Consider the following 115,343-nt stretch of genomic DNA (forward strand, 5'->3'; position numbering starts at 1 on the left):
TGTATGTTTTACTTTTTTAATATATATTAATAATCATAAAAGTAGATTAAAAATATATTTTCCTAGATATATTGTAGGGGATTTACAAAAATAAATTCTTTTGAATTAATTTAACTTTATGAAGTGTATTTACTATACATAGAATTTATTTTAAATTTAGATTTTTTTAAATATCTATAAAAAATTATTTAATAAAAATTTATACAATTATTATTAAGGATATTGTAATGCAAGATGGTTTTGATAAGTTAAAAAATCATAATATAACACAAAAAATAAATCACTTTAATTCTAAAGATAAAATATCTACAATTGATAAAGTAGATATTAACTATAAGAACTTTGATTCCACAGATGATAAAAAAAAAATAAATGATAATTCTGCATCACATAATTTGTCATTTATGTCAATTCCTGTCTATATTACGATAGAGTTGAATAAAAAAAAAATTACCATTAAAGACTTATTGAGTTTATCTAATGGTTCTATATTAGAATTAGATGATAAAGTAGATGAACCGTTAAATATTTACGTTAATAAACGTCTAGTAGCTGTAGGAGAACTGGTAGTTCATAACGATAAATATGGTGTTCGTATAATAAAATTAGTATAAAATTAACTATAACATAACTTTTACAATTACATGGATAATTTATGAAATTATATAGTTATATTCAATCCAATTTAAACGACAACATACTTTATGGAACAATAAATTATTTTCATTACATAAACAAAGTTAGTAAATTATGTATGTTTTTGTTCCTGTTTTTTTTAGGTGTTTTTTTATTAAAAAAAATTAAATTATTTTATTTTACAAATACTTATAGTAATAATATGTATATAACTAATAGAATTTATTTAAGTCCTTCTCAGTATTTTTGTATATTACATGTTGAAAAAATTAGATTTTTATTAAGTATTACGGCTAATTCTATTCGTGTTATACAGACATTGCCGGTTAGTAAAGAAATTGCTGTAAAAAAAAATAAACCTTGTTCATGGTATACTATGTTGGTATATGTATTAAAATCAATATTTTTTTGGTTTAGATGAGGTAATTATGTTATATAAAAATATAGTTTCTTTTTTATCTATTGCCCCATTTTTTATGACTAAGGGTATTTTAAATAATACAACAAATAATATAATTAATTCTGGAGTTGATGTATTGAATTTATCTCTTCAGTCATCTATGATATTGACATTACTAAGTTTTATTCCAGCATGTTTGCTAATGATGACTTGTTTTACACGGATTATTCTTGTTTTTAGTTTCTTAAGAACTGCTTTAGGAACTCCGTATTCTCCTCCAAATCAAGTATTAATTGGACTATCTTTGTTTTTAACTTTTTTTATAATGTCTCCTGTGCTAGATAAAATATACAATAAAGCCATTATACCCTTTTATAAAAACGAGATTAATATCAGTATAGCACTAACTAATGCAATAAAACCTTTACGACATTTTATGACACAACAAACCAGAAAATCCGATATTTCTGCTTTTTTACGTTTAGCTAAAATCTCGCAGATAAAAAGTGTAGAAAATATTCCTATACAAGTTCTATTACCGGCTTTTGTTATTAGTGAGTTAAAAACTGCTTTTCTGATTGGTTTTACGATTTTTCTGCCTTTTGCAATTGTTGATCTAGTTGTTGCTAGTATTTTAATGTCTTTAGGTATGATGATGGTTCCGCCATCTACAATTTCCTTGCCATTGAAATTAATATTGTTTGTTTTATCAGATGGTTGGAAATTATTAATTATTTCACTTTCAAAAAGTTTTTTTATTTAAAAATTTTTTCTTTTTTTTTTATTTCTACGGATGTCATTATGGATCAAGAATTTTTAAGTACCTTGTTTCAAGATTCTATTAAATTTGCGATATTATTATCTGCTCCATGTTTATTATCTGCTTTATTTAGCGGTATATTAATTAATATTTTTCAAGCATCTGTACAAATAAATGAACAAACTTTATCATTTATACCTAAAATAATTTCAGTTTTTTTTTCTTGCATATTATTTGGTCCTTGGATGTTGCAACTCACCTTAACATATATAAAAAATATTTTTCACATAATATCAGTTATTAATTAATTATTATGATAAATTATTTATTTAATCAATATATTCCTTATACAAATAGTACAATTTTATTGATAATGATTCGTATTTTTTTTATACTTGCTTACTCTAAAATATTTCATTACACTAATATACGTTTATCTATAAAAATGTTATTGGTTTATTTAATAAGTTATCTATTAGAACCATTCGTTTCTAATAATAATATCAGTGACATATATCACATAGATTTTTTTATAATCATGTGTAATCAAATATTGATAGGAATGATAATGGGGTGGTTGTTTCAGTGTGTATTTTCTTGTATAATTTTTATAGGAGAGATTATTAGTGCTCAAATTGGTTTGTCATTTTCTGTTTTTTTTGATTTTGGGCACCATATTTATTCTTTAGTTATTTCGCAATTATTGAGTATTTTTTTTTTGTTGTTGTTTTTTGCACATAATGGACATTTAAAATTTATTATTTTTATAATTAATAGTTTTAACGTACTTCCATTAAATGATATTTTTATATATCGAAATATTTTTTTATCTATTATTAATTTTTCTAGTTTGATTTTTATAAATGGAGTATATTGTGTTTTACCAATTTTGTTTTTTTTTTTGATTTTATATATAGCGTGTATGCTATTAAATAGAATTTTACCTAATGTATCATTATTTTCTTCTTTTTCAGTTATTATTTTTGTTGTTGGTTTAATTTTATTTAAATATTTTATTTTTCGATTTTATTGGATTAGTACTATTTTAATAAAAAATTTTTTTCATTATTTAAAAATATATATTATAAAATTGTTATATCATTGATAGTTTGTATTACAAATATATATTTGTATTTTAAGTATCTTAATTATCATATATAAACTATTTTCATATACGTATATAAAGTAAATATGAAAATATTAATATAATATAATTTATTGGAGATCTGCAGTAGATCTCCGGTAAATATGTGAAATTGTATTTATATTGTAAATATTTTAAATATTAGTTTATTTTTTTTTCTTCATATAAAACATGTTTTCCATAAATTGGATCATATTTTTTTAATTTTAATTTGTTTACAGTATTTCTTTTGTTTTTAGTTGTCGTATAATAATGTTTGCTTTTACTAGATGATACTAGTTTTATCATAATTCTATTAGATTTAGCCATTTTTTACCTATGTAATATATTTTTTATATATTTCCTCAATTCCGAATTTATTTATCATTCTTAATCCTTTCGCAGATATTCGTATTTTTATCCTTTTTTTTTCTTCCGGTAACCAAAATTTATGGTATTGCATGTTAAGAGAAAACTTTCTTTTAGTTGCGTTCATTGCGTGAGAACGATTTTGTCCTAACATAGATTTTTTTTTGGTAACTTGACATATTTTTGACATAATGGTTATTCCAAACGGTAATAATAATTATTATTATATATTTCGGTTAATATATAATTTAAAAAATAAAAGTTTTAAAATTTTTATGTATTTATTTATTTTGATTTATTTTTTTTATGATATCTTGTAACTGAATTTTTGATTTCTTGATAAGCAGATTCAATATTTTTCCATCCTTGAATTTGTACAGGCTTATTTTTTTCTAGATTTTTGTAGTTATTGAAAAAATGAATGATTTGTTTTTTTAATAATTCTGATAATTGGCTAATATTATCAATTTTAATGTATTCTTGTGTGATTTTTTTATGTGGAACTGCTATGATTTTTGTATCAATTCCTTGTTCATCTTCCATGTTTAACAATCCAATCGGTCGACATCGGATGATAGATTTTGGTTGTAGAGGATATGGTGTAGGAATTAAAATATCTAGTGGATCACCATCTAATGATAAAGTTTGATTTATGAATCCATAATTACATGGATAAAACATAGCAGTAGATATAAATCTATCTACATACAATATATTAAAAGATTTATGTAACTCATATTTTACAGGATTAGAGTAAGCAGGAATTTCTATAATTCCGTATATATCATGAGGAATATTTTTTCCAGCTGGAATTTGAGAAAAATTTTTCATATTTTTACCATAACTATAAAGATAAATAATTATTTATATTAATAAAAAAAAAATTAACAGAGCAATACTGTTATATAGATTGATTTTTTTAAAGAAATATATTTAGAAATTTTTAATGTAATCAATTTTATCAAAAAATATGATAACATGTATTGAATATTGTTAAGATTTTTATTGTTAAATTATTTTTTAAAAAGTATAGAGTATATTTTAATATTATAAAAATAATTGTAGTTATTATATTTATCATGTAATAACATATAAATCTTTATTAAGGATATATTGATGTTATTTAGTTATAATTTACAAAAAGATTTAAAAGGCTTCACGCACAATATGCAGCGTGTTTTATCATATTTAAAAAAGAATTCTGTTTTCGGTATGGTTGAAATCAGAAAAATATATCGTATCTCTATGTCTAGTAGATATGGTATTATAGATGATATTGAATTATCTAGTTGTGTAAATCATATAGTTACTATATACAATAATTATCGTCGATCTTCTGTTTTTTCTAATAATGTATCTATTTCAGAAATCTGTAGATCTATTGATAAGTCAATTGTTATGTCGAAATATATAGATGTTGATAAATATCTTAAGCTTCCGGACATAAATTTATTATATAAGAACAATAAAACAATAAATATATTTTTTCCTAAATCATTTAGTTTAAAGGAAATTAAGAATTTAGTCAATATTGTCGATTTTTATACTTTAAATTTTGATTCTAAAGTTGTTAGTACTGAAGGATCTGTTTTTGAATGTTTTGTTGATTTAAAAATTTTAGGTAGTAGTTTTGATTGGATTGGAACACAAATGTCCACGTATTATTACCTATCTAGTTGTGCAGTCGCAAGTAATCAGGGTTATATGGAAAGAGATTATAGTTATACTGTTGCAAGAGATTTTAAAGATTTAGATGAACCAATGTTTGTTGGTAAAAGTAGTGCTCAAAAAAGTATTGCAAAATTAAATTCAAAAAAAATAGTAACACAAATTTCTCCTGTTATTATTAAATCAGATATTTCATATGAACTATTTATTGATTTGAAGCGTGCTATTAATGGATATGCAGTATTTAAAAAATCAACATTTTTATTAAATTGTATAGATAAACAGATTTTTCCTGATTGGTTAAATATTTTTGAAAATCCCTTTTTAGATAAAGGTTTATCATCTAATTTATTTGATAATGAAGGTATAGCTACTAAGTCTAGAAAAATTATTGATAATGGAGTTTTAAAAACATGGTTGTTAGATACTTATTCAGCTAGTCGATTGAATATATCTAGTACTGGACATGCTGGAGGGATATATAATTGGTTAATATCAACTAATAAAAAAGTTATTCAATCTTTTGATCAAATTCTAGATCTCATGTATACAGGATTTTTAGTAACAGAGTTATTCGGGGATGGTGTAAATATAGTAACTGGAGATTACTCTAGAGGTGCTTGTGGTTTTTGGATAGATCATGGAAAAATAAAATATCCAGTACACGGTGTAACCGTTTCTGGTAATTTATTAGACATGTGGAATAATATTATTTCATTGTCTAATGATATAAATGTAAATAACTCTATTCAGTGTGCATCAATATTAATTGATAAAGTGCAAATTTCAGGTTATTAAAAATAAATTTGTATATTTCATGAAGTTGATTTATAAGCCGGGTTCTGTTGAAAACAGTCATTTATCTAGATTAATAATTTCTTATTAATTCAAAGCAGTCTACCCGAAGTTACGTGTGGGTCACACTCTTCTACTTGACCTTGCTCCTGGTGGAAGTTTGCCGAGCCAAAATTGTTACCAATTTTGCGGTGCGCTTTTACCGCACCATTTCACCTGTACCTGTTTTAAATATTTTTGAATATTATAAAAATAAATATATATATTTTTATATTTGGTAGTTTTTTTTCTGTTGCACTAGTCGTAAGATCACTCTTCCCAGGTATTATCTGGCACCATACCCTTAGGAGCCCGGACTTTCCTCTATTTTAATTATGTAACTATAAAATAGCGACTGTTCAATCAACTTCATGTAATATTTTTTTTAATAATAGTATTATATAAAATATTTTTATTAAATCCACATATTTTTGCAGTAATTTTTATCGCTGTACTTTTTTGCATGATTTTTTCTAGAATATGAAATATTTTAAATGCTTTTTTAGATATTATATTAGGTTTTATAGGATTTGATCCATTAATAACAAGAGTGATTTCTCCTTTTTTCCATGCTACTTCATTTTTGATGGTAGATAATACTTTTTTCACGGTACCGTGTTGAATATTCTCCCATTTTTTGGTTATTTCTTTAAAAATTGTAACCTTTCTATTTTCACCCATGATTTTTTTTATTAATTTCATGGTTTTTATTAATCTTTTAGGAGATTCATATAAAATAATTGTTCTTGTTTCATTATATAAAGAAAATAGTTTTTTTTCACATGCAGTGTGTTTATTAGGTAAAAATCCTTCATAACAAAATTGATGAGTTTTAAATCCAGATGCACTTAGAGCTGTAATAGCTGCGCAGGCTCCTGGTAATGGTACTATACGAATTTTTTGATAATAAGATTCTTTTATTAACAAATATCCTGGGTCATTAACAACAGGTGTCCCTGCCTTGGATACTAGTGCGATATTACTACCGGATTGTAACATATTTACATATTTTTTAGTTTTTTTGTGTTCGTTACATATATTTAAAGATAATAAAACATTTACGATTGAAAATTTTTTTAATAATATTGATGTGTGTTTTATATTTTCAGTAATGATATAATCTACTTTTTTTAATATATTTATAGCACGATACGTAATATCTAATAAATTTCCAATAGGTGTTGGTACAATGTACAACAAACCTATGTTGTTTTTTTTTTATACATATTAACGTTCTTCTCTCTTTTAGATTTTTTTATTTTAAATATCACTTTTATTGATTTTTTTTTGGAAAAATAAATAGTATTTTAAGGCTATGATTATATATATAATTATTGTAATTTATTAAAAATATTATTATTATAATAAATATTTTAATTTATTACAAATAAAAATATTTAATAATTAAAATATGTATATTTTTAATATTTTAATAATTTTAATTAAATAGTTTATTCTATGTACATAAAAAATGTAGATGAATATTTTAATTTTAATTAAGTGTATTTTTAAGGGTTTAACTATTGAAAAGAACAGTTATTACAGGTTTTGGAATTATTTCAAGTATTGGTACTACGGAACAAGATATTGTAAGATCATTAAAGAATGGTATTTCTGGTATAGTTTTTTCTCAAAAAATGAAAAAATATGGTTTACGTAGTACTGTTTGGGGTGATGTTTCTTTAGAAAGAATGAAAGAAATACCGTCTAGATGGTTGCGATTTATGAATCTTGCAACTATATATTCTTATCTATCTTTTAAAGATGCTATTCAAGACAGTAATTTGTATCCTGAAATATATATGAAAAATCCGAGGGTAGGTATTATTATAGGATCTGGAAGTGGACCAGCTCAATGTTATAAGTCTATGTTTAATAAACAAAAAACTAAATTTAGTACAATCAGTCCATACTTTGCCATTAAAAACATGTCATCCTCTATTTCTGCCTGTTTAGGAACTCTATTTAAAATTCATGGTGTTAGTTATTCTATTAATGCAGCATGTTCTACTTCTTCTCATTGTATTGGTCATGCATATGAACTTATTTCTTCGGGTAAACAAGATATAATTTTTGCAGGTGGAGGAGAAGAATTAAGTGTTGAATTAGCATTTCAATTTGATTCTATGAGAACTTTGTCTACACATTTTAATCATACTCCTGAGTGTTCGTCTAGAGCATTTGATAAAAATCGTGATGGATTTGTTATTTCAGGAGGTAGTGGTGTTGTTGTTTTAGAGGAACTAAGTACTGCTTTATCAAGAAACGCTAATATATATGCCGAAGTAATCGGATACGGAGCTACTAGCGACGGCTACAACATCGTGTTACCTTCCGGAGAAGGTTTTGTTCGTTGTATGCAATATGCTGCGCGAGACAGTATCGATTCTATTGATTATATTAATGCTCATAGTACTTCTACTAGAATCGGTGATAGTACAGAGTTATATGCTATAAAAAAAGTTTTTGAGATGTTAGGGGTAAATCCGTATATATCATCGACCAAATCCATTACAGGCCATTCTTTGGGTGCTTCGGGAGTTCAAGAAATTATTTATACTATGTTAATGTTAAAATATAATTTTATTGCTCCTAGCATTAATATAGATAATTTAGATCCATCTGCTTATAATATGAATGTAGTAAAGAATGTTCTTAATACTGTTATCAATGTCGCTATGTCTAATAGTTTTGGTTTTGGAGGTACTAACTCTAGCTTAGTAATAAAAAAATATTGTTAAAAATTTTTTTATTTTATTTAGAAGTTTATTTTAACATTTCTATATTTTATAATACTATTTTATAGTTTTAGTACATTAAGACATTAGTATGATATTATATAATTAATATATTCACGTTATTTTAAGTATGATATGTTTTTTTAAACTTTTATAATAATTATATTTTATTTTTAATTTATATTACATTGAAATATTTTTACATGCTTATATTATGAGATTTTACATATGAATCAATTAGAACGTTTAAAGAAATACACTACTGTTGTTGTGGATAGTGGAGATATTGAGTGTATTGCACGATATAGGCCTCAAGATGCAACTACTAATCCCACATTAATTTTAAAAAGTGTTTTATCAAAAAAATATGATTTTATTATTAATGAAGCGATTCAATATGCTAAAAAAATGGGAGGATCGCAATCAAATCAATTACAGAATGCTAGTGATATGGTCTCTGTGAGATTTGGTAAAGAAATTTTAAAATATATTCCAGGATATATATCTACGGAAATTGATGCAAGATTATCATTTAATACTGATCAATGTGTACAAAAAGCAATTAAATTAATTAATTTATATAAAGAACAGGACATTGATACTTCACGGGTTCTAATTAAACTAGCAGCTACCTGGGAATGTATTCAGGCAGCTTATAAATTAAAAAAATTAGGAATTTTATGTAATTTGACTCTTTTGTTTTCTTTTGCGCAAGCTCGTGCATGTGCTGATTTTGATGTATTTTTAATTTCTCCTTTTGTCGGTAGAATTTACGATTGGTATCAAAAAAATAATACAGATCATTCATATTGTTCTGCTTCTGATCCAGGTGTTTTGGCTGTAAAAAAAATTTTTTTTTATTACAAAAAATATATGTATAAAACTATTATTATGGGTGCTAGTTTTAGAAATGTAGAACAAATTTTGGAATTATCAGGATGTGATCGTATTACTATATCTCCTGATTTACTGAACTTATTAGAAAATAAGACATGTGATTTCAATAAAAAGCTAGATATTAAAAAAATTTCTACTGTTTCATTTAAGCCCACACCTATATCAGAGTCTGAATTTAGATTTTTACATAATCAAGATGCGATGGCCGTAGAAAAATTATCTGAGGGTATTCGACAATTTAGCCATGATCAAATAGAATTAGAGAATTTTTTGTTAAGTGTATTTTAATTTTCTTGATTTTTGTTTAAAAAATAACTTTTTAATGTTTTTATATTTTAAAAAATTATCTCATCAAAGGAATTTACATGTTATCAAGAAAAGAATTATCGAATGCAATACGTATGTTAAGTATTGATGCTATTCAAAAAGCACAATCAGGTCATCCAGGTGCCCCTATGGGAATGGCGGATATTGCTGAAGTATTATGGCGTGATTTTTTAAAACATAGTCCTAATAACCCTTTATGGGCTAATAGGGATCGATTTGTTTTGTCAAATGGTCATGCTTCTATGTTGTTATATAGTTTATTACATCTATCAGGATATAATATTTCTATAGATGATCTGAAAAATTTTAGACAATGTTTTTCTAAAACACCTGGTCATCCAGAAATATATTGTACTCCCGGAGTAGAAGTTACTACCGGACCTTTAGGACAAGGACTAGCTATGGGTATTGGTATGGCTATTGCCGAAAGATTACTTTCACAATATTTTAATAGAGAAAAATTTAATATTGTGGATCACTATACCTGGATTTTTGTTGGAGACGGTTGTCTCATGGAAGGTATTTCTCATGAGGTATGCTCATTAGCAGGTACTTTAAAGTTAGGTAAATTAATTGTATTTTACGATAAAAACGGAATTTCTATTGATGGTGAAACATCTGAATGGTTTACGGATAATACAAAAAAACGTTTTTTATCGTACAATTGGCATGTTATAGAAATAAATGGTCACGATTCAGAAGAAATTATTTATGCTATAAAAATTGCAAAAAAAAATATTATTAAACCATCGTTAATTATCTGTAATACAATTATTGGATTTGGTTCTCCTAATAAATCCGGTAGTTCCAGTGTTCACGGAGCCCCTTTAGGAGATACGGAAGCTTCTTTAACCCGAAAACAGTTAAATTGGTCTTACGATCCTTTTTATATTCCTAAGAACATATATTCTGCCTGGAATGCTGTTAAATCAGGTGATTTAGTTGAATCATTATGGAAAAATATGCTGAAAAAATATTCCATAGAATATCCAACATTATATATAGAATATAAACGTCGTTTAAAAAATCAATTACCGTATGAATTAAATGATTTTTTACAAAAATTTTTACTTAAAATGAATAGTTCACCGAAAGATATATCTACTCGTGAAGCTTCGCAAAAAACATTAGAAAATTTTGGACCTTTTTTACCGGAATTAATAGGTGGATCGGCTGATCTCGCTCCTAGTAATTTAACTCTTTGGTCGGGTTCTAAATCTATAAACAAAAATGATATCGGTAATTATATTCATTATGGTGTAAGAGAATTCGGTATGACGGCTATAGCTAACGGAATTTATCATCATGGTGGCTTTATTCCATATACAGGTACTTTTTTAGTTTTTGTAGATTATGCACGCAGTGCGGTTCGTATGGCAGCTTTAATGAAAACACGACAAATTTTTGTCTATACCCACGACTCTATTGGACTAGGAGAAGACGGGCCAACTCATCAACCTATTGAACATATTGCTATGTTAAGAGGAATACCTAACCTAAGTGTGTGGAGACCGTGTGATTCTCTTGAAACAGCAACCGCTTGGTTTTATGGTTTAAATAGAAAAGAAGGTCCGACTGCTTTAGTATTATCACGTCAGAATATAAAACAATTTACAAGAACGAAGAGTCAAATAAAAAATATATTTAAAGGTGGATATGTTTTAAAGGAATTTGGTAATAAAATTAGTATTATTATTATTTCTACTGGATCGGAAATACCTTTATCTATTGATGTTGCTGAAAAAATGTATACTTTGGGTTATCATGTTCGGATAGTATCTATGGTTTCTGCCGATTGCTTTGATAATCAAGATGAAATGTATCGTGAATCAGTATTACCAAGAAAGATTGTAAATAGAGTGTCTATTGAGGCTGGAGTCAGTGCTTATTGGTATAAATATATAGGAATAAAGGGTTTAAAAATAGGTATTGATACGTTTGGAGAATCAGGACCAGGTACTCATGTATTTGATATATTTGGTTTTACAGTAAATAAAATAGTAGATAGAATTAAAAAAAATTTTTTTATTTCATAAGATTAATTGTTTTTATTTGTTTTTGGTACTATTATATATATTGTATTAATAATAATTTTTTTTTGAGAATTTAAAATATTTTAATCATATAAAATCACATTAAGGTATGGTATGTATACCAAAGTACTTAATCTTGCTCAACAATTAATAAATATACCTTCAATTAGTCCAATGGACTGTGGTTGTCAAGAAATACTAATACAAAGATTACAATCGTGTGGTTTTTTTATTGAAAAAATGAATTTTAATGATACAAATAATTTTTGGGCATGGAGAGGTTTTGGGAAATCTATTACTTTTTTAGGACATACAGATGTAGTACCTGCTGGCAACTTATTAAATTGGAAAACTCCTCCTTTTGTATCTACTGTAAAAAATGGTATATTATTTGGCAGAGGCGCGGTAGATATGAAAGGTTCAATTGCTGCTATGTTAATAGCAGTAGAAAATTTCTTAAAAAAGAATCCTAATTATAATGGTCGTATATCTTTTTTAGTTACTTCTGACGAAGAATCAACAGGTAAAAACGGAATTAAACGAGTTGCTTCAATATTAAAAAAAAGAAATGAAAGAATTAATTATTGTTTAGTTGGAGAACCTACAAGTGAAAAAGTTTTAGGTGATTGTATAAAAAATGGTCGTCGAGGTTCTTTGTCAGCTGAATTGAAAATATATGGTAAGCAAGGTCATGTCGCTTATCCTGAATTAGCCCATAACCCTATTCATTTGTCTGCTCTTTTTTTGCTAGAACTATCTACTTTATCTTTTGATAAAGGTAATGATTTTTTTGAACCTACTAAACTTCAGATTTCAAAAATATTTTCAGGAAAAAATTATACTACTAATATGATACCTGGAGAATTAAACGTATTTTTTAACATACGATTTAGTCCTTTAATAACTGAGCAAGTAATCATAAATACAATTAATGAATTACTTGTTAAACATTCATTACAACATTCTATTTCTTGGAAATTCTATGCTAGACCTTTTCTTTCTATACCCAATCATTTGTGCCATATTTTAACAACTAGTATTTATAATACTACTAATATTACTCCTGTTATTAAAACAAATGGGGGTACTTCGGATGGTAGATTTCTTTTTGATTTATCTGATGAAATAGTAGAATTTGGTTTATTAGGTTCAACTATTCATCAAGTTAATGAATGCGTAAATATTTTGGATTTGTTTAAATTACAAAATATTTATTATAATGTTTTAAATACATTATTTTTATGATTTTTTCATCACAATAATATATATTGTATATATTATTGTGATTAATGATTTTTTTTTCATAAAATAATTTAATATTTACTTTATGTAATGATAAGTATGAATTTTATTATTGTATACAATGTATATCAATACATATGCAAATACGTTGATATATTATAGTCTATGTATTTATTAATATTTTGATATCATGCAATATTTAAAATAAATTAGATTTACTGTAGTAATAGTGATAAAAATATTTTATTTTTTAATATACTTGATTGTATTTATTATAATATTGATTTAATAGCTTTTTTTAAAACATGTTTATGTTTCTTTAATAAGGTTGTCATTGGTAATCTTAAGCTATTATGTCTTATTAAACCAATATATTTAGCAGCCCATTTAATAGGTATAGGGTTTGTTTCTTGAAATAATAGATGGTGTAAAGTATTTAATTTAGAATTTATTTTTCTAGCGTGTATAAAATCTCCCCTTAAGGCTAGCTTACACATTTTAGACATATATTTTGCTGCAATATTAGCGGTTACAGAAATTACTCCTATTCCTCCTAATTGAATAAAATCTAATGCAGTTGCATCATCTCCACTAATCAAAAGAAAATCATTTTTTACTAGTTTTTTAATTTTATTGACTCGGGATAAATCTCCTGAAGCATCTTTCAATCCAATTATATTTTTTAATTTTGATAACTGAGCAATTGTTTGAGGTAATAAATCACATCCTGTACGATTTGGTACATTATATAATATTTGAGGTAAATGGGTACTTTCTGAAATAGCTTTAAAGTGAAGGTATAATCCTTGTTGTGTAGGTCGATTGTAATATGGTGTAACATTTAAACATCCGGAAATACCTGATTTTTCAAGTTTTTTAGTTAATAAAATACTTTCTGCGGTAGCATTTGATCCTGTTCCGGCTATTATAGGTATTTTTTCATCTGCATATTCTAAAGTATTCATAATAACATTCGTATGCTCATTTTTATTTAACGTGGCTGATTCTCCTGTTGTTCCTACTGAAACTATTGCATTAGTTTTATTTTTGATATGATAATGAATTAATTTTTTTAAACTTTTTTTACAGATATTTCCTTTATCATTCATAGGTGTAATAAGAGCAACAATACTTCCTTTAAACATGTTATGATTCCTTGTTAAAACAAGAATATGTATATTTTAATACGGTTATGATGATTAATTAAAGTGAATAATATTTTTATATTATAATTTTTTAAAGAAAATGGTGTTTTAAATAGCATATAGTATAAAAATATCAGTATTTTTAAAAATAAGAATATTAAATATTTTTATGATTTTTTTTGAGTTACTAGTTAAAATATATATTTTTTATAAAAATTAGTAACAAAAATTTTTAATATCTTAGTACATACTGAATAATATATCATTTGGTTATAATATATATATTTTTTATCTATGTTGAATATTATATAATTATATAATTTTAATATTTAAAAGTATAATTTAATTATATATAATTAATTATTTATTATTTTTTTATATAAATAAATTCTATTTTCCGCACTGAGCTCTAAAACGTAAAACATGATCCATTAATGTGATTGCAAGCATAGCTTCAGCAATAGGAACAGCTCGTATACCTACGCAAGGATCATGTCTTCCTTTTGTTATGATAGAAGTTTTTTTTCCTAATATATTGATAGTTTTTCCAGGTATTTTAATGCTCGATGTTGGTTTGAACGCTGTTTGTACTATGATTTTATCTCCATTGCTAATACCTCCTAAAATTCCTCCTGAATGATTACTGGTAAATCCATTTGGTAAAATTTCGTCTCGGTGCATATCTCCCGTTTGTTCAATTACCTTAATTCCGTCTCCAATTTCGACTGATTTAGCAGCATTTATACTCATAATAGCATGCGCAATATCTGCATCTAATCGATCAAATACAGGTTCTCCTAAACCAATAGGAACATTTTCAGCAATAATTATGATTTTAGCTCCAATAGAATTTCCAGATTTTTTTAGTTTTTTCATATACTCAGTTAATTCATGAATTTTTTGTGAGTTACTACAAAAAAAAGAATTGTTTTCTACTTCTTTCCATGAATTAAACGGACAATGAATAGGTCCTAATTGAGATAAATATCCTCGAATGATTATATTATATTTTAATTTTAAATATTTTTTTGCAATTGCCCCCGCTGCTACACGAATGACTGTTTCTCGTGCAGATGATCGACCTCCTCCTCTATAATCTCTGATTCCGTATTTTTTATCATATGTAAAATCGGCATGATTAGGACGATATATATTTTTAATATTAGAATAATCTTGTGATCGGATATCTGTATTTTTTATTTTTACTCCAATACTGGTTCCAGTAGTCTTACCTTGAAAAATACCTGAAAAAATTTCAATTTTATCATTTTCTCGACGTTGTGTAGTAAAAGGAGAAAAACCAGGTCTTCTTCTATCTAGTTCATGCTGTATATCGCTATTTTTTAAAGAGAATCCTGGAGGAACGCCATCAATGATACCAGCTAACATAGGTCCGTGTGATTCGCCACAAGTTGTAACTTTAAATAATTTTCCAATTGTATTTCCGGCCATATAAACCTCATATTTTATAAAAGAAAACGGATATTTTTTGATATATAACATAATCTTATTATAATATTTTCTTTATTTAAAAGAAATATATAACTAGTAACATTATTTATTTTGTGAGATAGTTAGATTATTTTATCAGGATTAATGATTATTAATAGGAACGAAGATATAAATTTTTTTAGAAAACTATATATTTTATTTAATTTTTATTAAATGATATCATTATTTTATATAATTTTATATGTATCAATTTCTATTAGTATAATTAAATATTATAGAAGGTATAGCTATGAAAAAAAATAATATAACTGATGTGAATGAAAAAGAAACTTTTTTGTATTACATGAAAGGTGTAAAAAAAATTGTACAAGATAAAATTTGTCATATAAATGTACAAAATAATAGTAAATATAATTTGTATGTTAAAGATTTTGTTATACAGGATGCACATAGTTATTATTTTAGACACGTAGTAGATGAAAACTCACATTGTTTTTTAGCTGATGATCCTATTTGTTTTGTTCGGAATGTTCGTTATAATTTAGATCTTAAAAAATTAAAAAGGGGAGAATATAGACCTGAAATTATTTTAGATTTACATGGTATGAATTTATATCAAGCGAAAAAAGAGTTGGGAGTATTAATTGCAATTTGTCATCGAAAAAAAATTTTTTGTGCTAGCATACTTCACGGATATGGTAAAAAAATATTAAAAAAGAATATACCTTTCTGGTTATCAAAACATCCTGACATACTTGCTTTTCATCAAGCTCCTAGGTTTTTTGGACATGATGCAGCTATTTTAATTTTTATTAAACATGATTATGAGTAGTAAATATGGAATTGATATAATGATCGTTATATAATTATAATTATTACATAATTATAATTATATAAATAATTAAGTTTTATTAAAATTAATATTAATTTTAATAAATAATTGATATATATCATAATACATTTTATATTTTTTTTGAAAATATGATTCAGTTAAAAGAATAATATTTTTTATTATTATGTAATCGTAATGTAATTTAAAATTTATAAAAATTTTATTTTATATGAGTTTTATGTATACATTTGTTTTAAAAATATAATAATATATTATTATATTTAATAAATATATTTTATATAGACATTAAAACAATTATTTTTATATAATAATATACTGTTATACTATAAATATAGTAAATTTTTGAAAGTTATTAAAATTTAATATTTCATAGAATGAATTAATATATGAATCAAAATAAATATTTTTAGTTTTAATTATGTTATATAAAAATTAATAACTATCTTTTTATATAAATAAATTTTCTTTTTATTATATATAATAATAATGAATAAGGTAATGAAATTGAATAAACATCGTGTACGTTTAGCTATACAAAAATCTGGCAGATTAAGTTATGATTCACATAAGTTACTAAAAAGTTGTGGTATAAAAATCAATTTACAAAAATCTAGTTTACTTGCTTTTGCTGAAAATATGCCAATTGATATTCTTTTAGTCCGAGATGATGATATTCCGGGTTTAATTATGGATGGAGTAGTAGAATTAGGTATTATTGGTTCTAATGTTTTAAAAGAAAAATGTTTAACTAGATTGCTAGTCAAAGAACCTGTTTCATATACTGTATTGCAAAAATTAGATTTTGGTACTTGTCGTTTGTCTGTTTCAGTACCCCTGGACATGAAATACTCAGGAATATCGTGTTTACAGAATTTTCGTATTGCTACTTCATATCCGAATTTATTGAAAAGATATTTTGATAAAAAAAAAGTTTCTTTTAAGCCATTTGTTTTAAATGGTTCGGTAGAAGTAGCGTATAATTCTGGATTGGCAGATGTAATATGTGATCTGGTATCCACAGGAGCTACTTTAGATGCAAATGGTTTAAGAGAAGTAGATACTATTTATCATTCTTGTGCTTGTTTGATTTCTCAAAAAATAGAATCTTTAGTTCCAGAAAAAAAATTATTTATTAAAAAGTTATTAAATCGTATTAAAGGAGTAATTAAAGCGAGAGAATCTAAATATATTATGTTACATATTGAAAAAAATAAATTAAAAGCAGTTACAAATTTATTACAAGGAGTAGAACGCCCTACTATTTTAGAGTTATTTGGAAATAGAAATAAAGTAGCTTTACATATGGTTAGCAGTGAAAATATTTTTTGGGAAACTATGGAACAATTAAAATTATTAGGAGCAAGCTCTATTCTAGTGCTGCCCATAGAAAAAATGATGGAATAAAATAATTATGTTAAATATGAGTAATAATATTTTTTATTGGGATAGTTTGTCTAATCAAGAACAAAATTCTATATTATTAAGACCTAAATCAAAAATTAATAATAGTTTGAGATCTTCTGTTTCAAGAATTCTTAAAAAAGTAAAAAAAAATGGGGATTCTGCTTTACATGCCTACAATTTACAGTTTGATAAAGTTAAATTAGATGCTTTTTATATTGAACAAAAAAAAATAAATCTTTCTTCTTCTTTGGTTTCTCAATCTTTTAAAAATGCTATATTAATTGCAAAAAAAAATATTAGAACATTTCATTCTAAACAAATTTCTACTGATTTAGATGTGTGTACATATCCTGGAGTTCGGTGTCAACATATAAGCAGACCAATAAATTCAGTAGGTTTATATGTTCCGAAGGGTTTTTATCCATTAGTTTCTACTGCTTTAATGTTATCCATACCTGCTCAATTAGCTGGATGTCCGAATATTGTCCTATGTTCTCCTCCTCCTGTTAGTAATGAATTACTGTATATTGCAAAGATATGTGGTATTGAACGAGTAATTCAATTAGGCGGAGCACATGCTATCGCAGCTCTTGCTTTTGGAACCAACAGTATACAAAAAGTTGATAAAATTTTTGGACCAGGTAATGTTTTTGTAACAGAAGCTAAGTTACAAATTAGTCAACTAATGAATCCTTGTGTTTCAATTGATATGCTTGCCGGTCCTTCCGAAATGTTGATTATTTCTGATAAGTATTCTAACCCTAAATTTATTGCTTCTGACTTATTAGCTCAATTGGAACATGATAATAATTCTCAAGTAATATTAGTCAGCACTAGCAAGGGCTTAGTTAATAACGTGGTTTTAGAAATTGAAAAACAAATGCTTTGTTTAACAAAAAAAAATATTATTTTATGTTCTTTAAAAAATAGTAAAATTATCGTAACTAAATCTGTATTAAAATGTTTTGAAATATCGAATTTGTATTCTCCTGAACATTTGATGTTACATATTAAAAATTCTAGAAGTTTTTTATCGCATGTGAAAAATGCTGGATCAGTATTTTTAGGTTCATGGACACCGGGTGCGGCAGGTGATTATATTACAGGATCTAATCATGTTTTACCTACATACGGATTTTCTAATACGTATTCTTCTTTGTGTGTTTCTGATTTTAAAAAAACAATTACAATTCAATCTATGACAAAGAAATCTCTACAACAATTATCTAAAAATATCATGGTTTTGTCTGAAACAGAAGGTATGGATGCTCATAGTAAATCGGTAAGTACTAGAATTAATCATTTAGATGTAATTATTAAAAATAATGAGTCGACATAATATGAAACGTTTGACACCACATCATATATATACTTTACAACCATATCAATCTGCACGTCGAATTGGTTTAACTGGTCGTATTTATTTAAATGCTAATGAATCTCCTTGGAGTAGTACTATTAAATATCAGCATACTAATTTAAATCGATATCCAGAATTTCAATCATCTGTTTTGTTAAATAAATATGCTCAATACTCTAATACTTCTATTAATAATCTCTTAATCACTAGAGGAGCAGATGAGGGAATAGAATTATTAATTCGTGCTTTTTGTGTACCAAAAAATGATAAAATTATGTTTTTTCCTCCAACATACGATATGTATGCAGTGATAGCTAATATATATAATATTAAAAAAAAAATAATTCCAATATTATCAAATTTTCAATTGGATTTAATAAATATAAAAAAATATATTAATAATGTTAAATTAATATATATTTGTAATCCTAATAATCCTACTGGAAATTTTTTTTTGAAAAAAGATATAATTAGTATTCTTGATATGATTCCACAAACAACTTTATTAATAATTGATGAGGCGTATGTTGATTTTTCGATTAAAAATAGTTTTGTTCCACAATTAAATAAGTATTCTAATTTAGTTGTTTTAAGGACTTTATCTAAAGCTTTTGGTTTATCAGCATTAAGATGTGGTTTTGTATTGTCTAATTCTAATATTATTAATGTTCTTAAAAAGGTATCAGCTCCTTATCCTATTGCTACTCCTGTATCAGATCTTGCTATAAAATCGTTACAATTGGAGAATATTAAATGCGTTCAAAAGAATATTTTACAGATTACATCTAATAAAGATCTTTTAGTTAAAGAACTTCAGTCTTTTTCGTGTGTAGATCACGTATTTCCTAGTAAAACTAATTTTATTCTTGTTAAGTTTTTTAGGTCTGATGTTATTTTTCAACATTTTTTGTTGCATGGAATTATAGTTCGTGATCAATCATGTAAAATAGGTTTAAGTAATTGTGTAAGAATATCTATTGGAACTATAAACGAATGCCAAGATCTAATTAAAGTTTTACGTATGTTTAAAGGAAAAAAAGATATAAGATGAAAAAAAAATTTTTATTTATTGATCGTGATGGTACATTGATTCGTGAACCAAAAAAAACATTACAAATTGATAGTTTTGATAAATTTTTTTTAGAAAAAGATGTAATTGTTTCTTTATTACAACTAATAAAATTTGGTTATAAATTAGTTTTGATAACTAATCAAGATGGCTTAGGTAGTGTATCTTTTTCTATAAACAAATTCAGTAAAATACATAATTTAATGTTAAGTATTTTTTCTTCACAAAATATTTTTTTTGATAGTATTTTAATTTGCCCGCATTTTGCTCACGATAACTGTAATTGTCGTAAACCAAAGATTACTTTAGTAAAACATTGGATTAATGATGATAAATTTGATAAAAAAAATAGTTATGTTATTGGAGATAGGAATACAGATGTTCAATTAGCTAATAATATGGGTATAAAGAGTTTTTTATATGATGCTAAGTTTTTTTCATGGAAGAATATAGTTTCTTGTTTGAAACGTCCTAATCGTTTATCAGAGATATCGAGAAACACCCTTGAAACAAAAATATTCATAAAAGTTAGTCTTGATATTCCTATTGATAACTATATAAATACCGGCATTCACTTTTTAGATCATATGTTAGATCAATTTAGAATTCATAGTGGTATTTGTATGTATGTTGAGGTTATTGGAGATTTGTGGATTGATGATCATCATACCATTGAAGATGTTGGAATTGCACTAGGATCTGCTTTAAGAAATGCTTTAGGAAATAAATTTGGAATATCTAGATATGGATTTACATTACCTATGGATGAAAGTATTTGCTCATGTTTTATCGATATATCTGGTCGTTCTTTTTTGTCATTTTGTGCCGTTTTTAAACATAAATATATTGGTGATTTAAGCGCTTGTATGATAGAACATTTTTTTTATTCAATTAGTCAATCTATGAAAATTACTATTCATTTACATGCTTGTGGTAAAAATGATCATCATTGTGCTGAAAGTTTATTTAAAGCATTCGGTAGAACTATAAAACAAGCCATTTGTTTGGATGGAGATAGTTTACCTACTTCAAAAGGTGTCTTATAATGTCAATTGTAATTATTAATACCGGTTTTTCTAATTTATATTCTATTAAAAGTGCTATCCGTAGAATAGGATATACATCAAGCGTTACTGATTCAATTCATGACATCAAAGTAGCTGATAAAATATTTTTGCCAGGTATAGGTACTGCTGCATCTTTAATAAAAACGTTGACACAAAACCATTTATTATCATTTATAAAAAAGACAAATCAACCTATTCTAGGTATTTGTTTGGGTATGCAGTTGTTAGGAAAGTACAGTTATGAAGGAAAAAAATGTGTTTTATTAAATAAAATATCTAATTCAATAAAGAAATTACCTCATAAAAACTGTTCTGTTCCACATATTGGTTGGAATACTGTACATTATAAACATTCTCATTTTTTGTTTAAAAATATTGATAATAATACTCGATTTTATTTTTTGCATAGTTATTATATGGATGTTAATCCATATACTATTTCTATATCAACACATGGTCTTCAGTTTTGTTCTTCAGTTGCAATACAAAATTTTTTTGGAGTACAATTTCATCCAGAAAAATCAGGAAATGTTGGGGAACAGTTAATTAAAAATTTTTTAGAGATATAAGATATATGATTATTCCATCTTTAGATTTTATTAATGGTAAAATTGTAAGGTTATATCAAGGTAATTATAGTAATAAAATGTTATATAATATTGACATTTTTAAACAGATTGATCAGTATATTTCTGAGGGGTCTAAACACATACATTTAGTAGACTTAGACGGATGTAATAACCCTAAAGATCGTCAAAAAAATATTCTAAAAATTATTTCTTACTATCATGGTAAAGTTACTTTTCAAGTAGGAGGAGGAATTCGCTCTATAAATGATATTGAAGATTTATTAAGTATAGGTGTATTAAAAATTGTAATAGGCACTATTGCTATTGATCAACCTAATATGTTTAAAAAATGGTTATGTAAATATGGCGGTGATAGATTTATATTGGCCGCAGATACTTATGTAACTGATAATAATGAAAATAAACTTGCTATTCATGGTTGGAAAACTATTACTGATATTAATTTAGAAAGTATAATTCATAAGTTTATTCCTTATGGTTTAAAGAACGTTTTGTGTACAGATATATCCAGAGATGGAACGTTTTTAGGTCCTAATATAGTTTTATATAAAGATTTAAAAAAAATTTTTCCGAAGATAATATTACAATCTTCAGGAGGAATAAATTCTCTTTCAGATTTATATCTTTTAAAAAAACATAACGTAGAGCATGTGATTATTGGGCGAGCTTTATTAGAAAAAAAATTTACTTTTTCGGAGGCTCAGCAATGTTGGCAAAAAGAATAATAGCATGTTTAGATGTTAATAAAGGGGTGGTAGTAAAAGGTGTTAAATTTAACAATCATGTGATTGTAGGTGATATACTTGAACTAGCAAAATATTATTCACAAGAAGGAATTGATGAATTAGTTTTTTATGATATATCAGCTTCTCCTGAAAAAAAATTGTTGGATATTAAGTGGATTGCTCGTATTGCAGAAATAATTAACATCCCCTTTTCCGTAGCAGGCGGAATTTCGTCTGTAGAGGATGCAGAGCTGATTTTGTCTTTAGGAGCAGACAAAATATCTATTAATTCTCCGGCTTTACTTAATCCTGCATTAATCAGTCAGTTAGCAGATCGTTTTGGAGTACAGTGTATTGTAGTTGGAATTGATTCATGGTACGATAAAAATAGTAAAACATATCATGTTTTTCAATATACCGGTCAGAAAAGTAAATCTCGTGCCACACTATGGAAGACTGTAGATTGGGTAAAGAAAGTACAAAAATTAGGTGCAGGTGAAATTGTTTTAAACACTATGAATACAGATGGAATGAAAAATGGGTATGATATTGTACAATTACAAAGAATTCGAGATATCTGTTCAATACCTTTAGTGGCCTCGGGTGGAGCTGGAGATATGTATGATTTTTTAAATGTATTTAAATATGCGAATGTTGAAGGGGCTTTAGCTGCTTCTATATTTCATAATAAAAAAGTTTCTATTATAGATTTAAAAAATTTTTTATCTGAAAAAAGGGTACTAATTAGAAGATGTTAACCTATAATGATATAAAAAACTTAAATTGGAAGAAATTTAAAAACATGATACCTGCAATTGCTCAACATTATATTTCGGGAGAAATTTTGATGTTTGGATATATGAATCAATCTGCGTGTATACATACTTTAGAAAATAAGTTGTTTACTTTGTATTCTCGAAAAAAAAAACGTTTGTGGGTTAAGGGAGAAACTTCTAAAAATTTTTTGCATGTAAAAAAATTAACCACGGATTGTGATCGTGATGTTATTTTAGTACATGTAAAACCTGTAGGCAATACTTGTCATTTAAATAGATTTAGTTGTTTTGAATCTTCGAAACCAGTATATTCATTTCTTCTGCAATTAGAAAATATTATTAAATTAAGAAAAAAAAATACTACTGACAAATCATACGTAAGTAATTTACTGTCTTTAGGAAGACATAGAATTGCTCAAAAAATTGGTGAAGAATCAGTTGAAGTGATTATAGCTTTTTTAGAGAAAAATTCTATTAATGTTATTAATGAATCATCTGATTTATTATTTCATTTATTGGTTTTGTTACAGTCTATAGATATAGATTTTAAATTAATTATAAAAAATTTAAAATGTAGAACTAACAAATAACGTTAATACTTTTAATGAGTATTAATTATTTATAAAAAATTATATATAAAAATTTTGAAAATTTATTTTGAGGATGTGTATGTCTAATCATGATATTGGTGTTATTGGAATGGGAGTTATGGGAAAAAATTTAGCATATAATATTGCTAATACTGGATATACAGTGTCAGTTTTTAATCGGTCTAAAAATATGATTATGCAATCTTTATTAGAAAAACCTATTAAACGAGTATTCCCATATTTATCTATACAAGAATTTGTGAATTCTATTCGTAAACCTCGATGTATTTTATTAATGATTCAAGCGGGATCCCCAGTAGACGAAATAATACAAACTTTACTATCTTATATACAGTCCGATGATATAATTATTGACGGTGGCAATTCATTTTATATTGATACTATTAAAAGATTTAATTTTTTAAAAGAAAAATCTATTCAATTCCTAGGAGTAGGTATATCTGGTGGTGAAGAAGGAGCTTTAAATGGTCCTTCAATTATGCCTGGAGGAAATAGAGAAGCATATACGTTGGTAGCTCCAATTTTTGAAAGTATTTCTGCCAAATATAATAAAGAAGCATGTGTACAATATATTGGTTCGGATGGATCTGGACATTATGTAAAAATGGTGCACAATGGCATTGAGTATAGTGACATGCAGTTAATTGCGGAAACATACTCTTTATTAAAAAATTTAATTGGTATGAATAATATTGATATATCTAATTTATTTAAAGAATGGAATCAGGGAGAGTTGTGTAGTTATTTAATAGAAATTACAGAAAAAATTGTACGCAAAAAAGATGTAGATGGAAATTTTGTTTTAGATTCTATTTTAGATTCTGCTTCCAGTAAGGGTACAGGAACATGGACCGTTAAAAGTGCTTTAGAACTATGTTCTCCTTGTTCTGTAATTGCAGAATCTGTTTTTTCTCGATATTTATCTTCTATGAAAGTAAATAGAATGATTGCATCGACAATTTTATTTGGACCTAAAATATTTTTAGATAAATCTTTTGATACGGAAGTTTTTATTAATGATCTTAGAAAATCTCTATATTTAGGAAAAATTATTTCATATGCACAAGGTTTTTTTCTGATGAAAAGAGCTTCTCAGAATTATAATTGGAATCTACAATTTTGTAATATTGCTAAAATTTTTCGTGCCGGATGTATTATTAGAGCCGATCTATTGAATGATATTGTAAAATCATATAATGAAAATAATGATTTAATTGATTTATTATTTTCTCCAATATTTCAAGATATTAGTAATACTTATAATGCATCTTTGCGTAACATTATTACTATAGCCGTACAAAACGGAATATCTGTTCCTGTTTTTTCTAGTGCATTATCATATTACGATGCATATCGTACTGTTAATTCTTCTGCTAATTTAATACAAGCACAGAGGGATTATTTTGGTTCTCATACATATCAGAGAATTGATCAATCAGGTACATTTCATACTAATTGGTAATGGAATATTTCAGTAGAACGACTACATTATTTATCATGTACTAAGTTAATAATATCGGTATTAATTTATACATTTATTACTGTGTATGAATACATAATTAAACTAGTATATGGGGTTTCTTATAAAGAAATTTTGTAGTGGTTTATTTTTAGGATATATAGAATGTCATTTTATGTACATAGATACGAATTATATGAATATTTATAGACATAAATTTTTTGGAAATTAAAAGATTTTTTAATATTTTATAACTTTTAAATAGTATTAATTTATCTTATTATATAATTATGGTCATTTATGAAATCTTCTATTAATAAAATGTTGGTAACATGTGCTTTTCCATATGCTAACGGAGATATACATTTAGGACATTTATTGGAACAAATTCAAGCAGATATTTGGGTACGATATTTTCGTATGAAAAATCGTTCAGTTATTTTTATTTGTTCAGATGATACGCATGGTACAGCAATTATGTTACAAGCTAAAAAATTGCAGATTAGTCCTGAAAAATTAATTCATGATGTGCAAAAAAAACACAAAAAAGATTTTTTACAATTTTCTGTAGTTCATGATTATTATTCATCTACACATAGTAAAACTAATAAAAAATTTTGTATAAAAATATATAACCGTTTATTGAAAAAAAATTTTATTAAAGAAAAAAAAATTATTCAATTATATGATACGCATTTAAAGATGTTTTTATCAGATCGATTTATCAAAGGTACATGTCCACAATGTAAATCTAAAGATCAATATGGTGATAATTGTGATGTTTGTGGAGCTATTTATGATGCAACTGATTTATTAAATGCTACTTCTGAGTTATCACGATCACCTTTAAAAAAAAAATTTTCTAACCATTTGTTTTTTAAATTATCTGTTTTTTCAGATTTTTTGAAAAAATGGATTAATTCTGATGTTTTACAAGTATCGGTTTTTAATAAAATTAACGAATGGTTATCTAGTAATTTGAATTCTTGGAACATATCTAGAGATAAACCATATTTTGGATTTTTAATTCCTAATTATACTAATAAATTTTTTTATGTATGGATGGATGCTCCCATCGGATATATTAGTTGTTTTAAAGAATTATGCAGCATAAATCAAGATATAAATTTTGATGATTATTGGTCAATAAATTCTAAACATGATTTATTCCATTTTATCGGTAAAGATATTATTTATTTTCATGCTTTATTTTGGCCAGCTATATTAGAAGGATATGGCTATAGAAAACCTACAAAAATATTTGCGCACGGTTATTTAACATTTAAAGGTTTAAAATTATCTAAGTCAAAGGGATCTATAATAACTGCAAGTAAATGGTTATCTTTTTTTGATTCGGATTCTTTGCGATATTATTTTTCTTCAAAATTATCTAATACAATTAAAGATATAGAAATGAATTTATATGATTATGCACGTAAAATTAACTCTGATATTGTAAATAGTATAATTAATTTAGCTTCGCGTAACGCTTCTTTTTTAGAAAAATATTTTTGTAATATTTTATCTAATGATATAATTAAATCAGTGGTTTATGAAAAATTTATTAGTTCTTCTTTCGAAATTGAAAAATTATTTGAAAATAGAAAATTCTCTTTAGTTATACAAAAGGTTAGATATTTATCTGATCTAGCTAATAAATATATTACTGAGAATAAACCATGGATTTTAATAAAAAATATATTTAATAAACAAAAAGTTCATCAAATTTGTTCTTTAGGAATTAACTTATTCAGAATCTTGATGATTTTTTTAAAGCCTATTATGCCTGTTTTAGCTGTTAATGTAGAAAAATTTTTAAATACATCTTTAATGTGGAAAAATATTCATGAACCTCTTATAAATCATAAAATCAATAACTTTTCTTGTTTATATAAACGTATTAAAATTAGTAGTATTGATGATTTTTTGTTACAGATATAGCTAAAATTTAGAAAATACGATTCATCCATACAATTTTTATGTATCGTGGAGAATTAAGAGATACTGTGTGAATTGTAAATATTCCAATAGCAGCAATGAATTTATCATTATAAAATAATAAAGGTATTGTGTTTCTAAGCCAAGGAGGGATATTATATTTTTGCCAAATTTTTTTTATGCTTATTGTTTTTTTTGTTGTGCTATTTACGTATTTTTTTTTGATATAGAAACGAATGTTGACCAATACGTTTTCTGAAGGATAAGGAAGTTTATAAATATCTTTTTTTTGTTTTTTTATTTTTCTTTTTGAAGGTATTAATGTTCCTAAATAATTTGGTAATTTTAAAATTGTATTTATTTTTTTCCAATAAAGTATTTTTTTTTTAATATTCTTTCCGGGATAAATATAATAAATTGTATTTTTGAATCTTCTTATTTCATGATTATGAAAAATTATTTTCTTGTTATAATAGTTTTTATTATGAATAATTTCTTTATATGTGCGTTTTAATATATAATAAGTAGGGTTTTTAGTGCTGTTTTGGTGGAACCATTTTTTTAAAATAGAATATTGAGCTTCTTTTTCAAGATTTTTAAAATTTAACAAAGATAACGATCCATCAGGAAAAATATTTTTTTTTAAAAAATATAAAATAAAAAAATTTAAAGATTGTTGATCTTGGGTAAGTATTTGCATACTCTTAGTACAGTTTTGTAAAAAACTTGGCCATTTTGTGTATATTTTGGATAGAATTATGTTTCTTAGAAAATTTCTATCATACTGAATAATTTTATTAGATTGATCTTCTACCCACTTTAAATTTTTTTTTTTTGCCCAAGATATAATTTTTTTTTTTGGTGTGAATATTAAGGGTCTTACAATTTTCATTCCATGATACACAGAACTATATTTCATTCCGGATAAACCATCTATACCACTTTTTCTTTTGAGAGATAAAAAAAGATTTTCACATTGATCATTAAGATTATGTGCTGTTAATAATATTTCTTTTAATAAAATATGTTTTTTAAAAATTTCAAGTCTTTTTATTCTTGAGTAACCTTCAATGCCATATTTATTATTTTTTGGTATATAGATATTATCTAATATTATGTGTATGTTTTTTTTTTTGCAAATATTTTCACAATGTTGTTGTGAATGTAAGGAATGTGAATATAAATGATGATTTATATGTATAGTTCGAATTTTGATATGTTTGAATTTTTCTTTATATATAAATAATTGATGCAATAATACTATAGAATCAACTCCTCCGCTTAAAGCAAGTAAAAAGTTTTTTTGTTGAGGATATTTTAAGAATAATTTTTTTATAAACATTTTTGATATGATCACTTTTTTACGTTCGAGTGGATTTGAACCACTAACTTCTACTATGTCATAGTAGCACTCTAACCATTGAGTTACGAACGTATGTAATATAAATTATCGCGTATAAAATGATATATAAATAAATATATTATATTTTATGAAAATTAAAATTAAATTATGATTTAATTATATATTATGATAATAATATCATAAAAAATAAAAATAATATATATTTAAAAATTAGATGTTACTACATTAATTATATAATTTTGAAATATTTCATAAATTATTTAAATAAAAAATTTTTAATATTTTTTAAAATATGAATAAAAAAAAACGTATTATTATTTTAAAAAAATTTGAACAATATTGTTCAAATCCAATAATTAAATTAAAATATAAGACATATTTTGAATTACTAATTTCTATTATGTTGTCTTCTAAATCATCTGATTCACAAGTTAAAAAAGTTACTAAAAAATTATTTGTTTATGTTCAAAAACCATCAGATATATTACAGATAGGTTATGATAAGTTAAAAGTAATCATTCAATCTGTAGGATTATTTAATAAAAAAGCTTTAGCGATTATTAAAACTTGTCGAATTTTAAAGAAGCTATACAATGAAAACGTACCTATAAATCAAGATGAATTATTATTGTTACCTGGAGTAGGGAGAAAAACTGCAAACTTGTTTTTAAATATTATTTTAAAAAAAAATTTTATTGCTGTTGATACGCATGTATTTAGAGTATCTAATCGTACTAAATTTGCAGAAGGCATATCTACTTATCAAGTAGAAAATAAACTGTATAAGTGTGTACCTATTAGATTTCAATCTCGTCTTCACAGTTGGTTTGGATTACATGGACGACATTTTTGTCGATCTATATCTCCAAAATGTTCAACCTGTATTATCAATACGTGGTGTGAATATTCTTATAAAAGTATTAAGTAAATTCAAATAATATAGAAATTTATAGTTTAAATATTATTTAATAATTTTATATTGTAATTTATGAATATGGTTTTAATATGATACGTTATTATTGTTAGGATGTAATTTTTATATTTGATATTTTATATATAAATAATATTTTTTATTAATATTCAATATTTATAGGTTATCAGAATGATAAAAAAAAATGTTTTAGATTTTTTAGAAAAGAAAGGTTTTTTTTCTCAAATTTTTAATAAAATAGATTTATATAAGCATATACAACAAAAAAATGTTCGTTTGTATTGTGGTTTTGATCCAACCGCCAGTAGTCTGCATATAGGTCACTTATTACCGATTTTATGTTTAAAATATTTTCAAAAATTTGGTCATACTCCTGTTATGTTAATTGGAGGAGCTACAGGTATAGTTGGAGATCCAAGTTTTAGAATGAGTGAACGGCCAAGATATTCTTTAGAAGTTTTACAATTTAATCAAATTTGTTTAAAAAAACAATTATTATTTTTTTTTAATAATAATAGTTTTATTAATAATAAAGCTATTATATTGAATAATTATTCTTGGTTTAAGGATATTTCAATGTTGTTTTTTTTAAGAAAAATTGGGATATATTTTTCTATTAATAATATGATTCATAAAGAATCAGTTAAAAAAAGGTTAATAGAAGAAAAAACCGGCATGTCTTTTACAGAATTTTCATATAGCTTATTACAGGCATATGATTTTTCTGTGTTATATAAAAAATACGGTGTTACAGTACAGATAGGTGGTTCGGATCAATGGGGTAATATTTTATCTGGTATACGATTAATTAAAAAATTATATAAAAAAGAAGTCTTTGGTATAACAAATCCATTATTAACTGCATCAAATGGAGAAAAAATTGGGAAAACAGGCAATCATACTATTTGGTTAGATTCTAAAAAAACTAGTCCATATAAGTTTTATCAATTTTGGATTAATATTTCAGACAATGATATAAATAATTTTATTAATCTGTTTTCTCCTATTCATATTGAAGCAAAAAATGAAAAGTTTAATAATACTAATGATATTCTTAATTTAAGAAATAAAAAAATTTTTTTAGCAGAATTTTTAACTAAATTTGTACACGGAAAACATGCTTTAAAATCTGTGCAACGTATTATACATTTTTTATTTGGTCCAGGTTCTAAACAAGATATTACAGAAAATGATTGTGAACAACTTATTCAAGATGGTATTCCTTCTATTGTTTTTAATAATTATTTAGATTTATCACATGCTTTAGTTAAAACTAAATTGTCTTCTTCCTTAAATCAAGCTCGTAATATGATATTTTCTAGTGCAATTCGTATAAATGGAAAAATACAAAATGAAAAAGATTATTATTTTGTTAAGTCAGATTTTTTATTTAATAAATATACATTTTTATGTCGAGGAAAAAAAAATTATGTTTTAATTTTTTGGAAAATATAATCTTTATATTGTAAAGTTTTTATAAATATTAAGTTTCAATATTTTAGATATTGAAGCTTTCTCCACAACCACATACAGTAGTATGTTTTTTATTTATAAATATAAAAGAAGAATTTAACCCTGTTTTAGAAAAATCTATTATGGTAGTATATAATCGTGATATTATTTTTTTTGGAATGAAAAATTTAATAGATTTAATTGTATAAATATAATCTGAATTATTTATTTTTTTTTCTAATTTTAAAATGTATTTAAATCCAGCGCATCCTGATTTTTTTAATGTTATTTTAATTCCATAACTATTTTTATTTTTTTTTAGTAAAAATAATATTTGTTTTGTTGCTTGTTTGGTTAATTGAATAGGTACAGTCATTTGTTGGTTTTTTTGTATCATAACATTCATTATTATGCTTTTTCCTGAAAGAATATTTTTTTCAAATTAAATATAATTTTTTTATTTGATTTTTAAAATAAATTGTAAGTATATTGTTTTTATGTGAATATGTAAATAGTAATTTTAAATTATATGTTTATTAATATTAAATAAAAGATATTTTAAAATTTTTTAGATATTAAATATTTTTATTATTAAATATATAATTTAATGACTATTTTTTTAAATAAAATAGTATCTATATTTTAAAAATTTTTTTTGAATTTTTTTTGAATTTTTTTTGTTTTTTTTTTTGTAAATAATTAATTTTATTTTAAAATAAACAATGATTTAAAATATAGCAATGTTAATTTAATTAAATGTGAAATGCTAATCATTTAGATGATTATTTATGTTTTTTTATAGTATATATGTTGATAATGTTATAGATTTATATATTTAGTCGTATTAATTTTTTATTACGTGATTTGAATATGGTATTATATGGTTATTAAGAAGATAATATCTGTATCAATTTTTTTTGTATGAACAATTATTTATATTAATATCTATAGATATAAGATAAGATATTTGACTTTTAAATATATTGAATATATTTTATAAATGTTAATGTATATTTTTTATTAAAATAAATTTGAATTGTTGTTAAATTATATTGAGAATAAGATGAAAAGAAAAGATGAATTAGTTAATGAAAAAAATAATGGATTTTTAATTACTCCATCCACTTTGTCTGATCGTTATCCTGCAACATCAGATGTACATGATTTAATTAGATCTACACGAAATAATATAAAAAATATTTTGTTAGGCCATGATAAACGTTTATTAGTAATTATTGGACCGTGCTCTATTCATGATCCTATTGCTGCTATTGAATATGCAAAAAAAATACAAATATTACGTAATAAATATTCTAAATTTTTAGAAATTGTGATGAGAACTTATTTTGAAAAACCACGAACTGTTTTAGGTTGGACAGGTTTAATTTCTGATCCTGATTTAGACGGTAGTTTAAATGTAAACGCAGGTTTATCTATAGCTAGAAAATTATTATTAAAAATTAATAAGTTAGGTGTGCCTACTGCTACAGAATTTTTAGATTCTATAGTTAGTCAATTTATTTTTGATTTGATCAGTTGGGGCGCTATTGGTGCGCGTACAACAGAAAGTCAAGTTCATAGAGAATTGGCTTCTTATTTACCGTGTCCTATAGGTTTTAAAAATGGAACAGATGGAAATATTTTAATTGCAGTAGATGCAATTCGTTCAGCCAAAGCTAGTCACTTATTTTTATCTCCTGATCAGCAAGGAAAAACGGTAATTTATCATACTACTGGAAATTCCTGTTCTCACATTATTATGCGTGGAGGGAAAGTACCTAATTATCATAAAACAGATATTAAACACGCTATTAAAAAATTAAAAATTTTTAATTTACCAGAACACTTAATTGTAGATTTTAGTCATGCCAATTCTTTAAAAAATTATAAACGACAATTAATAGTTTCAGATTCTGTTTCACGTCAAATTTACGATGGATCTACAGCTATATCGGGTGTTATGATTGAGAGTTTTTTACAAGAAGGTTCTCAAAATTTATGTGATTTAAAAAATTTAAAATTTGGTCAATCTGTAACAGACTCTTGTTTGGGATGGAATGATAGTTTTTTTTTAGTACAACAATTATCTAAAGCTGTTGAAAGACGTTTTAAATAAATTTTTATAAATAAATTTATTTAGAATAATATAGATATTTTTTTTATTGTTTACTTGATTTACACAAGATATAGATATTATTTATAATATCTTAGATTTATATAATATTTATTTTAAATAGATATATATCGGATACAACATTAATTTTTATAAGGATTAAATATGCCGATTATTATATCGTGCAACGGAGTTGATAAAAGTTATACGGAAGTAGTTACTGTAAAAAAAATTTTAAAAGATATTTATCCTACACATACATCAAGTTTTGTAGCCGGTTTGGTAGATAATAAATTAGTTGCTTTGAATACTATTATATCTAAAAATTCAACGATTGTAATGATTGATGATAGTAATCAAAAGTTTTTATCTCAAGTTAAAAGATCTTGTATTCAGTTATTACATCGTGTATTAAAGGAGATTTGGTCTGATGTTAAAATAGCTAATTCATGTATCACTGACGTTGGGTTTTTTTGTGACATTGATATGTCGTATATATTAAAAAAACAAGATTTACAGAAAATTTCTAAAAAAATGCTAAAAAAAATTTCTACGGAGTATAAAATATTTGTTAAAAATATTAGTATATCAGATTTTTTGGATTTTTTAAATAAAAACAATGAAACCTATCAGATTGATATTTTTCGTGAAAAATGTAAAAAAAAAAATGCTGTTGATGTTTGTTATCATGAAGATTATTGTGAATTTCATGATCATTCTCAGGTTTCTAATATTAAATTTTGTAGATATTTTATTTTACAAGATGTATCAGGAGCTTATTGGGATAATAATAAGAACAATAAAATGTTACAAAGAATTCATGCAATAGTTTGTACTTCAAAATATCAGTTATTAAGATTTTTATCTGTTTTAGAAGAATTAAAAAAAAGAGATCATCGTAAAATTGCAAAGTTATTAGATTTATATCATATTCAAAAAGATTCACCAGGTATGATATTTTGGCATAAAAATGGATATATTATTTTTAGACAATTAGAACAGTTTATTCGTGATCATCTGGTAAGACATAATTACGAAGAAGTTAAAAGCCCGATTATTATTGATAAATCTTTATGGGAAAAAAGCGGTCATTGGGAATACTACAATGCATCTATTTTTGTGACTAAATCTGAAAATAGAGAATTTTGTATTAAACCTATGAATTGTCCAGCTCATGTTCAAATTTTTAAAAATAAATTACAGTCTTATAAAGATTTACCGATACGCATATCTGAATTTGGAAGTTGTCATAGACAAGAATCATCTGGTTCATTGCACGGATTAATGCGAGTACGTGGATTTACTCAAGATGATGCTCATATTTTTTGTACTCAAAAACAAATAAAAAAAGAACTAAATAATTGTATTCATTTGTTACTTGATTTATATAATACTTTTGGTTTTAAAAAAGTTATTATTAAGGTTTCTACTCGTCCCGTCAAAAGAATTGGTAGTGAAAAAACATGGAATCAAGCAGAAGAAGATTTAGAGTATGTATTAAAAAAAAATAATTTACCTTTTCAATATCAAGTCGGAGAAGGAGCTTTTTATGGTCCTAAAATTGAAATTGCTTTAGAAGATACTTTACAAAGAATATGGCAATGCGGAACAATTCAATTAGATTTTTATTTAGCACAAAAATTAAATGCTTTTTATATTAATAAAAATAATATAAAAAAAAAGCCAATTATTATTCATAGAGCTTTATTAGGTTCAATAGAAAGATTCATAGGTATTTTACTTGAAGAATTTAGTGGTAAGTTACCGATATGGTTGTGTCCTGTTCAAGTAATTGTAATTAGTGTGTCTACTTCGCATACTTTATATGTACAAAAAATGGTACAAAAATTATTACTACATGATATTCGAGTTATTTTTGATACTACTAATACAAGTATTGGATTGAAAATTCGCTCTTCTATTATACAGAATATACCATATATTTTAATATGTGGAGATAAAGAAATACAAAATAAGTATATTACGATAAGAAATCGGTTTAGTAATAAACAATGTAAATCTACAATTGATTCTTTTATTAAAAATATAAAAAATAATATTAAAAATCGTAGTATTCAAGATTTTATAATGGAGGGTTAGAGTATTAAAGTCGGAAAAAAAAATCAATTATCTCGTCCACATCGCGTTAATTATGAAATTCGTTCTGCTGAAGTGCGATTAACGGGTTTAAAAGGTGAATCTTTAGGAATTGTTAGTATTCATCAAGCACTGGAAAAAGCTAAAATACAGGGATTCGATTTAGTTGAAATAAGCCCTAATTCTAAGCCTCCAGTATGTCGTATTATGAATTATGGTAAATTTTTATATGAAAAAAATAAAGCTCTTAAAAAACAAAAAAAAAAACAAAGGATTGTTCAAATTAAAGAAATAAAATTTCGTCCAAACACTGATGAAGGTGATTATCAAGTTAAATTAAGAAATTTAATACGATTTTTAAAAGATGGTAATAAAATAAAGATTACCTTAAGGTTTAGAGGTAGAGAGATGACTCATAAGGATATAGGTATAAATATGTTAAATCGTTTAAAAAATGATTTGTCTACATTAACTTATGTTGAATCATTTCCTACACGAATTGAAGGTCGGCAAATGATAATGATTTTATCTCCAAAAAGATAAAAAAAATGCTATTAATTAGTATATATTTTATTAAAAAAATATTTTTATTTTGGAATTTTTATGCCTAAAATTAAAACTTTACGTAGTGCTGCTAAAAGATTTAAAAAAACTGCTTCAGGTCAATTTAAACGTAAACAAGCAAATTTACGTCATATTTTAACTAAAAAAAGTACTCATAAAAAACGGGATTTACGTAAAAAAATTGTTCTTTCTTCATCAGATCATGCAAGGGTTACTACTTTTCTTCCTTATCTATAATTTCAGAACAATGTTTGTTTAGACGATACATATAGGAGATTTTTAATGGCACGTGTTAAAAGAGGCGTTACAGCACACGCTCGTCATAAAAAAATAATTAATTTAGCAAAAGGATATTACGGGGCGCGTTCTCGGGTTTATCGTGTTGCAAAACAAGCAGTGATTAAGGCCGGACAATATGCCTATAGAGATAGACGTAATAAAAAAAGAAGTTTTCGGAAATTATGGATTGTCAGAATTAACGCAGCTGCACAGAATTATAATTTATCATATAGTAAATTTATTCATGGACTAAAAATATCTTCTATTAATATTAACCGAAAAATGTTAGCAGAAACAGCAGTATATGACAAAGTTGCATTTGAAGCGTTAATAGAATGTTCAAAAAATTCTATGCATTTGTAATAAATTAATAAAAAATTTTATAAATTTATCAGAGGGAGAATCATTAATCTCCCTGTGTATAGTAAAACTTTTTGTTTTTTGCATATGTATTGTACAATAAATATATTGGTATACACGTGAAACTACAACATGAAATATATAAATCGATAAAAAAAACTTTATATCATGCTATGCATGAAATAAAAAAAATTGATGATTTTACGTCGCTTAATAATTTTAAGTCAAAATATTTAGGAAAAAATAGTATTTTATATGCTTATTTTTCTAAATTAACTACTTTAGAGATTTCAGAACGTAAAAAGTTTAGTATTCTATTGAATGGTTTTAAAAAAAAAATTCAAGATAAGATTAATTATAAAAAAAAGAAGTTACAGGATAATAAAATCATTCAAGAAAAAAATAAACATTTTTTAGATTGTACTTTGCCTGGAAGAAGAATTGAAAAAGGTAATTTACACCCTCTTACAATTGTTATCAATGAAATTAAAAAATTTTTTAATTGTTTAGGTTTTAAAACATTTTATGGTCCAGAAATAGAAAATACATATTATAATTTTGATGCTTTAAATATACCTAATGATCATCCAACCAAAAGTATGAATGATACTTTTTGGTTTGATGTAAATCATGTGTTACGAACACAAACATCTAGTATGCAAATTAGAATTTTAGAAAAATATTCTGTTCCTATACGAGCAATTGTTCCAGGAAAAGTATATCGTCGTGATTATGATCATACACATACTCCTATGTTTCATCAAATTGAAGGTTTAATTGTAGATACTGCTATTTCTTTTTCACATTTAAAATGGATTTTAGAAAATTTTATTATTAAAATTTTAAATAAAAATGTAAAAGTACGTTTTCGCAGTTCGTATTTTCCTTTTACTTGTCCATCAGCTGAAATGGATATTCAAGATAAACATGGAAAATGGTTGGAAATATTAGGATGTGGCATGGTTCATCCAAATGTCTTAAAACATTGTAATATTGATAGTAATGTATATTTAGGAGGTGCGTTTGGCATTGGCGTAGAAAGAATAGCTATGTTAAAATATTCAGTTTCGGACATTCGTTGTTTTTTTGAAAATGATGTACGATTTTTAAAACAATTTTGTAATAGTGAGAAATATTGATGAAGTTTGGAGAAGAATGGCTACATAGCTGGATTGACCCATCTATTTCGAATAAAAAGATATGTAAACAATTAACAAATTCTGGATGTGAAGCAGAATGTATTCCTAAAAAACAGATTTATATAAATAATGCAATTATTGGTCAGATTATTTGTAAAAAATTATGTTTTACGAATAAAAAATTAATAAGATATACAGTACGTATTTATTATAATAAAAAAATTTATATTTTATTTAAAGATAAACAATATTTATTGGTAGGAACTAAAATATCAATTATTTTGTCCCATACAGTTTTTCAAACAAAAACGCATATTACATCATCAGATATAAAAAAAACCATATTACATAATACTTTTGGTTCGTATCATTTATTAGGAATAGAAAAAAATAATCATGATATTGTTGTTTTTACGTATGATGCTATGATTGGATCTAATTATATTCGTTATGTACATATAAATAAACATATAATGAAATTTTTTATTCCATTTAATAGATCAGATCTACGTTCTATCTGGGGTGTTTCACGTGAAATAGCTTTATTGAACAATTTGCCTATACCTAGATTAAAATATCCAGATGTATTATTAAATATTCATGCATGTAAAAATAGTACAAAGATCATGATTGATCATGATCATATCCAATATATTTTTTGTGAAATATATTCAATAAAATTTCAGTCTATTTTACCTATTCATATTCAAGAAAGATTAAGACATGCAAGTATGCTTACAGATAATATAATTAAGAACATTATTAATTATATATTTATTGAAACTGGTCATTGGTTTCATGTGTTTGATTTAAATAACTTGAATAAAAAATTAAATATATATAGTTTAAAAAAAAAAAAATTTATTGGTAAAACATATGATCAACAAATTTGTTTACAAAAAGGTACTGTGGTTTTATCTGATTCTAAGAATATTTTATCTTTTGAAGATATGGAATATTCTGAATATTATAGAGTTAGTCGTCATACAAAAAATTTATTTTTAGGATCTATATGTTTTGATCCTTTTTTTATACAAAAACGATGTTTATTAGTACCTTTAATTAATAGACAAGTAGAATACTCTAAATATAATATACATCCTACTTTACAAAAAAATATTTTTCAATATGCACAGCAATTAATAAAAAATATATGTGGAGGAAAATCTTCTACTTTAAAAACGTATTACATGAAAAATCCTACTTATAAATCTACTGTATTATTATTGACGCTTAAAAAATTAAATAAAATTACTGGAATTTCTTTTTTAAGAAAAGATGTATTAACTATTTTGAAAATTTGTCATTTTTCTTGTTTTGAAGATAAAAATAATTTTTATGTTACACCGCCGTTTTGGCGTACTGATATTAGGATTACTGAAGACGTAGTGAGCGAAATTATTCGCGTTTATGGTTATAAAAAAATTTTATCAAAACCGTTGGTAGAATATATAAATATTGCAAAAAATAAACATAGAAATATATCATTATCGCGAATTAAGTTATTTCTGACAGATCGTGGATATTTTGAGACTATTTCGTATAGTTTTATAAATCCCGTGATACATAAACATTTTTTGTCAAACAATAATATTGTAAAAATATGTAATCCTATTTCTAATGATATGTCTGATATGAGATCGTCAATATGGATTAATTTACTAAATTGTATTTCTTATAATCAAAAACGCCAACAAGAATCAATTCGATTTTTTGAAACTGGTTTATGTTTTTTTTCAAACAAAAATAATTGTGCTTCTATAATGCAAACTGAATATTTATCTGCTGCAATAAGCGGTTTTATTGGTCGTCGTGAATGGTATTTAAAAAACAGAAAAGTTGATTTCTATGATTTAAAAGGTGATGTTGAATCTATTTTAAATATTTGTGGTAAGTTAAATCATGTAGAATTTATTTCAGAAAAATATGTTGGATTATGTTCTCAACAAAGCGCAGGAATTTATTTATCGGGCCAATTGATTGGTAAAATTGGCGTATTAGATATTTCCTTTCATAAAATTTTTGACTTAAAAGATTCAGTAGTTTTATTTGAAATCATATGGGAAAAAATTAATAGTTTTTCACATATTAAGAAAAATCCTATATCTTTATTACCAAACAGTAAAAGGGATATTTCTATTATAGTTTCTGATACTATTTTGAGTAAAGATATTTTAAATGTATGTCGTAACAGTGTTGGTATATGCATTTCGGATATCTATATATATGATGTATATACTGGATTGAATATTCCTCCAAAAAAAAAGAGTGTATCTATTTGTTTTGTTTTTCAAAGTACTGATAGTATGTTGCATGAATCAAGTATTAATTCTAATATTTTAAAGTGTATACAAGAATTAAAAAATAAACTAGGAGCAGTTTTAAGAGATTAAATTATTATGGTTTTAAGTAAAATATAAATTTTAGATGATTTATTTAAAAATAAAAATTAAGCAAATAAAATGTCAGGTATGTAATAGAATTTTTTTTTAAAAGATGAGGAAATTTTTAACAAACAGATGAAATAAAATCATTTAGTTTTTTAAGTTTTATTTTAAAGATAAAAATAATTGAGATAAAATTCAAAAAATATAGTACGAATTTTTTCTAATGGAATAAAAATTCTTTTAAATTTTTTTTAAAATTATTTTATTGAATAAAATTTTTACAATTTTTTCTTGTACGAAAAAAAATTCAGTATACTTTTATATAAAAATTTCGTACTAAATTAGTATACGTATATAGTGTTTTATATAAATATATTTATTTCGTTGTTATATATTAAATTTACTAGTATAAAAAATAAAATGATTGTTTATTTTTTTATAAAGTAAATATATTAATTTAATAATTATTAGTATTTTATGTTGTTATAACTATAACAAGTAGCGTGCATAATTATATTATAATAATATACTTAAATTATACACGTAATTTTAGAATTTTTTATAGTTTTTTTTATGTAAAATCATAAAATATATGAATTTTTTATATAAATATATTTTAATATATTTATATATAACTATTTTTTTATATAAATGATTGTTCTTTTTTTTTATAAACTAGAAAAATTAGTGATATATAAAAATATTTTTTGTATCTTCTGTAATATAAAAATACGATGTGAACGTATTTTTATGTTTGGATCATATATAAAAGATTTTTGAAAAAATATTTCTATAGGTTTACATAATTTTTTAATACATTGTAATAAATACAAATAATTTACACGCTTACTTGCATTGAGCGTTGTTTTTATATGTTGAATGTGTTGAATTAATTTGTTTTCATGTATTAAAAAATTTTTTGTATAATTTAAGTAATGTGAATTTAATTTTATAAGTTGTGTTTTTTTTGGAATTTTAGAAATTATATTGTTAATTCTTTTATAGGCATTAAGAATTTTTTTAAAGTCATGTTTTTTTTTAAATTTAGTAAGTGCTTTAATTCGTGCATTAATATCATTAAGATTAGATAATTGTAATGATAAAACTGAAAGAATGATTTTTTTACTGTATTTTTTTGTATATAATGATACGTATTTAGAATATATAAAATTTAAAATTAATTGTTTTATTTGTTTTTTGTTTTGTATATGAGAGTATAAATTAATAGATTGTGTAATTGTTTTTGATAGATTAATGTTTATTTCTTTTTTAATGATAATTCTAATAATTCCTATAGCTGCTCTACGTAAAGCAAATGGATCTTTTTTATTGGTAGGTTTTTTTCCTATACTAAAAATTCCAGTAATAGTATCTATTTTATCTGCAATGCTTAATGCGCAGGATATTTTTTGAGTTGGTATATTTGACTGTGAAAAAGTAGGTAAATAATGTTCTTTAATAGCAAGAGCTACTGTTTTATTTACCTGGTGGTGTAAAGCGTAATACATACCAATAGTTCCTTGAAGAGAAGAAAATTCTGTTACGATGTTTGTAGTGAGATCGCACTTAGCTAAAATTGCAGCTTGTTGTGTTAGTAAGATATCGGTTTTAATTTTATGAGCAATATATTGACTTAATTTCTTTATTCTTAAAGTTTTTTCATATAATGATCCTAGTTCTGTATGAAAAGATATTTTTTTTAATAAAATTAATCTTTTTGAAAATGTTATTTTTTGATCTGCACGGATAAAAAAATTTATATTGCTTAATTTTGAATGCAAAACTTGTTCATTTTCTTGAATAATTTTTTTGTAATTCAGTGTATCAATATTACTAATAAAAATGAAACTATTTGTTATAACGTTTGTTATTTTGTTATATAACGGAAAATATTTTTGATTTTTTTCCATAACATAAGCTAATACTTCTTCAGGTATTTTTAAATATTTTTTTTTAAATGTAGCTAAATGTGCGATTGGCCATTCAACTGAAGCTGTAATTTCTTCTAACAATTTTTTATTTATTTTAATTAATTTATTTTTTTTTTTAGACAAAAGCTGTATTTGTTCAAATATATTTTTTTTTCTTTCTTCATAATCAATAAGAATATATTTTTTTTTAAATAATTCAGTTGTGTATTGATTTGCATGAGTAAAAATTATTTTTTTAGGCATCATTAAAAAATGTCCATAAGAAAAATTTTTATAAGTAATTCCAGGTATGTTTAATGAAATATTTTTATCATCTAATAATATCATAATATTGCGTATTGGACGAGAGAATCTAATAGAAGTGGTATTCCATACCATAGATTTTTTTAAAGGTATTTTTTTTATCGCATAGGATATAATTTTTATTAGATTTTTTTTTAATGAAATTATTTTCTTGAGGCTAGAATATGTAAGATATTTGTTTTTTTTAATATGTTGAATTTTAGTTTGTTGTACAGATATATTACAAGTCTTTAACCATATTTTTGCTGCAGGAGTGATTTCTTGGTTAGAATCAAACGATTCTTTTATAGAAGGACCTATTTTTCTTATATACGTGTTTTTTTCAGTATTTGATAAAGAAAAAATTTTTATTGCTATTTTTTTAGCAGTATAATATAAATAAATAGATTTATATTTAATCTTACTTTTAAGAAATTCTTTTTGTATAGTTAAATAAAAAAATTTTGCCATAGCAGTTAGATCTTTACCAGGTAAATCCTCTGTTTGTATTTCTATTAATAACATTTTTTTTTTCATTTTTTACTCTTTTTTTGATTATAGATATATTGTGTAGCAATTTTTTTTATTTGTTTTCGTATATTTAAAATATGATTTGTTCGATCTGTCGAGGATAATATTTTTTTACAATCTAACAAATTAAAATAATGGATAGCATATAACATTTGTTCATATGCTGGAATGGATAATGGAATAGTAAGATTTGTCAATCGGTTTGCTTCTTGTACATGTAATGTAAATAATTCTAAAATCTGTTGTGTATCAGAGAATTCGAAATTATACGATGAATTTTCTTTTTCTTGATGTAAAAATATATCTGAATATTTTATTTTATTTTTATTTTTAGCGTCCCAAATAATATCATAGATATTATCTATATTTTGAAGATGCATAGAAATTCTTTCTAGACCATATGTAACTTCAATAGTTGGTTGGTTACAATTAATACCACCCATTTGTTGAAAGTATGTAATTTGAGTAATTTCCATTCCGTTTAACCATATTTCCCATCCTAAACCAGAAGCTCCTAGAGTAGGATTTTCCCAATTGTCTTCTATAAATCTAATATCGTTATTTTTGATGTCAACTCCAATTTCTTTTAAAGAAGATAAATATAGTTGTTGAATATTATTTGGAGCAGGTTTCATAATTACTTGAAATTGATAATAATGTTGTAATCGATTAGGATGGTTAGTATATCGTCCATCTAATGGTCTTCTAGAAGGTTGTATATAGGCAATAAAAGAGGGTTTTTTTTTAAGGATATTAAAAAAAGTATGGTGATGAAAGGTAGCAGCTCCTATAGAAATATCTAATGGTTGTAAGATGATGCAATCATTTTTATGCCAAAATTTTTTTAACGTACAAATTGTTTTATAAAAAGTGTTGTGATGTATAGACATAATTTTTCTTTTTGTTAATAATATTAGAAATATGTGTAATATATATTTTAATAACATTTAAACATAATTTTTTGTGTTATTTCTATAATAGTTGTTATACATAAATGTTATATTTATTATATAAATGTTAAAATATTGTTAATAGTTTTTATTATTGGTATAAGTAAAATAATAATATATATTATTAGTATTTTACAATGTGTATGTATTGATTATAATCAAACTAGTATATCTATACTAGATTTATTTTTTTAGGTATCAATTTTAAACAGGAATAATTAATTGTGATAATGTACATAGGTGCGCATGTAAGTACTGAAGGAGGTTTAGAAAATTCTGTATTACGAGCGCATCAATTAGGAGCAACGGCTTTTTCTATTTTTGTAAATAATCCGTTGCGATGGATTAACCCGCCTTTACAAAAAAGTACTATATATAATTTTAGGAAAGCTTGTAAAACATATCATTATTCTCCTTTACAAATTTTGCCGCATAGTAGTTATCTAATCAATTTAGGTCACCCGAATAAGGAATTGAATAAAAAATCGTGTAAAACATTTATTAATGAAATCAAACGTTGCTATGAGTTAGGTTTGATGATGATTAATATTCATCCAGGTAGTTATTTATATCAAATTACAGAGAAAAAGTGTTTAGAAAATATTTCTAATTCTATAAATTTTGTATTAAGTAAAACACGCAAAATAATTGTTGTTTTAGAAAATACCGCTGGTCAAGGAAGTAATGTTGGGTATTGTTTTGAACATTTGTCATGTATTATTGATAAAATTGAAGATAAATCTCGTATTGGTATATGCTTAGATACTTGTCATTTGTTTGCATCAGGATATCAGTTAAATAACAAAAATGATTTTTTAGAAATATTTAAAAAATTTAATAGTTTAGTTGGTTTACAATATTTATTAGGAATACATATTAATGATTCTAAGGGAAATTTTGATAGTCGATTAGATCGTCATCATAATCTAGGATATGGAAAAATAAAAAAGAATGTTTTTTCACGGATTGTTCAAATAGTTGAGTTTAAAAATATTCCAATGATCTTAGAAACAAAAGATATAAGTCTGTGGAAAGATGAAATTTTTTGGTTAAAAAAACAATCTATATTGTGTTCTAGAAGGATTCTAAACGTATAAAATATTATCTTATGTTATATTGATATTTAAATAATATGATTTATTAATTGAATTTCTTGTTGTTCGGGGTTAGTTATATGATAACGTTACATGCAATTGTTCGTAATAAATGTGGTACCAGCAATAGTCGTTATATGCGTAAAATACATCGTCGCGTTCCAGGAATAATATACGGTAAAAAAAAATTAAACCAAGAACTTCGGATTTCTCTAGAGCATGATTTAATTTTTAATTTACAAAAAAATGTTGAATTTTGTTCACAAACAATTTTGATTGTTTTACAGAAGAAAAAGTTTTTTGTTACTGTAAAAGATATTCAATACCATGCTTTTAAATCTATGCTGCTACATATAGATTTTTTTTGTCTTAATATTGAAATATAAGATATTAATTCAATATTTGTATATGTTTAATTTTTACAAAAAATAAATATGATGTATTAAATTTAATAATTTTATTTTTCTAAATATTCTGTATCGGCACGTTTTTTATATTAATACAATTTATAAAATTGTTTTTTGTAAAAAAATTTTGTGCCGATTATTTTTATATTTATTTTATTTTTTTTGTTATAACTATAATAGTTTTATTTTTTTTGTAAAATATTTACAAAACGTACAAGTAATTGTTTAAAATTAAATTTTTGTACATCATTATAACTATATAAAATAATATTAATTAACTATAAAAAATTCTTAATTAAGAACTTATATATTTATATAAATATTTTTTTATAAAAGCATAATAAAATTATGCTTTTAAACATTGATTTTTATTTGCACAGTTTTTTTAAATTAAATTTAATAGTAAGAATATATAAAAATATAATTAAATAGTTTTAATTTTATTACAATAAAGTACTTTTTGGAATTAAAAAATTTTTAATAATTTAAACGTAATAGTATATATATTTACATTGTTTAAAAATAGAATATATTTAATAAAAAAAATAGTGTTTTAAATTATATTCAGCATTATGTTTATATAATAAAACTTTAACTGTATCACAGTATATTTTATAATTAAAAATTTACTGTTATAAATATTATCTTAGGAATTATAGTTAATTATTGTAAATAATTTTAAAATAAAAACAACATAATAAATTTTAATTTTATACAACATAAGATATTTTATATATATAAATATAATTTTGTTTTTAAATTATTTTTAATACAGATATTATTTCTTATATAGTATATAAATAAAAATTTTATTAGTTTTTGATATATGAATGTTTTTTGTGCTACTAGATTTAGATTTTATTTGTAAACAAGAGTATTCTTAAAACAAATATTTTATTACACAAAAAGTATAGTTTTATTGAAGTAGAACGAATTAGATAAATATGTTTGACATATATATGTCAATTTTTGGTTGTTTTTTTTAGAACAAAATAATACTAAATAGCTGTTAATGATGTACTAAGTGAATTTTTTTATATAACGCAATTATATTTATTATTATTAATAATATTTTATAAATAATATTTTGTTGTAAATTATTTGATAAATTTAATAATAGTTATTTAGTTTTTTAAATTTAAACAAAAATAGTTAAGCATCTTATTTGGTAAATATATGAATAGATCTATGTATACAAAACATATTCCTGTGAAAAGATTTGGTCAAAATTTTTTAAAGAACAAGATTATTATAAACAAAATTATACAAAAAATGAACTTAAGTAAATTCGACTATATTATAGAGATTGGCCCTGGTTTAGGCGCATTAACATTTCCGATATGTGATATTGTAGATAAAATTACTGTATTTGAAATAGATGAAAATATAATATTTTTTTTGCTATGTCATCAGTACAACGAAAAAATGAATATTATTTTAACTGATGTTATGCAATTTGATTTTAGATATTTCTTTTCTCTAAAGAGGGGTGTTTTATATAGGTTAGTCGGTAATTTACCTTATAACATTTCTGTTTGTTTTTTTTTTAAAATGATTATTTGTAATTTACATATTCATGATATGCATTTTATGTTTCAAAAAGAGGTAGCAGATAGATTATTAGCTAACCCAGGAAATAAAGAATATGGAAAATTAAGTGTTATAGCTCAATTTTTTTATAAAATTAAACCGATTACTACGGTAGATAAATTTGATTTTTTTCCTACACCCAAAATAGATTCTGTATTTTTACGATTTATTCCGTATACTAATAAATATAATAAGTACGACATAGAGCGATATTTTTTCGCTATAGAGTTAATTACTAGAACTGCTTTTCAACATCGACGTAAATTATTAAAAAATAATTTATCTAAAATGTTTTCTGAAACACTTTTGTTAAAATTAGATATTCATTTATTTTCTCGCGCTGAAAATGTATCGGTGCATCAATACTCATTATTAGCAAAAAACTTTTTAAAATTATATAAATAATGATATTTTTATATTTATAAAAAATAATATATTAATTTTATCGAATAGATTATTTCAATATTTAATGTGATATTTGTATTCAAATATTTCTATGAAAATAGTGTTTTATATAACTTGATTTTTTTCATATATTTTGTATTATTTATATGTTTAACAGTAGAATAATTTTTTATAAAAATAAATTTTATTCAACTATATTATTAAATAATAATATAACTGTATAACTATATAACTACATAACTACACAACTACATAACTACATAGCTATATAATTACATAAGTAAATAGTTATATACCTACATAATTTTATAATAATTTTATTAATAAGATTGTATTTAAAAAATATTAATATTTAATATCACTTATTTTATTTTATATTAAAAAATAAAATATAACAATTAATTGTTTTTTTTAGATTTTAATATAAAAAATTTATATGATTTTTAATTACATGTATATAAATAATAAATGTTTATATATAAATTTAACTAAATTAACCATATTAATTAAAATTTATCATAATGTATATCTTGTAAACATAGTATAGTATTTTTTCCAATATATTTTAATGTAGAAATAGTAGCAAAAGCTCCATTTAATGTAGAATCATAATGTATTTTATATTTTAACGCCATATTACGTATTTTACGTGTTTCTATGTTTTTTTTGTTATCTAATGCAGTGTTTATTATGTATGTGTATTTTTTGTTTTTTATAAAATCTTGAATATTTGGTCGACCCTCATAAATCTTACTAACTAGTTTTGCTTGAATTCCTGCAGATTTTAATTTTGCATATGTTCCTTGTGTTGCTTCTATACTAAATTTTAATTTTTTTAACTGTATAGCAATATCAACAATGGAATTTTTATCTTTGTTTTGTACAGATAATAATACTATTCCTGTTTTTTTAAGATGAATTGATATTCCTAACATAGCTTTATAGAATGCTAACGCAAAATTTTTTCCTAAGCCCATCACTTCTCCAGTAGATCGCATTTCTGGTCCTAACACAGGATTAGTTTCAGGAAATTTATTAAACGGTAGAACTACTTCTTTTACAGAAAAAAATTTTGGAGTGATTTTTGTGGTATATTTTTGTTGTGATAAAGTGTTTCCGCAAATTACACGCATAGCTATTTTAGTTAAAGGGATACCCAGGGATTTTGAAACAAAAGGAATAGTGCGTGAAGCTCTAGGATTAACTTCTAAAATAAATATTTGTTTATCTTTAATGGCAAATTGAATATTAATCAAACCTAGTACTTTTAATTCAATAGCTAAAATTTTTGTTTGTTTTTCTATTTTTTTTTCAGTTTTTTTGTCTAGAGTATAAACAGGCAGAGTACATGCTGAATCTCCAGAATGTATTCCTGCTTGTTCTATATGTTCCATGATTCCTCCAATAAAAACTTTTTTTCCATCACAAATTGCGTCTACATCTATTTCGGTAGCATTATCTAAATATTGATCCAATAAAATTGTTTGTTTTTTTGATTTTTGGTCACGATGTTGAAAATATTCAATAAGTTGATTGTCATTATAAATTATTTCCATTTCTCGACCACCTAAAACGTATGAAGGACGAACAATAATCGGATATCCTATTTTATTAGATTTTTTTAATGCTTGTTGTACATTATTAGAAGTATAATTTTTAGGTTGTTTTAATTTTAATCGATTAATAACCTGTTGAAATTTTTTTCTGTTTTCAGATATATCAATATATTTTGGTTGTGTACCTAATATTTTTATTTTTTCTTTCTGAAGATGTTTAGCTAATTTTAAAGGTGTTTGACCGCCATATTGAATAACAATACCCATAGGTTTTTCTATACGTATAATTTCTAAAATTTCTTCTAATGCAATAGGTTCAAAATATAATCTATCAGATACATCATAATCAGTAGATACAGTTTCTGGATTACAATTAATCATAATTGTTTCATATTTATCTTTTCTTAAAATTTGGGATGCATGAACACAACAATAATCAAATTCAATTCCTTGACCAATTCGATTAGGTCCACTACCCAATATAATTATTTTTTTTGAGTTTTTTGTGGGTAGTGATTCGCATTCATCTTCCCAAGTAGAATACATATATGCTGTTTTTGTAGAAAATTCAGCTGAACAAGTATCTATGCGTTTATAAACTGGATGTAGTTGTAATTTATATCTTTTTTTACGTACATCGTTTTCTTGTACATTTATTAATTGAGAAATTCTTAAATCAGAAAAACCTTTTGTTTTTAAATATTTTAGATTTTTGTAATTTAAATCAGATAATTTTTTTTGCACAATTTTTTTTTCTATTAAGATTAAATCTTGTATATTATTTAAAAACCAAGGATCTATATGTGTAAGTTGGTATATTTTTTCTATACTCCAATTTAAACGAAAAGCTTCTCCTATATACCATAATCTTTCTGGACCAGCTTCTTTAAGTTCGTAATATATTTTTTTTTCTAAAAAAGTAGAATTGTTTATCTTGTTTATCTGGATATTAATATCAAATCCTGTTGATCCAATTTCTAAGCTTCTAATTGCTTTTTGTAATGATTCTTGAAATGTTCGACCAATCGCCATAACTTCTCCGATAGATTTCATTTGAGTTGTTAGTCTATCATTACATTCATGGAATTTTTTAAAATCGAATCTTGGTATTTTAGTTACTATATAGTCAATAGATGGCTCAAAAGCAGCTGGAGTGTTATTTCCTGTAATGTTATTTCTTAGTTCATCTAAAGTATATCCTATGGATAGTTTAGTAGAAATTCGCGCAATAGGAAAACCAGTGGCTTTAGAAGCTAAAGCTGATGATCGAGATACTCTAGGATTCATTTCAATAACTATTATTTTTCCACTCTTTGGATTTACTGCAAATTGAACGTTGGATCCCCCGCTAGTTACTCCGATTTCTTTTAATATCATAATTGCAGCGTTACGCATATTTTGATATTCTTTATCACTCAATGTTTGAGCTGGAGCAACAGTCATTGAATCTCCTGTATGTATACCCATAGGATCTATATTTTCAATAGTACATATGACAATAAAATTACCCGATATATCTCTAACTACTTCTAACTCGTACTCTTTCCAACCTATTAATGATTCATCGATTAATAATTCAGATATTGGAGATGCTTCTAAACCAAGTAGACAGATATTTTTAAATTCTTCATAATTATATGCAATACCACCCCCGCTACCTCCCATAGTAAATGAAGGTCGAATAATACAAGGAAAACCTATAGACTGGACTACTTTTTTTGCTTCTTCTAAATCATGTGCTATACCGCATTTTGCTGTGTTTAAATTAATAGATTGCATAGATTTTTCAAAGGAAGATCTGTTTTCTGCTTTTTGAATAGATTTAATGGTAACACCAATTAATTCTACTTCATATTTTTTTAATATTCCTTTTCTATGTAATTGTAGAGCACAATTTAAAGCCGTTTGTCCGCCCATAGTAGGTAAAATAGCATCAGGTTTTTCTTTTTTTATAATTTCGGTAATAATTTTTACATCAATAGGTTCAATATATGTCCTATCAGCCATATTAGGATCAGTCATAATTGTTGCTGGATTTGAGTTTATTAATATAACTCTATACCCTTCTTCTTTTAGAGCAGTGCAAGCCTGAGCTCCAGAATAATCAAATTCACATGCTTGTCCAATTATAATAGGTCCTGAACCTATAATTAAAATAGAGTGTATATCATTTCTTTTAGGCATTTTTAAATTCCTGTTTTTGCATATTTTTAATAAATTTATCAAATAATGTATGAGCATCGTGAGTACCTGGAGTAGATTCAGGATGTCCTTGAAAACTAAAAGATGGATGATTTTTTAAAGAAATACCTTGAATAGTATTATCAAATAAAGACGTATATGTAATAATTATATTTTTTGGTATTGATTGTTTGTCAATAGTAAAATTATGATTTTGTGTGGTTATAAATACTTTTTTAGTATGTATATTTTGAATTGGATGATTAGATCCGTGGTGCCCGAATTTCATTTTGATGATTTTTGCGCCTAATGATAACGCTAAGATCTGATGTCCTAAACAAATTCCAAAAATAGGAATTGATAAATTTAGTAATTTTTTTGTGTCTTTAATGGATTTTATGTACAATCGAGGGTCTCCAGGACCATTAGATAACAGTATTCCTGATGGTTTTAAAGAAATTACTTTGTTTACAGAAATAGTTGGTGGTATTAGTGTAATTTTGCAGTTTTTTTCATGTAAAATATTTAATATGTTATTTTTAACTCCAAAATCATATACAATAACATGAAATTTTTTTCTTTGATATGTATTGTGTCTTGAATTTTTTGGTATCCATTCTTGAATATTTTTTACTCCGATTGATATATTTATATTCTTTTTTTTTTTATTTTTATAATTCAGGATTTTTTTAATAGCTTTTTTTTTATCCATATATAGTTCTGATTGAATACATCCATATTGTGAACCATATTTTCTTAATATATGAGTAAGTTTTCTAGTATCAATATTGGATATTGCAATAATTTTTTTTTTTTTTATATATTTTAATAAATCTTGTGTGCTACGAAAATTACTACTTATTGACGATATTGATTTAGCAACAATTCCTTTGGCGAAAATTTTTTTAGATTCTTCATCTTGTTTATTAGTTCCAACATTACCAATATGAGGATTGGTAAACGAGATTATTTGACCATGATAAGAAGGATCTGTTATGATTTCTTGATATCCAGTCATGGCGGTATTAAAGACCACTTCTCCAATTGTTTCACCTTCAATGCCCGCAGAAATTCCTTGGAATACAGTTCCGTTTTCTAAAACTAAATGCGCTAATTTTATCATAAGGTTCTCTTGGTATACATTGTGTAGGTATACAAAAAAATATCCGTATACCGGTAAATGTTTTTTATGTTCATATTGAATATCTTGTTATTTAATAACAATATTTCTTAGAACACTGTTCATATTGTACAAACCATTCTTTTTATCATATATCCATATAGCTGCTTGTATAGCTCCTTTTGCAAAAACAGAACGATGAGTAGCTGTATGACTAACAGAAACTTTTTCATATTTATTTGCAAATAATACAGTATGTTTTCCAATAGTATTTCCTTCTCTAATAGTTGAAAAACCAATTTTATTTTTTTCTCTTATTCCAATATTTCCGTATCTTGAAAATATAGCTGATTCTGAAAATTTCCAATTCATAGCTTCAGAAATGATTTTTCCTAACTGTAATGCAGTTCCTGAAGGAGCATCTATTTTGTTTCTATGATGAGATTCTATAATTTCTATATCAGAAATATTACCTAATATTTTAGATATATATTGTATTATTGTATGCATCATATTAATTCCAATACTAAAGTTAGGTGAATATAATATTGGAATTATTTTAGACGCTTTTTTTATGGTGTTCATTTGCATAGAATTAAGACCGGTGGTACCGATAATCATTTTTTTTTTGTTTTGAACACAATATTCTACCATTTTTAATGTTACATATGGTTTACTAAAATCAATTAATGTATCAAATGGTAAAGTATGTTTATTTTTTTTTAATTTTTTTAAAGTAGTAAAAAGAATTTTTTTATTTATACAATATTTTTGATGGTAATTTGAGTGTGTATATACATAGTCTTCTTTAGTTAATGCGTAAACTAATTTGATATTTTTTTGTTTTGTTATTTCTTTAATTAACATTTTTCCTATTCTACCTAATGCTCCAGATATAGCTATACTAGTTTTTATTTTTTTCATTTTGTGTCCTTTTTTTTAATATACGGTGTAATAGTTTTTTAGAAAATATACTGAATATGATAAATAATTTGTTTTTTAATATCATAAACAAGGTTGCTTTGCATACAGAAAAAAAAATCTAAGTTCATTATTATATAACATTGTTTTTTTTATATAAATAAATTTTCATAAATGTGATAAAAGTATATAAAAATGAATATTTTTAAAATAGAATTTTACACTAAGTAAATTGTATAGATATATTTTATAAAATATGTTTTTTATAGATTCATTTTTAGTTGTTTTTTTATAAAAAAATGTGTTTTTTTTCTTTGTTATTAATATTTTCTAGACATCGATAACAAAGATTCATAGTATTGTTGATAAATCTTTTTTTCTTTGAATAGTGCCAACATCTCGGACATTTTATTTTGTTGCTTTTGTTTATTGTGAATTTTAAATGTTTTATAGATTTACTTTTATAAGCTATTTTAGGTGCATGAGAATATCGACATAATTGAGTTTCAGATACTAAAAATATAAATTTTAATTCGGTATTAAAAGATAGTAGTATTTTAAATAAATTTTTTTTTACATATAATGTTAATATTATTTCAAGGGAATTACCTATGTATTTAGTTATTTTTTTTTTTTCTATGAACCTATTAACTTCGTTTTTTATAGTGAATATTTTTTTCCAAAAGGAAGAATTATAATAAACGGTTTTTAAAGGAGGCTTGATTTTTTTAAACCATTTTTCTGTAAATATAGATATTTTTGTATTTTCATAAAAATGATTCCATGCTTCTTCTGCGGTAAATGATAGTATTGGAGCGATCCATCGTATAAGATAATGTAAGATATAAAATATAGTAGTTTGCCCGCTTCTTCTCGCTATACTGTTATTATGTGCGGTGTATAATCTATCTTTAATTAATTCTAAATAACAAGATCCTAACTTAATGGAACAAAAATTGATAATTTTTTGTACTACTTCGTGAAAGTGATAATTTGAATAATTTTTAATAATTTTTTTTTGGTAATTATATGTCTGTTCTAATATCCATTGATCTAATAATAATAAATGTTTATTGCTTACAATATGGAGGGATGAGTTAAAATCAAAAATATTAGAGAACAAAAATCGTATGGTATTTCTAATTCTTCTATAATTTTCAGATATTTGTTGTAAGATTTCATGAGATATAGATATATCTTTGGTATAGTTTGTGCAAGCTACCCATAATCTTAAAATATCTGCTCCCCATATTCGGATAATATCTTTTGGTTTTTGACTGTTTTCTAAAGATTTAGACATTTTTTGACCGTGTTCATTAATAACAAATCCATGAGTTAAAACTGTTTTATATGGAGCATGATTTTGCACAATTACTGATGTAATTAAAGATGACATAAACCAACCACGATGTTGATCTGATCCTTCTAAATATAGATCAGCTATATGATTAGATGTATTATGAGGATCATGCTTATATATTTTTAATTGGTGACTTGATCCGGATTCAAACCATACATCAAGTACATCATGGACTTTTTCATACATATCAGCATTTTCTTTCAGCCATGTATATTTTGTGGATTTCCACCATACAGTATAACCATGTAATTGGATTTTTTGTGCTATTTTTTTCATAATACATATTGTATTAGGATGTAATTTTCCTGTTTTTTTATGTATAAATAACGGAATTGGGATTCCCCAAGTTCTTTGTCTTGAAATACACCAATCTGGTCTATTTTTTAACATTGTTTTCATCTTGGCTTTTCCCCATTCTGGAATCCAGTTAACTTTTTCAATTTTTTTTAATATTTTGTTTTTTAATAACAGATCAGATATCCTAATAAACCATTGTGGTGTAGCTCTATAAATAACTGGTTTTTTATGACGCCAACAATGTGGATAAGAATGTTCAATAATTTTAGAAAAAAATATTTTTTTTTTATTTTCTAATAACTCAAAAATTATGTTTTCTGCTTTAAAGATATGGTGATTATTTAATATTTTAAAAAAAGGAATATTGTATAATCCGTACGCACTAACAGTTTGGTTAGGTTTTATGTTGTATTTTTTACATGCAATAAAATCTTCGTATCCATGATCCGGAGACATATGTACGGCTCCGGTACCGAGTTCATTAGATACGTGATCGGATAGTATTACAGGAATGACAGTATTTAAAAAGGGGTGCAAACAATTTAAACCACCCAATTTTTTTCCTTTTATACAACCTCTAATTTTCCATTTTTGTATATTAGTTTTTTTAAATAAGTTTATTGCTAATTTTTTTTCACAAATATAATATTTTTTTTTTACTTGTATTAACTGATAGTATAACTTTGGATTAATAGCAATAGCTTGACATGTTGGAAGTGTCCACGGTGTAGTAGTGAAAATAATTATTGAAATATTAGCACATGAGTTTTTTTGTTTGTTTTTTTCTTTAAAGAATTTGTTTTTTAAAACAGTGTTTTTTTTTATTTTAAATAAAACATAAATAGAGCATGAATTTTTTTTTTGATACTCTATCTCGGCTTCAGCTAGGGAAGATTGACATTGAAAACACCAATAAATAGGTTTTAGATCTCGGTATACATATCCTTTTTCAATAATATGAGATAGAACCTTTATTGTATTTGCTTGATTACTATAGTCCATAGTTAAGTTTATATTATTCCAATCAGCCAAAACTCCTAGTCTCATAAAATCTTTTTTTTGTTTATCAACTTGTTTTAATACATACTGATGACATTTGATACGAAAACTTTGTTTGTTTTCTTTGACTATTTTATTTTTAAATATTTTTTCAACTTTTTGTTCAATAGGTAATCCGTGACAATCCCAGCAAGGAACATAAGGAGCAAAAAATCCTGACATACGTTTAGCTTTTAAAATGATATCTTTTAATATTTTATTAACTGTATGGCCAATATGGATATCGCCATTGGCATATGGTGGACCATCATATAAAAAAAAACATTTATTTTTTTTGTTTTTTGAGTTTATATAATCATATAATTTGTTTTTTTTCCATTTTTGAAGAATTTCTATTTCTTTTATGGATAAGTTTGCTTTCATAGAAAATTTTGTTTGAGGTAAGTTTAAAGATTTTTTTATTTTTTTCATATGTAACTTCTAGTTAATTATTAATTTGTATTTGTACATACATATTATAAATACAATAACATTATTTATATGTGTTTTTTGGATAGTTTTTTTGACAATAAATATTTTATAAAAATTAATTTTTATTGACGATATAAATGAAGTATATTAATAGATAATACTATATAGAATAATCGTTAATATTATATATATAGCATATAGAATTGACGTTTTTTCATATAATAAATAAAATTTTTTATGTTTTTATATATTAAATTGATATATACAAAAGTATATTTGATACTTCTTAGTTAATATTATTGATTGTAAAATATATAGTGATATTATATTAACATGAATAATTTAATTTATTATATATAATAGTTGTTATATATAAATATATAATATATAAGATGCAAATAATGTGTATTTATTACGTAATATTAACATGGTTTATTTTAACTTATTAAGTTAGCAATAGCACACTACTTATTTTTAATATTTTTATTATAGGAGTTATAATTATTTTGGCAAATATAAAATCATCTAAAAAACATGCTGTTTTTTCAGAAAAACGTAGAAAATGTAACGCGAGTAAACGATCTATTATTAAAACGTTTATGAAAAAAGTATACGTTTTTATTCAAGAAAAAGAAAAAAAAAAAGCTTATAAAGAATTTTGTATATTTCAATCTATTATTGATAAATATGCCATGAAAGGAATTATACACGTAAATAAAGCTGCTAGATATAAATCTATATTAATCAAAAATATTAAAAAAATTTAATATATTGTATATTAAATCATTTATTTTTATAACACAAGTATTGCATCTATTATATCGCCGCATAGATAGCAATACCTTCTTTTTTTTTATTTAGTAAGATTCTCAAAAAATCTTTTTACGCTATCAAAGAATCTTTTAGATTTCGGACTATTATTTTTTCCTCTGAAATCACCAAAACTTTTTCCTAATTGGTGTAACAGATTTTTTTGAGATTGATTTAGATTTACCGGTGTTTCTACTATTATTTTACATAATAAATCTCCAGGATATCTTTTTCTTACTGATTTTACTCCTTTTCCTCGTATTCTAAGTAATTTTCCAGATTGTGTTTCGGAAGGTATTTTAAGTTTTAATCTACCTTGCAAAGTAGGTACTTCTATTTCTCCACCTAAAGCAGCAGTAACAAAATTAATAGGTACTTCACAATGTAAGTGATTATCTTCTCGTGAAAATATTGGGTGTTTTTTTACATTTATTTGTATGTATAAATCTCCTGATTGAGCTCCATACCGACCAGATTCTCCTTCATTGTTTAACCGAATACGATCATTAGTATCTACTCCAGAAGGAATTTTGATGGATAATTTTTTAGATGTTTTGATTCGACCTTGTCCATAGCATATTTTACATGGATTTTTTATGACCGTTCCTGTACCGTGGCAGGTCGGGCAAGTTTGTTGAACACTAAAAAATCCTTTTCTCATATGTATTTGTCCGTTTCCGTGACAATATGTGCATGTATTAGAGGTTTTTCCATGCGCTGTTCCTTTTCCGGAACATGAATGACACGTACTTAATGTAGGAATTTTTATTTCTTTTGTAGTTCCTTGAACAGCTTCTTCTAATGTAAGGTTGATATTATATTGTAAATCTGATCCTTTTTCTGTATTTTTTTTTCTGTTATTCCCAAATATATCGCCAAAAACATCACCAAATATATCGTTTAAATCAGATGTTGAAGTAGTAAAACTACTGTGAAAATCACCATTATTTCCGTTTTGTTCAAATGCTGCATGTCCATATTGATCATAAGCAGTTCTTTTTTTTTCATCGCTCAATACTTCATATGCTTGTTTTATTTTTTTAAACTGTTCTTCAGCTTTTTTGTTTCCTTGATTACGATCCGGATGATACCTCATCGCTAGTCTCTTATAAGCTTGTTTTATTTCGCGTTCACTAGCAGTATTAGAAACCTTTAAAATTGTATAGTAATCTTGTTGTGTCATGATTTATTATGATTCCTAATAAGATGTATATAATGTGGGTGCAGAGAAGATTTTCTACACCCAGTAATATAAAATTAGATGTATTTTAGTATATCTAATATATATGTAATTAAATTTTTTTAATAAAAATATTTTATTTTTTTTCTTTTTCTTTTATTTCTTCGAATTCAGCATCAACTACATTTTCATTTTTTTGATTTTTTTCGTCTTGTTTGGGAGGATTGTTTGGTGTTGATTCTTTTTTTAATAATTCTGTTAATTTCAGACTTAACTGCAGTACTGTCTGTATATGTTTATTAATTTCTTCTTTATTTTCTCCTCTTAAAGATAACTCTAATTCTTGTAACGATTTTTCAATGTTTGATTTTGTTTCGGGATCAATTTTGTCTTGACATTCAGATAGTTGTTTTTTTGTACTATGAGAAATTTGATCACCTTGATTTCTAACTTTGATTAGTTCTTCGAACTGTAAATCTTTTTCAGAATTTTCTTGTGCATCATTAATCATTTTTTGTATTTCATCTTGATTTAATCCAGATGAAGATTGTATAGTTATTTTCTGCTCTTTCCCTGTTTTTTTATCTTTTGCAGATACATGTAAAATACCATCTGCATCAATATCAAAAGTTACTTCGATTTGAGGGATTCCTCTCGGAGCCGCTTGAATGCCATCTAAGTTAAATTGTCCGAGAGATTTATTGTCTAAAGCGCGTTTTCTTTCACCTTGCAAGATGTGTATAGTTACTGCAGATTGATTATCTTCAGCTGTTGAAAAAGTTTGACTGTGTTTAGTTGGTATTGTTGTATTTTTGTTAATTAAAGGAGTCATAATACCACCCATTGTTTCGATTCCTAATGACAATGGAGTTACATCAAGTAATAACACATCTTTGACTGCACCGGATAACACTCCGCCCTGAACAGCAGCACCTATAGCCACAGCTTCATCTGGATTTACATCTTTTCTTGGTTTTTTTCCAAAAAATTCTGCTACTTTTTGTTGTACTAAAGGCATACGAGTTTGACCGCCAACTAAAATAATATCATGAATATCTGATATTTTTAATTTAGCGTCTTTTAATGCCACTTCTAATGGTTTTATAGATCTAACAATTAAGTCTTCTACTAATGATTCTAATTTTGCTCTAGTAACTGTGATATTTAAGTGTTTAGGTCCAGTAGAATCTGCCGTAATATAAGGTAAATTTACATCTGTTTGTTTAGTAGAAGATAACTCTATTTTTGCTTTTTCAGCTGACTCTTTTAATCGTTGCATAGCTAAAGGATCGTTACTTAAATCCATTCCATTATTTTTTTGGAATTCTGATACTAAAAAATGGATTAACCGATTATCAAAATCTTCTCCGCCTAGATGTGTATCTCCATTAGTCGATAATACTTCAAATGTTTTTTCTTTATCAACCTCATCAATTTCAATAATTGAAATGTCGAAAGTTCCTCCACCTAAATCATAAACTGCAATTGTTTTGTTTCCTTTGTTTTTATCTAAACCATATGCCAAAGCAGCTGCTGTAGGTTCATTTATTATTCTTCTTACTTCTAATCCCGCTATTTTTCCAGCATCTTTAGTTGCTTGTCTTTGAGCATCATTAAAATATGCTGGTACAGTGATAACAGCTTCAGTAACTGGCGCTCCTAAGTAATCTTCAGCAGTTTTTTTCATTTTTTTTAAAATTTCAGCAGAAATTTGAGGAGGAGCTATATTTTCTTCCTGTATTTTTAGCCATGCATCACCATTTTTTGATTCAATGATATTATATGGCATAATTTTAATATCACGTTGTACTTCTTCATCCTTAAATTTTCTTCCCATTAATCTTTTTATTGCAAATAGTGTATTTCTAGGATTAGTAATCGATTGTCTTTTTGCTGGTTGACCAACTAAAATTTCTTTTTCTTTGGTATATGCAATTACAGATGGAGTGGTACGTTCTCCTTCAGCATTTTCTAATACTTTTGCTTTATTATTATCCATAATAGCCACGCAAGAATTAGTAGTACCTAAATCTATTCCGATAATATGTCCCATTATAATGATCCTTTAATGTAAGTTTTTTATATTTTTAAATATAATTTTTTTAGTCATAAATTAATAAATTTTTTATAATTACTAAAATTTTATAAAATAGATAATATTAATTAAATGGGGTCAGTTTATTCTGCATCAAGGGTAAACAAAAAATATAATTATATTTATAATAATAAAAGTATAAATAATTGTTATTATTATCCAATTAAATATTTTTTAATTAAATTTAATATAATAAAATTATAACTTTTTTTATTTATAAAGTGATACAATTATTTTATTAACTCCTATATATTGAATGTAGAATATAAAATAACGTATTTTTTCTATATTATAATAGGTAATTATTATTAATTAAAATTTTTGAGTTTATAAATGTTTATGAATATTAATGATCAAAATATAAGTTTTATATATTTCGTAGTGTTTAGTTTTTTAATTTGTATGTCAATGTTATTATTAGGACATGTATTAGGAGGTAAATCGTATTTCTATAAAACTCCGCATCCTTTTGAATCAGGTATTATTTCAGTTGGTAGCGCTCGATCGAGAGTACCTATTAAATTTTCTTTGCTCGCTATTCTATTTGTTTTATTCGACATAGAAATATTCTATTTATATATTTGGTCAATTTGTGTGCGGGAGTTAGGTTGGATTGGTTTATTAAAAATTTGTTTTTTTATTAATACTGTATTAATGGCTTTGTTTTATTTGATAAAAAATAATATATTTGAATGGATAGTTTCAGAATAAATATATTTATTTACAGATAAAGCTGAAATTATAAAAATAATGTATTATGTAAGTATTAGCAGTTTTCAAAATAAACACATTTAATAAAATATAATACATATCATAGTTATAAAGGATTCTGAAATATGAAGTATACTTTAACACGTGTTAATACGAATAAAGATGTATCTAAAAAATATCCATTAAATACAGTAAAAACTGTATTTGATCCAATGATACAACAGATAAAAAATAATGTTTTTTTTGGAAAAATTTCTAATTTTTTTCATAATATTGTAAATTGGGGTCGAAAAAATTCTTTATGGCCATATAATTTTGGTTTATCGTGTTGTTATGTAGAAATGGTAACTTCCTTTACTTCTGTTCATGATGTTTCTCGTTTTGGATCAGAAGTGTTACGCACATCACCTCGACAGGCTGATTTTATGGTAATTGCAGGAACACCTTTTATAAAAATGGCTCCTGTAATACAACGGTTGTATGATCAAATGTTAGAACCTAAGTGGGTAATTTCTATGGGATCGTGTGCAAATTCTGGAGGTATGTATGATATATATTCTGTAGTACAAGGTGTTGATAAATTTCTTCCAGTAGACATTTATATACCAGGATGTCCTCCTAGACCAGAAGCATATATACATGCATTAACTTTATTACAAAAATCTATTTCTAAGGAACGCCGTCCTTTATCTTGGATGATTGGTGATCAAGGTATTTATAAACCTAAAATGACATCTGAAAAAGAAAAAAAAAATAAAAATAGAATTGCAGTTATTAATATTAAATGCGAAGATGCTGTATAGTAGATCGTAAATATTATCTGCATTATTAATTATTTATGGATTAAGTATATACATATGTATGTGGTTTTATACACATATTATACAAAAGTTAATATTTTTATAGAGATTAAATTATGTCTGATGTCTATTTTCAAAAAAATTTTTTTTTTGAATGTTAAAAATAAACAGGTTTGTGACGTAAACCCTATTCTTTTTTCGTTAATTAATATGTTTGGAGAAACAAATTTTTATATACAACACACATGTTTTTCGTGTCCTGTTGTATGGGTGAATAGTTCGATTTTAATATCAGTAATTGATTTTTTAAAAAAAAACAGTATTTGTTCATATAACATGCTATTTGATTTACATGGTATCGATGAACGTTTAAGAAGAAATATTGACGATATACCTAACTCTGATTTCACAGTTTTTTATCATTTTTTATCAATTGATGACAATTGTGATATTGTTTTAAAAATAGCTGTATTGAAAAAAAAAATGCGACTACCTTCTATTACTTCCATTTTTTTAAATGCAAATTGGTATGAACGTGAAACCTGGGAAATGTTTGGTATAGAATTTTCCGGACATCCTTTTCTGACTCGTATTTTGATGCCGCAGAACTGGGTGGGACATCCATTACGAAAAGATTATCCATCACATGCAACAGAATTAGATGAATTTTTTTTTACAAAACAAAAAGAAGATGCTGCAATGGATGCTTTACTTTTTCGTCCTGAATTATGGGGTTTACAACCTAATGAACCAGATGGTTCGGAATATATGTTTTTAAATTTTGGGCCTAATCACCCTTCATCACATGGTGCTTTTCGTATTATACTTCAATTAAGTGGAGAAGTAATAGTAAATTGTGTTCCAGATATTGGTTATCATCATCGTGGAGCTGAAAAAATTGCTGAAAGACAATCTTGGCATAATTATATTCCGTATACTGATCGAATAGAATACTTAGGTGGATGTGTTAACGAAATGCCATATATTTTAGCTGTAGAAAAATTGGCAGGTATTGAGGTATCGGATCGTGTTCAGGTAATTAGAATTTTATTATCTGAATTATTTAGAATTAATAGTCATTTGTTATTTATTTCTACATTTATTCAAGATGTAGGCAGTATGAGTGCTGTTTTTTTAGCGTTTACTGATCGTCAAAAAATTTATGATATAATTGAATCTATTACAGGTGCTAGAATGCACCCTGCCTGGTTTCGTATTGGAGGAGTAGCTAAAGATTTACCAGCTAATTGGCATCATTTATTAAAAGAATTTTTAACATGGATGCCCAAAAGATTAAGTTTTTATACCAAAGTAGCTTTAAAAAATAGCATTTTAATTTCTCGATCTAGTGGTGTTGCATCATATGAAAAAAAAGAAGCTTTATCATGGGGAGTGACAGGTTCTGGTTTGAGGGCTACCGGAGTTGATTTTGATATTAGAAAAAAAAGACCTTATTCGGGTTATCAAAATTTTGATTTCGAGGTTCCTATAGGTAATAAGATCAGCGATGCTTATACACGAGTATTACTTAAAGTAGAAGAAATTAGACAAAGTTTGAAAATTCTACACCAGTGTCTATCTAACATGCCGAGTGGTTCTTATAAATCGGAACATCCTCTTACTACCCCACCTATTAAAAATAAATCTTTATTTCATATTGAAAGTATGATTACACATTTTTTGCAAATGTCATGGGGACCTGTATTACCTGTTAATGAAAGTTTTCAAATGATTGAAGCAACTAAAGGAATTAATAGTTATTATATAATTAGTGATGGCAGTTCGACTAGTTATCGAACTCGTATTCGTACTCCTAGTTTTGCTCATTTACAACAAATTCCATCGGTTATATGCGGGCACTTAATATCCGATTTAATTGTTTATCTTGGTAGTATTGATTTTGTCATGTCTGACGTAGATCGTTAAAATATATTTAACATACAAAAAACAGGAAAAATACGTGTTTTATTTAAGTAAAATTGAAATTTCTGAGATTTTATTAAAGAAAAAATGTTATGTAGACTCACAATCAGTATGTATTGAAGCTTTAAAGATTGTTCAAAAACATAGACAATGGATATGTGCAGATGCAATTATAGAAATTGCTAAACTTTTATCTATTCCAGTATGTGATGTAGAAGGTGTGGCAACTTTTTATTGTCATATTTTTAGAAAACCAGTAGGTCGCAATATAATTAGATATTGTGATAGTGTAGTATGTTTTATTAATGGTTATCATAATATTAAAAATCAATTAATGCGTAGTTTAGGTATTAAATCAGGAGAAACTACTAGTGATTGTCAATTTACTTTATTACCTACTTGTTGTTTAGGAGCGTGTGATAAAGGCCCTGTTATGCTGATAAATGAAAATTTATATACTAATCTTACTTCTAAAATAGTGTTGGATTTATTGGATAAATATAAATGAAACATATATTAAAAACACCTGAAACTCATCCTTTAACATGGCGTTTAAAAAAACCATTTAAAACTATCAATATGATTGAATACTGTAATACCGGAGGATACGAATCTTTAAAAAAATCTTTAAAAAATTTTAGTTCTGAACAAATAATTACTCTAGTTAAAAAATCCGGATTACAAGGAAGAGGAGGTGCTGGTTTTTCTACTGGCAGCAAATGGAGTTTGATGCCAAAAAGTTTAATTTTAGAAAATAGATATTTAATTTGTAACGCTGATGAAATGGAACCTGGAACTTATAAGGATAGATTTTTAATAGAATATTGTCCACATCAATTAATAGAAGGGATTATTATAAGCGCTTTTGCTTTACAGGCTACTTGTGGATATATTTTTTTACGGGGTGATTATTATTTGTCAGAGAAGATTTTAAATAAATCAATTTTAGAAGCATATAAAATGGGATTTTTAGGGAAAAATATTTTAAGTAGTGATTTTACATTTGATTTGTTTTTGCATACAGGAGCTGGACGTTATATTTGCGGAGAAGAGACAGCTTTGATCAATTCATTAGAAGGTAAAAGAGCTAATCCTAGATATAAACCGCCTTTTCCGTCTGTCTACGGTCTTTGGGGTAAACCTACGTGTATAAATAATGTTGAAACATTATCTAATATTCCTGCAATTATTTTGTATGGATCAGACTGGTATTTAAATTTATCCCTAGGTAAAGATCCCGGCACTAAAATGCTTGGTTTTTCAGGAAGAGTAAAAAAACCTGGTTTGTGGGAACTACCTCTGGGTACTACAGCCAGAGAAATTTTGGAAGAATATGCAGGAGGTATGCAAAAAAATTTAACATTAAAAGCATGGCAACCGGGTGGAGCAGGAACTAACTTATTATCTTCTCGAGATATTGATATCAATATGGACTTTACTAGTTTGCAAAAAATCGGTAGTCGGTTGGGTACAGGCATTTCTATGGCTATAGATAATGAAATAAATGTTGTATCTTTATTAAAGAATATCGAAACTTTTTTTTCTAGAGAGTCATGTGGTTTTTGCACACCATGCAGGGAAGGTTTGCCTTGGATAGTTAAGATACTACATAGCTTGGATCAAAAAAAAGGACATAAGGGAGATATTTCTCTTTTAGAGGAATTATGTGAGTATTTAGAGCCCGGAAAAACTTTTTGCGCTCATGCTCCAGGAGCGATTTCACCACTTAAAAGTGCAATAAATTTATTTCGTAATGAATTTGAACAAGGTATTAAAAAAACCAAAAATACTACAAAAAATAAAAATATAAATATTATATCGTTAAATTAATAAAATATAAGAGTTAACAATATACTGTTGTATACGTAGTGTTATTTTAATTGTTTTTAAGATTAAATTGTTGTGTATAGTATTAAAGATAATATTTTAAAGTGAGTATTCATAATGGTTAAAATTTATATTGATAAAAAAGTTTTTTTTGTTAAACCATCAGAAAACGTGCTACAAGCGTGTTTGTCAGTAGGCATCAGCCTTCCTTTTTTTTGTTGGCATCCTGCTTTAGGCAGTATTGGTTCTTGCCGGCAATGCGCTATTAAAGTCTATAATAATGATGACGATCAAATCGGATCTATCGTTATGGCATGTATGCTGGAAGTCAAAAATGGTATGAGAATATCAGTTATACACCCTGATGTAAAAAAATTTCAAAAAAGTATTACTGAATTCATGATGTTGAATCATCCTCATGACTGTCCAGTTTGTGCAGAAGGTGGTAACTGTCATTTACAGGATATGACGGTATTAAATCAGCATTATATTCGACGCTATAAATTTAAAAAACGTATTTTTAAAAATCAATATCTAGGACCTTTTATTTCTCATGCAATGAACAGATGTATTACATGTTATCGGTGTGTTCGTTATTATAAAAATTATTCTGGGGGTAAGGATTTTGGAGTGTATGGTTCAAATAATAAAATTTACTTTGGTCGTTTTACAGAAGGTATTTTGGAAAGCGAATATTCCGGAAATTTAGTTGATGTATGTCCAACAGGCGTTTTTACAGATAAAAGTAATATTCATTACTTTTATCGTAAGTGGGATTTACAATATACTCCTAGTGTATGTCATAACTGTAGTATTGGATGTAATATTAGTTTAGGAGAACGTTTAGGTAAATTATGTCGTGTTGATAATCGACAGAATATACATATTAATAAATATTTTTTATGCGATTTAGGTAGATTTGGTTGTAATTATGTAAATTTTAATGATATTACAAAACCTTATAGAATTAAAAATAATAGTATTAAGTTTTTGAATTATTCTTCTGCAATTAAGTTGATTAATAATATTTTTAAAAAAAAATCTAATAGAATTCTAGGAATTGGTTCTGCGAGAGCTAGTATTGAAAGTAATATGGCTTTATCTAATTTAGTTGGATGTGAAAATTTTTCTAATGGAATGTTACCTGAATTGGATAAATGTGTTAGTCTAATTACAGATATTATTAAACGAGGTAGTATACATATTCCTTCTATTGCAGAAATTGAAACGTACGATTCTGTTTTGATTATTAGTGAAGATATTACACAAACTGCAGCTTTGGCAGCTTTATCAGTAAGACAAGCAATTCAAGGTGTATATTCTACTATTGCAGAAAATCATAAAATTCCAATTTGGCATGTTAATGCTATAAAAAATATTGCTCAACTTCAGAAGAATTCATTGTTTATTATTAATGGAAGTGAAACTAAACTAGACGATATTAGTGAAATTTGTTATTACGGTTCTATAAAAGAACAGTTAAAATTTAGTACATTGATATTAGATCATATTAATACTAATATAGATTCTATTAATAATAATGATAAAAAAATTAATATACAAGCTAATTTAATTGCGACAGCATTATGTAATTCAAAAAAACCATTGATTATTTCGGGTACTTCATACAATAATATTGATGTTATTAAAGTATCATTTAACATTGCTCAAGCATTACAAAAAAAGAATTTACCGGTTGGTTTAGCTTTATTTCCTCCATCGGCTAATAGTATCGGGGTATCTTTAATTCCAAGTATTTCTTTGCAAAAAATATTAAATCAAGTTTACATGGAAAAAATTGATGCTTTGATTATTTTAGAAAATGATTTATATCGATTATATGAATCAAAATATGTTAATAATATTTTAAAAAAAATTAATACAATTATTGTTATAGATCATCAGCGCACTAGGATGGTAAAAAAATCTAGTATTTTTCTTCCATGCACTAATTTTTTTGAAAGTTCAGGAAATATTGTTAATTACGAAGCTCGTGTACAACGATTTTTTCGTACACATGATCCTAATTTTTATAACAATACAATATATAAGCTAGATAGTTGGAGATGGATATATGCTATTCAAAATAACGTCTGTTCATTTTCTTCTATTAAGTTATTTACAATTGATAAAATGATGCAATTATGTTCTACATGGAATTCTTTTTTTAAGAGAATATCAAATTCTTCTTTGCCTTCTTCATTTAGAGTACACGGTCAAAAAATTGCTAGATCGTCTATACGTTTTAGCGGTCGTTCTTCTATCTCAGCTGATAAGACTGTACATGAACCAAAATCTCCACTAGATGTAGACAGTATGTTTTCTTTTTCTATGGAAGGAGCTCAAAAAACAGAAAATGATTTTTCTCATATTCCTTTTTCATGGTCTCCGAATTGGAATTCTAATCAATCGTTGTATAAATCCCCTACAGTATTAAATAATCAATTTAATTGTTTGTATAACGGTGTGTTGTTATTTAAAAGATACAAAAAAAAATTTTTTTTAAATTTTTTTATTAAAAAACATTTTAAAATAGAAAAAGTGAATTCGTTGTGTTTTAAAATAATTCCGTTTTATAAATTATTAGGTAGCGAAGAAATGAGTCATAATTATTTTTTGAAAATAATGAAAATAAATTTTGCTTATGCGCTTCTTTGTAAAGAAGACGCTAATAGATTAAAAATTAATAATGGTGATATATTACAATTTCAGATAAACGATCTTGTTTTTAGATTTCCAGTACAATTATCTGAAAATATTAGTATGTTTCATATAGGTTTACCATTAGGATATAAAAAATTACCAACTATTTTTTTTAAAAAATTTGCTATAAATTTAATAAAATATAACCAATAAAATATTTTTTTAAATTGGATTGGATATTATGAAAAATAAAATTTTTTTTGTTATTAGTTTTCTTTTTTTTAGCATTTTCGGAGCTAGTTTTTTAAGTCTAATTGAAAGAAAAATATTAGGTTTATTACAAAATCGATATGGTCCTAATCGAGTTGGCTGGTGGGGGTGTATGCAAATATGTGCTGATGGTATTAAACTTTTGTTTAAAGAAGACTGGATTCCTCCTTTTTGTGACAAAACACTGTTTGTTATTGCTCCTGTGATTTCTTTCATGTCTTTTTTGTGTGTTTTATCCAGTATTCCTATTACTTTGGATTATATGATTATTAATTTAAATATTGGATTGTTGTTTTTTTTTATGATGTCATCATTATCAGTATATGGTGTTTTATTAGCTGGATGGTCTAGTAATAATAAATACGCTTTATTAGGTGCTATTAGATCTGTAGCACAGATGTTAAGTTATGAAATATTTTTAGGTATCTCTTCCTTAGGAACAGTTATTCAATGTGGTTCTTTTAATTTAGTCGATATTGTACATTCACAAACAAGAATATGGAATGTCGTTCCTCAATTCTTTGGTTTTGTTATGTTTTTTATAGCTTGCGTTGCTGTCTGCCATCGACACCCTTTTGATCAACCAGAATCTGAACAAGAGTTAGCTGACGGATATCATATTGAATATTCAGGAATGAAATTTGGTATGTTTTTTGTTGGTGAGTATATTTCTATAATGACTGCATCTGCTTTATTAGTGTGTTTATTTTTTGGTGGTTGGCTAGGACCATTTTTTTCTCCGATAATTTGGTTTTTATTAAAATTTTTATTGTTTGTTTTTTTATTTATTTTATTAAGAGCATCTTTACCAAGACCACGATATGATCATGTTATGATATTTGCATGGAAATTCTGTTTTCCTCTTTCGTTATTAAATTTAATATATACATCTTTTAAAATTTTATTAAAAATATGAGGTTATCATATTTATGAATGTAAAAAATATTTTTTTTAGTTTTTTTAGCCACATACGTAGTATGTTTTTAGTTTTTACAAATATTTTTTCATTACGTGAAACACGATTGTATCCAGAACAACCGTTAAATTTATCTTTACGATATCGCGGTCGCATTGTTTTAACGCGTAATCCGGATGGTTCGGAACGATGTGTTGCATGTAATTTATGTTCTTCGGTTTGTCCGGTTAATTGTATTTCTCTGCAAAAATCAGAAGATATAGAGGGTCGATGGTATTCTAAATTTTTTCGAATTAATTTATCGCGTTGTATTTTTTGTGGATTATGTGAAGAAGCATGCCCAACTGCAGCTATTCAATTGATTCCTGATATAGAGTTAAGTGATTTTAAACGAAAAAACTTGGTTTATGAAAAAAAAGATTTATTAATTTCAGGTACTGGAAAATTTTCTAAATATAACTTTTATTCTGTTTCAGGTGTTACAAATAACAAAAAATCACATGATTTTGTTTCAAAAAAAATATCAAATTGTGTGGATATAACCTCTTTATTACCATAGGAATTTTTATGTCTGTAGTATTTTATTTTCTAAGTTTTTTATCTTTTTTTTTTGCTTTCTTAACAATGATTAGTATTCATCCAGTGTATTCTTTATTATATTTAATTCTTTTAATATGCTCTATTTCAAGTATTTTTTTTGCTCTAGGGGCTATTTTTGTAGGAGCGTTATCAGTAATAATATATGCTGGAGCTATAATGGTTCTATTTATTTTTGTAATCATGATGATTAACAATAATATACAAAAAATGTATATAAAATTAAATCAATCAATGCATTTTTATGAAATTTTAGTTTTTTTATGTACTGTAATAATCTTTTTTATTTTATGGATTCAAATTATTAATGAAAAAAATAAAATTTTATTTTTTAATATAGTGTGTATGAAAAATATTGGTATTTGTTTGTTTAATAAATATTTTTGTTTAGTAGAATTTGTATCTTTGTTTTTATTAGCATCGCTACTTATAGTTTGTTTTTTTTTTAAAAAAATGAGATTTTAATATTTTTATTGAAAAGGAAATATATAAAATTATGTTTTTATTACATCATGGAATAATTTTATCTGTGTCAATTTTTATGCTAGGAATTATATCTTTATTAAAACATAAGAATTTAATATTTATGTTAATTGGTTTGGAATTGCTTACTAATTCTACGTCTTTAGCAATAATATTAGTAGGACATTACTGGAATCAAATAGACGGTCAAATTATGTATATATTTATTATTACTGCTGCAGCTGCTGAAGTAAGTATCATATTAGCGTTTTTTTTAAAAATATATAAAAAATACAATACATTAGATATATTTAAGTTAAGTGAGATGAATAAATGAATTTAATTTATTACGTATTCTTAGTACCTTTAATTAGTTGTTTTTTTTTGATATTTTTACAAAAATTTTGTTTAAAAAATTATGTTTCGGTGATTAGTTTGGTTTCAATTTTTACATCTTTGTTGGTTTTTTTGTATATAGTATATAGTTATTGTAATTTATTTGGTCGTTCAAGAATTTTTTTAATTCCTCTAGTACAATGGATGACAATAAATAAATATAATATTAATTTAAATATTTTAATAGATGTATTATCTTTATCCATGCTAGCAATTGTATTAATTATTGGTTTATGTGTATATTTATTTTCTTGTTGGTATATGCAGAATTCTTCTATGTATATAAAATATTTTATATATATAAATTTATTTATTTTATTTATGTTGATGTTTTCTGTAACGGATAATTTAATAACTATGTTTTGTGCTTGGGAATTAGTTGGAATTTGTTCGTATTTATTAATTGGTTTTTATTCTCATCATAAGGAAAATAGATATTCTGCTATTAAATCTTTTTTAATGACTCGTTTAAGTGATGTATTTTTTTTGATTGCTATTTTTTTTGTTTTTTTAAAATTTAAGACATTAGATTTTATAGTATTAAAATATTATATTCATGAAATTATTTTTTTAAATAATCATACGAATTATTTGTTTTTAATAACATTTTTTTTAACTATTGCAGCAATAGGAAAATCTGCTCAAGTACCATTACATACATGGTTAATAGGGGCTATGGTTGGTCCCACTCCAGCCTCTGCTTTAATTCATGCAGCTACTATGATTATTATGGGCGTTTATTTGATTTTGCGTGTGTATGTTTTATTTACAAACAACTTCTATATACTATTTTTCTTATCTTTAATTGGTTGCTTAACTATTATAATATCTGGTATTTCTGCTGTTTTTGAAAATAACGTTAAACGTATCTTAGCATATTCTACTATGAGTCAAATCGGATATATGTTTATAGCTTTAGGATCTAACAATGCATATGGTGCTTTTATTCATTTGATTTGTCATGCATTTTTTAAATCTTTATTATTTTTGTCTTCTGGTTTTATTATTAAATGTGTTAATGGTGAGCAAAATATTATTAAAATGGGTGGTTTATATAGAAAAATACCGTTAATATATGCGACTTTTTTGATAGGAACTTCATCATTAATATCGTTACCTTTTATTACTTCTAGTTCTTATAGTAAAAATAGTATTTTATTACATTTGATGGTTTGTAAAAACTATTTTTTATTTTTATGTGCGCTAACAGGAGTATTTTTAACCGCTGTTTATTCATTTAGAATGGTATTTTTGATTTTTCATGGTGTTGAAAAATCTAAATTTGTATATTTAAAAAAAAATTTTTTGTGTAATACATCACTGCTAATATTAAGTGTAGGTTGTACTCCTTTAACGTGGTACATAATTTCATGTATTTTAAATAAAATATATCAGGTCTCATATACAGAAGGTTTAAATATTTTTTACATAGAATGTATATCTATTGTTATATCTGGATTGGGTGTTTTCGTATCGTATATGTTTTGTATACGAAAAAATTTTTATTTTACGAATTATTATTTACGTAATATATTTCATCTGTTTTACACTTTAATTATAAATTATTGGTTTTTTGATGTTTTTTATTTTTATGTATTTATACAATCGTATTGTAATCTTTCAAATTATTTAAATAGAATAAATTCCTTATATATAGAAAATTTATTTTTAAATCAGATTTTTTTAATAAAAAAAAGAATATTTAACATTCCTTCAGTAAATATTGTTTACCACATTAGATGGTATGTTTTTTGTTTGACTGTAGTTCTATTCACAATTTTTATAATTAATAATAATTACATATAATTTAAATATTTTTTGTGTATTTATTACATAAATATATAGTAAGGGTAACATCATTTTATGATACTTTTGATTTTTTTATTAGTGCCGCTTTTAGGGGCAATACTTGCGCTAGTAACGGGTTTTCTAGATAATCGAATTCCTCGTTATATAGCTATTTTTTCAATGATAACTTGTTTATTAACATCATTGTTTTGTTATTATAACTATAATGTATTTTCAGGAAATACTTCGGTAGATACATTTATGGTATTATTTTATAAATCTTGGTTTCCACAATACGGAATTTCTATTTATCTAGGTTTAGATAAATTATCATTATTGATGGTTTTTTTAACTTCTTTAATGGGTGTATGCTCTATATATTGCGAATGGAATACTTGTGAAAGTAAAATAGGAGTATTTTATTTTTGTTTACTATTAATTATATTAGGTATGTTCGGTATTTTTTTATCCCTAGACATGCTTTTATTTTTTATATTTTGGGAAATCATATTAATTCCAATGTATTTTCTTATTGTTTTTAAAAACGGTGTTGTGATTAAACACGGTAGTATTGTTTATGCCGCGCGCAAATTTTTTATATATTCACAGATATCAGGTATATGTTTATTATGGTTTGTTATAAATATAGTTTGCATGTATTACAGTCATTATGGTGTTTGGACGTTTAATTATTTTATGTTAAAAAAATTGCATATATCTGTTTATACTCAATTTTTTTTAATATATAGTTTGTTGTTATCTTTGATAATAAAAATACCACTGTTTCCTTTTCATAACTGGTTACCTGATACTCAGGAATTCATTTCTACTTCAGGATCTGTAGATTTAGTTGGAATTTTATTGAAACCAGCTATATATGGGTTATTACGATTCTATTTAGTTTTTTTTTCACATACATCTCGTAGTTTTTCTTTTTGTTGTGTAGTAATAGGATTATTTTCCATGTTTTATGGTTCTGTTATGGCTTTTTCTCAAACGAATATAAAACGATTAATGGCGTATTCTTCTATTTCCAGTATGGGAGTCATTTTTGCAGCGTTAAATAGCAAAGCTGTTTTTTTACAGAACGGTGTTATTTTATATTTATTTTCTTATATTATTTCAATGGCTGCATTATTAATTATTATTGGAAAAATATTTACTCATATTAAGACTCAAAATATTTTAAATATGCGAGGAATATGGTCGTATATGAGTATTATACCTGCTTTTTTTTTGTTTTTTTCTTTTTCAGTGTTGAATATTCCTTTAACAGGAAATTTTAGCGGAGAATTTTTGATGTTATTTAGTATTTTTACATTTGATCCTGTTTTAGGTTGTTTGTTTAGTTTTGGTTTGTTTTTTTCATCTATTTATTTATTAAGAATGATACTGCATGTATGTTATGGTTCTAAAAAGTTTTTTTTAGTATCAAATGAATTAAATATTTTTGATTTTATCATACTAATTTTTTATACATTTTTGGTAATTTTTTTAGGATTGTTTCCTACACTTTTTTTAAAATCTGTATATGCTATTTCATAGCATAGTTTATTTTAAAAATATATACAATATTAATAATTAGGTAATAAAATTATGATTAGATTATTTGATACCATTATTCCAATAATACCAATTTTATTATTAATTTTTTCTATAATAGGAGTATTTTGTATTTCTTTTTACAGAAAGAATATATATTTGGGATTTATGATTTCTATAATCAGTATTTTGTTTAGTATGTTAACTGTCTTGTATTCAAGAATATTTATTAAAGAATATATTTCTGAATTAATTAAAATTGATAAATATTCATATTTTTTTATATTCATGATACTTTTTTCAAGTTTATATACTTGTATTTTTGCATATCCCTGGTTATTAAAAAAAAATTTCTATAAAACAGAATTTTACTTATTTATTTTACTAGCTTCTTTGGGGGGGATTTTAGTATCTATTTCGCATCATTTTGCTGCTTTATTTATAGGAATAGAATTATTATTTTTTTCTATGCTAGGTATTTTAATTTTTTTTTCAAAATGTAATAATCATTTTTTTTCTATTTTAGTATACTTAATAGTATCAGTTTTTTCGTCTGCAATATTGTTATTAGGATGTTCTTTTATATATCTAGTTTCAGGTAGATTGTGTTTTTCCTTTTTAAAATATATATTTATATACTATCCATCTATTATGTATAGCAATATGATGTTATATGGAATCAGTATGATTTTTTTGTCTATTTGTTTTAAATTGTCTTTATTTCCTTTACATACTTGGTCTCCTGATATATATCAATATACTAATTCATGTGCATTACTATATTTTTCTACTGTCACCAAGATTTCTGTTTTGTCTTGTTTATTGCGTTTTTTTTATTATATTCCTTATATAGTAAAGATAAAATCATTATATTTAATTTTATACTACATAGCTATTTTTTCTATATTTTTAGGAAACATAGCAGCTATTTTTCAAAAAGAAGCTCAGAGATTAATTGGATATTTATCTATTTCTAATTTCGGAATTATTTTAATAGTTATGTTAACATATCCTTATCCTGAATACATATATATGATAAAACATATATGCATATATGTTTTTGGTTATTTATTGGGATTAATTGGTTTTTTTAGTATTAAAAGTGTTATGGATTTTAACACCGCTAGTAGTGATATTAATAATATTCAAAATATCTCTTTAACAGGGTTATATTTGTATAATCCTTTTTTAGGAAGTGTAATGACAATAATTTTTCTATCTTTATCTGGATTTCCATTAACTTTAGGATTTTGGGGAAAATTTTTTGTTTTTAAACATTTACTGCACAAACATTTTTTTATGACAACTATGTTAATCATGTTAAGTAGTATTATGGGAGTATGTAGTTATTTACACATAATTCATAGTTTATATTGTCAGCCGAGTTTTTTGTCAAAAAAAAATTCTTTAGTTCATATAAATATGACTATAATTCAAAAATTTTTAATCATATTTATTGGAATAATTCTAATAGTTTTAGGGTTATTCCCGCAGATGCTTTTTAAGATATTTTAATGATATGTACAGAAAAATACTTTATGATTTATTTATTAAGAATTTTTTAAATAATTTAATACATATTGTAAAAATTATTCTATGAATAGATTTTTATTAAGAAAGATATTTGTATGAAATTAATTTATTTTATTGAAATACTTGGTTTGTGAGTTTATTTTCTAAAAAATATAATGTTGGAGTTTTTTCCAACATTTTATTATCACAAATCGTGTTACTGATGTTGTATTTAAAAAAAATAATTCTAATATTAATAATTAGATACATTATATGAAATATTAAAAAATTGTTTTTTAATAAATAAACATTTCTGAAATTGATTCTTCTTTATGAATTCGTTGAATAGCCTCTGCTAACATCCCGGATACAGTTAGTATTTTTGTGTTTTTTAAACTCTTGAGTTTTTTAGATACTGAAATGGTATCACATACTATGATTTTATCTATATATGAATTTGTTATATTTTGAACAGCTAAACCTGAAAAAATAGGATGTGTAGCGTATGCATATATACTGCGCGCACCATTTTTTTTGAGTGCTTGAGCAGCTTTGCACAAAGTAAAACCTGTGTCTATTATATCATCAATCAAGATACAATCTCTATTTTGTATTTTTCCAATAATATTCATTACTCGAGAAACGTTTACGTTTGGTCGACGTTTGTCGATAATTGCCATATCAGAATCATTTAATAGTTTTGCAATAGTGCGTGTTCTAATAATTCCACCAATATCTGGTGATACAAATACTGGATTTAGAAAATTGATTTTTGATAATTTTTTTAATAATAACATACTACTTGAAATATTATCTATAGGAATATCAAAAAATCCTTGAATTTGTTCAGCGTGCAAATCAATAGTTAGAATGCGATCTACTCCTACATTTGATAAAAAATCGGCAATTACTTTAGCTGTAATAGGCACTCTAGACGATCTAATTCTTCTGTCTTGTCGAGCATATCCAAAATATGGAATTACAGCAGTTATACGTCCTGCAGACGCACGTCTTAATGCGTCTATCATGATAATTAATTCCATTACGTTATCATTCGTCGGTGAGCATGTGGATTGTATTAAAAAAACATCAGATCCTCTAATGTTTTCATGGATTTGCACACTAATTTCTCCATCACTAAACTTACTTACTGTAGCTTTTCCCATCGCGGTATTTAAATGATTGGCAATTTTTTTCGCTAAACACGGAACTGAATTTCCAGAAAATAATTTGATTTGTTCCATTTTCATCCTCTCATCACTTATACGATGAATTTTTATTAAAATGTATAGCTTATATACATATTGTGTTTTATATAACATATATAAATATTAATTTAAAAATAATTCATTATATTAAATGAATTATTCTTACAATATATTTTTAGTCATATTATAATATAAAATATATATATTTTTATATTATTTTTTTATATTTTTATTATAGTATGTTAAACAGGTTTATTGTTATGAAAAAATCAATAATTTTAAAATTACAACATGTAATAAAAAGATATTCTGAATTAGAATCTTTATTATCTTCTCATTACTCAGTTTTTGATAAAAAAAAATTTTCTATATTATCAAGAGAACGAGCAGAATTATTTGAATTACGTGAATCATTTTTATTATGGTTAAAAATAAAGTCAGAAATAAAAATCAATAAAGAATTGTTACAAGATTCTGTTATTGGTAAATTAGCAGAAGAAGAATTGTATGTTTTATTAAAAAAAAAAAAGGACATTGAAAAAAAAATAAAACAATTGTTGATTCCTGCTGATCCATATGATCAAAATAGTTGTTTTATTGAAATCAGAGCTGCTACAGGAGGATCAGAAGCTGCTATTTTTTCTGGAGAATTGTGTAGAATGTATATGAAATACGCTGATTTAAAATCTTGGAGCGTAAGTATTATTAATATGCATGAAGGAGAACAAGGAGGTTATAAGGTAATTATTTTGAAAGTTACAGGAACGGGTGTTTGTAAATGTTTAAAGTTTGAATCAGGAGGTCATAGAGTTCAAAGAGTTCCACAAACAGAGTCGCAAGGTCGCGTACATACTTCAACATGTACAGTGGCGATTATGCCTGAAGCTCCTAAGTCAAAAAAAATTGTGTTAAATATTACTGATTTAAAAATCGATACATTTCGTTCTTCTGGAGCAGGAGGGCAACATGTCAATACAACAGATTCTGCAGTTCGTATTACCCACATTCCGACAGGCAATGTAGTTGAATGCCAAGATGAACGTTCTCAACATAAAAATAAAGAAAAAGCATTGTCAGTTTTATCTGCTAAAATTTATTCTGAAATCAATGCAAAACAAGCATTAGAAAATTCATTAATGAGAAAAAATTTATTAGGCACAGGTTCTAGATCAGATCGAAATAGAACATATAATTTTCCTCAAAATAGAGTAACCGATCATCGTATTAATTTGACATTGTATCGTTTAAATGAAATTTTATTAGGTAAATTAGATTTATTAATAGAACCTTTATTACAAGAGTATCAGGCGGATTTATTATTAATGATGTAAGAGAATTAAAGTGGTATATACTATAATGAACATTGAAATGTGGTTATATATTTCTAAAAAAAAATTAATTAATAGTTCAACACCTCAATTAGACGTAGAGACACTGATGTGTTACGTATTAAAATATTCAAAAAAAACACTATTCTTAAATTATAGTACAGTTATAGATTGTGATAGTTTGTTAAAACTAAACTATTTATTATGTAGAAGAATGTTAGGTGAACCTATTGCGTATATTATAAATAAAAAAGAATTTTGGTCATTGTCTTTGTTTGTTTCTTCTGCTGTATTAATTCCTAGACCTGATACAGAACTATTAATTGAATTAGTTACATTGCATACTTATTTAAAAAATGAATTTATTTTAGATTTAGGAACAGGTAGTGGTTCCATAGCCCTTGCTTTAGCTCGTGAATACCCTTCTTGTAAAATTATGGGTATTGATAATAGTTTACAAGCTTTGTCTGTAGCACGATATAATGCACGAAAGCTAAATATTAATAATGTTTTTTTTATATATAGTGATTGGTTTTCGCACGTTCCTTTAAGAAAGTTTCATATAATTGTGTGCAATCCTCCGTATTTATCTAAACAAGATTTTTATAGATCTATAAAAGATTTAGTTTTTGAACCGTATAATTCTTTAGTTTCTGGAAAGTATGGGATAGAATGTATACAGCATATTATAGTTAATGCTTATCGGCATTTTACTTCTATAGGCTGGTTATATGTTGAACATTGTTATAAACAAACTAAAATAGTAAGAAAAATTTTCAAAAATAATTTTTTTGTAAAAATATCTTCTATAAAGGATTACTCGAATCGTAGAAGAGTTACTTTTGGTTGTTTGTTAAAAAATTAGTAATTTTTATAAAAAATTTTGTATATATATTTTAATTTTATTAATGATTATTTAGGATAATATATGATAGATTTGCATGATATTGATTTTTCTAAAATGTCTTTGTGTGAAGTTATGATCAAAATTATGGCAGATATTCGTGATGATTTTTCTGAAACAAAAATTATGAATGCGTGTAAAGAAAAAATACAGGAAGCTACTTTATTTGTTTCTAATAGATTAACAGAAAAAAAAAAAATAGAAAAACTACTATTTTTGTTTTATAAAATTTGGAAGTTTGGTAGTTCTTCTTCAAAATATAAAGTATCTGATATGATTTGGTTAGATAAAGTAATATTGTCTAATCAAGGTAATTCTTTTTCTTTAGGTATAATATTAATATATATTGCTAGCCATTTGAACGTGTTGATTACTCCTGTAATTTTTCCAACACAGTTAATTTTAAAATTTAAAAATTTAGAAAAGCAATTATTTTATATTGATCCTATTAATGGAGAAATAATTAATAAACATACTTTGAAAATATGGTTACAAGGTAATATAAGTCCTTCTGCAGAATTAATAAATAGTCATTTACAAGACTCTCAACCATTGGTTGTAACTCAAAAAATTTTAGATATTTTAAAAATTGCTTTACTTGAAGAAAAAAACATTGAATTAGCTTTAAACGTAAGTAATATTTTATTAAGATTAAAACCTAAAGATCCATATGAAATTCGAGATAGAGGATTAATTTTTTCTCAATTAAATTGTTATCATATAGCTATTTCAGATTTATTATATTTTATTGAAAAGTGTCCTGAGGATCCTATTAGTGATATAATAAAAATGCAAATTCATTCTATTGAACAAAAAAAAATTATTTTTCATTAAATTTGATTTTTTTAATTATTAAAAAGTGTGATTTTTATATTTTTTAAAGAAAAATATATTATAGAAAGAGATATAATATGAAAAAAAAATTAATTTTAGTATTAAATTGTGGTAGTTCTTCTGTTAAATTTTCAGTTATAGATCCTGTTTTAGAAATAACTTATTTAGATGGAATTTTAGACATTATAAATTCTAAGATATCTTTAATGATTAAAAATTTAGTTCAAAATACAACATTATTTAAAAAATTTAAACAAATAAATTCGTATAATGAATTAATTGAATTAATTTTTACTACATTGTTTTGTAAATATAAAAATTATTTAGATAATATAGTAGGTATAGGGCATCGAGTAGTACATGGGGGACCATTTTTAAAAAAATCAATGATTGTTAATTCTGATGTTTTATTAAAAATTCAACGATCATCTATTTTTGCTCCATTACATAATCCTTTTCATGTTACTGCCATTAAAGTAGCGTTGCAGCAGATGTTAATGTTACAACACAAAAATGTAGTGGTATTCGATACTTCTTTTCATCATACCATACCAAAAAAAGCGTTTTTATATGCTATTCCTTATAAATTTTATAAGGATCATTTTATTCGTCGATATGGTGCTCACGGGATTAATCATTTATATGTATTAAAAAAAAGTTCTTTGATTTTAAAAAGACCCATAAATCGTTTAAATATTATTAGTTGTCATTTGGGCAGTGGATCTTCAATTACAGCTATAGTAAACGGGCAATCTGTAGATACTTCTATGGGTTTTACTCCTCTAGAGGGATTAGTCATGGGAACTCGTTGTGGAGATATTGATCCGTGTATAATTTTTTACATGGTTAATGAATTAAATATTCCAGTTAACGAAGTTCAAAAAATATTAACTAAAGAATCCGGAGTATTAGGTATTAGTTCTATAACTAGTGATTTTAGAGAATTAGAAGAAAAATACGACACTCATAAACTAGCAAAATTATCCATTAATATTTTTTGTTATCGGGTTTCTAAATATATTAGTGGATATTCTTCATTAATGGAAGGAAGGTTGGATGCTGTTATTTTTACCGGAGGTATTGGAGAAAATTCTAGTTTTATTCGTCAAAAAATTATACACAAATTATCTTTACTAAATTTGTTTATTGATACAAAAAAAAACAAAACAAGTCATAAAAAAAATATATTTATAAATAAAATAGGTAGTATACCTATACTTGTTATATCAGCAAACGAGAACTATATTATTGCTCAAGAAACATATAATTTAGTTGTATAGACATTACATGTACTGGTATAAAATTATATGTAATGCATCTTTTAATTCGTATATATATTTTACTTGAAACATTTTTATATAAATTATATAGAATGTTACTAAATTATTTTTTTTAATTTTATTTATTACGTTGATTAATATATTTATGAAAAATTATGTAGAGAAATTTAAATTATTTTTACAAAAAAAAGCTAGTTCTAAGATCAAAAAAATTGTTTTTCCTGAAGGTAATGATATAAAAATTATTGAAGCTGCTTCTATATGTAGTCAATTAAATATATCAAAATGTGTTTTGTTGGGAGATTATAATTATATTAATAATTTTTCTATAAAAAATAATTTTTTGTTAAATAACAATATTATAGTTATTAATCCTGATAGTATTCGAAAAGATTATGTACAAAGTTTATTTCGATTAAGACAAAATAAAGATATATTTAATTTAAAAAAAGCTTCGGATGTGTTGCGCAATGATATAATATTATCATTAATGATGTTGAACGATAATGATGTAGATGGTGTTGTAGCAGGAATAACGCATTCCACAGCGGATATTGTACGTCCGACATTTCAGTTGATACAAAATAATCATAAAGATTCATTTGTATCATCAGTTTTTTTGATGCTTTTTCCAAATAAAGTCTTAGTATACGGAGATTGTGCTATTAACAAATATCCAGATGCAAATATATTAGCTAAAATTGCAATTCAATCTGCTAATACAGCAAAATCTGTGGGAATATTTCCAAAAATAGCAATGTTATCGTATTCTACTGATACTTCAGGATCTGGTAAATCTGTCGATAAGATTAGAAAATCTATCAGTATTGTAAAGAATATTCAATCAGATTTATTAATTGATGGACCTATGCAATATGACGCTGCTATTTCACCGGCAATAGCAAAAAAAAAGTTTCCTAGTTCTTTAGTCGCGGGTCAAGCTACTGTTTTAATATTTCCTGATTTAAATTCTGGAAACATTACATATAAAGCGGTTCAACAATCTTCCGGGATTATATCAATCGGACCTATTTTACAAGGTTTACGAAAACCAGTAAATGACTTATCTCGTGGAGCGACTGTTCAGGATATAGTATATACTACCGCTATGACTGTTATTCAGTCGTTTTGATATCTTAAAACAATACACCATAATTTTTATACTGAATTCGTAAAATTACTATGAAATTTTTTTAAGTAGTAATTTTATGATATTACGGGAGTATAAGATAGTTTTTGTAAACCAACTACTTTTTCTTTTCTCATAGTTCTAATTAAAATAACTCCTTGAGTATTTCTTTGTAAAATTGCAATTTCAGATACTCTAGTTCTAACAAGAGTTCCAGCGTCTGTAATCATCATAATCTGATTGTAATGATCTACTTGTATAGCTCCTATAACAACTCCATTTTTTGGAGTCACGCGAATAGAAATAACACCTTTAGTAGCTCGTGATTTAATAGGAAATTGATTAATTTTAGTTCTTTTTCCATATCCATTTTCTGTTACGATTAATATATCATCTTTAGTTTTAGGAACTAACAACGATACGACTCGATCGTTGGGAATAATTTTTATACCTTTAATGCCTGCAGCAGTTCGACCCATTTTTCTTATAGTGGTTTCAGAAAATCGAACTACTTTTCCCTTAGAAGTGAACAGTAGTATATTATTTTTACCATTGGTTAAAGAAACACCAATTAATTCATCATTTTTTCGTAAATTAATTGCTATAATTCCAGAATTTCTAGGTTTTTTAAATTTATCTAATGATGTTTTTTTCACAAAACCTAAAGCAGTGGCCATAAAAATATTTATTGATGATTTGTATTTTGAAATAGGTAGAATTGTTGTGATTCTTTCTTTTTGGGTTAACGGTAGTAAATTAATGATAGGACGTCCTCGTGCATGTCTGCTAGTTTCGGGTAATTGATATACTTTCATCCAATAAAGTATTCCTCGACTAGAAAAACATAAAATAGTGTCATGAGAATTAGCTACTAATAAATTTTCTATATAATCTTCATCAGTAGTTTTTGCTGCAGATTTTCCTTTTCCTCCTCTTTTTTGAGCGTTGTAATCTGAAATTGGTTGATATTTTACGTATCCAGAATGCGATAGAGTTACTACAACGCTTTCTTGTATTATCATATCTTCCATGTTTATTTCAGATGTTTTATTTATAATTTTCGTTCTACGTAAATCAGAAAATTGATTTTTTATTGTTGACAATTCTTTTTTGATTATTTTCTTTAATTGATCAGAACTAGATAGGATTTTTTTTAAAATTAATTTTTTTTTTAATAAACTGTTATATTTATTATAAATATTATTTTTTTCTAATGTAGTCAGCTTATTAAGTTTCATATCTAAAATAGCTTGTGTTTGTTTTTTACTAAAACTAAAATTTACTGTTTGATTACATATATTATTGTGTATACGTACAGTATTATTTTTTTTCCATGTTATTTTTTCTAAATTTTTTCTCGCTGTTCTACTATTATTAGCTAGTTTTATTATTGTAATGATTTTATCTATATTGTCTAAAGCAATATAAAATCCTTCTAATACATGTATTTTTTTTGTGTATTTATTCAGTTTGAATAAACATTTTCTAGTAATAATTTTTTTTCTGTGCTCTATAAACTCTTTCAGTATTTTTTTTAAACCCATTGTTTTAGGTTGTCCTGAAGATAAAGCAACCATATTTATTCCAAACGATGTTTGTAATGATGTTAAAGTATAAAGTTGATGAAGCACTACTTTAGTAATAAAATCTTTTTTGATTTCTATTACAATTCTCATCCCGTCTTTATCAGATTCATCACGAATAGCAGAAATTCCAAGAATTTTTTTTTCTTTTACTAATGAAGCAATTTTTTCAATTAATTTAGATTTATTTACTTGATAAGGTAATTCATATACTATTAAAGATTCTTTTTTAGTTCTCTCGTTATATTCAATAGAATATTTTGATCGAATAGATATTTTTCCTTTTCCTGTAAGATAAGCTTCTTGAATACCACTTCTTCCATAAATAATTCCAGCTGTTGGAAAATCAGGACCTGGAATATACTGCATTAGTTTTTTTAAAGAAATGTTTGGATTTTTAAGGTATTCAATGCAACCGTTAATTACTTCTTGTAAATTATGCGGAGGAATATTGGTTGCCATACCTACAGCAATACCGGAGGATCCATTAATTAATAAATTAGGAATTTTAGTTGGTAAAATTTCTGGTATTTTTTCTGTTCCATCGTAATTTAAAACGAAATCAACTGTATTTTTCTCCAAATCATTTAGCATTTCGTGAGCAATTCTAGACATACGTATTTCTGTATATCTCATAGCTGCTGCAGAATCTCCGTCAATAGATCCAAAATTTCCTTGTCCATCGATTAAAGTGTATCTTAGAGAGAATTGTTGAGCCATACGTACAATGGCGTCATATACTGCAGAATCTCCGTGTGGATGATATTTACCAATTACATCACCTACTATTCTTGCAGATTTTTTATATGGTTTATTCCACTTATTACGTAATATATTCATGGCAAATAATATTCTTCTATGTACGGGTTTTAGTCCATCTCGTACATCTGGTAATGCTCGTCCAATAATTACAGACATAGCATAATCAAGATAAGATCTTTGTAACTCTTCTTCAATATTGACCTTTTTTATTTCTTTTGCAATATCACTCATTTTCTTATCTCTTTCGGATAATCTTTTTTAATATATTTTAATTAAAATTATGTTTTTTTTTGATTTGTTATGTGAATACAAAAATGGAATAAGAATATTATTTTATAAATAGAATATGTTAGTCAATAATATTATTTTTGCTGTAAAATGCTGTAATTTTAAAACGGTACCACATAACAATACTTATTGTTATGTTGCACTGATACAACAATATTTAAATGTAGATTTATATTTAAAATAAACTAATTCTATTAATTTTTCATAAAAATTTATAGAAATATATTGTTTATATGAAATGAATTATATTTTTTGAAAATTTCTTGACAGATATTTTTTTACTCCTTCTGGAGTTGCCTGCATAGATTCTTTTTCTGTACTCCAATTAGCCGGACACACTTTTCCAGATTTTTTATACAATTTAAAAGCATCAATTATTCTGATAATTTCTAGAATATTTCTTCCTATTGGAAGGTCATTAATAGATTGGTGACGAATAATACCATCTTTATCAATTATAAAGGATGCTCTGAAAGCAATTGTTAACTCCGGATGTTCAACTCCGTAAGATTTTTGTATAGCTTTAGTAATATCGGATATCATAGGAAATTTTACTGTTCCAATACCTCCATGTTTAGGTTCTATATTTCTCCAGGCGTTATGTACGTATACTGAATCTACAGAAACACCTATAATATGTACGTTTCTATCATTAAACTCGGAATATAGGTTATTAAATGCTATTAATTCTGAAGGACATACAAATGTAAAATCCATAGGCCAAAAAAATAATACTGTTATTTTTCCAGAACTATATTCATATAAATTAAAATCATTAACTATTTTACCGTCAGGTAAAACTGCTGATGCAATAAAATTAGGAGCTTTTTTAGATACTAAAATCATTTTTATTCCCCTGTATATAAAAACTATCATATGATGAATTGTATATAATTAAATTATGATATACTATATCATAATTTTTATTTATTCATATTATTTTAAAAGATTATTTTTAATAAAAAATATATTTTGTTTCTTATTTTATAAGATTGGTGTATACAATGAATACTGTATCTGACTATTCCTGGTCAAAATTTTTTTTTAGAGAAAAAAAAAAAAAATATTTTATGTATTTATGGAATACTTTACAAAAAATACAACAAACCACATCAGTTTATCCTCCTAAACAAGATATTTTTAATGCTTTTTTATTAACTCCAGTATCAGAAATTAAAGTAGTAATATTAGGTCAAGATCCATATTGTCGATACGGACAAGCGAATGGTTTATCTTTTTCAGTTTCAAAATTAAAACCGTTACCGTCTTCATTAAAAAACATATTTATAGAGTTAAAGTATAATTTTCCACAGTTTGCAACTCGTACTAACGGATGTTTAAAAGATTGGTCTAGGCAGGGTGTATTTTTATTAAATTCCATATTAACAGTTTCAGATGGTTTTCCGGGATCCCATAAAGGACTGGGTTGGGAAAAATTTACTGATCAAGTTATTAAATTCATTAGTGATGTTCATAAAGGTATAATATTTGTATTATGGGGTTCTTTATCAGGTCAAAAATATCGTTTAATAAATAAAGATGTACATTTTATATTACAATCGTCACATCCATCTCCATTATCTTCTCACAGAGGTTTTTTTGGATGTAAACACTTTTTAAAAATAAACAGAATATTAATAAAGCAAAACAAAACACCAATTAATTGGTTTAAAAATATATAATTTTAAACCATTCTAATATTAGCTAATATTTTTTCTGTTATGTTAAATAGTATATTGTAAATTATACAACAATAGTAGCTTTTTTGATTATATAATTTTTAAATTTATATCCGACTTTTTTTATTTTTTTAACTTGCGTATTATTTAGGCATGATTCTTTATTATTGTTTTTTTTGAAAGTATGTATATTAGAATCAAATGGTATATTAGTTTGATTAATTTTTTTTATATGCCATGTTTTTAAATTTTTTTCTAATATATTATTGGTTAATCGTATTCCTTCAATTACTGGTTTTGGTACAGATACAGATTTTTTAGATATTTTTACTAAATTATCAATTTGGTTGATGATAGATAATATGTTTTTTAAAAAATTTTTAAATTGGTTTTTTTTAATTGATTTTACTTCTTGTATATTTTTTTTTATTGCATTGTCTATATTAGCGTAATGTCTTAATTTTATAGTTTTTTTTTCTTTTTTTAAATAAAAAATTTTTTGTTCAATTTTATAGAGTTTATCTGTTTTTTTTGTCTGTTCGGTTTTTTTTGGAGAAATATTATTTGTAATGTTTTTTTTATTTTTCATATTTTTTCTCGACTATATCTTTATTAATTGATTTTTTATTAAAATTATTTAGAAAATAAAATTATTTAGGTAATTTTTAAATAACAAAAGTTATGGCTTTTTTTTTAAGATATTTATAGTATATGTTTTATATGTATTAAACATTGTATTGAATATGTATATATATAATTTTAATGTAGCAAAAGAATATTTTTTAATTTATGTTTGTCTATTTTTGTAATTTATGTATTGGTATTTTACACGAATTATTTTTGTTTTTAAATATTTTAAAATATTTAAAAATTTTTTGTATGTTAATTGTTTTTAAGATGTTATTTTTTTTAATGAAAAATAATTATTATTGTTATTATGTTTATATGTATATTCTGAACAAAATACAATTATTTTTATTAATATTTGTATATTTTTTATACATTATTTAACCAGATGTTTAGTTAAAATTTTTAAAAAATTTTTGGAGCTGGCGGGATTTGAACCCGCGTCCAAAATAACTAATATTATTGTTCTACATGTTTAGTTTATTTAATTTTTTAAAATAAGACTTAATAAACAAAGTATTATTTTGTATCTTAATAAAATACAATCTTATTGTTTTAAGATTAACGATATAAGAATGTCTCTTTTAATATAACCTTTCTAAAATATAACTTATCTATTAAAGAGAGTAAATAGATTAGCGAGAAAGGGCTTTATCTAGGTTTTTAAGCTGCTAAAGCGTAGTTTTTTTGTTTTGCATTTAATAAATTTGGTTTTTTAACGAGGCAAACCAATCCTCGACATGCTGCAATAATTTTTGTATATTCTGTCAAATCCATAACAGCCCCATATGTGAATTACATTATAATAGATCTATTTGATTTAGACAATATTTATATATAAATTTTATTTTTTTTATTAAAATATTTTAAAAAACATTTTTTTATGTCTATATTTATAGTACCATTAGTTTGTTTTTTATTAAAAATATAATGATATTTTTATCATTATATTTATAAAAAAATTTTATGAATTGTATGTAATTTTATTACATTTGTGAGTGATATTAATATGATAGATGTTATTAAAAAAATAAAAAAGCAATTAAAGAAAAATATTATTGTTCTTTATATGAAAGGTTCTCCTGAATATCCTAGTTGTGGTTTTTCTGCTCGAGCTGTTCAAGCTTTATCTTCTTGTACTTCAAAATTTTTTTATGTTGATGTTTTAAAAGATACAGACATTCGTTTAGCTTTACCAAAATATTCAAAATGGCCAACTTTTCCTCAATTATGGATTAATGAGCGTTTGATAGGCGGATGCGATATTATTTTAGAATTATTAAATAATGGAGAATTATTAAATTTAGTTAAAAATTGTCAACATAATATTAAATTAAAGTAATTATGGTCATGAATTAAGGATTATATACATTATGTGTCAAACATCTCATCTTTTTTTTTACGGTGAGATGTGTTTGGAGGCCATCCTCCAATTCTTTTCCACCTATTTACTAATTCACAAAATAAATGCGCTGTTTGCAAGGTATCGTATAAAGCGGAATGTGCTTGCGTTGTATCAAAAGGGATACCGGCCATCTGACATGCTTTTGCTAGTACTGTTTGCCCAAAAATTAAACCACTAAGTGCTGCGGTATCAAATGTAGTAAAAGGATGAAAAGGATTTTTAATAACTCCTACTCTTTTAGCTGCTGCCATTAAAAAGTTATGATCAAAATTAGCGTTATGAGCAACTAGTATTCCTTTTTTGCATTTATTCAAGCTAATTTTTTTTTTTACTAGTTTAAAAATACTTTTTAGCGCGTTTTGCTCACTAACAGCTCCTCTAAGAGGATTGAAAGGATCTATTTTATTAAATGCTACCGATTCTGCTTGTATAATCGATCCTTTAAAAGGTTTAATATGAAAATGTAAGGTATCATCTATTTGTAGCCATCCATGTGTATTCATTTTTAAGGTTACAATTGCAATTTCTAACAAAGCATCTGTTTTTGCGTGAAATCCTGCACTTTCTATATCTATAACAACGGGATAGAATCCTCTAAATCGATTTTTTATCATAAATCGTAAATTTTGTTTTATAGACATATGTATCTCAGTTTCATTATTTAGAATAACATTGAATTTATCTGTATGTATTTAACAATAATAAAATTATAAACATCTTGTTTAAATAACTCAATACATTTAAATACAATAATGATTGTTTTTATAATGCTATTATTAAATGATTATTTAATTATTAATATATATTTATTTTTTAATATATTATTTTTAATAATAGTTATTAAATGTATATAATAATATGATTTTTCAAAAAATAGAAATTTATTATATTAAGATATATTGTTACATATATCAATATCAAATATGTTTAACAAACATATCAATTTTTGAAATAAAGAAAAATCTTTATCTTAAAAGTATATAAAATTTATTTTTAGAGTATTTTGTGTTTTTAATGGTTTTTGTAATGATATATATTGTTTATGATTTATAAAAATATTTTGTGTATGTAGTATTTTTTTTATAGATTTTATCACGAAAAAAAGTATATAACATATAATCATGTAATGTATAAGTATATACACATATAAGTATGTAACATACGAATATATTATATAGTAGATATAAGTATTTAATACTTATATATATTTTATATAAGTGTATAATATTTTTATTAGTGATTTTGTAAAAAATGTATAATAATTTAATTATATTTAATTTTTAAAGAAGGTATTTTGAAAAAAATAAAAATGATTGTTGGTCTTGGAAATCCATTAAATCAATATTGTAATACACGACATAATGTAGGTTATTGGTTTATCAATATGTTATCTAATGTTCATAAAATTTCATTTAAATTTAAAAAAAGTTTTTTAGGATATGTTTCAAATATTACAGTAAATAATCATTTAATTTATTTATTACGACCACATGTATTTATGAATGTTTCAGGTTTTTCAGTACATGCTGCCTCATCTTTTTATAAAATTGATTTATCTGATATTTTAATAGTACGAGATGAATTAGATTTATTTCCTGGAATAGTAAAAATAAAATTTGGAAAAAGTCATAATGGCCATAATGGTGTTAGAAGCATCATCAGTCATTTCTCTTCCAAAGACGATTTTATGCAACTATGTATTGGAATTGGTCGTCCAACACAAAAAAAAAATGTATCAACATTTGTACTAAAAAAACCTACAAAAAAGGAAGGTAGTATAATCAAAAAAGCAATATTAGAATTTATTCTATTAACTAAAGATTATATATATAAAAAAAAATTTTTGAAAAATAAAAAAATTATTATAAATAAATAATTTTTATTATAGTGATTAATTGTATTGTCTCTAAATTTAATTTAAAACTAAATAGGTATAAATTATTGTGGTATATAAATGTGGTATTGTGGGGTTGCCTAATGTAGGAAAATCTGCTTTATTTAATACGATAACAAGATTAAATATCCCATCAAAAAATTTCCCTTTTTGTACTATTGAACCAAATATAGGGATAGTTTCTATTCCTGATAATAGATTAAAAAAAATAGCTGTTTGTTTATCAACTAAAAATGTTATACATAGTGTTATTACTATAATTGATATTGCTGGATTAGTAAAAGGTGCTTCTAAAGGAGAAGGTTTAGGTAATAAATTTTTAAAAAAAATTAGAGAATGTAACGCTATTATGCATGTTGTTCGTTGTTTTATAAATAATGAAATAACGCATGTATATAATAATATAAATCCGTTGCGTGATATTGACATTATTAATACAGAATTGTTATTGTCCGATCTTGGTTTATGTGAAAAAATTTTTCAAAAACAATCTGTTCAAAAAGATATAAATGATGTGCGTCATTCAGTTTTTTTTAATTTAATTCAAAGATGCATATATCAATTAAAATCTGGTTTTTTTTTGAAAGATTTAGTTTTTTTAAAAGAAGAATTAAAAATTTTACGACAATATCAATTTTTAACATTAAAACCTATGATTTATATTTTTAATATGACTAAAGATATGCGTTGTAACATTAATATTAATGAATTATATAAAGATAAAAATGTTGATTTATCTACTGTTATTCCTGTTGTTTTGGATCATAAACATAGTATTCAAACAAATAATATTGATGTTTTATCTACTCAAAAAAATCGTTTATTTTTTTTTGATGTAGATTTTAATAAGTTTATCAGACATTTATGCACTTCTTTATGTTTAAAGACTTTTTTCACTGCTGGACCAAAGGAAGTACGGTCATGGACATTTAAAGCAGAAAAGACAGCTATTCAAGTTGCTAAGTTAATTCATACTGATTTTTCTAAAGGGTTTATTAGAGCTCAAATTATTTCATACATTGACTTCATCAAGTATCGTAACTTAATTAAAATTAAGCAATTAGGAAAAATACGTAGTGAAGGAAAAAAATATATAGTACAAGATGGAGATATTATAAATTTTTTGTTCAATGTATAAATTGCAGAATTGAAATAGTAATACATATTAATTTTAAGTACTCTCTAATTTAGAGAGGGATTCTAATATTCCTCTCTAAATTATAAGATTTGTTAAATTTTTGTTAGTAAAAAATTTTTTAACTTCAAAAAATCTGGTTTCATATGATGTGAAAAATTCTTTAAATTTATTCGAGATTGTAAAGAATGAGGTAATTTTAATTTAATATTTAATATGGACTCAACTGTATTTTGAAATTTAGAAGGATGAGCTGTTCCTAAAAATAATCCAAAATCTGTTTTTTTCATGTATTTAATTAGTACTTTATATGCTATAGCTGCATGAGGTTCTGATATATATCCTATTTTATAAAGTTCCTGAAGAGTTTTTATTGTTTTTTTGTCAGATATGCTTCCAGATTTTAGAGTATTTAAATTCCATTTTTTTCGTCTAAAGAGCTCTTCTACTCTCGGCCAGTTATTAGGTTGGCTGATATCCATAGCGTTAGAAATTGTAGATATAGTATGACTAGGTTTCCATGTACCGCTATTTAAAAAACGAGGTACTGTATCGTTTGCATTAGTAGCAGCAATAAAGGATTTTATAGGTAATCCTAATGATTTTGCAATTAATCCAGCAGTTAAATTACCGAAATTGCCACATGGTACAGATATTACAATATCTTTGTGATGTTTTGGTGATATTAATGCAAAGGCTTCAAAATAGTAACAAATTTGAGCTAATAATCTACTAATATTAATAGAATTTGCAGAATTTAGACCAATTGTTTCTTTTAATTTTTTATCGTTAAACGATTGCTTAACTAAATATTGACAATCATCAAAGCTTCCATCAATTGCAATAGTGTGTATATTTTTTCCTAACGTACAAAATAGTTTTTCTTGCAGAACACTTACTCTTCCTTTAGGGTATAGTATTACAACACGAATGTTTTTCATACAATAAAATGCATGTGCAACCGCAGCCCCTGTATCGCCTGATGTTGCAGTTAATATAGTCATAATAGAATTTTTATTCTTCCAAAATGATAACATATTTGCCATAAATCTTGCACCAAAATCTTTAAAAGCTAAAGTTGGTCCATGAAACAATTCTAAACAAGATATATTGTTGGTTACAGGTACAATAATTGGTGGGGTAAATGAAAAAGCAGATTTAATTTGTTTTTTTAAATCAGGTAATGATATTTCATCAGATATAAAATGAGACAGTATATGCGCACTACGTGTAATAAAATCCATTTTTATTAACTTTTTTAAATCGTGAGAATTAAATTTTGGTAAATATTTTGGAAAGAATAATCCTTGTTTTTTTCCTAAACCATACTGAATAGCATTTAAAAAATTTACCTCTTCTTTATGATCTTTTAAATTATATAGTTTCATTGTGTAAATCTCATTTTTCTTGCACCTAATTGATCAATTTTACAAATATAAACAAATCCTTTATTATTGATAATAAAATTTTTTTCTAACCATTTTTTTACTTTATTCGCGATGGAAATATTTAAACATATTGAAAACAATGTTGGCCCGGAACCCGAAATATTACAAGTTAATGCTCCTAATTTCATTATAGATTTTTTTATGTGTATAAATTTTGGTATTAATGGAATTCTATAGGGTTCTGCCAAAGCATCTTTCATAAAGCGAATAGCTAGTTCTGGTTGTTTTGTATGTAACGCATGTATGAATGTTGATATATTTCGACTGTTTTGTATACATATATCTTTTTTATAACGTATTGGAAGAATATTTCTTGCTGCTGAAGTAGATAATGTGACTCCTGGCCATGCAATTATCCATAACCAATTTTTAAAAATAGGAAGTTTTTGTGTAATGTAATTTTTATCTCCTGTAATTAATTGCAACCCTCCTAAATAACACGGAGCGACATTGTCATAGTGAACACTTCCAGATACGTCTCCTTCCAAAGATCCCATTAGTTTTATTAGTTCTGTTTGTGAGAGCTTTGTGTTATAAAATTGATTGAATGCCAGAACACTAGCTACTACAGATGAAGCGCTTGAACCTAGTCCAGATCCTACAGGCATGTTTTTTTCTAATTTAATTGATATTGGTTCTTTTTTATTAGTATGTTTATTAAACCAACACCATGCTTTCCAAGTAATGTTTTTTTTTATGTCTTTAGGTAAATTACTAGAAAAAGATCCATTACAGTGTAATTGAAATGTATCTGATGACTGTATTGAGATACAATCTCCTAATAAAGTTCCATCTATGGGTGTAATAGCTGCTCCTAAAATATCAAAACCAACACCAACATTACCAATGGAAGCAGGAGCATAAATTTTTATCATTATCGTAAACTCGTAATGTTATAATATAACACGTAATAAATCAGAGAAAATACCTGATGCTGTTACTTCATTTCCAGCCCCGTAACCGCGTAGTATTAAAGGAATGGGTTGATAATATTTTGTATAAAAGACAAATATATTTTCTCCATTTTTAACATAATATAATGGATTTTTATTATCTACAGCTTTAATTTTTATGTTGCATGATCCATTGTTTTTTATTGTACCAACAAATCGTAATACTTTTTTTTCATTTTTTGCTTTATTGATTTGCCGAATAAATATATTATTTAATTTTTTTAGTTGTAAAAAAAATTCTTTTTTATGATTTGATTTATTAAAAGAATCAGGTAATATTTTTTCTATAGTAATATCGGATAATTCTAATTTATATCCAAATTCTCGTGCTATAATTAATAATTTTCTAGCTACATCTGTTCCTAAGAGATCATCTTGAGGATTCGGTTCTGTAAATCCTAATGTTTGTGCTTGTTTGATAGCATCTGATAGAGAAGTATTACCGTCTAATTTTCCAAATATGTAAGACATGGATCCTGATAAAATTCCTTGAAATTTAATTAACTGATCTCCAGATTTTATCAGATTTTTTAAATTATTAAGTATAGGTAATCCAGCTCCCACATGTGTTTCATAAAAAAATTTTTTATTATACTTTTGAGCTATTTTACGAATTGATTTATAATTAGAAAAGAATGAAGAGTTAGATTTTTTATTAGCTGTAATTATATGAAATCCTTTTTTCATGATTATTTTATATTTTTCTGCAATATCTTGACTAGCAGTACAATCTATTAAAACTGGATATAAATATCCATTTTTTTTTACTAAATTTAAAATTTTTTCTAAGATAAATAATTGATTAGATTGATTAAATTGTTTTTTCCACTGAATTAAACTAATTTTTTTTTTATTTTCTATATAAGTAGTAGAATTTGCAATTACATTAACATTTAACTGAATAAAAATTTTTTTTAATTTTTGTTCTTGCATTAAAATAATATCTAATAATTTTGATCCAACTCCACCTATACCAATTAAAAAAATATTTACAGGAATAGTTTTATAAAGAATTAAATCATGAATTTTTTCTGTAATATCAATGATATGTTTATCATGTAAAACAACAGATAATGATATTTTGGAAGTATTATATGACACTTCTAGTATTTTGTTTTTAAAACTATTTACTACCAGACATATTTTTTTTAATATGTCAATGTTATATTTTTTGATGTTATAGCCAATTATAGAAATTATGCTAAGTTTTTTAACACAAAGCACTATTTTTAGTGATTTTTTTTGTATTTCTGCACTAAGTGCTTTTTTTAATTTTAGTTTTATATTTAATAATGGATTATTTTGTATATAAAAACTAATTGTGTTATTTGATAATGATTGGTTTAATAGATATGTAGTAATGTTTTTTTTAGATAAATATTTGAATGTTTTATTTAAAATTTTTTCTTGATTTGATTCTTTTATTTTAGTTATTTTTATTAAAATAATTTTTTTTAAATATGTAATTCCTTTAATTATATCAATATTATTATTATTTTTTATAGTTAAGAGAGTACCTGGATAATTAGGATTATTAGTATTTTTAATAATACATGGAATATTATGAATTTGTAACGGTTTTACTGAAGCAGGGTGAATAATTTTAGCGCCGAAATAAGATAATTCTAGTGCTTCTTGATATGTAATTTCTGATATAAATTTGGCTGTAGATATAATATTAGGATCGCTTGTGTATATTCCGTTTACATCTGTCCAAATTTCACAAGTATGAGAATTAGTACATACAGATAATATACTAGCAGAATAATCAGATCCGTTTCTTCCTAAGACTACTAATTCTCGAGATTTATTACCAGCAATAAAACCAGGCATTAAAATAATTTTTTTTTTATTTACATTTAAATTTTTGAAATTTTTTTTAGATTCATGTATTTTAACAATAGCGTTAAGATAGTTAGATGTAGCTGATATTAGTTTTACAGGATTGATAGTTAAAACATCATGTCCGTATGACATTAGTAATTCTTTCATAATTTTTACAGACAAGATTTCACCCATGCTTATTACTTGAGCATAGATTTTGTCTGGACATTTTTTAAATAATTTAATTAAATTTAATAACTTTTGTAATTTTTCGCACTGTTTTGTTATTTTTTTTTGAATGTTATTTTTGGGATATTTTTTATTAGTTGCATATATTTTTTTTGTCAATTTTAAAAAAAAATTTTTTAAAGTAGTTAATTCTTCCGCGGGAACGTTGTTGTAACGGATACATTTTAAAACAATCATCTCTAGATGATTTGTTATAGTAGCCGGCGCGGACAATACAACTGATATTTGATTAATTTTTGTTTGATTAATAATAATTGAAGATACTTGTATAAATTTTTTTGCGTTTGCAAGAGATGTACCTCCGAATTTTAGCGTTTTCATAAATATAATCTCGTATTAAAATCATTATTTAAATTTAATTTATTAAAATGGTATTTTTTCTATGTGTACAAATTTTAGTTACAATAAATATTGATAGATTATCTGAAGTATTGTGATTGTATTATTATGGATGATATGAAAAATTCAGAGTAATAATGTTATTATTGCTTGTATATATACTTTTAATATTTAGATAAAATTTTTATGAGATAATTAATAAATTGTATCATATTTTTTGTTTTTTTTCTTTTTAAAAATTAATTTATTATAAATATTACGAACAAAATAACTATTATATTAAATATTTTATCAATTACGTTAAAACTATATTAGTTGTTATATTATGTTAGATTTTTATATTTTTAATTATAGTATTTAATGTTACAGTGATTAATTTGATAGATTTTTTACTTAAATAAAGATTAATATATATCATTTTTGTATAAACTATACTAAATAGTGCGTGTTATTATGAATAATATATATTAATATTTTTTTTTAAAAAAAATATTTTTTTTATTCCATAGAAATAAAATTTTTTTTAGTTCAAGTTTATTTTCTATTTTAGAACGTAGTGAAATTAGTTCCAAAGCTTGAAAGAAAATATTATTTTTCTTGATTATTTTGATTTCATTTTTTTTTTTTTCTTCTATTTCTATTTGCAGATTCCATATTTTTTCAATATTTATTAGAATATTTTTCGGAATTCCTAATAATAATGAGTATTTTTTTAAAATGTAATGAACAGAAATAGAATATGCTTTTAAATATTTTATTTTTTTTTTAATTAATAGTATTTGTATTTGTTCTTTTAATGGATACCATAGTAATGATGCAAACAAAAAAGAGGGACATCGTATAGAGCAATGTGCAGAATAAGAATCTACTTTTTTTAAACACGCAATAATGATATTATGTAAAAAATTTGTATTTTTTTTACTAAATTTATTTGATAAAAAAGGTAGTAACGGATATATTAAAGAATATTTTTTTAATCGCATGTAAGTTAAATAACCAAAACCTAAACAAAATAATTTTATAGATTCGTTAAATAATCGAGCTCGAGGGATGTTTTTTAATAGTTTTGACAATTTAATAATAGGTGCTTCGGTTTTTCTATCTATGTGCATGTGTAATTGTACAGAAAAACGAATGACTCTTAACATTCTTACAGGGTCTTCTCTATAACGAGTTTCTGCATCACCTATGAGTCTTATTATTTTCATTTTTATATCTTTAATTCCGCCTACATAATCGCGAATACTGAAATCTTGAATATTGTAATATAATGCATTAATTGTTAAATCTCTTCTATATACATCTTCTTCAATTTTTCCAAAAGTGTTATCGAATAATAACATTCCATTATCGGATTTTTTGATTTTAGGGTGTATTTTTTTTTTATCAGTATTGTTATTTTTTGTTCTGAATGTCGATACTTCAATAATTTCACTTTTAAATATTAAGTGCGCAATAATAAAACGGCGCCCTATTAACCGACAGTTTTTGAATAGCTTTCTAATTTCGCTTGGTTTTGCATTGGTAGCAATATCAAAATCTTTAGGTTTTTTACCTAATAATAAATCTCGGACCCCACCACCTACTAAGTATGCCTCATATCCTAATTTGTTTAATCTATATAATACTTTTATAGAATTTTTACTAATTTTTCTCTGAGATATATTATTATTCTTTTTTATAATTAGCTTCATATTTTAACGTCGATGTTATTTTATATTTATATATGGTTTTTTAAAATTAGTAATATTAATGATTTATTATAGTAAAATTTTTTTTATATTTTATACATTTACACAAGATATATATGAAATATATTTTTTTTATGAAATATAAAAATTTTGATATATCTTTTTATATATAATAGATTGATACAAACAATCTTGTTCTAGATATACTTAATAAAAAATATTTTTATAAATATTAATATTGATAACATATTAACATAGAGTATATTTATACACATAACATTTAATAGATGATTTATAAAATTTTTAGATTTTAGAGTTTATTATTGAAAAAGATTTGTTGATTGTATTGTTTTTTATATAAAGGTATTAGAAACTTTACTTATGTAGTTATATATAATTAGTTTTTTACATATAATTTGTGTTGATAATTTTATATATCAATGTAATTATACTAATTTAATAATTACAATAATTTATAAATAGAATTTTTTTTGTAAATTATGTATTTCACTAGAGTTTATTGTAGTCAATATAAAAATGAATGATTCACGCGTTCTATTTTTCTATAGAATATATTTTGCTAATTGATTATTAGATAAATATTTTTTATAAAACGTTAAAAATAGAGTATTTATGTATGCATAAAATATTTAATAGAAGATATTTTCCATATAAAACATAATACGTTATGAACAATATTTTTATATGTAAATATGTATATAATATATAGGATATAATTATTTTTTTTGTTGGTAAAAATTAAATGGTATGATTAGGAAAAAAAAAGATGAAGTTTGTATTAGGTATAGAGTATGATGGAAGTATATATTTTGGTTGGCAAAAACAACGATCGTTTTCAACTATACAAGGATGTATAGAACAAGCTTTATCCAAAATAGCTGATTATAAAATAGATATAATTTGTGCCGGTAGAACAGATAGAGGGGTACACGCCATGATGCAAATTGCTCATTTTAGTACTCATGTAGTTCGTAGTTCTTCCGTTTGGTTGAAAGGTGTGAATTCTTTATTACCGAAGGACATTACAGTGTTGTGGTTAAAAGAAATTACATCTGATTTTCATGCTAGATTTTCAGCGTTATCGCGATCATATCGTTATATAATTTTAAATCGTAATATACGGTCAAGTTTTTTAACTAAATATTATTTTTGTGTAAAAAATTTATTAGATATTAAAAATATGCAGATTAGTGCTAAGTGTTTATTAGGTTTACATGATTTTACAGCTTTCAAGAGTAGCGGTTGTCAATCTTTTTCTCCATATAAAAATATAACTGCATTAGTAATATATAGGATTCATGATTTTGTAATTATTGATGTTACTGCTAATTCTTTTTTATATCATATGGTTAGAAATATTGTTGGATGTTTAATTAAAGTAGGTTTATCAAAATGTAGTGTTGTTTGGATAAAACAGATTTTGTGCAATAAAAATATAAATAAAATTTATCCTACCGTTTCTTCTTCTGGATTGTATTTTTTATGTGCTACATATCCGGATCGTTATTTTATACCTAATAATTGTTATATGTTTAGATATAAAGGTTTATTTCAACAACTTTTAAATCAGTATTAATAAAAACATAGTATTTTTTTTTTAGTATTTTTATATTTAAGTATAAAAATTTATTGTTATAAATAATATTTAAATTATATGCATTTTATTAATAAAATTAATTAATTAAAAAAACGTTTATTTATAAAAACTTTTCATTGTTTTTATCCATATATTTTATATATATGATAATATGGAAAATATTAGAATTTATTTTTTATTTTTTTAAGATTTTTATTAATGATTTTTATTTTATTAAAAGTAACACATGTGTGCATTTTAGAAATACATATTCTTATATGCACTAAGTGTGTAATTTTTATTATTTATATTTTTTTTCTTTATATAAAATATATAGTACATTTTTTTAGTTATGCATGTAATAATTTTATTTATATATATAAACATATTTATACGTGTCTATAAAAATTTTACATAGTAAAATATGTTAAATAATATATGTATATGTTTATTTAGTTTCACGATATTTTATGGATTAATATTTTTATCAAATGTTTGTTAAACTGTATGCGATTTTTTACTTGTAGTTTTAAAATATGAGATTTAACTATGTTAGGTAAAATAATTAACAATTTTTTTTTAAGTCGCAATGAACGTATTTTAAAAAATTTGAATGAAATTGTAGTTAAAATCAATATGTTAGAAAAAGATTTACTACAACTTACAGATTATGAGTTAAAAAAAAAAACAGATGAATTTAAATTACGATTAAAATATGGAGATACTCTTGATTCATTACTTCCAGAAGCTTTTTCTGTTGTTCGGGAAGCTAGTAAACGAGTTTTTGGAATGCGTCATTTTGATGTACAGATTTTAGGAGGAATTATTTTACACAAACAGAGTATTGCTGAAATGCGTACCGGAGAAGGAAAAACACTGACCGCTACTCTTCCGGCATATTTAAATGCTTTGTTAGGTGACGGTGTACACATTGTTACAATGAATGATTATCTTGCGAATAGAGACGCAAATAAAAATCGTGTTTTATTTGAATTTTTGGGATTAAGTGTTGGGGTTAATGTATCTGGTATTTCACAAGAAGATAAAAAAAAAGCATATTTAGCAGATATTACTTATGGTACTAACCATGAATATGGTTTTGATTATTTGCGAGACAATATGGTTTTTTGTAATAAACAAAAAGTACAAAGAAAACTGCACTTTGCTTTAGTAGACGAAGTTGATTCAATTTTAATCGATGAAGCCAGAACACCTTTAGTAATTTCCGGACCTATAGAAAATAGTGATTTTTTATATCAAAAAATAAATTCTTTAGTTCCTTATTTAATCCCTAAAAATAAAAAAAATTACACTGAAACTGATAAAATAGGTGATTTTTATATAGATTATAAACAACGTCAAGTTCATTTAACTGAAATAGGATTAATTAAACTTGAAAGGTTATTAGTAAAACATAACTTTTTATCTAAATCAGAATCATTGTATTTATCTAAAAATATTTTCTTCATTCATCATGTTCTTTTAGCGCTAAAAGCACATTATATTTTTTTAAAAAATATAGATTATCTGGTACAAAATAACAAGATAATTATTGTAGATGAACATACAGGAAGAATTATGTCTGGAAGAAGATGGTCTGATGGACTACATCAAGCAGTAGAAGCAAAAGAAAAAGTACTTATACATAATGATAATCAAACACTAGCATCAATTACATTACAAAATTATTTTCGTTTATACTCTAAGCTATCAGGTATGACAGGTACAGCTTCAACAGAAGCATGCGAATTTAATTCCATTTATAATTTAGATACTGTTATTATACCCACTAATAAACCTATGATTCGTAATGATATGTCTGATTTAATATATCTTTCTGAATTTGATAAAATTAATGCAATTATATCTGATATACAGGATTGTGTAAAACGAGGACAACCCGTCCTAGTAGGGACGGTCTCTATAGAAAAGTCTGAAAAAATTTCTAAAATATTAAAAAAAATTAATATTTCACATAATGTTTTAAATGCTAAATTGCATTCTAAAGAAGCAATAATTATATCCCGAGCTGGAGAACCAAAGGCTGTTACTATTGCAACTAATATGGCTGGAAGGGGTACTGATATTGTTTTAGGAGGAATAAAATTAGAGACAAGAAAAAAACAATGTATTGTTAATAGGAAAAGTGTATTTCAATATTCTTGGAATAAAAAAAATCATGCAGTTATTAAATCAGGAGGTTTACATATTATAGGAACTGAACGACATGATTCGAGAAGAATAGATAATCAATTAAGGGGACGATCTGGCAGACAAGGAGATCCTGGTTCTTCAAGATTTTATTTATCATTAGATGATACTTTAATTCGTTTGTTTGCTTCCGATAATATTATTAGTTTTATTAAAACGATTGGAATGAAAAAAGGACAATCTATTGAGCATCCTTGGTTAAATTCTGCAATTGAAAGAGCTCAAAAAAAAGTAGAAAATCAAAATTTTGATATAAGAAAACAATTATTAGAATATGATAATGTTATTAATGAACAACGTGAAGTAGTATATAGAGAAAGAAATAAGTTAATTAATATATCTAATATTCACGATCATATTTTAAAAATCTTAAAAGATAGAATTAATTTTTGTATTAAACAATATATTTCTGGAAATACAGTTAATCAAGATAGTTTTAGATCCTTGGAAAAGGAGTTAAAAAATAATTTTTATTTTATTAAATCAATTAATAAATTTTTAGAACATGACACTACATTATATGACAATGTAGATAAATTAATCGATTTAATTGTTACTACAATACAATTTAGTTATAGTAAAAATACTTCTTTAGTTTCGAAAAAATGTTCTAATATGATTGAAAAATCAGTTATGTTACAAATATTAGATATTTTTTGGGTAGAACATTTAAATTCAGTAGATTTTTTAAGACAAAGTATTCATTTACGAGGATATGCTCAACAAGATCCTCAACAAGAATATAAAAGAGAATCGTTTTTTATGTTTCAATCCATGTTAGAATCTATAAAAAATAATGTAATAAAAAGTTTAGTTAATATTTTTTATGTAGATTTTGAACAAAAAAAAAATGTATATATGAATATAATTGATCGTAAGGATTATAATGAATTTCATTTGTTAATCATGAAATCTATTAAAATAACATGATTGTAAGCTAATTTTTATGTTTTAAAAATTTTTTTAATATTAGAATATGTCTTTTTTTCTGTTATTTATTAGTTTTAATAATGATTTTTGTTATGCGCTCATGAGTACACTGGATGTATTAAAAAGAATATATAATTTATATATAAAAACAAGATCTTTGTTCATTAAAAGAATATATTTTTTTTAAAAAATTTTACGTTTAATTATTTATCCGTTATTTTTCAATAGTTGCATGTATTTTAAAGATATATTTTTATATGAATATGTAAAACGATAAAATGATTGTATATGATCAATTTTTTAAGATAAAAATATATTGTATTTAAATAAAAATCTTAATTAAATAAAATATATTGTGCGATAAATGAAATTTAAACTACTTTAGATATAAACATTACTTCATATATACTATATTATATTTTATAATATCACAAATAAAATAAATAGAAAAATTATTAAAATTATATCAGTGATTAAATTATTAATATGTAGTTATTTTAAAGGTTTGTAACAGTATGTCAAAAAATATTCTTAAAGACATTGATCCTATCGAAACATCTGAATGGATAGATTCTATTGAATCTGTAATAACAAGATATGGTATAAAACGAGTTCATTTTTTAATAAATAAAATTTTAAACTCACGAATGTTAAAAGATACTAATATTCATAAAAATGTTTTTTCTAATTTTATAAATACTATTCATGTTAATCGAGAACCAAAATATCCAGGAAACATTAAAATAGAAAAAAAAATTTGTTCAGTAGTACGATGGAATGCAATTATGATGGTTTTACGAGCTTCAAAGAAAAATTTAGATTTAGGAGGACATATTTCTTCTTTTCAATCATCTGCTATGATCTATGAAGTTTGTTTTAATCATTTTTTTCGTGCTTGTAATAATTATGACAGCGGTGATTTGATTTATTTTCAAGGACATATATCTCCAGGTATTTATTCTCGGGCATACTTAGAAAATCGTATAACAAAAGAACAATTAGACAATTTTAGACAAGAGACTAACGGAAAAGGATTATCTTCGTACCCGCATCCTAAATTAATGCCTAATTTTTGGCAATTTCCTACTGTTTCGATGGGTTTAAGTGCTATTTCAGCTATTTATCAAGCAAAATTTTTAAAATATCTGTATAATAGAAATTTAAAAAATACTTCAAAACAAACTGTATATGTTTTTTTAGGTGATGGTGAAATGGATGAACCTGAATCTAAAGGAGCTGTTACAATTGCTGCACGAGAAAAATTAGATAATTTAATATTTGTTATTAATTGTAATTTACAAAGATTAGACGGTCCTGTTCATGGGAATGGAAAAATTATTAACGAACTAAATGATTTTTTTTTAGGCGCTGGCTGGCATGTTATTAAAGTGCTTTGGGGAAGTCAATGGGATTCTTTATTAGAACAAGATGTATCGGGGCATTTAAAAAAACTAATGAATGAGACAGTTGATGGTGATTATCAAACTTTTAGATCTAAAAACGGCGCTTATATTCGAAAATATTTTTTTGGTAAATACGCAGAAACAGAAAAATTAGTTGATAATATGACTGATGATGATATTTGGAAATTAACACTGGGTGGTCATGATTTTAAAAAATTGTACTCTGCTTTTCATGCAGCTAAATTAATAAAAAACAAACCAGTAGTTATATTAATTCATACGGTTAAAGGTTATGGTTTAGGAAATATTGCTGAAGGTAAAAATATTGCTCATCAAATTAAAAAATTAGATATTCAAGATATTCAGCACCTAAAAAAACAATTAAACATAAAGATAGATTTACAAGATTTACAAAAATTACCATATGTAAAGTTTTCTTCGGACTCTATAGAGTATCAATACTTACATGATCAAAGAAAAAAACTGCACGGTTATGTACCTTTTCGATTAAATAATTTTTCCGAATGTTTATCAATACCTCCTCTAGAAGATTTTCGCTTATTACTAGATGAACAAGTAAGACCTATATCTACCACTATTTCTTTTGTACGTATTCTAAATATACTTTTAAAAAATGCTCATATAAAAAATAGAATTGTACCTATTATAGCAGATGAAGCACGTACTTTTGGTATGGAGGGTTTATTTCGTCAGATTGGTATTTACAATTATCAAGGACAAAAATATACACCTGCCGATAAAGATCAGATTTTTTATTATAGAGAAGACACTAACGGTCAAATTTTACAAGAAGGTATTAATGAATTAGGAGCCGGTTCTTCATGGCTAGCTGCAGCAACTTCTTATAGTACTAATAATTTTCCTATGATACCTTTTTATATTTATTATTCTATGTTTGGTTTTCAAAGAATAGGAGACTTTTTGTGGTCGTGTGGAGATCAACAAGCAAGAGGTTTTTTAATTGGAGCAACATCTGGAAAGAGTACATTAAACGGAGAAGGTTTACAGCATGCAGATGGACATAGTCATATTTTATCTGCAACTATACCTAATTGTATTTCTTACGATCCTACTTACAGTTATGAATTAGCTGTTATTATACAATCTGGTTTAGAGCGTATGTATGGAAAAAAACAAGAGAATGTTTTTTATTATATCACTACTTTAAATGAAAATTATGTTATGCCTAAGATGTCGCATGATATGATAGAAGGAATTTGTAAGGGTATTTATAAATTGAAAACATATTCTGGAAGCATAGGTCATATTCAACTACTAGGTTCCGGGGCCATTTTGCGGTGTGTTGAAAAAGCTGCTAAATTTTTATTATCTGAATATCAAATTGGTTCTGATATTTATAGTGTAACATCTTTTACAGAGTTGGCTCGTGATGGTCAAGATTGCGTGCGTTGGAATATGTTACACCCTTTAAAGAAAAAAAAAATACCATATATTACTTCAATTATGAATCAAGAACCTGTTGTTGCAGCTACTGATTATATGAAAATTTTTGCAGAACAAGTTAGAGCATATATACCATCAAATATATTTCGTGTATTAGGATCTGATGGATATGGAAGATCTGATAGTCGAAAAAAATTACGTGATTTTTTTGAGATTGGTACATCTTATATTGTAAGCGCAGCTTTAGATGCGCTAATTCAGCAAGGAAAAATAAATAGAGTAGTTTTAATTAATGCTTTAAAAAAATTAAATATTATTTCCGATAAACCAAATCCTAGGCTCATATAAGAGGTGATATAGTGGACGTAGAAGTATGTATGCCAGATATTGGAATGAAGTGTGCAGAAGTAATTGAAATTTTAGTACAAGTAGGAGATAAAGTAATCAAAGAAGATGGTTTAGTGTCTGTAGAAAGTCATAAATCTGTATTAGAAATACCTTCTCCTGTTTCTGGAATTATTAAAAAAATTTGTATTAAAGTAGGAGAATCAGTTCCTGTAAATAAATTAATGATAGTTATAACAAAAAGTTGTTATACAAATAATTTGATTAAAAAAAATAAGATTAACAATGGTTGTATTGTTAATAAACGTGATCAATTGAATATTAATAATAGTGTTAGTTCTAAAAATAATTATCAAAATGAAAAAATTTATGCATCTCCGATAGTTCGTCGTATTGCTAGAACACTTAACATTAATTTGTTAGATGTTCATGGAAGCGGAAAAAAGGGATGTATTACTAAAAAGGATTTGAAAAAATATAATATTTTGAATGATAATGGTATAGTATATCATACTAACGATACTTCATTAAAAGAAGATAACTTAAATGGTAAAAATAGTAATCAAGAATATCAATTATTAACTAATATTCAAAAAATTTCTGGAAGTAAATTATTAAACAATTGGAAAAGTATTCCACATGTTACTCAATTTGATGAAACAGATATCACTGATTTAGAGGAGTTCAGAAAATCTTATAACTCTCGTAATGTTACAAATAAAAATTTTCAAAAAATTTCATTACTATCGTTTATAGTAAAATCTGTTGTTCATGTTTTATTAAAATATCCTAGATTTAACAGTGTTTTAGATGTGAAAAAAAATGGCATTATTTTAAATAACAATATAAATATCGGTATAGCTGTAGATACACAAGTCGGTTTATTAGTTCCGGTTTTAAAAAATTTAAAATATAAAAATATTAGTGAAATATCATGTGAGATATTTAATCTAGCTCAAAAAGCAAAAAATAATCAGTTAAACATTTCAGAAATGCAAGATGGTAGTTTTACTATTTCTAGTTTAGGAGGAATCGGTGGAACTGGTTTTACTCCTATTATTAATGCACCTGAATCTTGTATTCTAGGTGTATCAAAAGCAACAATAAAACCTGTTTGGATCAATAACAAGTTTTGTCCTCGTTTAATACTTCCTTTTTCTTTATCGTATGATCACCGTGTAATTGATGGAGCCGATGGAGCGCGTTTTACAAATTTTTTAGGTTTTTTATTATCTGAAGTTAAAAATTTATTAGTGTAGTAGTTAATAAACAGTGTAATAATTTTTATAGTTATTGTTTATATAAATCAAAGTGATATAAATAATATTTATTAGTATTAAAAAAAAGAGTATTTTATGAAAAATTATATTAATATTGACGTAGTAGTCATTGGTGGAGGACCAGCAGGATATTCTGCTGCTTTTAGATGTTCTGATTTGGGCCTGTCTACTATAATTATAGAAAAGTATGGAGTTTTAGGGGGAACATGTTTGAATGTTGGTTGTATCCCATCTAAATCACTACTGTATTTAGCTAACTTGATAAGAGAAATTCAAGGATTTTCTAAATATAACATAAATATTGGTAATTGTAATTCCTTAGATATTTCTCAGGTCAGAGAGTGGAAAAATAATATTATAACTAAGTTAAACGATGGTTTATATTATTTAGCTCAACATAGAAAAGTTAAAATATTGAAAGGACTAGCTACTTTTTTTAGCCAAAATACATTAAAGGTAGTCAATAATGATGTGGAGTATCATGTTAGGTTCGAACATGCTATTATTGCTTCTGGATCTACTCCGGTAACATTACCAAATATATCTGGAATAGATAGTCGTATCTGGAATTCTACTCAAGCATTAAATTGTACTGTGATTCCTAAAAAATTATTAATTATTGGAGCGGGTATTATTGGATTAGAAATGGCGACAATATATAGTGCATTAGGATCAAAAGTAGATATTATTGACAGTTCTAAAACATTCTTTCCATCTATAGATAAGGATATGGGTGAATTATTCATTCAATATACTAAAAAATATTTTAATATATATTTAAATACTTCAGTTGTAAATTTAGTTTGTAGTACAGAAGGAATTAAAATAAAAACTAAATCATCTGATGATATTGTGTATAATAACTTATACGATAATATATTAATTTCTGTTGGTAGGGTTGCTAACACTCATAATTTAAATATATCATCTGTAGATATTCAGTTAAATTCTTCAGGTTTTATTCAAGTAGATAATCAAATGCGAACTAATATATCAAATATTTTTGCCGTTGGTGATGTAATCGGGACACCAATGTTAGCGCATAAAGGAATACACGAAGCACATATCGCCGCAGAAGTAATTTGTGGAAAAAAACATTTTTTTGAACCTAGATCTATTCCTTGCGTTGCATATTGTAACCCAGAAATTGCATGGACAGGTATTATGGAAGAACAAGCAAAATTACAAGGTATTCAATGTCGATCGGTTACAGTTCCTTGGAAATTTTCTGGAAAAGCAATTAGTTCTAATTGTGCAGATCGTGGTATTACTAAATTAATTGTTGATACAGACAACAATAGAGTTATTGGAGGTATAATTATTGGTAAGAATGCAGGAGAATTATTATCAGAAATTAATTTATCTATTGAAATGGGGTGTGATATAGAAGATTTAGCCCTCACCATTCATCCCCATCCTACCCTATCGGAATCAGTTAATATATCAGCACAATTGTTTCATGGTACAGCTACAGATATGATTAATACAAAATAATACACTGTTACATTTTAAGAAATTAATGTATTAATTAGCATATGTTGATGTTTAAATACTTATACTTATAATATAGATTAAACTGTTTATGTATCTAAATATAAATATATTTGATGTTTTATATATAAATGTTTATTGAATAAAAACACTATATTGATAATTCTATTATATTATTTTTACTTTGATATTTAGATTATATTAAATATTATTTAAATTACATATAAAATATGTTAATTTTGTTTAATTAAAATATATATTTTTTATATTTCAAATATATTTTTGTTTTTTTTATTATAAAGTGTAAATAAGTTATTGTTTATATATAATTGAAGTATTTTACAGAGCAGGTTACTTCCTGCTCTAAATAATGATATACTTGATAAACAGTGTAAACAAAAAACTATTACACATATAAACTGTATACTTTGTATACTATTTACACAGTAGTATATATGCAATGGAGTATTATTTTGTATGTGATTTTTATATACTAAATGATAATCCGCATCCACATGTTGTTTGAGCATTTGGGTTACTAATCATAAATTTTGATCCTTCTAAATTTTCTATATAATCTATTTTTCCTCCGATTAAGTATTGAAAACTGATTGGATCAATAACAATTGTTATACCCGATTTTTTTATATAAATATCATCTTTATTTATAATTTTATCTAATTTAAATCCATATTGAAAACCGCTGCAACCACCTCCTGTTATATATACACGCAATTTTAATTGTAAGTTTTTTTTCACGAGTAAAAGACTTTTTACCCTCTTGATTGCCGTAGCTGTAATATCAAATGAATATGTTGATGATTTCATATAAACTCTGTTTTTTAACAGTATAATTATTTGTACTAGTTTAAAGAAAAATTTGATTTACATTAAAATTAATAATATAGATATATAAAAATATTTTTATGAATTATGTTTATTATAGTATTTAATGGATTTTATATGCTAAAATTTATTGAATCATTATAAAATAATTGATATTTTATTTAAAAAGCAAAGTAATAATTATTAATTACTATTTTTTCTTAAAAAAGCTGGAATATCTAAAAAATTTTTTTCATATTTTTGTGTAGTTTTAAAATTATTATTGGTATTTGTTTTGATATTCTTTAAATCGTTTACTACTCTGTTTCTTCTTAATGATTGGTTTCTATAATCTACTAATAATTCTTTAGACGATTTATTTCTCATAAAAGAAATTTCAGATCTTTTTTCCATACCAATTCCTGTTGCCACTACTGTTACTCTTAAAGAATGATCCATTTGTGGATCTAGTGAAGTACCAATTACTACAGTTGCGTTATCAGATGAAAATGCTCGAATAGTGTTTCCAACAGTTTCAAATTCGTCTAATCTTAAATCAAAACCAGCGGTTATATTAACTAAAACTCCTCTAGCTCCTGAAAGATCAATGTCTTCTAATAAAGGACTAGATATAGCGATCTCAGAAGCTTCTTCTGCTCTATTTTCTCCTGAAGCTGATCCTGTTCCCATCATAGCATAACCCATTTCTGACATGACGGTTCTTACATCTGCAAAATCAACATTCATTAGTCCTGGTCGAGTAATTAGTTCTGCTATTCCTTGTACTGCTCCTTTCAGTACATCATTTGCAGCTCCAAATGCATCGAGCAATGATATTCCACGTGTTAAAACTTTCAATAATTTATCATTAGGAATAGTTATGAGAGAATCAACGTATTTAGACAATTCATTTAATCCTTGTTCAGCAAAATTCATTCTTTTTTTTCCCTCAAAACTAAAAGGTTTGGTTACTACAGCTACTGTCAATATTCCAAGTTCTTTGGCAACTTCTGCTACTACTGGAGCAGCTCCGGTACCAGTACCTCCCCCCATTCCTGCCGCTATAAAAACCATATCAGCTCCATCTAATGCTGATTTTAATGTTTCTTTATCTTCTTCAGCAGAATTTTTTCCTACGTCAGGATTTGCTCCAGCTCCTAAACCTTTTGTAATATTATTTCCTATTTGTATTGTTTGTCCTACAGCTATTTTTCTTAATGCTTGAGCGTCCGTATTAATAGCAAAAAATTCCACACCTTCTATTTTTTCGCGAACCATATGTTCAACAGCATTACTTCCACCTCCACCAACACCAATAACTTTAATAACTGCATCATTACTTAACTCAGAAGGTTCAAACATAAAATATACTCCATAATATTAGAATAATTAAAATTATTATACGTTTTGTACTTTAATTAATGTATTAATAAGTATTTTATTTGAGTAAATAAATATTTAAAAAATCCTCTATTTTTATTTTTTATTAAAACTGATTGTTGATGATTTTTTCCGTATTGCAATAATCCGACAACAGCAGCATACTCTGGTTGAGCAAGATTTCTAGGTATTTCTGGAATATTGCAAGGTTTTTTTATAATAGTATTAGTTTGAAATACTTTATTAGCACATTTTAATAAATTTTTTATTTTAGACGATCCTCCTGTTAATACTATATTAGAAATTTTAGGATATTTTTTTTGATTAACATCATAGTAATTAGTATACGAATTTAAAATTTCTTTATTTACTAGCTGTAATAATTCTGTATATCTTGGTTCAATAACTTCGACTAAAGACTGATGATGGCAATTAATTATTTTTTCTCCTTTTTTTGTCATAATGTCTAAGTTTTTACATGTAATTGAAACATCTTCTATAGCATACCCATATTTTTTTTTTATGAATTCTGCATCAGAATAAGATAAAGAGAATGCGTATGCAATATCACGCGTTACAGTATTTCCTGCATAAGGTATAACTGCATTGTGATTTAATGAACCGTTTATATGAACACTAACATTTATTGTTTCTCCTCCTATATCTACTAAACATACCCCTGAATCTTTTTCTTCTTCTGTTAACACAGAAAGACTAGAAGCTAAACCAATAAATATGTTTTTTTTTACATATATTCCGCATTTTTGAATGGCTTTTATGATATTTTTATGAATATTTATATTTCCTGTAATCAGATGTACATTAGCCTGTATCCGCATACCTGAAAGCCCTATAGGATTTTTTATACCAGATTGGTTATCAATTAAGAATTCTTGAGGAATAATATGTAAAATTTTATGATTATATTTTATTTTAACAGATCTGGCTGTTTTAATAACTGTATCTATTTCTTGCTGAGTTACTTCACTGTTTTTTATAGGAGTAATTCCAATTTCATTTTGACAGTTAATTTCATTATGTGATATTGAAAGATATACAGAATAAATCTTGCACTGTGCCATTTTTTCTGCTTCTTGAATAGATGCATTAATACAATGTATTAATAATTCTAAATTGTTAATTTTTCCTTTTTCTACTCCTGTAATTCGTTTTTTGCTAAATCCAATTATATTAATCATCCCACATTGAAGAATTTCTCCTATTAGTACAGTGATTTTTGTTGCTCCTATTTCCAATCCGGTAATAATATTTTTTTTTATTGAATAGTTCATATTTTTAATTAAATTAGATGATTGGTTTAATGTGTTATAAATGTAGTATATGATGTATATATTTCATATAAATATGTAATAGTAAATATTATATAAATATTTATATATAAAAAATATTTTATAATTTTTTGTAATTATAATTTTCATTATAATATTTTTATGTTATACGATTTTTTCATTAAATATTTATAAAAAAATTATACACATAAGTTTTTTAGCAATAAAATTACATTGTAATGTTAGCATTACAATAATGAAATTATTAAATATTTATTAAATTTTAATAAATCATGTATTTTTATTATTATCGAACAATTTTTTTGAATTTTAAAGGTGGTATATTATTATTAAATATAGATTGTTTGATTTTTTTAGTAAATAAAATATTGTTAATTTTATTTTTTTTTATTAAAAAACAAAATATATTTTCCTAGAATTACATTTATATGTATATATTTTTTTAATTAAAAAATAATGTACTATGTTTATTCTAAAATGATATTAAAAATCATTAACATAGATATATTAATGATTTCTCATTTGTGAGGAATCATGATAAATATTTTTTATTGTGATATTTAAATAAATATTTTGTGTGTAATTTTTTACAATATTAAATACTATCTGAAATGATTTTATCTTGATTAATTTTTTATTTTTATGAAGATTTTTATATGCGACTATTTATATAGTCTTACTATTTTTTTTAGAAACGGTATGTATATATTTGATAATTTTTCTTACCTTGTTTTCTTTTTCTGATACATATATTATATCATATTTATTAGTTTGAGAAAAAATAAATTGTATTGCTTGTTTTATATTATAAAATATAAAAAATTTATTTTTTTTATTACATTCATTTAATATATCTTGTAAAATTAATTTTTCTTGTTTGTTTTGTGGATAATTATTGATAAAAACTATAAAATCAGAAAACTTTCCTATTATATTTCCTACAATTTTTCTTGTACTGATGTTTTTTATTTCTTCATATCCTAAAATACACCAAATTTTTTTACAGTTATAATAAGTTAAAGAGTATAGTGCACGATATAATATTTGTGGTAAATGAACGTTATTTATGACAAATAAAGGACTTTGATTGACTTGAATTTTTTCCATTTTTCTGCGTATAGGTTTTAAAAACTTACTACTTTGAACAAGTATATTGATTGAATAGTTTAATAATAACATGGACGTCATGGCTAATAAAATATTAGTAATATTAAAGTTACCTAATAAAAGGCTATATAATTTTCCTGAACCCCAAGATGAATTAAAAAAAATTTTTGTGCGTGAAGTACTATAAATGATTTTTATAGCATTTATCCAAAATTTTGTATTAAAAACATTGTTTTTTTTAAATATAGTGACGGAAATAACATTTTTATTTTTAAATTTATTTATCCAATTGTTTGCAATATTTTCATCTCCATTCAAAATAATATTTTTGATTATATTTTTCTTTAAAAAAGAAAACTTTATTTTTTCTTTTTGAAACATATTTTTCTGACCATCTATCAGATTATTAGTTAGGTTTGTACATATTACTGATTCAAATTTTAAATTAGACATTTGTTTTTGCATTAAAACATGATAAGACATTTCTATTATTATAATATCTATTTTCTTTTTTACTAAATGATATAATTTTTTTTGAATAGAATTCATATAATTAATATTATTATAAGAGGATTGCGTGTGTATATTAATGGAGTTTTCTAAGTTTTTTATTATGCCGATCTTTTTGTTAATAAGTTTTTCCCATTGTGCAATTAAACTAACTACAGTGGTTTTTCCATATGTTCCTATTACTCCAATTATTTTTATTTTTTTTTGTGGATTATTAAAGAATCTTTCATATATTTGATGTATATAGTGGCTTAATTTTTTAAAATAAATAATTAACGTATTAAATTGTGTAGATATACATAATCCATGTTTATTTTTCTCTGTTTCATATAAAATAACGCTGGCTTTTTTTTTTAAAGCTGTTAAAATGTGATTTTTTTTTGCGATTTTTTTTTTTTGTAATGAAATAAATAAATCACCACTTTTAATTGTATTGCTGTATTGGGTAATATTACAAATTTTTTTTTGAGGAATATTATTAATCCATGGACTTAGTAATATTTGAATATTATTTATTTTTTTTATCATAATTTAAATATTATTTAATCGCTGTGAATAGAATTTATATATATTTTTATTTTAACATATATATTTAATATAGTATTTTATATACTATTTAATATATATATATTTTATATATATTTTTATTATATATAAAAATATAATTATTCTTTTTATATATATGTTAATAAGAAAATTTCTTTTGATTTTTATCATCATATATATCACGGTGTTGTTTTTTTAAAGTTATTTATATTTTATATAAATATATAAAAAATTTAGATGATATAGTGATTTATTCTTAAAAAAATAAAATGTAGATTTTTTTGGAATAAATTAATTTATATATATAAATTTTTGTATTAGATGGTATATTTTTTGCTTTTTTAATATTATTGAAGTTATAATATTTCTGCAATTCTTAATATAGCACTACGTGCACGCGGATTGTTTTGAATTTCTATTTTACTAGGTTTTATTTTTTTGATGATTTTTATTTTTTCAAATGTTTGTTTTTTAATTTGTTTTTCAGTTATGGGCAACCCTTTGGGAAGTATTTGATATTTGCTATATTTTTTAAAAAAATTTTTTATAATTCTACTCTCAATAGAATGAAAGCTAATGATTGCTATTCTTGCTTGAGTTTTTAGAATTTTTATTGAAATTTTTAATATTTGTTTTAATGATTCTATTTCTTGATTAATATAAATTCGTATAGCTTGAAAAGTTCGAGTGGCAGG

The 115,343-nt window shown here is 24.7% G+C and carries 92 protein-coding genes, 1 tRNA gene and 2 other RNA genes (2 of these 95 cut by a window edge); 62 read left to right on the forward strand and 33 right to left on the reverse strand.

Annotated features, from left to right (window positions below; all coding sequences use genetic code 11):
* From BUCIPSTX3056_RS00250 to BUCIPSTX3056_RS00275, 6 genes are all read left to right on the forward strand, one after another.
* A protein-coding gene (locus tag BUCIPSTX3056_RS00250; RefSeq protein WP_075474486.1) for a hypothetical protein crosses the window boundary here: on the forward strand, positions 1–94 show its 3' portion. Its footprint begins 539 nt before the window's first position; the window shows 94 of its 633 coding nt (coding positions 540–633); its start codon lies beyond the left edge, outside the window; it ends in the stop codon at positions 92–94.
* Between the two features lie 133 nt (positions 95–227).
* Positions 228–614: a flagellar motor switch protein FliN gene (fliN, locus tag BUCIPSTX3056_RS00255; protein ID WP_082253717.1), complete on the forward strand. Its 387-nt coding sequence runs from the start codon at positions 228–230 to the stop codon at positions 612–614.
* A gap of 41 nt (positions 615–655) precedes the next feature.
* Positions 656–1,057 (forward strand): hypothetical protein, encoded by a 402-nt coding sequence (locus BUCIPSTX3056_RS00260; RefSeq protein WP_075474487.1) that lies wholly within the window; start codon positions 656–658, stop codon positions 1,055–1,057.
* Between the two features lie 7 nt (positions 1,058–1,064).
* Complete coding sequence (gene fliP / locus BUCIPSTX3056_RS00265; protein ID WP_075474488.1) at positions 1,065–1,799, forward strand: flagellar type III secretion system pore protein FliP; 735 nt, start codon at positions 1,065–1,067, stop codon at positions 1,797–1,799.
* Between the two features lie 38 nt (positions 1,800–1,837).
* Positions 1,838–2,104 (forward strand): flagellar biosynthesis protein FliQ, encoded by a 267-nt coding sequence (gene fliQ, locus BUCIPSTX3056_RS00270; RefSeq protein ID WP_075474999.1) that lies wholly within the window; start codon positions 1,838–1,840, stop codon positions 2,102–2,104.
* A gap of 5 nt (positions 2,105–2,109) precedes the next feature.
* A complete protein-coding gene (locus BUCIPSTX3056_RS00275; RefSeq protein ID WP_075474489.1) occupies positions 2,110–2,901 on the forward strand; it encodes a flagellar biosynthetic protein FliR in 792 nt (263 codons plus the stop codon).
* Between the two features lie 180 nt (positions 2,902–3,081).
* Here BUCIPSTX3056_RS00275 and rpmG read toward each other — a convergent pair whose 3' ends face one another.
* The 3 genes from rpmG to ppa form a co-directional block, all read right to left on the reverse strand.
* Entirely contained in the window at positions 3,082–3,249 is a 168-nt protein-coding gene (rpmG, locus tag BUCIPSTX3056_RS00280) for a 50S ribosomal protein L33 (protein WP_075474490.1), read from the reverse strand.
* 7 nt (positions 3,250–3,256) lie between these two features.
* Positions 3,257–3,478, reverse strand: a complete 222-nt coding sequence (rpmB, locus tag BUCIPSTX3056_RS00285) for a 50S ribosomal protein L28 (protein WP_075474491.1) — start codon at positions 3,476–3,478, stop codon at positions 3,257–3,259.
* 95 nt (positions 3,479–3,573) lie between these two features.
* Positions 3,574–4,119: an inorganic diphosphatase gene (gene ppa / locus BUCIPSTX3056_RS00290; RefSeq protein ID WP_075474492.1), complete on the reverse strand. Its 546-nt coding sequence runs from the start codon at positions 4,117–4,119 to the stop codon at positions 3,574–3,576.
* Between the two features lie 285 nt (positions 4,120–4,404).
* On the opposite strand from ppa, the gene BUCIPSTX3056_RS00295 reads away from it, so the two are divergent.
* Positions 4,405–5,754 carry a metallopeptidase TldD-related protein gene (locus BUCIPSTX3056_RS00295; RefSeq protein ID WP_075474493.1) on the forward strand — a complete coding sequence of 450 codons (1,350 nt, stop codon included), beginning with the start codon at positions 4,405–4,407 and terminating at the stop codon, positions 5,752–5,754.
* Positions 5,755–5,771: 17 nt separating this feature from the next.
* Here BUCIPSTX3056_RS00295 and rnpB read toward each other — a convergent pair.
* Positions 5,772–6,161: RNase P RNA component class A (gene rnpB / locus BUCIPSTX3056_RS00300), an RNA gene on the reverse strand.
* Entirely contained in the window at positions 6,160–6,987 is an 828-nt protein-coding gene (gene rsmI, locus BUCIPSTX3056_RS00305) for a 16S rRNA (cytidine(1402)-2'-O)-methyltransferase (RefSeq protein WP_231938278.1), read from the reverse strand. The genes rnpB and rsmI overlap by 2 nt, the downstream gene beginning before the upstream one ends.
* A gap of 326 nt (positions 6,988–7,313) precedes the next feature.
* Between rsmI and BUCIPSTX3056_RS00310 the strand changes: the two genes are divergently transcribed.
* The 4 genes from BUCIPSTX3056_RS00310 to dapE all read left to right on the forward strand — a co-directional run bounded on the left by BUCIPSTX3056_RS00310 (position 7,314) and on the right by dapE (position 13,030).
* Positions 7,314–8,531 (forward strand): beta-ketoacyl synthase N-terminal-like domain-containing protein, encoded by a 1,218-nt coding sequence (locus BUCIPSTX3056_RS00310; RefSeq protein ID WP_075474495.1) that lies wholly within the window; start codon positions 7,314–7,316, stop codon positions 8,529–8,531.
* A gap of 225 nt (positions 8,532–8,756) precedes the next feature.
* Complete coding sequence (gene tal, locus BUCIPSTX3056_RS00315) at positions 8,757–9,713, forward strand: transaldolase (RefSeq protein ID WP_075474496.1); 957 nt, start codon at positions 8,757–8,759, stop codon at positions 9,711–9,713.
* 77 nt (positions 9,714–9,790) lie between these two features.
* Positions 9,791–11,788 carry a transketolase gene (gene tkt, locus BUCIPSTX3056_RS00320; RefSeq protein WP_075474497.1) on the forward strand — a complete coding sequence of 666 codons (1,998 nt, stop codon included), beginning with the start codon at positions 9,791–9,793 and terminating at the stop codon, positions 11,786–11,788.
* Positions 11,789–11,899: 111 nt separating this feature from the next.
* A complete protein-coding gene (gene dapE, locus BUCIPSTX3056_RS00325; protein ID WP_075474498.1) occupies positions 11,900–13,030 on the forward strand; it encodes a succinyl-diaminopimelate desuccinylase in 1,131 nt (376 codons plus the stop codon).
* A 269-nt stretch (positions 13,031–13,299) separates the two neighbouring features.
* Here dapE and dapA read toward each other — a convergent pair whose 3' ends face one another.
* The gene (gene dapA, locus BUCIPSTX3056_RS00330) at positions 13,300–14,172 is read right to left on the reverse strand and encodes a 4-hydroxy-tetrahydrodipicolinate synthase (protein ID WP_075474499.1); all 873 of its coding nucleotides are present in this window, start codon (positions 14,170–14,172) and stop codon (positions 13,300–13,302) included.
* 390 nt (positions 14,173–14,562) lie between these two features.
* Entirely contained in the window at positions 14,563–15,624 is a 1,062-nt protein-coding gene (gene aroC, locus BUCIPSTX3056_RS00335) for a chorismate synthase (protein WP_075475001.1), read from the reverse strand.
* A gap of 289 nt (positions 15,625–15,913) precedes the next feature.
* On the opposite strand from aroC, the gene smrB reads away from it, so the two are divergent.
* The 11 genes from smrB (at position 15,914) to metG (ending at position 27,479) form a co-directional block, all read left to right on the forward strand.
* Positions 15,914–16,456 (forward strand): endonuclease SmrB, encoded by a 543-nt coding sequence (gene smrB, locus BUCIPSTX3056_RS00340; RefSeq protein ID WP_075474500.1) that lies wholly within the window; start codon positions 15,914–15,916, stop codon positions 16,454–16,456.
* A 519-nt stretch (positions 16,457–16,975) separates the two neighbouring features.
* Positions 16,976–17,881, forward strand: a complete 906-nt coding sequence (gene hisG, locus BUCIPSTX3056_RS00345; RefSeq protein ID WP_075474501.1) for an ATP phosphoribosyltransferase — start codon at positions 16,976–16,978, stop codon at positions 17,879–17,881.
* A gap of 7 nt (positions 17,882–17,888) precedes the next feature.
* Positions 17,889–19,220: a histidinol dehydrogenase gene (gene hisD, locus BUCIPSTX3056_RS00350; protein ID WP_075474502.1), complete on the forward strand. Its 1,332-nt coding sequence runs from the start codon at positions 17,889–17,891 to the stop codon at positions 19,218–19,220.
* 1 nt (position 19,221) lies between these two features.
* Positions 19,222–20,292 carry a histidinol-phosphate transaminase gene (gene hisC / locus BUCIPSTX3056_RS00355; RefSeq protein WP_082253718.1) on the forward strand — a complete coding sequence of 357 codons (1,071 nt, stop codon included), beginning with the start codon at positions 19,222–19,224 and terminating at the stop codon, positions 20,290–20,292.
* On the forward strand, positions 20,289–21,356 hold the full coding sequence (gene hisB, locus BUCIPSTX3056_RS00360) for a bifunctional histidinol-phosphatase/imidazoleglycerol-phosphate dehydratase HisB (protein ID WP_075474504.1): 1,068 nt from the start codon (positions 20,289–20,291) through the stop codon (positions 21,354–21,356). The genes hisC and hisB overlap by 4 nt, the downstream gene beginning before the upstream one ends.
* Complete coding sequence (gene hisH / locus BUCIPSTX3056_RS00365) at positions 21,356–21,946, forward strand: imidazole glycerol phosphate synthase subunit HisH (protein ID WP_075474505.1); 591 nt, start codon at positions 21,356–21,358, stop codon at positions 21,944–21,946. Before hisB ends, hisH begins: the two co-directional genes overlap by 1 nt.
* Before the next feature lie 5 nt (positions 21,947–21,951).
* The gene (locus BUCIPSTX3056_RS00370) at positions 21,952–22,692 is read left to right on the forward strand and encodes a 1-(5-phosphoribosyl)-5-[(5-phosphoribosylamino)methylideneamino] imidazole-4-carboxamide isomerase (RefSeq protein ID WP_075474506.1); all 741 of its coding nucleotides are present in this window, start codon (positions 21,952–21,954) and stop codon (positions 22,690–22,692) included.
* The gene (gene hisF, locus BUCIPSTX3056_RS00375; RefSeq protein WP_075474507.1) at positions 22,674–23,450 is read left to right on the forward strand and encodes an imidazole glycerol phosphate synthase subunit HisF; all 777 of its coding nucleotides are present in this window, start codon (positions 22,674–22,676) and stop codon (positions 23,448–23,450) included. The genes BUCIPSTX3056_RS00370 and hisF overlap by 19 nt, the downstream gene beginning before the upstream one ends.
* Positions 23,444–24,058, forward strand: a complete 615-nt coding sequence (gene hisIE, locus BUCIPSTX3056_RS00380; RefSeq protein WP_075474508.1) for a bifunctional phosphoribosyl-AMP cyclohydrolase/phosphoribosyl-ATP diphosphatase HisIE — start codon at positions 23,444–23,446, stop codon at positions 24,056–24,058. Before hisF ends, hisIE begins: the two co-directional genes overlap by 7 nt.
* Before the next feature lie 79 nt (positions 24,059–24,137).
* Complete coding sequence (gndA, locus tag BUCIPSTX3056_RS00385; protein ID WP_075474509.1) at positions 24,138–25,541, forward strand: NADP-dependent phosphogluconate dehydrogenase; 1,404 nt, start codon at positions 24,138–24,140, stop codon at positions 25,539–25,541.
* Positions 25,542–25,838: 297 nt separating this feature from the next.
* Positions 25,839–27,479, forward strand: a complete 1,641-nt coding sequence (metG, locus tag BUCIPSTX3056_RS00390; protein WP_075474510.1) for a methionine--tRNA ligase — start codon at positions 25,839–25,841, stop codon at positions 27,477–27,479.
* A gap of 7 nt (positions 27,480–27,486) precedes the next feature.
* Here the strand turns inward: metG and tilS are convergent, their stop codons facing one another.
* Positions 27,487–28,818 carry a tRNA lysidine(34) synthetase TilS gene (tilS, locus tag BUCIPSTX3056_RS00395; RefSeq protein WP_075474511.1) on the reverse strand — a complete coding sequence of 444 codons (1,332 nt, stop codon included), beginning with the start codon at positions 28,816–28,818 and terminating at the stop codon, positions 27,487–27,489.
* Between the two features lie 20 nt (positions 28,819–28,838).
* Positions 28,839–28,911: transfer RNA gene (locus tag BUCIPSTX3056_RS00400), tRNA-Val, on the reverse strand.
* Between the two features lie 220 nt (positions 28,912–29,131).
* On the opposite strand from BUCIPSTX3056_RS00400, the gene BUCIPSTX3056_RS00405 reads away from it, so the two are divergent.
* Positions 29,132–29,767: an endonuclease III domain-containing protein gene (locus BUCIPSTX3056_RS00405; RefSeq protein WP_075474512.1), complete on the forward strand. Its 636-nt coding sequence runs from the start codon at positions 29,132–29,134 to the stop codon at positions 29,765–29,767.
* Positions 29,768–29,941: 174 nt separating this feature from the next.
* On the forward strand, positions 29,942–31,225 hold the full coding sequence (gene tyrS, locus BUCIPSTX3056_RS00410) for a tyrosine--tRNA ligase (protein ID WP_075474513.1): 1,284 nt from the start codon (positions 29,942–29,944) through the stop codon (positions 31,223–31,225).
* A 43-nt stretch (positions 31,226–31,268) separates the two neighbouring features.
* On the opposite strand, the gene BUCIPSTX3056_RS00415 is transcribed toward tyrS, so the two are convergent.
* Entirely contained in the window at positions 31,269–31,628 is a 360-nt protein-coding gene (locus BUCIPSTX3056_RS00415) for a HesB/IscA family protein (RefSeq protein ID WP_075474514.1), read from the reverse strand.
* Between the two features lie 657 nt (positions 31,629–32,285).
* On the opposite strand from BUCIPSTX3056_RS00415, the gene BUCIPSTX3056_RS00420 reads away from it, so the two are divergent.
* From BUCIPSTX3056_RS00420 to pheT, 7 genes are all read left to right on the forward strand, one after another.
* A complete protein-coding gene (locus BUCIPSTX3056_RS00420) occupies positions 32,286–33,338 on the forward strand; it encodes a 3-deoxy-7-phosphoheptulonate synthase (protein ID WP_075474515.1) in 1,053 nt (350 codons plus the stop codon).
* Between the two features lie 162 nt (positions 33,339–33,500).
* A complete protein-coding gene (thrS, locus tag BUCIPSTX3056_RS00425) occupies positions 33,501–35,435 on the forward strand; it encodes a threonine--tRNA ligase (protein ID WP_075474516.1) in 1,935 nt (644 codons plus the stop codon).
* A gap of 3 nt (positions 35,436–35,438) precedes the next feature.
* Entirely contained in the window at positions 35,439–35,975 is a 537-nt protein-coding gene (gene infC / locus BUCIPSTX3056_RS00430; protein WP_075474517.1) for a translation initiation factor IF-3, read from the forward strand.
* A 60-nt stretch (positions 35,976–36,035) separates the two neighbouring features.
* Positions 36,036–36,233 (forward strand): 50S ribosomal protein L35, encoded by a 198-nt coding sequence (gene rpmI, locus BUCIPSTX3056_RS00435; protein ID WP_075474518.1) that lies wholly within the window; start codon positions 36,036–36,038, stop codon positions 36,231–36,233.
* A gap of 45 nt (positions 36,234–36,278) precedes the next feature.
* Entirely contained in the window at positions 36,279–36,638 is a 360-nt protein-coding gene (gene rplT, locus BUCIPSTX3056_RS00440; RefSeq protein ID WP_075474519.1) for a 50S ribosomal protein L20, read from the forward strand.
* 170 nt (positions 36,639–36,808) lie between these two features.
* Positions 36,809–37,774, forward strand: a complete 966-nt coding sequence (pheS, locus tag BUCIPSTX3056_RS00445; protein ID WP_075475003.1) for a phenylalanine--tRNA ligase subunit alpha — start codon at positions 36,809–36,811, stop codon at positions 37,772–37,774.
* Positions 37,774–40,167, forward strand: a complete 2,394-nt coding sequence (pheT, locus tag BUCIPSTX3056_RS00450; RefSeq protein ID WP_075474520.1) for a phenylalanine--tRNA ligase subunit beta — start codon at positions 37,774–37,776, stop codon at positions 40,165–40,167. The genes pheS and pheT overlap by 1 nt, the downstream gene beginning before the upstream one ends.
* A gap of 662 nt (positions 40,168–40,829) precedes the next feature.
* Here the strand turns inward: pheT and glyS are convergent.
* Both glyS and BUCIPSTX3056_RS00460 read right to left on the reverse strand, forming a co-directional pair.
* The gene (glyS, locus tag BUCIPSTX3056_RS00455) at positions 40,830–42,911 is read right to left on the reverse strand and encodes a glycine--tRNA ligase subunit beta (RefSeq protein ID WP_075474521.1); all 2,082 of its coding nucleotides are present in this window, start codon (positions 42,909–42,911) and stop codon (positions 40,830–40,832) included.
* Positions 42,908–43,795: a glycine--tRNA ligase subunit alpha gene (locus BUCIPSTX3056_RS00460; protein ID WP_082253739.1), complete on the reverse strand. Its 888-nt coding sequence runs from the start codon at positions 43,793–43,795 to the stop codon at positions 42,908–42,910. Before BUCIPSTX3056_RS00460 ends, glyS begins: the two co-directional genes overlap by 4 nt.
* A gap of 287 nt (positions 43,796–44,082) precedes the next feature.
* Here BUCIPSTX3056_RS00460 and nfo point away from each other — a divergent pair, with 287 nt between their 5' ends.
* The 3 genes from nfo (at position 44,083) to rsmA (ending at position 47,351) form a co-directional block, all read left to right on the forward strand.
* Positions 44,083–44,952, forward strand: coding sequence for a deoxyribonuclease IV (nfo, locus tag BUCIPSTX3056_RS00465; protein WP_075475005.1), 870 nt, complete (start codon positions 44,083–44,085; stop codon positions 44,950–44,952).
* A 77-nt stretch (positions 44,953–45,029) separates the two neighbouring features.
* Entirely contained in the window at positions 45,030–45,335 is a 306-nt protein-coding gene (rplY, locus tag BUCIPSTX3056_RS00470; protein WP_075474522.1) for a 50S ribosomal protein L25, read from the forward strand.
* A 1,197-nt stretch (positions 45,336–46,532) separates the two neighbouring features.
* Complete coding sequence (gene rsmA, locus BUCIPSTX3056_RS00475; protein ID WP_075474523.1) at positions 46,533–47,351, forward strand: 16S rRNA (adenine(1518)-N(6)/adenine(1519)-N(6))-dimethyltransferase RsmA; 819 nt, start codon at positions 46,533–46,535, stop codon at positions 47,349–47,351.
* Positions 47,352–47,857: 506 nt separating this feature from the next.
* On the opposite strand, the gene carB is transcribed toward rsmA, so the two are convergent.
* The 4 genes from carB to ileS all read right to left on the reverse strand — a co-directional run bounded on the left by carB (position 47,858) and on the right by ileS (position 56,256).
* Positions 47,858–51,091 carry a carbamoyl-phosphate synthase large subunit gene (carB, locus tag BUCIPSTX3056_RS00480; protein WP_075475007.1) on the reverse strand — a complete coding sequence of 1,078 codons (3,234 nt, stop codon included), beginning with the start codon at positions 51,089–51,091 and terminating at the stop codon, positions 47,858–47,860.
* Positions 51,084–52,211: a glutamine-hydrolyzing carbamoyl-phosphate synthase small subunit gene (gene carA, locus BUCIPSTX3056_RS00485; protein WP_075474524.1), complete on the reverse strand. Its 1,128-nt coding sequence runs from the start codon at positions 52,209–52,211 to the stop codon at positions 51,084–51,086. Before carA ends, carB begins: the two co-directional genes overlap by 8 nt.
* A gap of 87 nt (positions 52,212–52,298) precedes the next feature.
* Positions 52,299–53,132: a 4-hydroxy-tetrahydrodipicolinate reductase gene (dapB, locus tag BUCIPSTX3056_RS00490; protein ID WP_075474525.1), complete on the reverse strand. Its 834-nt coding sequence runs from the start codon at positions 53,130–53,132 to the stop codon at positions 52,299–52,301.
* A gap of 286 nt (positions 53,133–53,418) precedes the next feature.
* The gene (gene ileS / locus BUCIPSTX3056_RS00495; RefSeq protein ID WP_075474526.1) at positions 53,419–56,256 is read right to left on the reverse strand and encodes an isoleucine--tRNA ligase; all 2,838 of its coding nucleotides are present in this window, start codon (positions 56,254–56,256) and stop codon (positions 53,419–53,421) included.
* 506 nt (positions 56,257–56,762) lie between these two features.
* Between ileS and rpsT the strand changes: the two genes are divergently transcribed.
* The gene (gene rpsT / locus BUCIPSTX3056_RS00500; protein ID WP_075474527.1) at positions 56,763–57,023 is read left to right on the forward strand and encodes a 30S ribosomal protein S20; all 261 of its coding nucleotides are present in this window, start codon (positions 56,763–56,765) and stop codon (positions 57,021–57,023) included.
* Between the two features lie 86 nt (positions 57,024–57,109).
* On the opposite strand, the gene dnaJ is transcribed toward rpsT, so the two are convergent.
* Both dnaJ and dnaK read right to left on the reverse strand, forming a co-directional pair.
* Positions 57,110–58,249 carry a molecular chaperone DnaJ gene (gene dnaJ / locus BUCIPSTX3056_RS00505; RefSeq protein ID WP_075474528.1) on the reverse strand — a complete coding sequence of 380 codons (1,140 nt, stop codon included), beginning with the start codon at positions 58,247–58,249 and terminating at the stop codon, positions 57,110–57,112.
* 133 nt (positions 58,250–58,382) lie between these two features.
* On the reverse strand, positions 58,383–60,299 hold the full coding sequence (dnaK, locus tag BUCIPSTX3056_RS00510) for a molecular chaperone DnaK (RefSeq protein WP_075474529.1): 1,917 nt from the start codon (positions 60,297–60,299) through the stop codon (positions 58,383–58,385).
* Between the two features lie 444 nt (positions 60,300–60,743).
* Between dnaK and BUCIPSTX3056_RS00515 the strand changes: the two genes are divergently transcribed.
* The 13 genes from BUCIPSTX3056_RS00515 to BUCIPSTX3056_RS00575 all read left to right on the forward strand — a co-directional run bounded on the left by BUCIPSTX3056_RS00515 (position 60,744) and on the right by BUCIPSTX3056_RS00575 (position 75,731).
* Complete coding sequence (locus BUCIPSTX3056_RS00515) at positions 60,744–61,052, forward strand: NADH-quinone oxidoreductase subunit A (protein ID WP_172598447.1); 309 nt, start codon at positions 60,744–60,746, stop codon at positions 61,050–61,052.
* 125 nt (positions 61,053–61,177) lie between these two features.
* Positions 61,178–61,855: a NuoB/complex I 20 kDa subunit family protein gene (locus BUCIPSTX3056_RS00520; RefSeq protein ID WP_075474531.1), complete on the forward strand. Its 678-nt coding sequence runs from the start codon at positions 61,178–61,180 to the stop codon at positions 61,853–61,855.
* Positions 61,856–61,975: 120 nt separating this feature from the next.
* Positions 61,976–63,778, forward strand: a complete 1,803-nt coding sequence (nuoC, locus tag BUCIPSTX3056_RS00525) for an NADH-quinone oxidoreductase subunit C/D (RefSeq protein WP_075475009.1) — start codon at positions 61,976–61,978, stop codon at positions 63,776–63,778.
* A gap of 1 nt (position 63,779) precedes the next feature.
* The gene (nuoE, locus tag BUCIPSTX3056_RS00530; protein WP_075474532.1) at positions 63,780–64,283 is read left to right on the forward strand and encodes an NADH-quinone oxidoreductase subunit NuoE; all 504 of its coding nucleotides are present in this window, start codon (positions 63,780–63,782) and stop codon (positions 64,281–64,283) included.
* The gene (gene nuoF / locus BUCIPSTX3056_RS00535) at positions 64,280–65,605 is read left to right on the forward strand and encodes an NADH-quinone oxidoreductase subunit NuoF (protein ID WP_075474533.1); all 1,326 of its coding nucleotides are present in this window, start codon (positions 64,280–64,282) and stop codon (positions 65,603–65,605) included. Before nuoE ends, nuoF begins: the two co-directional genes overlap by 4 nt.
* A gap of 114 nt (positions 65,606–65,719) precedes the next feature.
* On the forward strand, positions 65,720–68,458 hold the full coding sequence (nuoG, locus tag BUCIPSTX3056_RS00540) for an NADH-quinone oxidoreductase subunit NuoG (RefSeq protein ID WP_075474534.1): 2,739 nt from the start codon (positions 65,720–65,722) through the stop codon (positions 68,456–68,458).
* 28 nt (positions 68,459–68,486) lie between these two features.
* Positions 68,487–69,431 (forward strand): NADH-quinone oxidoreductase subunit NuoH, encoded by a 945-nt coding sequence (gene nuoH / locus BUCIPSTX3056_RS00545; protein ID WP_075474536.1) that lies wholly within the window; start codon positions 68,487–68,489, stop codon positions 69,429–69,431.
* A 13-nt stretch (positions 69,432–69,444) separates the two neighbouring features.
* The gene (gene nuoI / locus BUCIPSTX3056_RS00550; RefSeq protein ID WP_075474537.1) at positions 69,445–69,990 is read left to right on the forward strand and encodes an NADH-quinone oxidoreductase subunit NuoI; all 546 of its coding nucleotides are present in this window, start codon (positions 69,445–69,447) and stop codon (positions 69,988–69,990) included.
* An 8-nt stretch (positions 69,991–69,998) separates the two neighbouring features.
* Positions 69,999–70,493 carry an NADH-quinone oxidoreductase subunit J gene (locus BUCIPSTX3056_RS00555; RefSeq protein ID WP_075474539.1) on the forward strand — a complete coding sequence of 165 codons (495 nt, stop codon included), beginning with the start codon at positions 69,999–70,001 and terminating at the stop codon, positions 70,491–70,493.
* A 31-nt stretch (positions 70,494–70,524) separates the two neighbouring features.
* The gene (nuoK, locus tag BUCIPSTX3056_RS00560; protein WP_075474541.1) at positions 70,525–70,827 is read left to right on the forward strand and encodes an NADH-quinone oxidoreductase subunit NuoK; all 303 of its coding nucleotides are present in this window, start codon (positions 70,525–70,527) and stop codon (positions 70,825–70,827) included.
* Positions 70,824–72,692, forward strand: coding sequence for an NADH-quinone oxidoreductase subunit L (locus tag BUCIPSTX3056_RS00565; protein WP_075474543.1), 1,869 nt, complete (start codon positions 70,824–70,826; stop codon positions 72,690–72,692). The genes nuoK and BUCIPSTX3056_RS00565 overlap by 4 nt, the downstream gene beginning before the upstream one ends.
* A 57-nt stretch (positions 72,693–72,749) precedes the next feature.
* Positions 72,750–74,219: a complex I subunit 4 family protein gene (locus BUCIPSTX3056_RS00570; RefSeq protein ID WP_075474545.1), complete on the forward strand. Its 1,470-nt coding sequence runs from the start codon at positions 72,750–72,752 to the stop codon at positions 74,217–74,219.
* Between the two features lie 51 nt (positions 74,220–74,270).
* Positions 74,271–75,731: an NADH-quinone oxidoreductase subunit N gene (locus BUCIPSTX3056_RS00575; protein WP_075474547.1), complete on the forward strand. Its 1,461-nt coding sequence runs from the start codon at positions 74,271–74,273 to the stop codon at positions 75,729–75,731.
* A gap of 293 nt (positions 75,732–76,024) precedes the next feature.
* Here the strand turns inward: BUCIPSTX3056_RS00575 and BUCIPSTX3056_RS00580 are convergent, their stop codons facing one another.
* Positions 76,025–76,972: a ribose-phosphate pyrophosphokinase gene (locus tag BUCIPSTX3056_RS00580; RefSeq protein ID WP_075475011.1), complete on the reverse strand. Its 948-nt coding sequence runs from the start codon at positions 76,970–76,972 to the stop codon at positions 76,025–76,027.
* 224 nt (positions 76,973–77,196) lie between these two features.
* Between BUCIPSTX3056_RS00580 and prfA the strand changes: the two genes are divergently transcribed.
* From prfA to pta, 5 genes are all read left to right on the forward strand, one after another.
* Positions 77,197–78,267, forward strand: a complete 1,071-nt coding sequence (prfA, locus tag BUCIPSTX3056_RS00585; RefSeq protein ID WP_075474548.1) for a peptide chain release factor 1 — start codon at positions 77,197–77,199, stop codon at positions 78,265–78,267.
* A 25-nt stretch (positions 78,268–78,292) separates the two neighbouring features.
* A complete protein-coding gene (gene prmC, locus BUCIPSTX3056_RS00590; RefSeq protein WP_075475013.1) occupies positions 78,293–79,129 on the forward strand; it encodes a peptide chain release factor N(5)-glutamine methyltransferase in 837 nt (278 codons plus the stop codon).
* Between the two features lie 63 nt (positions 79,130–79,192).
* Positions 79,193–80,002 carry a tetratricopeptide repeat protein gene (locus BUCIPSTX3056_RS00595; RefSeq protein WP_075474550.1) on the forward strand — a complete coding sequence of 270 codons (810 nt, stop codon included), beginning with the start codon at positions 79,193–79,195 and terminating at the stop codon, positions 80,000–80,002.
* A gap of 77 nt (positions 80,003–80,079) precedes the next feature.
* Positions 80,080–81,282, forward strand: coding sequence for an acetate kinase (locus BUCIPSTX3056_RS00600; protein WP_075474552.1), 1,203 nt, complete (start codon positions 80,080–80,082; stop codon positions 81,280–81,282).
* A 145-nt stretch (positions 81,283–81,427) separates the two neighbouring features.
* Positions 81,428–82,414 (forward strand): phosphate acetyltransferase, encoded by a 987-nt coding sequence (gene pta / locus BUCIPSTX3056_RS00605; RefSeq protein ID WP_075474554.1) that lies wholly within the window; start codon positions 81,428–81,430, stop codon positions 82,412–82,414.
* A gap of 74 nt (positions 82,415–82,488) precedes the next feature.
* Here the strand turns inward: pta and gyrA are convergent, their stop codons facing one another.
* Both gyrA and BUCIPSTX3056_RS00615 read right to left on the reverse strand, forming a co-directional pair.
* Complete coding sequence (gyrA, locus tag BUCIPSTX3056_RS00610) at positions 82,489–84,987, reverse strand: DNA gyrase subunit A (protein ID WP_075474556.1); 2,499 nt, start codon at positions 84,985–84,987, stop codon at positions 82,489–82,491.
* A 300-nt stretch (positions 84,988–85,287) separates the two neighbouring features.
* Positions 85,288–85,890, reverse strand: a complete 603-nt coding sequence (locus tag BUCIPSTX3056_RS00615; RefSeq protein ID WP_075474558.1) for a peroxiredoxin — start codon at positions 85,888–85,890, stop codon at positions 85,288–85,290.
* Between the two features lie 158 nt (positions 85,891–86,048).
* On the opposite strand from BUCIPSTX3056_RS00615, the gene ung reads away from it, so the two are divergent.
* Complete coding sequence (ung, locus tag BUCIPSTX3056_RS00620; RefSeq protein ID WP_075474560.1) at positions 86,049–86,726, forward strand: uracil-DNA glycosylase; 678 nt, start codon at positions 86,049–86,051, stop codon at positions 86,724–86,726.
* 61 nt (positions 86,727–86,787) lie between these two features.
* Here the strand turns inward: ung and grpE are convergent, their stop codons facing one another.
* Positions 86,788–87,312, reverse strand: a complete 525-nt coding sequence (gene grpE / locus BUCIPSTX3056_RS00625; protein ID WP_075474562.1) for a nucleotide exchange factor GrpE — start codon at positions 87,310–87,312, stop codon at positions 86,788–86,790.
* 454 nt (positions 87,313–87,766) lie between these two features.
* Positions 87,767–88,136: a transfer-messenger RNA gene (gene ssrA / locus BUCIPSTX3056_RS00630) on the reverse strand.
* 226 nt (positions 88,137–88,362) lie between these two features.
* On the opposite strand from ssrA, the gene grxD reads away from it, so the two are divergent.
* Entirely contained in the window at positions 88,363–88,692 is a 330-nt protein-coding gene (gene grxD, locus BUCIPSTX3056_RS00635) for a Grx4 family monothiol glutaredoxin (protein WP_082253741.1), read from the forward strand.
* Positions 88,693–88,721: 29 nt separating this feature from the next.
* Here the strand turns inward: grxD and rnt are convergent, their stop codons facing one another.
* Positions 88,722–89,396, reverse strand: coding sequence for a ribonuclease T (gene rnt / locus BUCIPSTX3056_RS00640; RefSeq protein ID WP_075474568.1), 675 nt, complete (start codon positions 89,394–89,396; stop codon positions 88,722–88,724).
* A gap of 653 nt (positions 89,397–90,049) precedes the next feature.
* Between rnt and pth the strand changes: the two genes are divergently transcribed.
* Together pth and ychF are read left to right on the forward strand one after the other, a co-directional pair.
* Complete coding sequence (gene pth / locus BUCIPSTX3056_RS00645) at positions 90,050–90,631, forward strand: aminoacyl-tRNA hydrolase (protein ID WP_075474571.1); 582 nt, start codon at positions 90,050–90,052, stop codon at positions 90,629–90,631.
* 67 nt (positions 90,632–90,698) lie between these two features.
* Entirely contained in the window at positions 90,699–91,787 is a 1,089-nt protein-coding gene (gene ychF / locus BUCIPSTX3056_RS00650; RefSeq protein WP_075474573.1) for a redox-regulated ATPase YchF, read from the forward strand.
* Between the two features lie 92 nt (positions 91,788–91,879).
* Here ychF and thrC read toward each other — a convergent pair whose 3' ends face one another.
* From thrC to pcnB, 4 genes are all read right to left on the reverse strand, one after another.
* The gene (thrC, locus tag BUCIPSTX3056_RS00655; RefSeq protein ID WP_075474575.1) at positions 91,880–93,172 is read right to left on the reverse strand and encodes a threonine synthase; all 1,293 of its coding nucleotides are present in this window, start codon (positions 93,170–93,172) and stop codon (positions 91,880–91,882) included.
* Complete coding sequence (gene thrB, locus BUCIPSTX3056_RS00660; RefSeq protein WP_075474577.1) at positions 93,169–94,107, reverse strand: homoserine kinase; 939 nt, start codon at positions 94,105–94,107, stop codon at positions 93,169–93,171. Before thrB ends, thrC begins: the two co-directional genes overlap by 4 nt.
* A gap of 18 nt (positions 94,108–94,125) precedes the next feature.
* Positions 94,126–96,579 (reverse strand): bifunctional aspartate kinase/homoserine dehydrogenase I, encoded by a 2,454-nt coding sequence (thrA, locus tag BUCIPSTX3056_RS00665; RefSeq protein WP_075474579.1) that lies wholly within the window; start codon positions 96,577–96,579, stop codon positions 94,126–94,128.
* 485 nt (positions 96,580–97,064) lie between these two features.
* Positions 97,065–98,291, reverse strand: a complete 1,227-nt coding sequence (gene pcnB / locus BUCIPSTX3056_RS00670; RefSeq protein WP_075474581.1) for a polynucleotide adenylyltransferase PcnB — start codon at positions 98,289–98,291, stop codon at positions 97,065–97,067.
* A gap of 784 nt (positions 98,292–99,075) precedes the next feature.
* On the opposite strand from pcnB, the gene truA reads away from it, so the two are divergent.
* From truA to lpdA, 5 genes are all read left to right on the forward strand, one after another.
* On the forward strand, positions 99,076–99,885 hold the full coding sequence (gene truA / locus BUCIPSTX3056_RS00675; RefSeq protein ID WP_075474582.1) for a tRNA pseudouridine(38-40) synthase TruA: 810 nt from the start codon (positions 99,076–99,078) through the stop codon (positions 99,883–99,885).
* A gap of 549 nt (positions 99,886–100,434) precedes the next feature.
* The gene (gene secA / locus BUCIPSTX3056_RS00680) at positions 100,435–103,026 is read left to right on the forward strand and encodes a preprotein translocase subunit SecA (protein ID WP_075474584.1); all 2,592 of its coding nucleotides are present in this window, start codon (positions 100,435–100,437) and stop codon (positions 103,024–103,026) included.
* Positions 103,027–103,541: 515 nt separating this feature from the next.
* On the forward strand, positions 103,542–106,202 hold the full coding sequence (gene aceE, locus BUCIPSTX3056_RS00685; RefSeq protein WP_075474585.1) for a pyruvate dehydrogenase (acetyl-transferring), homodimeric type: 2,661 nt from the start codon (positions 103,542–103,544) through the stop codon (positions 106,200–106,202).
* An 11-nt stretch (positions 106,203–106,213) separates the two neighbouring features.
* The gene (locus tag BUCIPSTX3056_RS00690; protein WP_082253721.1) at positions 106,214–107,458 is read left to right on the forward strand and encodes a 2-oxo acid dehydrogenase subunit E2; all 1,245 of its coding nucleotides are present in this window, start codon (positions 106,214–106,216) and stop codon (positions 107,456–107,458) included.
* Positions 107,459–107,554: 96 nt separating this feature from the next.
* Complete coding sequence (gene lpdA, locus BUCIPSTX3056_RS00695; protein ID WP_075474587.1) at positions 107,555–108,973, forward strand: dihydrolipoyl dehydrogenase; 1,419 nt, start codon at positions 107,555–107,557, stop codon at positions 108,971–108,973.
* 483 nt (positions 108,974–109,456) lie between these two features.
* On the opposite strand, the gene erpA is transcribed toward lpdA, so the two are convergent.
* From erpA to rsmH, 5 genes are all read right to left on the reverse strand, one after another.
* The gene (erpA, locus tag BUCIPSTX3056_RS00700; RefSeq protein WP_075474589.1) at positions 109,457–109,798 is read right to left on the reverse strand and encodes an iron-sulfur cluster insertion protein ErpA; all 342 of its coding nucleotides are present in this window, start codon (positions 109,796–109,798) and stop codon (positions 109,457–109,459) included.
* A 201-nt stretch (positions 109,799–109,999) separates the two neighbouring features.
* Positions 110,000–111,157, reverse strand: a complete 1,158-nt coding sequence (gene ftsZ, locus BUCIPSTX3056_RS00705; protein ID WP_075474591.1) for a cell division protein FtsZ — start codon at positions 111,155–111,157, stop codon at positions 110,000–110,002.
* A gap of 56 nt (positions 111,158–111,213) precedes the next feature.
* Positions 111,214–112,467 carry a cell division protein FtsA gene (gene ftsA / locus BUCIPSTX3056_RS00710; protein ID WP_075474593.1) on the reverse strand — a complete coding sequence of 418 codons (1,254 nt, stop codon included), beginning with the start codon at positions 112,465–112,467 and terminating at the stop codon, positions 111,214–111,216.
* 684 nt (positions 112,468–113,151) lie between these two features.
* Positions 113,152–114,630, reverse strand: a complete 1,479-nt coding sequence (locus BUCIPSTX3056_RS00715; RefSeq protein WP_075474594.1) for a Mur ligase family protein — start codon at positions 114,628–114,630, stop codon at positions 113,152–113,154.
* A gap of 374 nt (positions 114,631–115,004) precedes the next feature.
* Positions 115,005–115,343: the final stretch of a 16S rRNA (cytosine(1402)-N(4))-methyltransferase RsmH gene (gene rsmH, locus BUCIPSTX3056_RS00720; protein ID WP_231938287.1), read on the reverse strand. 594 nt of this gene lie beyond the right edge of the window; only the last 339 of its 933 coding nucleotides appear in the window; its start codon lies beyond the right edge, outside the window — the gene reads right to left on this strand; it ends in the stop codon at positions 115,005–115,007.

The organism is Buchnera aphidicola (Cinara pseudotaxifoliae) (assembly GCF_900128595.1).
In the GTDB taxonomy this organism is placed as follows: Bacteria; Pseudomonadota; Gammaproteobacteria; order Enterobacterales; family Enterobacteriaceae; genus Buchnera_F; species Buchnera_F aphidicola_J.

Coding starts and splice junctions, on each gene's coding strand:
- BUCIPSTX3056_RS00275 (WP_075474489.1), top strand. CDS start 2,110: ATGATAAATTATTTATTTAATCAATATATTCCTTATACAAATAGTACA.
- dapA (WP_075474499.1), bottom strand. CDS start 14,172: ATGTTTAAAGGAAGTATTGTTGCTCTTATTACACCTATGAATGATAAA.
- hisF (WP_075474507.1), top strand. CDS start 22,674: ATGTTGGCAAAAAGAATAATAGCATGTTTAGATGTTAATAAAGGGGTG.
- BUCIPSTX3056_RS00260 (WP_075474487.1), top strand. CDS start 656: ATGAAATTATATAGTTATATTCAATCCAATTTAAACGACAACATACTT.
- secA (WP_075474584.1), top strand. CDS start 100,435: ATGTTAGGTAAAATAATTAACAATTTTTTTTTAAGTCGCAATGAACGT.
- rpmI (WP_075474518.1), top strand. CDS start 36,036: ATGCCTAAAATTAAAACTTTACGTAGTGCTGCTAAAAGATTTAAAAAA.
- pheT (WP_075474520.1), top strand. CDS start 37,774: ATGAAGTTTGGAGAAGAATGGCTACATAGCTGGATTGACCCATCTATT.
- ileS (WP_075474526.1), bottom strand. CDS start 56,256: ATGAAAAAAATAAAAAAATCTTTAAACTTACCTCAAACAAAATTTTCT.
- dapB (WP_075474525.1), bottom strand. CDS start 53,132: ATGAAAAAAATAAAAACTAGTATAGCTATATCTGGAGCATTAGGTAGA.
- fliP (WP_075474488.1), top strand. CDS start 1,065: ATGTTATATAAAAATATAGTTTCTTTTTTATCTATTGCCCCATTTTTT.
- BUCIPSTX3056_RS00460 (WP_082253739.1), bottom strand. CDS start 43,795: ATGTCTATACATCACAACACTTTTTATAAAACAATTTGTACGTTAAAA.
- ftsZ (WP_075474591.1), bottom strand. CDS start 111,157: ATGTTTGAACCTTCTGAGTTAAGTAATGATGCAGTTATTAAAGTTATT.
- tilS (WP_075474511.1), bottom strand. CDS start 28,818: ATGTTTATAAAAAAATTATTCTTAAAATATCCTCAACAAAAAAACTTT.
- aroC (WP_075475001.1), bottom strand. CDS start 15,624: ATGGCCGGAAATACAATTGGAAAATTATTTAAAGTTACAACTTGTGGC.
- nuoC (WP_075475009.1), top strand. CDS start 61,976: ATGTCTATTTTCAAAAAAATTTTTTTTTTGAATGTTAAAAATAAACAG.
- tal (WP_075474496.1), top strand. CDS start 8,757: ATGAATCAATTAGAACGTTTAAAGAAATACACTACTGTTGTTGTGGAT.
- grpE (WP_075474562.1), bottom strand. CDS start 87,312: ATGAAAAATAAAAAAAACATTACAAATAATATTTCTCCAAAAAAAACC.
- hisC (WP_082253718.1), top strand. CDS start 19,222: ATGAAACGTTTGACACCACATCATATATATACTTTACAACCATATCAA.
- aceE (WP_075474585.1), top strand. CDS start 103,542: ATGTCAAAAAATATTCTTAAAGACATTGATCCTATCGAAACATCTGAA.
- nuoI (WP_075474537.1), top strand. CDS start 69,445: ATGAATGTAAAAAATATTTTTTTTAGTTTTTTTAGCCACATACGTAGT.
- BUCIPSTX3056_RS00715 (WP_075474594.1), bottom strand. CDS start 114,630: ATGATAAAAAAAATAAATAATATTCAAATATTACTAAGTCCATGGATT.
- truA (WP_075474582.1), top strand. CDS start 99,076: ATGAAGTTTGTATTAGGTATAGAGTATGATGGAAGTATATATTTTGGT.
- gndA (WP_075474509.1), top strand. CDS start 24,138: ATGTCTAATCATGATATTGGTGTTATTGGAATGGGAGTTATGGGAAAA.
- nuoF (WP_075474533.1), top strand. CDS start 64,280: ATGAAACATATATTAAAAACACCTGAAACTCATCCTTTAACATGGCGT.
- nuoH (WP_075474536.1), top strand. CDS start 68,487: ATGAAAAATAAAATTTTTTTTGTTATTAGTTTTCTTTTTTTTAGCATT.
- hisH (WP_075474505.1), top strand. CDS start 21,356: ATGTCAATTGTAATTATTAATACCGGTTTTTCTAATTTATATTCTATT.
- hisIE (WP_075474508.1), top strand. CDS start 23,444: ATGTTAACCTATAATGATATAAAAAACTTAAATTGGAAGAAATTTAAA.
- fliQ (WP_075474999.1), top strand. CDS start 1,838: ATGGATCAAGAATTTTTAAGTACCTTGTTTCAAGATTCTATTAAATTT.
- metG (WP_075474510.1), top strand. CDS start 25,839: ATGAAATCTTCTATTAATAAAATGTTGGTAACATGTGCTTTTCCATAT.
- BUCIPSTX3056_RS00405 (WP_075474512.1), top strand. CDS start 29,132: ATGAATAAAAAAAAACGTATTATTATTTTAAAAAAATTTGAACAATAT.
- BUCIPSTX3056_RS00420 (WP_075474515.1), top strand. CDS start 32,286: ATGAAAAGAAAAGATGAATTAGTTAATGAAAAAAATAATGGATTTTTA.
- BUCIPSTX3056_RS00615 (WP_075474558.1), bottom strand. CDS start 85,890: ATGATTTTAGTATCTAAAAAAGCTCCTAATTTTATTGCATCAGCAGTT.
- lpdA (WP_075474587.1), top strand. CDS start 107,555: ATGAAAAATTATATTAATATTGACGTAGTAGTCATTGGTGGAGGACCA.
- prmC (WP_075475013.1), top strand. CDS start 78,293: ATGAACATTGAAATGTGGTTATATATTTCTAAAAAAAAATTAATTAAT.
- carB (WP_075475007.1), bottom strand. CDS start 51,091: ATGCCTAAAAGAAATGATATACACTCTATTTTAATTATAGGTTCAGGA.
- BUCIPSTX3056_RS00595 (WP_075474550.1), top strand. CDS start 79,193: ATGATAGATTTGCATGATATTGATTTTTCTAAAATGTCTTTGTGTGAA.
- rsmA (WP_075474523.1), top strand. CDS start 46,533: ATGAATAGATCTATGTATACAAAACATATTCCTGTGAAAAGATTTGGT.
- prfA (WP_075474548.1), top strand. CDS start 77,197: ATGAAAAAATCAATAATTTTAAAATTACAACATGTAATAAAAAGATAT.
- ung (WP_075474560.1), top strand. CDS start 86,049: ATGAATACTGTATCTGACTATTCCTGGTCAAAATTTTTTTTTAGAGAA.
- hisD (WP_075474502.1), top strand. CDS start 17,889: ATGTTAAATATGAGTAATAATATTTTTTATTGGGATAGTTTGTCTAAT.
- BUCIPSTX3056_RS00570 (WP_075474545.1), top strand. CDS start 72,750: ATGATACTTTTGATTTTTTTATTAGTGCCGCTTTTAGGGGCAATACTT.
- smrB (WP_075474500.1), top strand. CDS start 15,914: ATGAAAAAAAATAATATAACTGATGTGAATGAAAAAGAAACTTTTTTG.
- BUCIPSTX3056_RS00580 (WP_075475011.1), bottom strand. CDS start 76,972: ATGGAACAAATCAAATTATTTTCTGGAAATTCAGTTCCGTGTTTAGCG.
- BUCIPSTX3056_RS00520 (WP_075474531.1), top strand. CDS start 61,178: ATGAAGTATACTTTAACACGTGTTAATACGAATAAAGATGTATCTAAA.
- dapE (WP_075474498.1), top strand. CDS start 11,900: ATGTATACCAAAGTACTTAATCTTGCTCAACAATTAATAAATATACCT.
- hisB (WP_075474504.1), top strand. CDS start 20,289: ATGAAAAAAAAATTTTTATTTATTGATCGTGATGGTACATTGATTCGT.
- pcnB (WP_075474581.1), bottom strand. CDS start 98,291: ATGAAGCTAATTATAAAAAAGAATAATAATATATCTCAGAGAAAAATT.
- rplT (WP_075474519.1), top strand. CDS start 36,279: ATGGCACGTGTTAAAAGAGGCGTTACAGCACACGCTCGTCATAAAAAA.
- carA (WP_075474524.1), bottom strand. CDS start 52,211: ATGATAAAATTAGCGCATTTAGTTTTAGAAAACGGAACTGTATTCCAA.
- rpmG (WP_075474490.1), bottom strand. CDS start 3,249: ATGGCTAAATCTAATAGAATTATGATAAAACTAGTATCATCTAGTAAA.
- BUCIPSTX3056_RS00565 (WP_075474543.1), top strand. CDS start 70,824: ATGAATTTAATTTATTACGTATTCTTAGTACCTTTAATTAGTTGTTTT.
- thrC (WP_075474575.1), bottom strand. CDS start 93,172: ATGAAACTATATAATTTAAAAGATCATAAAGAAGAGGTAAATTTTTTA.
- tkt (WP_075474497.1), top strand. CDS start 9,791: ATGTTATCAAGAAAAGAATTATCGAATGCAATACGTATGTTAAGTATT.
- dnaJ (WP_075474528.1), bottom strand. CDS start 58,249: ATGACACAACAAGATTACTATACAATTTTAAAGGTTTCTAATACTGCT.
- ftsA (WP_075474593.1), bottom strand. CDS start 112,467: ATGAACTATTCAATAAAAAAAAATATTATTACCGGATTGGAAATAGGA.
- dnaK (WP_075474529.1), bottom strand. CDS start 60,299: ATGGGACATATTATCGGAATAGATTTAGGTACTACTAATTCTTGCGTG.
- BUCIPSTX3056_RS00415 (WP_075474514.1), bottom strand. CDS start 31,628: ATGAATGTTATGATACAAAAAAACCAACAAATGACTGTACCTATTCAA.
- nuoG (WP_075474534.1), top strand. CDS start 65,720: ATGGTTAAAATTTATATTGATAAAAAAGTTTTTTTTGTTAAACCATCA.
- hisG (WP_075474501.1), top strand. CDS start 16,976: ATGAAATTGAATAAACATCGTGTACGTTTAGCTATACAAAAATCTGGC.
- rplY (WP_075474522.1), top strand. CDS start 45,030: ATGATAACGTTACATGCAATTGTTCGTAATAAATGTGGTACCAGCAAT.
- BUCIPSTX3056_RS00575 (WP_075474547.1), top strand. CDS start 74,271: ATGATTAGATTATTTGATACCATTATTCCAATAATACCAATTTTATTA.
- BUCIPSTX3056_RS00370 (WP_075474506.1), top strand. CDS start 21,952: ATGATTATTCCATCTTTAGATTTTATTAATGGTAAAATTGTAAGGTTA.
- pheS (WP_075475003.1), top strand. CDS start 36,809: ATGCATGAAATAAAAAAAATTGATGATTTTACGTCGCTTAATAATTTT.
- BUCIPSTX3056_RS00555 (WP_075474539.1), top strand. CDS start 69,999: ATGTCTGTAGTATTTTATTTTCTAAGTTTTTTATCTTTTTTTTTTGCT.
- BUCIPSTX3056_RS00515 (WP_172598447.1), top strand. CDS start 60,744: ATGTCAATGTTATTATTAGGACATGTATTAGGAGGTAAATCGTATTTC.
- pta (WP_075474554.1), top strand. CDS start 81,428: ATGAAAAATTATGTAGAGAAATTTAAATTATTTTTACAAAAAAAAGCT.
- rpmB (WP_075474491.1), bottom strand. CDS start 3,478: ATGTCAAAAATATGTCAAGTTACCAAAAAAAAATCTATGTTAGGACAA.
- erpA (WP_075474589.1), bottom strand. CDS start 109,798: ATGAAATCATCAACATATTCATTTGATATTACAGCTACGGCAATCAAG.
- BUCIPSTX3056_RS00295 (WP_075474493.1), top strand. CDS start 4,405: ATGTTATTTAGTTATAATTTACAAAAAGATTTAAAAGGCTTCACGCAC.
- tyrS (WP_075474513.1), top strand. CDS start 29,942: ATGATAAAAAAAAATGTTTTAGATTTTTTAGAAAAGAAAGGTTTTTTT.
- thrA (WP_075474579.1), bottom strand. CDS start 96,579: ATGAAAACGCTAAAATTCGGAGGTACATCTCTTGCAAACGCAAAAAAA.
- thrB (WP_075474577.1), bottom strand. CDS start 94,107: ATGATAAAAATTTATGCTCCTGCTTCCATTGGTAATGTTGGTGTTGGT.
- nuoK (WP_075474541.1), top strand. CDS start 70,525: ATGTTTTTATTACATCATGGAATAATTTTATCTGTGTCAATTTTTATG.
- fliN (WP_082253717.1), top strand. CDS start 228: ATGCAAGATGGTTTTGATAAGTTAAAAAATCATAATATAACACAAAAA.
- gyrA (WP_075474556.1), bottom strand. CDS start 84,987: ATGAGTGATATTGCAAAAGAAATAAAAAAGGTCAATATTGAAGAAGAG.
- thrS (WP_075474516.1), top strand. CDS start 33,501: ATGCCGATTATTATATCGTGCAACGGAGTTGATAAAAGTTATACGGAA.
- glyS (WP_075474521.1), bottom strand. CDS start 42,911: ATGAAAAAAAAAATGTTATTAATAGAAATACAAACAGAGGATTTACCT.
- BUCIPSTX3056_RS00600 (WP_075474552.1), top strand. CDS start 80,080: ATGAAAAAAAAATTAATTTTAGTATTAAATTGTGGTAGTTCTTCTGTT.
- rnt (WP_075474568.1), bottom strand. CDS start 89,396: ATGTCTATAAAACAAAATTTACGATTTATGATAAAAAATCGATTTAGA.
- ppa (WP_075474492.1), bottom strand. CDS start 4,119: ATGAAAAATTTTTCTCAAATTCCAGCTGGAAAAAATATTCCTCATGAT.